Source organism: Tenacibaculum singaporense, assembly GCF_003867015.1.
In the GTDB taxonomy this organism is placed as follows: Bacteria; Bacteroidota; Bacteroidia; order Flavobacteriales; family Flavobacteriaceae; genus Polaribacter; species Polaribacter singaporensis.
The window spans coordinates 2,203,770-2,319,112 of record NZ_CP032548.1 but is presented as its reverse complement, the minus strand read 5'-3'; the positions used below and the strand labels follow the sequence as shown (position 1 = coordinate 2,319,112).

The 115,343-nt window shown below is 30.6% G+C and carries 103 protein-coding genes (1 of these 103 only partly in view); 63 read left to right on the top strand and 40 right to left on the bottom strand.

From position 1 onward, the window contains the following. Positions 1-236: 236 nt before the first annotated feature. Both pepT and D6T69_RS10315 read right to left on the bottom strand, forming a co-directional pair. Positions 237-1,475 (bottom strand): peptidase T, encoded by a 1,239-nt coding sequence (pepT, locus tag D6T69_RS10320; protein WP_125067659.1) that lies wholly within the window; start codon positions 1,473-1,475, stop codon positions 237-239. Between the two features lie 70 nt (positions 1,476-1,545). Further along, positions 1,546-2,619: a DUF3810 domain-containing protein gene (locus D6T69_RS10315; RefSeq protein WP_125067658.1), complete on the bottom strand. Its 1,074-nt coding sequence runs from the start codon at positions 2,617-2,619 to the stop codon at positions 1,546-1,548. 127 nt (positions 2,620-2,746) lie between these two features. Between D6T69_RS10315 and dnaB the strand changes: the two genes are divergently transcribed. Together dnaB and D6T69_RS10305 are read left to right on the top strand one after the other, a co-directional pair. Continuing rightward, positions 2,747-4,261, top strand: coding sequence for a replicative DNA helicase (gene dnaB / locus D6T69_RS10310; RefSeq protein ID WP_047788883.1), 1,515 nt, complete (start codon positions 2,747-2,749; stop codon positions 4,259-4,261). A gap of 147 nt (positions 4,262-4,408) precedes the next feature. Then, a complete protein-coding gene (locus D6T69_RS10305; protein ID WP_125067657.1) occupies positions 4,409-5,593 on the top strand; it encodes an asparagine synthetase B in 1,185 nt (394 codons plus the stop codon). Here the strand turns inward: D6T69_RS10305 and D6T69_RS10300 are convergent. Further along, positions 5,590-7,278: an AraC family transcriptional regulator gene (locus tag D6T69_RS10300; protein ID WP_125067656.1), complete on the bottom strand. Its 1,689-nt coding sequence runs from the start codon at positions 7,276-7,278 to the stop codon at positions 5,590-5,592. The genes D6T69_RS10305 and D6T69_RS10300 overlap by 4 nt on opposite strands. A gap of 312 nt (positions 7,279-7,590) precedes the next feature. Between D6T69_RS10300 and D6T69_RS10295 the strand changes: the two genes are divergently transcribed. The 3 genes from D6T69_RS10295 (at position 7,591) to D6T69_RS10285 (ending at position 10,574) form a co-directional block, all read left to right on the top strand. Beyond that, complete coding sequence (locus D6T69_RS10295; RefSeq protein ID WP_125067655.1) at positions 7,591-8,436, top strand: transketolase; 846 nt, start codon at positions 7,591-7,593, stop codon at positions 8,434-8,436. 143 nt (positions 8,437-8,579) lie between these two features. Then, positions 8,580-9,707, top strand: a complete 1,128-nt coding sequence (gene bshA, locus D6T69_RS10290) for an N-acetyl-alpha-D-glucosaminyl L-malate synthase BshA (RefSeq protein WP_125067654.1) — start codon at positions 8,580-8,582, stop codon at positions 9,705-9,707. Positions 9,708-9,779: 72 nt separating this feature from the next. Next, positions 9,780-10,574 carry a patatin-like phospholipase family protein gene (locus D6T69_RS10285; protein WP_125067653.1) on the top strand — a complete coding sequence of 265 codons (795 nt, stop codon included), beginning with the start codon at positions 9,780-9,782 and terminating at the stop codon, positions 10,572-10,574. A 16-nt stretch (positions 10,575-10,590) separates the two neighbouring features. On the opposite strand, the gene aroB is transcribed toward D6T69_RS10285, so the two are convergent. After that, positions 10,591-11,649, bottom strand: a complete 1,059-nt coding sequence (gene aroB, locus D6T69_RS10280) for a 3-dehydroquinate synthase (protein WP_125067652.1) — start codon at positions 11,647-11,649, stop codon at positions 10,591-10,593. Positions 11,650-11,751: 102 nt separating this feature from the next. Between aroB and D6T69_RS10275 the strand changes: the two genes are divergently transcribed. The 3 genes from D6T69_RS10275 (at position 11,752) to typA (ending at position 15,192) form a co-directional block, all read left to right on the top strand. Then, positions 11,752-12,918 carry a proline dehydrogenase family protein gene (locus D6T69_RS10275; protein ID WP_125067651.1) on the top strand — a complete coding sequence of 389 codons (1,167 nt, stop codon included), beginning with the start codon at positions 11,752-11,754 and terminating at the stop codon, positions 12,916-12,918. After that, complete coding sequence (locus D6T69_RS10270) at positions 12,918-13,226, top strand: LETM1 domain-containing protein (protein WP_125067650.1); 309 nt, start codon at positions 12,918-12,920, stop codon at positions 13,224-13,226. Before D6T69_RS10275 ends, D6T69_RS10270 begins: the two co-directional genes overlap by 1 nt. Positions 13,227-13,419: 193 nt before the next feature. Further along, positions 13,420-15,192, top strand: a complete 1,773-nt coding sequence (gene typA, locus D6T69_RS10265) for a translational GTPase TypA (RefSeq protein WP_047788868.1) — start codon at positions 13,420-13,422, stop codon at positions 15,190-15,192. Positions 15,193-15,249: 57 nt separating this feature from the next. Here the strand turns inward: typA and D6T69_RS10260 are convergent, their stop codons facing one another. The 3 genes from D6T69_RS10260 to D6T69_RS10250 all read right to left on the bottom strand — a co-directional run bounded on the left by D6T69_RS10260 (position 15,250) and on the right by D6T69_RS10250 (position 18,072). Beyond that, positions 15,250-15,948 (bottom strand): LytR/AlgR family response regulator transcription factor, encoded by a 699-nt coding sequence (locus D6T69_RS10260; protein WP_125067649.1) that lies wholly within the window; start codon positions 15,946-15,948, stop codon positions 15,250-15,252. A 4-nt stretch (positions 15,949-15,952) separates the two neighbouring features. Further along, positions 15,953-16,741 carry a formate dehydrogenase accessory sulfurtransferase FdhD gene (gene fdhD / locus D6T69_RS10255; protein WP_125067648.1) on the bottom strand — a complete coding sequence of 263 codons (789 nt, stop codon included), beginning with the start codon at positions 16,739-16,741 and terminating at the stop codon, positions 15,953-15,955. Between the two features lie 149 nt (positions 16,742-16,890). Continuing rightward, on the bottom strand, positions 16,891-18,072 hold the full coding sequence (locus D6T69_RS10250; RefSeq protein ID WP_125067647.1) for a class I SAM-dependent methyltransferase: 1,182 nt from the start codon (positions 18,070-18,072) through the stop codon (positions 16,891-16,893). 133 nt (positions 18,073-18,205) lie between these two features. Here D6T69_RS10250 and D6T69_RS10245 point away from each other — a divergent pair, with 133 nt between their 5' ends. Continuing rightward, entirely contained in the window at positions 18,206-19,054 is an 849-nt protein-coding gene (locus D6T69_RS10245; RefSeq protein WP_125067646.1) for an outer membrane beta-barrel protein, read from the top strand. 50 nt (positions 19,055-19,104) lie between these two features. Here D6T69_RS10245 and rmuC read toward each other — a convergent pair whose 3' ends face one another. Then, a complete protein-coding gene (gene rmuC / locus D6T69_RS10240) occupies positions 19,105-20,484 on the bottom strand; it encodes a DNA recombination protein RmuC (protein ID WP_125067645.1) in 1,380 nt (459 codons plus the stop codon). 105 nt (positions 20,485-20,589) lie between these two features. Here rmuC and D6T69_RS10235 point away from each other — a divergent pair, with 105 nt between their 5' ends. The 5 genes from D6T69_RS10235 (at position 20,590) to D6T69_RS10215 (ending at position 23,779) form a co-directional block, all read left to right on the top strand. After that, positions 20,590-21,141 (top strand): 1-acyl-sn-glycerol-3-phosphate acyltransferase, encoded by a 552-nt coding sequence (locus D6T69_RS10235; protein WP_125067644.1) that lies wholly within the window; start codon positions 20,590-20,592, stop codon positions 21,139-21,141. Positions 21,142-21,221: 80 nt separating this feature from the next. Beyond that, positions 21,222-21,776, top strand: a complete 555-nt coding sequence (locus D6T69_RS10230; RefSeq protein ID WP_125067643.1) for a DUF4251 domain-containing protein — start codon at positions 21,222-21,224, stop codon at positions 21,774-21,776. A 47-nt stretch (positions 21,777-21,823) separates the two neighbouring features. After that, complete coding sequence (locus D6T69_RS10225; RefSeq protein WP_125067642.1) at positions 21,824-22,423, top strand: Crp/Fnr family transcriptional regulator; 600 nt, start codon at positions 21,824-21,826, stop codon at positions 22,421-22,423. A 119-nt stretch (positions 22,424-22,542) separates the two neighbouring features. Then, entirely contained in the window at positions 22,543-22,887 is a 345-nt protein-coding gene (locus D6T69_RS10220) for a hypothetical protein (protein WP_125067641.1), read from the top strand. Positions 22,888-22,906: 19 nt separating this feature from the next. Continuing rightward, complete coding sequence (locus tag D6T69_RS10215) at positions 22,907-23,779, top strand: pirin family protein (protein WP_125067640.1); 873 nt, start codon at positions 22,907-22,909, stop codon at positions 23,777-23,779. 52 nt (positions 23,780-23,831) lie between these two features. On the opposite strand, the gene D6T69_RS10210 is transcribed toward D6T69_RS10215, so the two are convergent. Continuing rightward, complete coding sequence (locus tag D6T69_RS10210) at positions 23,832-24,218, bottom strand: hypothetical protein (protein WP_125067639.1); 387 nt, start codon at positions 24,216-24,218, stop codon at positions 23,832-23,834. A gap of 184 nt (positions 24,219-24,402) precedes the next feature. Between D6T69_RS10210 and D6T69_RS10205 the strand changes: the two genes are divergently transcribed. From D6T69_RS10205 to D6T69_RS10195, 3 genes are all read left to right on the top strand, one after another. Further along, a complete protein-coding gene (locus D6T69_RS10205; protein ID WP_125067638.1) occupies positions 24,403-25,290 on the top strand; it encodes a pirin family protein in 888 nt (295 codons plus the stop codon). A 26-nt stretch (positions 25,291-25,316) separates the two neighbouring features. Beyond that, entirely contained in the window at positions 25,317-25,907 is a 591-nt protein-coding gene (locus tag D6T69_RS10200) for a TMEM175 family protein (RefSeq protein ID WP_125067637.1), read from the top strand. Positions 25,908-26,019: 112 nt separating this feature from the next. After that, complete coding sequence (locus tag D6T69_RS10195; RefSeq protein WP_125067636.1) at positions 26,020-26,202, top strand: hypothetical protein; 183 nt, start codon at positions 26,020-26,022, stop codon at positions 26,200-26,202. 159 nt (positions 26,203-26,361) lie between these two features. Here the strand turns inward: D6T69_RS10195 and D6T69_RS10190 are convergent, their stop codons facing one another. From D6T69_RS10190 to D6T69_RS10175, 4 genes are all read right to left on the bottom strand, one after another. Next, positions 26,362-27,699: a peptidoglycan DD-metalloendopeptidase family protein gene (locus D6T69_RS10190; RefSeq protein WP_125067635.1), complete on the bottom strand. Its 1,338-nt coding sequence runs from the start codon at positions 27,697-27,699 to the stop codon at positions 26,362-26,364. After that, on the bottom strand, positions 27,692-28,075 hold the full coding sequence (locus tag D6T69_RS10185; RefSeq protein ID WP_125067634.1) for a BlaI/MecI/CopY family transcriptional regulator: 384 nt from the start codon (positions 28,073-28,075) through the stop codon (positions 27,692-27,694). The genes D6T69_RS10190 and D6T69_RS10185 overlap by 8 nt, the downstream gene beginning before the upstream one ends. 140 nt (positions 28,076-28,215) lie before the next feature. Next, positions 28,216-28,917, bottom strand: coding sequence for a LytR/AlgR family response regulator transcription factor (locus D6T69_RS10180; RefSeq protein WP_125067633.1), 702 nt, complete (start codon positions 28,915-28,917; stop codon positions 28,216-28,218). Further along, complete coding sequence (locus tag D6T69_RS10175; protein ID WP_125067632.1) at positions 28,914-29,708, bottom strand: sensor histidine kinase; 795 nt, start codon at positions 29,706-29,708, stop codon at positions 28,914-28,916. The genes D6T69_RS10180 and D6T69_RS10175 overlap by 4 nt, the downstream gene beginning before the upstream one ends. 209 nt (positions 29,709-29,917) lie before the next feature. Between D6T69_RS10175 and D6T69_RS10170 the strand changes: the two genes are divergently transcribed. Together D6T69_RS10170 and D6T69_RS10165 are read left to right on the top strand one after the other, a co-directional pair. Further along, entirely contained in the window at positions 29,918-30,790 is an 873-nt protein-coding gene (locus D6T69_RS10170) for an ABC transporter ATP-binding protein (RefSeq protein ID WP_125067631.1), read from the top strand. Between the two features lie 13 nt (positions 30,791-30,803). Further along, positions 30,804-34,109: a M1 family aminopeptidase gene (locus D6T69_RS10165; protein ID WP_125067630.1), complete on the top strand. Its 3,306-nt coding sequence runs from the start codon at positions 30,804-30,806 to the stop codon at positions 34,107-34,109. 85 nt (positions 34,110-34,194) lie between these two features. Here D6T69_RS10165 and D6T69_RS10160 read toward each other — a convergent pair whose 3' ends face one another. After that, complete coding sequence (locus D6T69_RS10160) at positions 34,195-34,902, bottom strand: LytR/AlgR family response regulator transcription factor (protein WP_125067629.1); 708 nt, start codon at positions 34,900-34,902, stop codon at positions 34,195-34,197. 2 nt (positions 34,903-34,904) lie between these two features. Continuing rightward, the gene (locus D6T69_RS10155; protein ID WP_125067628.1) at positions 34,905-35,933 is read right to left on the bottom strand and encodes a sensor histidine kinase; all 1,029 of its coding nucleotides are present in this window, start codon (positions 35,931-35,933) and stop codon (positions 34,905-34,907) included. Positions 35,934-36,143: 210 nt separating this feature from the next. Between D6T69_RS10155 and D6T69_RS10150 the strand changes: the two genes are divergently transcribed. Beyond that, a complete protein-coding gene (locus tag D6T69_RS10150) occupies positions 36,144-37,388 on the top strand; it encodes an alpha/beta hydrolase (protein ID WP_125067627.1) in 1,245 nt (414 codons plus the stop codon). 203 nt (positions 37,389-37,591) lie between these two features. Next, positions 37,592-38,839: an alpha/beta hydrolase-fold protein gene (locus D6T69_RS10145; protein ID WP_125067626.1), complete on the top strand. Its 1,248-nt coding sequence runs from the start codon at positions 37,592-37,594 to the stop codon at positions 38,837-38,839. Between the two features lie 9 nt (positions 38,840-38,848). Here the strand turns inward: D6T69_RS10145 and D6T69_RS10140 are convergent, their stop codons facing one another. Further along, positions 38,849-39,592 carry a slipin family protein gene (locus D6T69_RS10140; RefSeq protein WP_125067625.1) on the bottom strand — a complete coding sequence of 248 codons (744 nt, stop codon included), beginning with the start codon at positions 39,590-39,592 and terminating at the stop codon, positions 38,849-38,851. Between the two features lie 296 nt (positions 39,593-39,888). Between D6T69_RS10140 and D6T69_RS10135 the strand changes: the two genes are divergently transcribed. The 13 genes from D6T69_RS10135 to D6T69_RS10075 all read left to right on the top strand — a co-directional run bounded on the left by D6T69_RS10135 (position 39,889) and on the right by D6T69_RS10075 (position 53,465). Then, positions 39,889-40,716: a helix-turn-helix domain-containing protein gene (locus D6T69_RS10135; RefSeq protein ID WP_125067624.1), complete on the top strand. Its 828-nt coding sequence runs from the start codon at positions 39,889-39,891 to the stop codon at positions 40,714-40,716. Between the two features lie 40 nt (positions 40,717-40,756). Continuing rightward, positions 40,757-42,373: a serine hydrolase domain-containing protein gene (locus tag D6T69_RS10130; protein WP_125067623.1), complete on the top strand. Its 1,617-nt coding sequence runs from the start codon at positions 40,757-40,759 to the stop codon at positions 42,371-42,373. A gap of 20 nt (positions 42,374-42,393) precedes the next feature. After that, the gene (gene tnpA, locus D6T69_RS10125) at positions 42,394-42,735 is read left to right on the top strand and encodes an IS200/IS605 family transposase (protein ID WP_240628297.1); all 342 of its coding nucleotides are present in this window, start codon (positions 42,394-42,396) and stop codon (positions 42,733-42,735) included. 288 nt (positions 42,736-43,023) lie between these two features. After that, positions 43,024-43,881: an ATP phosphoribosyltransferase gene (gene hisG / locus D6T69_RS10120; protein ID WP_125067621.1), complete on the top strand. Its 858-nt coding sequence runs from the start codon at positions 43,024-43,026 to the stop codon at positions 43,879-43,881. Between the two features lie 88 nt (positions 43,882-43,969). After that, the gene (hisD, locus tag D6T69_RS10115; RefSeq protein WP_125067620.1) at positions 43,970-45,256 is read left to right on the top strand and encodes a histidinol dehydrogenase; all 1,287 of its coding nucleotides are present in this window, start codon (positions 43,970-43,972) and stop codon (positions 45,254-45,256) included. 47 nt (positions 45,257-45,303) lie between these two features. Then, positions 45,304-46,368: a histidinol-phosphate transaminase gene (hisC, locus tag D6T69_RS10110; RefSeq protein ID WP_125067619.1), complete on the top strand. Its 1,065-nt coding sequence runs from the start codon at positions 45,304-45,306 to the stop codon at positions 46,366-46,368. Between the two features lie 13 nt (positions 46,369-46,381). Next, entirely contained in the window at positions 46,382-47,515 is a 1,134-nt protein-coding gene (hisB, locus tag D6T69_RS10105; RefSeq protein ID WP_125067618.1) for a bifunctional histidinol-phosphatase/imidazoleglycerol-phosphate dehydratase HisB, read from the top strand. Between the two features lie 84 nt (positions 47,516-47,599). Next, positions 47,600-48,181: an imidazole glycerol phosphate synthase subunit HisH gene (gene hisH, locus D6T69_RS10100; protein ID WP_125067617.1), complete on the top strand. Its 582-nt coding sequence runs from the start codon at positions 47,600-47,602 to the stop codon at positions 48,179-48,181. A gap of 20 nt (positions 48,182-48,201) precedes the next feature. Then, positions 48,202-48,918: a 1-(5-phosphoribosyl)-5-[(5-phosphoribosylamino)methylideneamino]imidazole-4-carboxamide isomerase gene (gene hisA, locus D6T69_RS10095; protein WP_125067616.1), complete on the top strand. Its 717-nt coding sequence runs from the start codon at positions 48,202-48,204 to the stop codon at positions 48,916-48,918. Positions 48,919-48,921: 3 nt separating this feature from the next. Beyond that, positions 48,922-49,674 carry an imidazole glycerol phosphate synthase subunit HisF gene (gene hisF, locus D6T69_RS10090; protein WP_125067615.1) on the top strand — a complete coding sequence of 251 codons (753 nt, stop codon included), beginning with the start codon at positions 48,922-48,924 and terminating at the stop codon, positions 49,672-49,674. Next, positions 49,671-50,255 (top strand): bifunctional phosphoribosyl-AMP cyclohydrolase/phosphoribosyl-ATP diphosphatase HisIE, encoded by a 585-nt coding sequence (hisIE, locus tag D6T69_RS10085; protein WP_125067614.1) that lies wholly within the window; start codon positions 49,671-49,673, stop codon positions 50,253-50,255. Before hisF ends, hisIE begins: the two co-directional genes overlap by 4 nt. Positions 50,256-50,610: 355 nt before the next feature. Continuing rightward, complete coding sequence (locus tag D6T69_RS10080; RefSeq protein WP_125067613.1) at positions 50,611-51,738, top strand: FIST signal transduction protein; 1,128 nt, start codon at positions 50,611-50,613, stop codon at positions 51,736-51,738. Positions 51,739-51,785: 47 nt separating this feature from the next. Further along, a complete protein-coding gene (locus D6T69_RS10075) occupies positions 51,786-53,465 on the top strand; it encodes an ATP-binding protein (RefSeq protein WP_164506714.1) in 1,680 nt (559 codons plus the stop codon). Positions 53,466-53,563: 98 nt separating this feature from the next. On the opposite strand, the gene D6T69_RS10070 is transcribed toward D6T69_RS10075, so the two are convergent. After that, entirely contained in the window at positions 53,564-54,985 is a 1,422-nt protein-coding gene (locus D6T69_RS10070) for an amidohydrolase family protein (protein WP_125067611.1), read from the bottom strand. A gap of 96 nt (positions 54,986-55,081) precedes the next feature. On the opposite strand from D6T69_RS10070, the gene D6T69_RS10065 reads away from it, so the two are divergent. Together D6T69_RS10065 and D6T69_RS10060 are read left to right on the top strand one after the other, a co-directional pair. After that, positions 55,082-56,236, top strand: coding sequence for a class I SAM-dependent methyltransferase (locus tag D6T69_RS10065; protein ID WP_125067610.1), 1,155 nt, complete (start codon positions 55,082-55,084; stop codon positions 56,234-56,236). 8 nt (positions 56,237-56,244) lie between these two features. After that, positions 56,245-57,168 carry an EamA family transporter gene (locus tag D6T69_RS10060; RefSeq protein WP_125067609.1) on the top strand — a complete coding sequence of 308 codons (924 nt, stop codon included), beginning with the start codon at positions 56,245-56,247 and terminating at the stop codon, positions 57,166-57,168. Positions 57,169-57,215: 47 nt separating this feature from the next. Here D6T69_RS10060 and D6T69_RS10055 read toward each other — a convergent pair whose 3' ends face one another. The 11 genes from D6T69_RS10055 to D6T69_RS10005 are packed head-to-tail and all read right to left on the bottom strand — an operon-like array spanning position 57,216 to position 67,043. After that, positions 57,216-57,611, bottom strand: coding sequence for a hypothetical protein (locus tag D6T69_RS10055; RefSeq protein ID WP_125067608.1), 396 nt, complete (start codon positions 57,609-57,611; stop codon positions 57,216-57,218). Between the two features lie 42 nt (positions 57,612-57,653). Beyond that, entirely contained in the window at positions 57,654-58,475 is an 822-nt protein-coding gene (locus D6T69_RS10050) for a DUF1853 family protein (protein ID WP_125067607.1), read from the bottom strand. 7 nt (positions 58,476-58,482) lie between these two features. After that, positions 58,483-58,986 carry an OmpH family outer membrane protein gene (locus D6T69_RS10045; protein ID WP_125067606.1) on the bottom strand — a complete coding sequence of 168 codons (504 nt, stop codon included), beginning with the start codon at positions 58,984-58,986 and terminating at the stop codon, positions 58,483-58,485. 58 nt (positions 58,987-59,044) lie between these two features. Next, positions 59,045-59,953: a tRNA (adenosine(37)-N6)-dimethylallyltransferase MiaA gene (miaA, locus tag D6T69_RS10040; RefSeq protein ID WP_125067605.1), complete on the bottom strand. Its 909-nt coding sequence runs from the start codon at positions 59,951-59,953 to the stop codon at positions 59,045-59,047. Then, positions 59,954-60,769: an ion transporter gene (locus tag D6T69_RS10035; RefSeq protein WP_125345050.1), complete on the bottom strand. Its 816-nt coding sequence runs from the start codon at positions 60,767-60,769 to the stop codon at positions 59,954-59,956. Positions 60,770-60,801: 32 nt separating this feature from the next. After that, complete coding sequence (locus tag D6T69_RS10030) at positions 60,802-61,899, bottom strand: exonuclease domain-containing protein (RefSeq protein WP_125067603.1); 1,098 nt, start codon at positions 61,897-61,899, stop codon at positions 60,802-60,804. A 33-nt stretch (positions 61,900-61,932) separates the two neighbouring features. Further along, a complete protein-coding gene (locus tag D6T69_RS10025; RefSeq protein ID WP_125067602.1) occupies positions 61,933-62,601 on the bottom strand; it encodes a YggS family pyridoxal phosphate-dependent enzyme in 669 nt (222 codons plus the stop codon). A 24-nt stretch (positions 62,602-62,625) separates the two neighbouring features. Further along, positions 62,626-63,864, bottom strand: coding sequence for a DUF1015 domain-containing protein (locus D6T69_RS10020; RefSeq protein ID WP_125067601.1), 1,239 nt, complete (start codon positions 63,862-63,864; stop codon positions 62,626-62,628). A gap of 3 nt (positions 63,865-63,867) precedes the next feature. Further along, positions 63,868-64,821, bottom strand: a complete 954-nt coding sequence (locus D6T69_RS10015) for an NAD(P)-dependent oxidoreductase (protein WP_125067600.1) — start codon at positions 64,819-64,821, stop codon at positions 63,868-63,870. A gap of 43 nt (positions 64,822-64,864) precedes the next feature. After that, positions 64,865-65,929, bottom strand: a complete 1,065-nt coding sequence (gene serC, locus D6T69_RS10010) for a 3-phosphoserine/phosphohydroxythreonine transaminase (RefSeq protein ID WP_125067599.1) — start codon at positions 65,927-65,929, stop codon at positions 64,865-64,867. 52 nt (positions 65,930-65,981) lie between these two features. Next, positions 65,982-67,043, bottom strand: coding sequence for an acyl-CoA reductase (locus tag D6T69_RS10005; RefSeq protein WP_125067598.1), 1,062 nt, complete (start codon positions 67,041-67,043; stop codon positions 65,982-65,984). A 70-nt stretch (positions 67,044-67,113) separates the two neighbouring features. Here D6T69_RS10005 and D6T69_RS10000 point away from each other — a divergent pair, with 70 nt between their 5' ends. Further along, complete coding sequence (locus D6T69_RS10000; protein ID WP_047788857.1) at positions 67,114-67,464, top strand: 4Fe-4S dicluster domain-containing protein; 351 nt, start codon at positions 67,114-67,116, stop codon at positions 67,462-67,464. An 80-nt stretch (positions 67,465-67,544) separates the two neighbouring features. On the opposite strand, the gene D6T69_RS09995 is transcribed toward D6T69_RS10000, so the two are convergent. Next, on the bottom strand, positions 67,545-70,232 hold the full coding sequence (locus D6T69_RS09995; protein ID WP_125067597.1) for a TonB-dependent receptor: 2,688 nt from the start codon (positions 70,230-70,232) through the stop codon (positions 67,545-67,547). A 180-nt stretch (positions 70,233-70,412) separates the two neighbouring features. On the opposite strand from D6T69_RS09995, the gene ychF reads away from it, so the two are divergent. Next, on the top strand, positions 70,413-71,504 hold the full coding sequence (gene ychF, locus D6T69_RS09990) for a redox-regulated ATPase YchF (protein WP_125067596.1): 1,092 nt from the start codon (positions 70,413-70,415) through the stop codon (positions 71,502-71,504). An 83-nt stretch (positions 71,505-71,587) separates the two neighbouring features. After that, positions 71,588-72,262 (top strand): DUF2461 domain-containing protein, encoded by a 675-nt coding sequence (locus D6T69_RS09985; protein ID WP_125067595.1) that lies wholly within the window; start codon positions 71,588-71,590, stop codon positions 72,260-72,262. Here the strand turns inward: D6T69_RS09985 and D6T69_RS09980 are convergent. Beyond that, a complete protein-coding gene (locus D6T69_RS09980; protein ID WP_125067594.1) occupies positions 72,259-73,596 on the bottom strand; it encodes an MATE family efflux transporter in 1,338 nt (445 codons plus the stop codon). The genes D6T69_RS09985 and D6T69_RS09980 overlap by 4 nt on opposite strands. 89 nt (positions 73,597-73,685) lie before the next feature. On the opposite strand from D6T69_RS09980, the gene D6T69_RS09975 reads away from it, so the two are divergent. The 4 genes from D6T69_RS09975 to D6T69_RS09960 are packed head-to-tail and all read left to right on the top strand — an operon-like array spanning position 73,686 to position 76,314. Next, a complete protein-coding gene (locus D6T69_RS09975; protein WP_125067593.1) occupies positions 73,686-74,072 on the top strand; it encodes an acyl-CoA thioesterase in 387 nt (128 codons plus the stop codon). Between the two features lie 35 nt (positions 74,073-74,107). After that, complete coding sequence (locus D6T69_RS09970) at positions 74,108-75,226, top strand: DEAD/DEAH box helicase (protein ID WP_125067592.1); 1,119 nt, start codon at positions 74,108-74,110, stop codon at positions 75,224-75,226. Further along, complete coding sequence (locus tag D6T69_RS09965; RefSeq protein ID WP_125067591.1) at positions 75,227-75,847, top strand: trimeric intracellular cation channel family protein; 621 nt, start codon at positions 75,227-75,229, stop codon at positions 75,845-75,847. 5 nt (positions 75,848-75,852) lie between these two features. Then, entirely contained in the window at positions 75,853-76,314 is a 462-nt protein-coding gene (locus tag D6T69_RS09960) for a MaoC family dehydratase (RefSeq protein WP_125067590.1), read from the top strand. Positions 76,315-76,366: 52 nt separating this feature from the next. Here the strand turns inward: D6T69_RS09960 and D6T69_RS09955 are convergent, their stop codons facing one another. Both D6T69_RS09955 and D6T69_RS09950 read right to left on the bottom strand, forming a co-directional pair. After that, a complete protein-coding gene (locus tag D6T69_RS09955) occupies positions 76,367-76,798 on the bottom strand; it encodes a hypothetical protein (RefSeq protein WP_125067589.1) in 432 nt (143 codons plus the stop codon). A gap of 307 nt (positions 76,799-77,105) precedes the next feature. Continuing rightward, positions 77,106-78,317, bottom strand: coding sequence for an RsmB/NOP family class I SAM-dependent RNA methyltransferase (locus D6T69_RS09950; RefSeq protein WP_125067588.1), 1,212 nt, complete (start codon positions 78,315-78,317; stop codon positions 77,106-77,108). A 61-nt stretch (positions 78,318-78,378) separates the two neighbouring features. On the opposite strand from D6T69_RS09950, the gene recG reads away from it, so the two are divergent. Beyond that, a complete protein-coding gene (gene recG, locus D6T69_RS09945) occupies positions 78,379-80,490 on the top strand; it encodes an ATP-dependent DNA helicase RecG (RefSeq protein WP_125067587.1) in 2,112 nt (703 codons plus the stop codon). 12 nt (positions 80,491-80,502) lie between these two features. Here the strand turns inward: recG and nhaA are convergent, their stop codons facing one another. The 4 genes from nhaA to D6T69_RS09925 all read right to left on the bottom strand — a co-directional run bounded on the left by nhaA (position 80,503) and on the right by D6T69_RS09925 (position 85,908). After that, positions 80,503-81,864 (bottom strand): Na+/H+ antiporter NhaA, encoded by a 1,362-nt coding sequence (nhaA, locus tag D6T69_RS09940; RefSeq protein WP_240628296.1) that lies wholly within the window; start codon positions 81,862-81,864, stop codon positions 80,503-80,505. A 79-nt stretch (positions 81,865-81,943) separates the two neighbouring features. Continuing rightward, complete coding sequence (locus tag D6T69_RS09935; RefSeq protein WP_125067586.1) at positions 81,944-83,467, bottom strand: hypothetical protein; 1,524 nt, start codon at positions 83,465-83,467, stop codon at positions 81,944-81,946. Between the two features lie 11 nt (positions 83,468-83,478). After that, positions 83,479-84,114, bottom strand: coding sequence for an SPOR domain-containing protein (locus D6T69_RS09930; protein WP_125067585.1), 636 nt, complete (start codon positions 84,112-84,114; stop codon positions 83,479-83,481). A 108-nt stretch (positions 84,115-84,222) separates the two neighbouring features. Then, positions 84,223-85,908 (bottom strand): histidine kinase, encoded by a 1,686-nt coding sequence (locus D6T69_RS09925; RefSeq protein WP_125067584.1) that lies wholly within the window; start codon positions 85,906-85,908, stop codon positions 84,223-84,225. Between the two features lie 184 nt (positions 85,909-86,092). On the opposite strand from D6T69_RS09925, the gene D6T69_RS09920 reads away from it, so the two are divergent. The 3 genes from D6T69_RS09920 to D6T69_RS09910 are packed head-to-tail and all read left to right on the top strand — an operon-like array spanning position 86,093 to position 89,747. Then, positions 86,093-86,989, top strand: a complete 897-nt coding sequence (locus D6T69_RS09920; protein ID WP_125067583.1) for a TolB family protein — start codon at positions 86,093-86,095, stop codon at positions 86,987-86,989. Positions 86,990-87,004: 15 nt separating this feature from the next. Then, a complete protein-coding gene (locus tag D6T69_RS09915) occupies positions 87,005-87,997 on the top strand; it encodes a TolB family protein (RefSeq protein WP_125067582.1) in 993 nt (330 codons plus the stop codon). Between the two features lie 37 nt (positions 87,998-88,034). Continuing rightward, positions 88,035-89,747: a DUF5050 domain-containing protein gene (locus D6T69_RS09910; protein ID WP_125067581.1), complete on the top strand. Its 1,713-nt coding sequence runs from the start codon at positions 88,035-88,037 to the stop codon at positions 89,745-89,747. 68 nt (positions 89,748-89,815) lie between these two features. Here the strand turns inward: D6T69_RS09910 and D6T69_RS09905 are convergent, their stop codons facing one another. Genes D6T69_RS09905 through D6T69_RS09900 form a run of 3 tightly spaced genes read right to left on the bottom strand, consistent with a single transcriptional unit; the run spans position 89,816 to position 91,406 of the window. Beyond that, entirely contained in the window at positions 89,816-90,736 is a 921-nt protein-coding gene (locus D6T69_RS09905) for an NAD(P)/FAD-dependent oxidoreductase (protein WP_125067580.1), read from the bottom strand. Further along, the gene (locus D6T69_RS16185) at positions 90,718-90,852 is read right to left on the bottom strand and encodes a hypothetical protein (RefSeq protein ID WP_262706658.1); all 135 of its coding nucleotides are present in this window, start codon (positions 90,850-90,852) and stop codon (positions 90,718-90,720) included. The genes D6T69_RS09905 and D6T69_RS16185 overlap by 19 nt, the downstream gene beginning before the upstream one ends. Next, the gene (locus D6T69_RS09900) at positions 90,849-91,406 is read right to left on the bottom strand and encodes a TetR/AcrR family transcriptional regulator (RefSeq protein ID WP_125067579.1); all 558 of its coding nucleotides are present in this window, start codon (positions 91,404-91,406) and stop codon (positions 90,849-90,851) included. Before D6T69_RS09900 ends, D6T69_RS16185 begins: the two co-directional genes overlap by 4 nt. Before the next feature lie 264 nt (positions 91,407-91,670). Here D6T69_RS09900 and D6T69_RS09895 point away from each other — a divergent pair, with 264 nt between their 5' ends. The 13 genes from D6T69_RS09895 to D6T69_RS09835 all read left to right on the top strand — a co-directional run bounded on the left by D6T69_RS09895 (position 91,671) and on the right by D6T69_RS09835 (position 109,969). Beyond that, positions 91,671-91,835 carry an adenylosuccinate synthetase gene (locus D6T69_RS09895; protein WP_125067578.1) on the top strand — a complete coding sequence of 55 codons (165 nt, stop codon included), beginning with the start codon at positions 91,671-91,673 and terminating at the stop codon, positions 91,833-91,835. Between the two features lie 448 nt (positions 91,836-92,283). Further along, a complete protein-coding gene (locus D6T69_RS09890; protein WP_125067577.1) occupies positions 92,284-94,896 on the top strand; it encodes a KAP family P-loop NTPase fold protein in 2,613 nt (870 codons plus the stop codon). Between the two features lie 27 nt (positions 94,897-94,923). Further along, positions 94,924-95,127, top strand: coding sequence for a hypothetical protein (locus D6T69_RS09885; RefSeq protein ID WP_125067576.1), 204 nt, complete (start codon positions 94,924-94,926; stop codon positions 95,125-95,127). A gap of 910 nt (positions 95,128-96,037) precedes the next feature. After that, positions 96,038-97,141: a tyrosine-type recombinase/integrase gene (locus D6T69_RS09880; protein ID WP_125067575.1), complete on the top strand. Its 1,104-nt coding sequence runs from the start codon at positions 96,038-96,040 to the stop codon at positions 97,139-97,141. Continuing rightward, positions 97,128-98,576 (top strand): tyrosine-type recombinase/integrase, encoded by a 1,449-nt coding sequence (locus tag D6T69_RS09875; RefSeq protein ID WP_125067574.1) that lies wholly within the window; start codon positions 97,128-97,130, stop codon positions 98,574-98,576. The genes D6T69_RS09880 and D6T69_RS09875 overlap by 14 nt, the downstream gene beginning before the upstream one ends. Continuing rightward, a complete protein-coding gene (locus D6T69_RS09870; protein WP_125067573.1) occupies positions 98,560-100,659 on the top strand; it encodes a hypothetical protein in 2,100 nt (699 codons plus the stop codon). The genes D6T69_RS09875 and D6T69_RS09870 overlap by 17 nt, the downstream gene beginning before the upstream one ends. Further along, entirely contained in the window at positions 100,659-101,051 is a 393-nt protein-coding gene (locus D6T69_RS09865) for a hypothetical protein (protein WP_125067572.1), read from the top strand. The genes D6T69_RS09870 and D6T69_RS09865 overlap by 1 nt, the downstream gene beginning before the upstream one ends. Before the next feature lie 92 nt (positions 101,052-101,143). Then, positions 101,144-102,016, top strand: a complete 873-nt coding sequence (locus tag D6T69_RS09860) for a DUF4007 family protein (RefSeq protein WP_164506713.1) — start codon at positions 101,144-101,146, stop codon at positions 102,014-102,016. Then, positions 102,000-105,218, top strand: a complete 3,219-nt coding sequence (locus D6T69_RS09855) for a hypothetical protein (RefSeq protein ID WP_125067570.1) — start codon at positions 102,000-102,002, stop codon at positions 105,216-105,218. Before D6T69_RS09860 ends, D6T69_RS09855 begins: the two co-directional genes overlap by 17 nt. Beyond that, the gene (locus D6T69_RS09850) at positions 105,211-106,350 is read left to right on the top strand and encodes a phosphoadenosine phosphosulfate reductase domain-containing protein (RefSeq protein ID WP_125067569.1); all 1,140 of its coding nucleotides are present in this window, start codon (positions 105,211-105,213) and stop codon (positions 106,348-106,350) included. Before D6T69_RS09855 ends, D6T69_RS09850 begins: the two co-directional genes overlap by 8 nt. A 105-nt stretch (positions 106,351-106,455) precedes the next feature. After that, entirely contained in the window at positions 106,456-108,027 is a 1,572-nt protein-coding gene (locus D6T69_RS09845; RefSeq protein WP_125067568.1) for a hypothetical protein, read from the top strand. 47 nt (positions 108,028-108,074) lie between these two features. Continuing rightward, positions 108,075-109,127, top strand: a complete 1,053-nt coding sequence (locus D6T69_RS09840) for a hypothetical protein (RefSeq protein WP_125067567.1) — start codon at positions 108,075-108,077, stop codon at positions 109,125-109,127. Then, positions 109,115-109,969, top strand: a complete 855-nt coding sequence (locus D6T69_RS09835; protein WP_125067566.1) for a hypothetical protein — start codon at positions 109,115-109,117, stop codon at positions 109,967-109,969. Before D6T69_RS09840 ends, D6T69_RS09835 begins: the two co-directional genes overlap by 13 nt. Positions 109,970-109,973: 4 nt before the next feature. On the opposite strand, the gene D6T69_RS09830 is transcribed toward D6T69_RS09835, so the two are convergent. Beyond that, the gene (locus D6T69_RS09830) at positions 109,974-112,457 is read right to left on the bottom strand and encodes a hypothetical protein (protein WP_206197805.1); all 2,484 of its coding nucleotides are present in this window, start codon (positions 112,455-112,457) and stop codon (positions 109,974-109,976) included. A 458-nt stretch (positions 112,458-112,915) separates the two neighbouring features. Between D6T69_RS09830 and D6T69_RS09825 the strand changes: the two genes are divergently transcribed. The 3 genes from D6T69_RS09825 to D6T69_RS09815 all read left to right on the top strand — a co-directional run. Next, positions 112,916-113,908 carry a zinc-binding metallopeptidase gene (locus D6T69_RS09825; RefSeq protein ID WP_125067565.1) on the top strand — a complete coding sequence of 331 codons (993 nt, stop codon included), beginning with the start codon at positions 112,916-112,918 and terminating at the stop codon, positions 113,906-113,908. Positions 113,909-113,971: 63 nt separating this feature from the next. Continuing rightward, positions 113,972-114,364, top strand: coding sequence for a DUF6438 domain-containing protein (locus D6T69_RS09820; RefSeq protein WP_125067564.1), 393 nt, complete (start codon positions 113,972-113,974; stop codon positions 114,362-114,364). A 266-nt stretch (positions 114,365-114,630) separates the two neighbouring features. Beyond that, a protein-coding gene (locus D6T69_RS09815) for a multidrug effflux MFS transporter (protein WP_125067563.1) crosses the window boundary here: on the top strand, positions 114,631-115,343 show its 5' portion. Its footprint extends 490 nt past the window's final position; only the first 713 of its 1,203 coding nucleotides appear in the window; the start codon lies at positions 114,631-114,633; its stop codon lies beyond the right edge, outside the window.

The following is a 115,343-nucleotide window of genomic DNA, read 5'->3' as shown; positions in this document are numbered from 1 at the left end:
AAAAAATAAAATGAAAGAAATTCACAAATTTGTGTTTTTTTGTGAAATTAGGGGTTTTACGTCTTGGCAAAAGGGTATTTTCCTATAATATAATCTTTTAAAAAGAATCATATTTGCCATGAAATAAAATTAAGGGGATTTATTTCAAACAGAATGATATTTTTTAAGGGGTAAAAATATCATAAAAAACTCTAGCGAAAGCTAGAGTTTTTGATTTTATAAAAGGTAGTATAAGATTACTTAAATTTTACCGCAACTTTTTGTGCAATTCCAACAATTACTTCACTAGCTTTTACTATACTTTCAGCAGGAACATATTCATAACGTCCATGGAAGTTATGTCCGCCAGCAAAAATGTTAGGACATGGTAAACCTTTATATGATAATTGAGAACCATCAGTACCACCACGAATAGGCTTAATTAATGGAGTAATTCCCATATCTTTCATCACCTCTTCAGCAATATCAACAATGTGCATTACAGGAGTAACTTTTTCTTTCATGTTAAAATATTGATCTTTAATTTCAACAGAAACTAATTTTTGTCCACGCTTAGCGTTTAAAACTTCAGCTAAATCAAGCATTGCTTTTTTACGGTTGTTGAATTGATCCATATCATGATCTCTAATAATATAGCTCAATGTTGTTTGCTCAACTTTACCTTCCATATGGTGTAAGTGGAAGAATCCTTCATAACCAGTTGTTCTTTCAGGAACTTCATCTTCAGGTAATGCATTAATAAACTCACTAGCAATAAGCATTGAGTTAATCATTTTACCTTTTGCATACCCAGGGTGTACAATTTTACCATTAATAGTAACTGTAGCACCTGCAGCATTAAAGTTTTCGTATTCTAACTCACCAATTTGACTTCCATCCATGGTGTAAGCCCACTCAGCTCCAAATTTCTCAACATCAAACATATGAGCACCTTTACCAACCTCTTCATCAGGAGTAAAGCAAATACGGATTTTACCATGTTTAATTTCTGGGTGTTGAATTAAGTATTCCATTGCAGAAACAATTTCAGTAACCCCAGCTTTATCATCAGCACCTAATAATGTAGTACCGTCAGTAGTAATAATAGTTTGACCTTTATATTGTAATAAATCTTCAAAATAATCAGGAGATAAAACGATGTTCTCTTCTTTGTTTAATAAGATATCTTTTCCGTCGTAATTCTCATGAATTTGAGGTTTCACATTAGCTCCAGTAAAATCTGGACTTGTATCAATATGAGCAACAAAACCAATAGTTGGTACTTCATAATCTAAATTACTAGGTAAAGTTGCCATTAAATAACAATTCTCATCTAATTCAACATCTACCATTCCTATTTCCTTTAGTTCTTTTTCAAGAACTTTTGCTAAATTCCATTGTTTTTCAGTACTAGGAAATGCTGGATTATTAGGATCACTTTCAGTATCAATAGTTACATATTTTACAAATCGGTCGATTATATGTTGTTTGTTCATCGTAGTATTTTTAAAGCATCAAAAATAGCCATTTCAAATGTATTTTGTCAATTGAAATAGGATGAAATTTTTAAGAACTTTTCTTTTTAAAATAGGCAATCAATAAATCGACAACATAACTATATGATTGAATTCCTTTAGATTGATTATTAGCTTTGAGGTAAGAGTTGTACCCTTTCTTTAAATAAGGTTCAATAGGGTTTTTAAACTGTTTCCAATGTAAATAAGTAGCCTTATAATCTTTATAGATGCCTTTATTTACCGTTTTAGCTATTTCTTTACCTAGCTCTTTATCTCTTTTATAAACTTGACCTATGCAATAGTTATAAGCCATACGGTAACCAGAATACTTAAAATATAAGTCTTTATTAGCTATGGAGGCTAAAAAACTCACAAAATTGGCATCATTTTCAGCTGCCCAACCAATTTGATGCGCCATTTCATGACATGTAGTTGCTGGATAACCCGTTTTAGGAATCATATTATTTACTTGTGCTTCTCCTGTTATTGGATTTAAGTACCCTGATGTTCCATTGTATGATTGAAATAAACTAACTAATGAGCTTTTAATCGAGGAAGTTTGATAAGTAAGTTGGGGATATGTTTTCGAAAGTTCCTGAAACCCATTAGGAGCTAACTTATAAATTTCTCTTTGAGAATATGGAACTATTACAGGGACTGAATCATTTTTTGTTATTTGTAAATGGACTTTATTTAGTTCTGTTACAATCTGTTTAGTTGTTGAAATTAGTTCTTCAGTAGTGTAGGTGGATTGTTTTAGCTCAAGATTTTTAGCTAACGGCTCTCTAAAATAATTTAATCCCCAAAAAGCATAAAAACAAAAATAAATAATAGATAAAATTGCAATAAATTTTACTAACTTAGGAAGGAAGTTTTGAAACCTTTTTTTTATTAAAAAATAGATAGATTTTAATAAAAGATACAATAAAACAAAACCAATTATATCCCCAACAGAGAAAGGAATCCAACCTAGAATAGTTCGAAAGAATTGTGAAATATACGGGTAAATTCCATTACTATAATAAAATTCAATCCATTGTGGTTTTTGGCTTATAAAAAGCACAAAAATTACTTGAATAGGCAGAAATAAAGCAACAAAAAAATATTTTTTTAGGTTATGCATGCCACCAAAAATAAGAAAGTTGTAACGTTATCAACAAGTTAATAACAGTTTATTTACAAAAAATGTGCATAAAGAAAATTGAATAATGTCTCTACTAATATCATCTTAAAAATTTACTTTTGCTATTATGGAAAGAACCCAATCTCTCAAAGGAACAAAAATAGATAAAGCTAGAATTATAAGCTTAGAAAAAGGAAAGTTACCACCGCAGGCTTTAGAGTTAGAAGAGGCTGTTTTGGGGGCTATGATGATTGATAAAAAAGGGATTGATGAAGTAATTGATATTTTACATCCTGATGCTTTTTATGATAAAAGGCACCAAGAAATTTATGCCGCTATTTACGAGCTTTTCCAAAACTCAGAACCAATTGATTTACTTTCTGTATCAAATCAATTAAAGAAAAATGGAAAGTTAGATTTAGCAGGGGGAGATTTTTACTTAATTGGGTTAACTCAAAAAGTAGCCTCATCTGCACATATTGAATTTCACTCTAGAATTATCCTAGAAAAATTCATTCAACGTAAATTAATTACCATTTCTTCTGAAATTATTGAAAACGCATACGATGAAACTGTTGATGTTTTTGATTTGTTAGATGATGCCGAAGGAAAATTATTCGAAGTAACGCAAGGAAACCTTAAAAAGGGAGCGGAAAGAGCTGACTCTTTAGTTCAGCAATCGATTAATAAGATTCAAGAAATTTCAACCAAAGAAGGGATGAGTGGTTTGGCAACCGGATTTACCAAACTAGATGCATTAACCTCGGGTTGGCAACCTACCGATTTAATCATTATCGCTGCACGTCCTGGTATGGGTAAAACCGCTTTCGTAATATCGATGGCTAAAAATATGGCGATTGATTTCGGACATCCAGTAGCATTATTCTCACTGGAGATGTCATCGGTGCAGTTAATTACACGTATGATTTCTTCAGAAACAGGGTTGACTTCTGAAAAATTACGTAAAGGAAACTTAGAACCTCATGAATGGGAGCAATTGAATGTAAAAGTAAAAAAGCTTTCAGACGCGCCTATTTTTATTGATGATACACCTGCATTATCCATTTTTGATTTACGTGCAAAAGCACGTCGTTTAGTATCACAACACGGAGTTAAAATCTTAATTATTGATTACTTACAGTTAATGACAGCAGGAGGAGCAGGAGGTAACCGTGAACAAGAAATTTCGACGATTTCGCGTAACTTAAAAGCACTAGGTAAAGAATTGAATGTACCTGTAATTGCACTTTCTCAGTTATCGCGTGCGGTTGAAACCCGTGGAGGAAGTAAACGTCCGTTACTATCCGATCTTCGTGAATCTGGAGCAATTGAGCAGGATGCCGATATTGTATCATTTATTTATCGTCCTGAATATTATGGAATGACAGAATGGGATGACGATGATCATTCGCCATGTGAAGGACAAGGAGAGTTTATTGTAGCAAAACACCGTAATGGTGGATTGGATAATATTCGCTTGAAGTTTACAGGACACTTGGCAAAATTCTCGGATTTAGAAGAAGGCTTTAGTAGTGAATTCCAATCGAGTATGAATTCAGGATTTAACGATGAAGTAGCATCAAGTAATTTTGCTTCACCAGAAGATGCTTTTGGTCCAAGTGACGATGATGTTCCGTTTTAACCTTTAAATAAAACTTAAAATATTATAGAATACACAATTGCTTAAAAGTAATTGTGTATTTTAGTTTTTGATATGAAACAATTTCTTTACATACTAGCATTTTTTCTTTTTTCTAACTCACTATGTGCATCCTTTATTTATGTACCTATGAGTGACGAAAATCAGAAGAATCATTTAAAAGCATATGGTATTGTGTACTATGCTTTAGAAAGTGGGTTAAAGGCAAAATGGTTGTTAAATTATGATGGAGGTGCTTTTTTAATTGAAAATAATGAAGCTGTTGAAAAAGAATGCAAAATACGAGGTGTATCCTATCAAATCATTTCAGATGCTAAATCAGCATTAATCTTAGAAGAAATTTCTTCGCCTTCTAAAAATCAAGAAGCAGTTACGTTAGAAAAAGCACCTAAAATAGCAGTATATTCTCCAAAAGATAAAATGCCTTGGGATGATGCCGTAACTATGGTACTGACGTATGCTGAAATTCCTTTTGATGTAGTATACGATGAAGAAGTATTGAATGATAAATTGTTACTTTATGAGTGGTTACACTTACACCATGAAGATTTTACAGGGCAATATGGACGCTTTTATGGAGCTTTTAGAACAGCACCTTGGTACATTCAACAAAAAAAAGATGCAGAAGCCTTAGCTAAGAAGTTAGGATACAGTAAAGTATCAAAAGAAAAAGGGGCAGTAGCGAAAAAAATTCGTGATTATGTAGTTGGTGGTGGATTTATGTTTGCGATGTGTTCAGCAACCGATAGTTTTGATATTGCGCTGGCCGCTGATGGCGTAGATATTTGTGAAGGAATGTTTGATGGAGATGCCTCAGAACCTAATTATCAATCAAAAATAAACTTCAATAAAACTTTTGCCTTCAAAGATTTTGAATTGATTCGTAATCCTACTACATATGAGTTTTCTTCAATAGATATGACTCGTAAACGAAGAATAAGAAAAGAAGTAGATTACTTTGTGCTAAAAGAGTTTTCTGCAAAATGGGATCAGGTACCGACTATGTTAACCCAAAATCACACCATGTTAGTGAAAGGTTTTATGGGACAAACAACATCGTTTGATCCTAACACAATAAAATCTACCATCATTGTTTTAGGAGAAAACAAAACCAATAGAGAAGGACGCTATATTCATGGAACCAAAGGAAAAGGAATGTTTACTTTTTACGGAGGCCACGACCCTGAAGATTACCAACATAGAGTAGGAGATCCTAAAACAGAATTAGATTTGCATCCAACCTCACCAGGATATCGTTTAATATTAAACAATGTATTGTTCCCTGCCGCTAAAAAGAAAAAACAAAAGACTTAATCTTTTTCAGATTTTTCTAACTCCTTAATAAAATATGAGGGTTTTATACCTGTAAATTTATAGAACGCTTTAGAAAAAGATTCAGCGTTTTTAAAACCAACTTCTTGTGCGATAGCTTTAATAGTATACTTTCTCCACAAAACATCATTTTTAAGTTTTTCAACAGCATATTCAACTCTAAGTTGATTTATATAATTAGAAAAAGAATTCTTTTTGTGTTGATTGATTATTTTTGATAAATAGCTAGTATTAGTATCTAACCTATCAGCTAATAATTGTAAGTTTATCTTTGAGCTTAAAAAATCTGTGTTTTTTTCAAAAGCTTCAAGCCCTTTCATAATAATGTTAATGGTTTCACTAGAAATTTCATGTTTATTTGTTATTGGAGAAACAAGTGGTATTTCTTTTTTATTTATAGTTTCTTTTTGATTAATTAATGCTATAAAACGCTTTTTGAAAGTTCTTTTCCTTTTAATTTGATATCCTATTAATAATAATGAAAGGAACAATAAAGAAATATAAATTATTCTATTTTTTTTAGATTCCTTGATTTCTTTTTCTAGTTTTTCTATGATCTGTTTTTTTTCTGATAGTAGGTTTGGGATGTCGTATTCATCAATAAGTGTTTTATTCACTTTATTTTTTTCATTTAATTTAAATTCTTTTACTTCTAGTAGCTTATTTATATAAAGTAGTTGCTTTTTTAGATTTTTATTTTTGTATTGGTTAATTAAATACTTGTAGGAATCTTCCAAAAATCTACTTGGAATTTTTCTAACACTAAACAAAGAGTCAGCTTTCAAATGGTATTTTAGCGATTTGCTGTAAAGACCAATTGAATCATATAGTTTAGCTACTTTTGTGTATGTACTTGCCAGTATTCTATAATTTTCATCATTTTTTATGGCAGGTATAGATTTTAAATAAGATTTTAAAGCTTTTTCATGTTCTTTTTTCTTTTGATATATAAGACCTAGAGAGAAATAAGAATACCCCAAACTAACACTATCATTTATTTTTTTATATAGGCTAACAGCCCGGTTGTTATACAGTAAAGAAGAATCTATTTCATTAAGATTCCTGTATTCTATTGTCAAGTTTATAAGGAGGCTAGAAAAGAAGTCATCTTTTGCTAACAGGTTTTCTTTTAAAGCAAAATAATATACTTGTTTATATAAGTTTAAAGCCTTTTTCTTTTGACCTATGGAATTATAAATAGTCCCCATTAAATATAATGCCTTATTTTTTAGATATAAATTTTTATGTTTATCTATTATTTGATTCGCATTTATAAGCTCCTTCAAAGCTTTACTATTTTGTCTTTTATGGAATAAAAAAGTTGCTTTTTTAATATATATATTAGCAGGGAAATTTTTGTTTGGTATTTTCTTTGTTATGTCTATTAGAGAGTCACAAAAATTTAAATAAACTTTTTCATTATTTAGGATATCAGCCAAATAATACTTTCCTGACATCATTCGTATAGTATCTTTTTCTTTCAACGCTTTAGAGAAAAACTTTTTTGCATAAGTGGTTGCTTTTAATGTATCAGGCTTACTAGCATAAAAAAGCTCAGATAATTCTTCAAAACTTTTCTCTAGTAAAGTGTCTTTTTTTGTATGGTTTTGAGAATACACTTTTAAGCTTAGTACAATAACATGAAGTAAAACAAGTATCTTTTTCATAAAAATTAGCGAATTGGAAAGCAAAAATACCAAAAAAACATGTTTTTATTAAGTATCTGTAATTGAGTTTTTTATATGTTTTTAAAAGTCGTTTTTTATAAAATCCGTGTACCATTGTTTGTATATAAAACAAACAAATAAGTTATTTGGACCACGTAAATAAAGGGTTCAACAACGATTCATTAGAAAGGGAAAATTAAACGAAAAAGAAAACTTAATTTATATGAACCCTTTTTCTTTTTACTTAAATAAAAAAGTAATTGCTCATTTTTACATAATCAATTACATTTGTGGGCATAAAACAAAACAATAATGCCAACAACACAACAATTACAAGAGTTTACACAACAAGTTCGTAGAGACATTGTACGCATGGTACATGCTGTAAATTCAGGACATCCAGGAGGTTCTTTAGGGTGTGCAGAATTTTTTACGTGTTTATACCAAGAAATCATGGACTATTCTACTGATTTTTCTATGGATGGTAAAAACGAAGATTTATTCTTTTTATCAAACGGACACATTTCGCCAGTTTATTATAGTGTTTTAGCTCGTAGTGGGTTTTTCCCAGTAGCCGAATTAGAAACATTTAGAAAATTAGACTCTCGTTTACAAGGGCACCCAACTACACACGAACATTTACCAGGAGTGCGTATTGCTTCAGGATCGTTAGGCCAGGGTATGAGTGTTGCTATTGGTGCAGCCCAAGCAAAAAAGTTAGATGGTGATAACAAAACTGTATATTCTTTACACGGAGATGGTGAGTTACAAGAAGGACAAATTTGGGAAGCTGTAATGTATGCAGCAGCTAAAAAGGTTGATAACTTAATTTCTACCGTAGATGTAAATGAAAAGCAAATTGATGGATCTACTGATGAAGTTTTAGCTATGGGAAGCTTAAAAGCTAAATTTGAAGCTTTCGGTTGGGATGTTGTAGAAATTGCAGAAGGAAACAATGTAGAAGCTATTTTAGCAGGAATGGCAGAAGCAAAATCTAGAACAGGAAAAGGTAAGCCAGTTTGTGTATTATTACGCACAGAAATGGGGAATGGAGTTGATTTTATGATGCACACCCATGCATGGCATGGTAAAGCACCTAATGATGAGCAGTTAGAGGTTGCTTTAGCTCAAAATCCAGAAACTTTAGGAGATTACTAAATAAAGAACGTAGTTAAATATTTTAAACGCCATTACAAAGTTGTAATGGCGTTTTTATTTTATGAAAATCTTTACAAAAAAAAGTAAGTAATACCGTAAATTTACGTCAGTAATCATATTAAAAAAATAATCAACAGATACACATGAAAATAGGAATTGTATGTTATCCTACCTTTGGAGGAAGTGGAGTAGTAGCAACTGAATTAGGAATGGCATTAGCAGATAAAGGACACGAAGTACACTTTATAACGTACAATCAGCCAGTTCGATTAGATTTTTTTTCTCATCGGTTACATTTTCATGAAGTTGTTTTAGAAGAATACCCGTTATTTCAATACCAACCTTATGAATTAGCGTTGTCGAGTAAAATGGTAGAGGTAGTACAAAAGTACGATCTAGAAGTATTGCACGTTCACTATGCTATTCCGCATGCCTATGCTGCTTATATGGCAAAAAAAATGCTTCAAGATAAAGGAATTGACGTAAAAGTGGTAACAACATTGCACGGTACCGATATTACTTTGGTAGGAAGTCATCCAACCTACAAAACCGCAGTAGAATTTAGTATAAATAAATCAGATGAAGTTACAGCGGTATCTAACAGTTTAAAAGAAGATACACTTAGATTATTTAATATTGAAAAAGATATTAAAGTAGTATATAACTTTATTGATGGTGAAAAATATGATAAAGCACATGAAGGAGAATGTAAAAGAGTAGCCTTAGCGCAACCAGAAGAAAGAATTTTAACGCACATAAGTAATTTTAGACCAGTTAAACGTACCGACGATGTAATTCGAATTTTTAATAAGGTTCAAAAAGAAATTCCTTCAAAATTACTTATGGTTGGTGATGGTCCAGAACGTTTAAAAGCAGAAAACTTAGCTAAAGAACTAGAAATAGAAGACAAAGTATTGTTTATGGGAAATAGTACAGAGGTGGCAAAAATATTATGTTATACCGATGTGTTTTTATTACCGTCTGAAACAGAAAGCTTCGGATTAGCAGCTTTGGAAGCAATGGCAGCAAGTACACCTGTTATCTCTACAAATACAGGAGGGTTACCAGAAGTAAACATTGATGGTGTAACTGGTTTTTTAAGTGAACTAGGTGATATTGAGGGTATGGCTAACAATGCTATTAATATTTTAAAAGATGAAGAAGTTTTAAACGAATTTAAAGAGAACGCTAAAGAACATATCAAGTTATTTTCACTAGATAATATATTACCTGCTTATGAAAGACTTTATAAAAAGTGTTATGTAAGTTAAACTTACTATAATTCAATTAAGAATTATTATGCTATATTTAATAAAAAAATAAAAGCTAACAATTAGAGAAAGATGATTAAAGAAAAGTATCAATGCTCTCTTGAAAAAATAAAAACCTTAGATGCTAAAGTACCTATCAACTTGGTATTAAGTGGAGGAGCGGAAAAAGGAGTAGCCCATATTGCATTATTAGAAAAACTAGAAGAATTAAATATCAAAATTAATGCTATTTCAGCATGTAGTTCTGGTTCATTAGTTGGATCTATGTATGCTTCTGGTATGAGACCACAAGAAATTTTGAACTTCTTTAAAACCACTGAAATATTTCAGTTTTCTTGGATAACCATAGCAAAACCAGGAATTTTTAATTCTTCAAATTATGCAAGACTAATAGAAGATAAGATAAAACCGACATTTGAAGAGTTGAATATCCCTTTAACAGTTTCTACAACCAATTTGAATAAAGGAACTACCCAGTATTTTTATAAAGGCGACTTGTTAAAACCAGTTTTAGCTTCTTGTGCATTACCTGGTTTATTCAACCCTATAAAAATGAATGATATGCTATATTCTGATGGAGGAATTATAGACAACTTTCCAACTACACCATTCAAAGATTCTGAATATCCTATTGTAGGGAGTTATGTAGTATATCCTTCTGAAAAAACTAGCGAAGAATTAAATACAACTTTAAAAGTTTTAGCGCATACATCTAAACTTTTAATGCTTTCTTCTGAAGAGCATAAATTCTTTAAAACATACGCAACTATTTGTTTCCCTTTAGGCGAATTTAGCGGGTTTACTACTAAAGAAGTAGATGCTATTTATGAAACAGCCAAGAAATATATAGAAGAAAAATTAAAATAAAGAGGTATAAAAACTCTTATAAATTATAAAATTGTAAGCTTTCTTTAATTAAATCATCAGAAGCTTTGCTGTTTATTTTAAAATCTTCATAATCGTTAAGGAGCACAAAGTTAATTTCTCCTCCTATATTCTTTTTATCATGTTTCATCAATTCAAGAATAGGCTGAAAATCACCTTCAGATAAAACTACTTTACCATAAATTTTGATAATAGTATCTTTTACTTCAGAGACTTTATCTTCTGGAAATTCTAAAACTTTTGCTGACAAGTAAGCTTCGCAAACCATTCCAATGGCAATAGCTTCACCATGTGTTAAGGCTTCTTTTTTCGGGTTCTCTAAAAAATAAGACTCTACACCATGCCCAATAGTATGTCCCCAGTTTAAAACCTTACGAACACCTTGTTCTTTAGGGTCTTCTAAAACAACTTCATTCTTAATTTCTATCGAACGATGAATCAAATCAACAATATTAAGTTTATCGTTATCTTTAATTTCATTAAATAACTTGATGTCGTGGGTCATTCCATATTTAATAATTTCCGCAGTACCAGAACGAATTTCTCTAGGAGTTACGGTGTGTAAGTATTCAGAATCAATAATAATCAATTCAGGGTTGGCAAATACACCAATCTGGTTTTTTAAAACACCTAAATCAACTCCTGTTTTTCCACCTACAGAAGCATCTACCATGCTTAATAAGGTTGTAGGAATATTCACAAAATCAATTCCACGTTTAAATGTAGATGCAACAAAACCACCTAAATCAGTAATCACACCACCACCTAAGGTAATTAATAAACTTTTTCTATCAGCTCCTAATTCAGTCATTACATTCCAAACCTCCATACAAGTTTCTATGTTTTTATGAACTTCACCAGCATCAATTTGAATGACTTCAATAGGTTTATCGGTAGCAAATAACTGTATAAATCGAGGATAGCAACAGTCTAAAGTGTTGTCATCCACTAAAATAAAAACTGAAGAATAGTTTCTTTCAGAAACTAAAGAAGTTAATTCATTATAGCCTTTTTCTTCAAAATGAATAGGGTATGTTGCTGCGTTAATTGTGGTCATAATAACAAAAAAATATAAGGCGAAATTAAATAGAAAAAATTAAAATATATCAGTCTACTCAATTATATTTGTCTCTATAAATAAAGATATAATATTACCTCGATAATGAGACTTTTTGATAATACAGAAACTGCTTTTAAATTAAAATCTGACTCAGAGTTAGAACGTGCATATTTTTTGTTTAAAATGATTCAGAGCCAACCAATGGTTCGAATAGGTACAGCGGTAACAAACTTTGCTTTAAAAGCACACTTACCAGTTGAAGGATTAATCCGTTCAACAGTTTTTGATCATTTTTGTGGAGGAGTAAGTGAAGATGATTGTTTACCTAATATCGAAAAAATGTACGAACAAGGTAATGTACATAGTGTTTTAGATTATTCAGTAGAAGGAAAGGAAGATGAAGCCCAATTTGATGATGCTTTAAAAATGACGTTGAAAACGATCAATTTTGCTGAAGAAAAGCAATCTATACCTTATGCAGTTTTTAAGCCAACAGGTTTTGGACGTTTTGACTTGTATCAAAAATTAACTGAAGGAAAAGAGTTAACTTCAGAAGAAAAAGTAGAGTGGGATAGAGTTGTAGAACGTTTTCATACCGTATGTAAAGCTGCAAAAGAAAAAGATGTTCCATTACTAATTGACGCAGAGGAAAGCTGGATGCAAGATGCTGCAGATAATTTAATTGAAGAGTTAATGGAAATTTACAATAAAGAAAAAGCCATTGTTTTCAATACGCTACAAATGTATCGTCATGATCGTATGGAATATCTGCGAAACTTACACCAAAGAGCTCACCAAAAAGGATATCATATTGGAATGAAAGTTGTTCGTGGAGCTTATATGGAAAAAGAGCGTGAAAGGGCTAAAGAAAATGGTTACGAGTCTCCTATATGTGTGGATAAACAAGCAACGGATGACAATTATAATGAAGCAGTTCGTTATATGATGGATCATAAAAACATGGCAATTTTTGCAGGAACTCACAATGAAGAAAGCTCATATTTATTAATGGATTTAGCTAAAGAACATAATATTGCTAAAGACGATAAACGCATGTGGTTTGGACAACTTTATGGTATGAGTGATCATATTAGTTTCAATTTGGCCAAAGAAGGATATAATGTAGCGAAGTATGTTCCATTCGGACCCGTTCGTGATGTGATGCCATATTTAATTCGTAGAGCAGAAGAAAACACTTCAGTAGCTGGGCAAACTTCCAGAGAATTGAATTTACTTAAAACTGAAAAAGCACGTAGAAAGCTTTAATGAATACAGTTGATGAAATAAAAGAAGCTATCTATAAAAACAAAAAAAGATTAGCTAAGGAACTCCAAGAAAGCAGGGAGCTTATATTTCTTGTTAGAAAATCACTAACAACTTCATTAACTGACGAAGAAAAGGCAAAAGTAAAAGAGCAAACACTTGATATTTGTAAAGCAATTCCTGCTTTCACTGTGTTTATGCTTCCTGGTGGAGCTTTACTTTTGCCTTTACTTATAAAATTAATTCCAGACATTTTACCAAGTGCTTTTAAGGAAGATGATGAGGAGTTAGAAAACTCTAAACTAGAGTAACTTCACTATAAATTATGTTTTTTATCTGAATTAAGATGAAAAATAAAAATCTCAATACTCTTTAAAAATAAGAGAAAATCATATAAAATGACGTTTTCACAACGCATTAAATGAAACATTACGAATTCATAAATAAAATTTCGTAAATCGTAAACAATAAAACACTACTTTTGCAGCTTCAAAATAAGCACGAATGCAATCAATAAGAAATATTGCTATTATAGCACACGTTGACCACGGAAAGACAACCTTGGTAGACAAAATTATAGATCAAGCTAAAATTTTAGATGAACGTAAAGAGCGTACTGATTTATTATTAGATAATAACGACTTAGAGCGTGAACGTGGTATTACCATTTTATCTAAAAACGTATCAGTAAACTATAAAGGAGTTAAAATTAATGTAATTGATACTCCTGGTCACGCCGATTTTGGTGGAGAAGTAGAACGTGTACTAAAAATGGCAGATGGAGTTTTATTATTGGTTGATGCTTTTGAAGGACCAATGCCACAAACTCGTTTTGTATTAGGAAAAGCAATTGAGTTGGGGTTAACTCCTATCGTAGTAGTAAACAAGGTAGATAAAGAAAACTGTACGCCAGATTTAGTACACGAAAAAGTATTTGATTTAATGTTTGCTTTAGAAGCAAATGAAGATCAATTAGACTTTACAACTATTTATGGTTCAGCCAAAAATGGATGGATGAGTACAGATTGGCAAAAACCAACTGAAGATATTGTTCCTTTGTTAGATGCTGTTTTAGAAACAATTCCAGAAGCACCATATCGTGAAGGATCTCCACAAATGCAAATTACATCGTTAGATTATTCTTCATTTAAAGGAAGAATAGCTATTGGACGTGTATACCGAGGAGATTTAGAAAAAAACAAAGACTATATGCTTTGTAAAGCAGATGGAAGCACTAAAAAAGTCCGCATTAAAGAGCTACACGTTTTTGAAGGAATGGGTAAAGCTGAAGCAGACAAAGTTCGTAGTGGAGATATTTGTGCAGTAACAGGTTTAGATGACTTTGAAATTGGTGATACGATTGCCGATGTAGATAATCCAGAAGCTTTACCAAGAATTGAAGTAGATCAACCTACTATGAGTATGTTATTTACTATTAATAACTCTCCATTCTTTGGTAAAGAAGGTAAGTTTGTAACTTCTCGTCACTTACGTGATCGCTTATTTAAGGAGATGGAGAAAAACTTAGCTTTACGTGTTGATGAAACAGATACAGAGGATAAATTTAACGTTTTCGGACGTGGTGTATTACACTTATCTGTATTAATTGAAACGATGCGTCGTGAAGGATACGAATTACAAGTAGGTCGTCCTCAAGTAATTTTAAAAGAGATTGACGGAGTTAAGTGTGAACCATACGAAACATTATCAATTGATGTTCCTGAAGATGTAGCTTCTAAAGCAATTAACTTAGTTTCTTTACGTAAAGGAGACTTATTAGTAATGGAGCCAAAAGGAGATTTACAACATTTAGAGTTTACCATTCCATCAAGAGGGTTAATTGGTTTACGTAATAAAATATTAACAGCAACAGCTGGTCAAGCAATTATAAACCACCGATTCAGCGAATATGGACCTTATAAAGGAGAGTTTGCAGAAGAATTAAAAGGTGCTATTGTTTCTTCAGAAACAGGAAAAGCAACCGCTTATGCTATTGACCGTTTACAAGACAGAGGACGTTTCTTTATTGATCCTAACCAAGAGATTTACAAAGGTCAGGTTGTAGGTGAAAATGCCAAGGCAGATGATATGGCTGTAAACTTAATTAAAGGAAAAAAGTTAACAAACGTACGTGCTTCAGGTTCTGATGATGGTGTGAAAATTGCTCCAAAAATCGATTTCTCATTAGAAGAATGTATGGAGTATATTAGACCAGATGAGTACTTAGAAGTTACTCCAGAAAGTTTACGTATGCGTAAAATTAACTTTGTAAAATAATACAACCTACTTTAGGTAAAAACATAAAAACCACCTGTAATTCAGGTGGTTTTTTATTTAAAACCATTTTTCTTTTATGCTTTTATATTTAGTTCTCCCGATAGGAATACGAGTCCCGTTTTTCAACTCGGCTATATATTTGCTACCAGGTTCTACAATAATTTCTTTTATTTCAGTCATTTTGACTAAGTACGATTTATGGATACGTTCAAAAGAAGGAGATAACAGCTGTTCTAGTTTTTCGAGTGACTTGTCATGTAACTCTTTTTTTTCATCTTTTAAAAAGAGTTCTGTATAAACACCAGCTCCTTTGATGTAAAGTACATCTTCCATAGGAATTAACTGTACTTTTTGTCGTTTTTTTACAGCTAAGAATTTAACTGTATTTATAGTTACTTTTTCTTTTGTACTAATTCTATTTATAGCTTGTTCTAGTCGATCTCTATTAAAAGGTTTAGGAACAAAATCCAGGACTCCATATTCAAAAGCTGTAATTGCTTGATTTTTATAGGCAGAAATAACTATCGTATGAAACGATTTAGAAACTGCGGTTGTAAGTAGGTCAAAGCCATTGTCACCGTTAAGGTTTAAATCCAAAAGGATAAGATCCAATGTATTATTTTCAATAAACCGTAATGCTTCATGAAGTGTATTCGCGTATTTTAACGATTGTAAGGTATCGCCCAAAATATCACGAGTCATTCGTTCGATTCTTTTGGCAATTCTTGATTCATCTTCTACAATTAAAATGTTCATTTTCTTAAGAATAGATAGTCATTTTGTGATCTCTGCTAAAACCTATAAGAAAAATTCCAAATTCTTTTGCAAAATCTACAGCTAAAGAAGAGCATGCTGAAACTGCAATTATTATTGGTATTTTAGCTAAGAAAGCCTTAGAAACTATTTCGTAAGAAACCCTTCCACTAACTAACATGTAATTAGCTTCTTTTAATTTATTTTGAATGATTAAGTCACCAACACATTTATCTACAGCATTGTGACGACCGATATCTTCTTTAATAGTTAATAATTCTTCTTTTTTATTGAAAACTGCACAAGCGTGACTGCCTCCTGTAATTTTAAACAAACTTTGTTTGCAATTCATTTTCAAAGATATACGGCTTGTTACCTCTATTAATTCTTTAATATTAGTTTTAGTGCTGTTTTTTAGGGTGTTACCCTCTATACGTACGTCTTTTAATTCTTTTTTCCCACAAATTCCACATGAGGAAACCGATAAAAGAGTACGCTTATTTAAGTAACCTTTTCCTAATTTTTCCTTAGGGATTTCTACATTTAGTATTGTAGAAAAGTCCTTTTCATTTTTAATTATCTCTATTTTTACTTCACTTTGTTTTTTGTAAATATCTTCTGCATATAATAAACCTCTTACTAATTCTTCATCATTACCTGGGGTTCTCATAACGACAGTATATGGTTCTTCGTTGATGTTTATTTGTAAAGGAGCTTCTATAACAAGAGTGTCATCAAATTTTTCTATAGAATTAGTAGAAAGTTTAATGGATTGATAGCTTTGTGTCTGTTTCATGATAAAACAAATGTAGATAAAAAAGAAAAGCCCTGATGTTAATCAAGGCTTTTAGTATGTTTTATTACCCCTAAACAATAAAACATACTTTTCGATAGGGGCTTCTATCAATTAGGTAAACGATAAATTATAAGTAATAGTATAAAGGACTAATCAATTTTTGTGCAGTTAACAACTATTAATTCGTTGTTAAGGTTTGTGGTAAAAAAAAGGTAAGTACTTCCTCCATCTTTTAATTTTGTTTCTTTTCTAATTTGAGCTACTGTTTTTGGGAAATTACGTGTTGTAACGTTTGCTTTAGTTTCAGTTATTTGCTTTTTTATCTTTTTTTTATTGTAGGTAAATACATTGTTGATTTCAAAGATTCTTCCCGGAAAATCTTCAGCTAAATTTTCTGAAGTATAAAGGTGAGAATGTTGATGTAGTTTGTTTACTTTTTGTTGGTTTGCTACTTGGTTAAACCCTCCTGACTTTAAAATAGCAGCGTTAGGTTCGTAAAGATATTTAAGAGGTAAAGAATAATCAAAATTAAAACTGTCTTTCGTATTGAATGAAAAATGTTGAATACTGTTTTTCAAAATATTACATGTTTTTATCTCGACTGATTGTTTAATATTTTTCTTTAATAGAAAAAGTAACTCTTTTACCTCATTATTCACTGCTACAACATGAATCTCGTTTACACATTTTAGTTCGTTAATAGTTGAAGTAATGTCTAGGATAGGAGAATTTTTGATTAGAATCGTATTCGATTTTTCGAATAAAAAATCTAAGTTTTCAGGTACATTAGGTAAACAATCACTTAGTAAAAAAACTTTCCCTTTTGTGTCACTTCTCCGAGAAGGATCAATATAGATACAATCAAATTTTTCAGAAGTGGTTTTTAAATATTCTAATCCATCTGTAGCAACAGATTTAATATTTGAAATGTTTATTTGTTCGTAATTGTAAGAAACAGTCTCTGAAAGTTCTTTGTTTATTTCACAATGTACAACCTTTTTAAATCGTTTAGAAAAAGCATAACAATCAACACCAAAACCTCCTGTAATATCAATTATAGAACTTCCATTAACTAACTTTGATTTGTATTCAGCTGTTACTTCAGAAGAAGTTTGTTCGATACTTAGTTTGGGAGGATAATAAATGTTTTTTGTATGAAACCAAGTTGGTAATTTTTTTTCTGATTTTTGTTTTGCTATAATTTGATTGGCTAGTTCTTGAACAGAGACATCTTTAAAGGGACTTCCTTTAAAAATAAATTGTTCTATGTTTACTTTTAAGTTATCATTAATATAACTCTGAACCTCAGTGTGTAAAATATTTTTATTCAAAAAACAATTCGTTTTAATAAAGCTTTTAACCGCAATAATACTAATAATTTAACAGTAATAAAGTCTCGTTAATCCTAGATTTTTACTACGTTTGTTTACTTATTATCAATTTAAAGTTAACAAATAATTTATTATGAAAAAAAGTATTTTAATGTTTGCTATGATTTTAGCAACAGTAAGTGCAAGTGCTCAATTTTATGTTTCTGCTAGTGGAGGGTATTCTATATCTAGTGCAGGAGTAAGGTTTGGAACTGAAACAACAACTGCAGGAGTAGAGAACACTTACGGTAGTTATGGAGAAGGTATGCACACTCAATTAAGAGGTGGATATTTTTTTAATGACACTTTTGGTGTAGAAGTAGGTGTTGGGTATTTAAATGGGGCAGATCAAACTTCTCTTTTAGTTGATTTACCTGCTCAAGCTCAATATATAAATATTGAAGCTAGAGGTAAAGCTTATGGAGCATCTGCCTCGTTGGTTTATAAATTTACTAATAACATTTATGGACGTTTTGGAGCCTTAATTAAGGTAGGAGGAAAAACTGAATCTGATGGAAAAATAAAAATGGCACTATCTCAAACAGAAATGCTTAACGTTGATTACACCCAAGATTACGAAGGACGTTTACCTTTAGGATTTATTGGTGCTGTTGGATATAAGTATGACTTAAGTGATAAAGTGTCTCTTTTTGCAGAATTAGAATACATGGGAATTAGTGTTACTAGAGATACTTCAGAGATTACTGAATTTTCAGCAAATGTTAATGGAGAAGCAAGATCTATAGAGCAAGTAAAAGCTATTTTCGCTAATCACCCTAACGCTCAATATAATCCTTTAGCTGCTGTATTTAACAAAAATATAGAGTATGTTGATGAGTTGCCTTTTGGTGCAAATCCAGCTGGAGAAAAGCAATTATCTCAAAAAGTTCCTTATTCTTCTTTTGGAATTAATATTGGTGCTACTTTCTATTTCGGAAAATAATTTCTGTATTATATAAAATTTAAAAGCTGTCTTTTTTAAGGCAGCTTTTTTTATTCGTCATTATCTTGAGCTCGTTCGAGAATTTTTTCAGGTAGCGCTTTTTTAGCTTTGGCTCCCATTTTCTTGAGCTTTTCTACACTTGTAATTAAGTTTCCTCTACCTTCTACTAGTTTATTCATAGCTGCGGCATAATCGGCTTTAGTACCATCTATTTTCTTACCAATATTTACTAAGTCGGTTAGTAAGCCTTGAAATTTATCATATAAAGCACCTGCTTGTCGTGCAATTTCTAAAGCATTACGTTGCTGTTTTTCGTTATTCCACATGGTATCAATAGTACGTAAGGTAGCTAGTAAAGTAGTCGGAGTAACAATAACAATATTCCTTTCAAAAGCTTTATTATATAAAGTATTGTCTTCATTTAAAGCTACTGCAAAAGCTGGTTCAATAGGCACAAACAGTAATACAAAATCAGGAGACTCTATTTTATAAATATCCTCATACTTTTTTTCTGAAAGCTGCTCAACATGTCGCTTTAATGAGTTTACATGTTCTTTTACAAAACGTTCTTTTTCAATATCATCTTCACTATTTACATATTGTTCATAAGCAGTTAAAGATACTTTAGAGTCGACTACCATTTTTTTGTTGTCTGGCAGGTGAATCACTACATCCGGCATAATACGCTTACCTTCATCATTGGTAAAAGATTGTTGCACAAAGTATTCTCTGTCTTTTTCTAAACCAGATTTCTCTAAGACACGTTCTAAGACTAATTCTCCCCAATTTCCTTGAGTTTTACTATCACCTTTCAAAGCTTTGGTTAGGTTTAATGTTTCCTTACTCATTTGAGCGTTTAACTCTTTTAACCCTAACAATTGCTCTTTTAAAGCAGAATGCATTGAAATACTTTCTTTTTGAGTGTCTTCAACCTTCTTTTCAAAGGTTTGAATTTTTTCTTGAAGCGGATTTAAAATATCCTTTATGTTTTTCTTGTTCTGCTCAGTAAATTTATTCGATTTCTCGTCTAGAATTTTGTTCGCTAAATTTTCAAACTCTTTGGTAAACTTATCCTGTAGCTTTTCTACTTCTTCTTTATTTTCATTTAGCTTTAATTGTAAATTTTTCAATTCCTCATTTTTTCTAGCTAATTCAAGAGCAGTAAACTCTTTTTCACGACGTAATTCACTATTTTCTTTAGTTTTTTCGTCTAATCTATTTAAAAAGTCTTCCTTTTGCTGAGAAAATAACTCTTCCTTTTCTTTTTTCTGAATTTCAAAATTAGCTTGATGGTTTTGTAGGGTTACAATCTCTTTTTCTAAATCAGAAGTTTGTTGTTTAAACTTCAATTTAGAGAGTAAGTTTCCAATAACAAACCCAATTAGTAAGGTGCTAGCAGCAGTCAAAATAAGTAAGAGAGTGGTATTCATTAGAATAAATAAAAGGTTATTAAGTGAACAAATATAGGACAAGATAGGTTAAAATTATTTGATTTTTGTAGGGAAAATCGTATCATTGAACTTTATACCTAGTAAATGATATCTAAATTTATATTTCACAAAGTTTTAGGCTGGAAGGTAGTTGGAGATTTTCCAAGAAACTTAAAAAAATACGTTGTTATTGGAGCTCCACATACCAGTTGGAAAGACTTTCCAATTGCTATTTTGGCTAGAAATACTATTGGCGTAAAAATTAACTTTATAGGTAAGGCTTCGTTATTTAAACCTCCTTTTGGTTTTATTTTTAGAGCTTTAGGGGGAGCTCCTGTTGATAGAAGTAAAAGTACGAATAAGGTGGATGCAATAGTATCGGTTTTTAATCAGCATGATGAATTCCGGTTGGCGCTGTCTCCTGAGGGGACTCGTGCTAAAGTAGCTTCATGGAAAACCGGATTTTATTACATCGCAAAAGGAGCCAATGTACCTGTGGTAATGTTTGCTTTCGATTTTAAAAATAAACAAATTATAATAGCACCTCCTTATTACTTAACAGATGATATGAACGCTGATATGAATCATTTTTATGATTTTTATAGAGATATTAAAGGAGCAAAACCAGAGTTGTTCTCTGTACCCGATAAAGAGTAAAACAAACGTTAAATACTCTTATTTACTTGAAAATTTTACGATATTTAAGTATCTTGTAGAAGGTTTAAAAACAGTAAGATATGAAAAGGTTTGTTTTTTTAATTAGTATGATTTTTATACTGCTTAGTTGTGCCTCTTCCAAAAATGCAACTCAAGCAGAAATAGATAACTTAAACGCTCTTATAGAAAGTAAAACTTTTGAAATAGAAGCAGAGTGGGCTGAACCCATGGTTACAAATGCAATGGCACAAATAGCTAATGCAGGTTTGTTACCTATAGGAAGTAACGCTGGAAACATTAATTTAGTAGGAAATAGTAATTTTTTCAAAATGAAAAAAGATACTGTTGCGGCATATTTACCATATTTTGGTGAAAGACAAGCTGGCGGATCTTATGGAGGTACAGATATTGGAATTGAATTTGAAGGAACTCCTGAAGATTTAGTTGTATCTGAAGATAAAGAGAATAGTTACAAAATTAGTTTTAAAATAAAGGATAAAAATACATCAACTGAAAATTATAATGTTATAGTTAGAGTATATCCTAGCTTATCGAGTACTATCTATGTAAATAGTACGCAGAAAAACTCAATTAGATATAGAGGTAAAGTACTTAAAACTTCAAAAGAAAAGTAGAATATTGTATATAATACTGTATTTTTAGTAGCTTATTACAACAATGTATGGAGCTACCTAACTTTAAAAAGTATCTTATTGAAAAAGGAGGATTATCAGAAGATGATTACCTTCAAATACAATCGTTTATTTCTTTAAAAAACGTTTCTAAAAGTGATTTTTTATTAAAAGAAGGAGATGTGTGTTCACATTTCTTTTTTGTAGAAAAAGGTTTGTTACGTTTATATGCCCTAAATGAAGAGGGAAAAGAAAATATTTTACAGTTTGCTACTGAAAATTGGATTGTGAGCGATAGAGGTAGTGTATACTTTCAAGAACCGTCTACTTATTATATTGATGCTGTTGAAGATACACACGTTGTAATGTTAGATGAAGGCTTTATCAATAAAGTATCAGAAATAAATACTGATTTTAGAAGGAAAAATGAGCATTTATTACAAAAACATATTCGTCAATTATACAAACGTATTAGTCAACTACTAGGAGCATCAGCAAAAAGACGTTATCTAGATTTTGTAAGCATGTATCCAGATATTATGTTGCGAGTTCCTCAGTGGATGATTGCTTCTTACTTAGGAATTACCCCAGAAAGCTTGAGTCGTGTTCGTAAATCACTTGCTGAAGAAAACTTCAAACCAAATAATTAAGATACGAGTTGTGATTGTTGATTTACGGTTGTTAGATAATCGTAAATCGTTCTTACCATAGGTCAATGCATACCTTTTTTTATTGCTGTAATTTTACAGTAAATAAAAAAGGATTTATTATGAGACATTTAAAAACATTAGTTGTAACAAAAAATACAACAATGCCTAAAATTTTGAATTGGCAAGTTTCAACTGTTAGTGATGTCGAAACAGCCATTGAAAAATTACACCAACAAACATATAAGGTTTTAGCTATCTCTAAAGACACTAAAGAGGTAGAAAAAAACAAACTACAAAAGATTATTACAGTATTATTCCCTGAAGCAATCATTGTTGAATACAAAGATGAAGCAGCGCTTTCAGAAAGCGTTAAACAAGGGTATTGGTCTAAAAATAAACCAGAAATACAACGTAATTATTTGGATAATTCATTTGAAATGGAATTAGCCGCTAGTTTACATTAATTAAAGAAAGGAAGTTAAAATGAAAACAAGAAGTATAGAAAAGGTAGTAAAACCAGGAACTCCACATTTTGTTGGAGACGGATTTAGAGTGCATAATTTTATTCCAGGAAGCTCAACGATGCAGCGTATGGATCCATTTATTATGTTAGATTATAATTCAAAATATAATTTTCCTCCAACTGATAAACCAAAAGGAGTGGGAGTACATCCGCACAGAGGTTTTGAAACCGTGACGATTGCCTATAAAGGGCGTGTTGAGCATGGTGATAGTGCAGGCGGAGGCGGAATTATAGGTGAAGGAGACGTACAATGGATGACAGCGGCTTCAGGAGTTTTACACAAAGAGTTTCATGAAACTGAATGGAGCAAAACTGGAGGTGAGTTTCAAATGGTACAGTTGTGGGTAAACCTTCCTGCAAAAGACAAAATGAGTCCGCCAAAATATCAAGCAATAGCAAATGCTGAAATGGCTAGGATACCATTAGCTAATAATGGAGGAGAAGTAGAAGTAATTGCAGGAGAATATGAAGGCAATAAAGGTCCTGCGTCAACATTTTCGCCTGTAAATATGTTTAATGTGAAGTTGAAAAAAGGAGCGAAAACACAATTGACATTTCCGGCTCATTATACTACTTCAATTTTACCTGTAGAAGGAAGTGTAAAGATAAATGAGGAGACAGATGTTTTTCAAGATCACTTTGCATTGTTTGCAAATGATGGAGATACATTTACAATAGAAGCTTTAGAAGATACAGTTGTTCTAGTATTAAGCGGTGAACCATTAAATGAACCTATTGCTGCACATGGTCCGTTTGTAATGAATACTAAACAAGAGTTGATAGAAGCATTTCAAGACTTCAACACCGGGAAATTCGGATATCTAGAAGATTAGCAATAAAAAAACAGCTTTTACAAAAAGCTGTTTTTTTATTTTTAAATATTATTTAAGCACAAGATACTGTAACTGAATGTGTGTGACCATCATCATTTGTGGAAGAAACACTAATCGAATTATTACTTTGTAAGGAAGAAAAATTAGCAGCAGTTAAAGTCACTGTATGATTGTGAGGAGAACTTCCTTGTATTGAATATGATTTTTGTACTCCAGCTTGTACATCTTCTTTAGAAACAGATAAGCTATGTCCATGATTAGCACTAATAGCGCTATTGGTTCCATTATTTATACAGTTACCAGATGGGGTTGGATTAGGGTCAGGAGTAGGACTTGGATCGTTATCAGGATCAGAGGAACATCCTATAAGCATATATGCAGGTAACGCTAACAGCATCCCTGCTATTGATTTTTGAATAAAAGTTTTTCTGTCCATCATGGTTTAAGGTTTTAAGGTGTTGTTAGTCAATGTAATATAGTGAAAAAAGGAGTGATATCAAAGTGTTATTTCAAACAAAATTAACTTAACAGTTTATATTACAGTTGTTTGCGGTAATAATGGTATATTTAAAAAGTATATAAAATAGAGATTACAAAAACAATAAAAACAGATAGAATTATTTATGTCTAATACGAAACTAATAATTGAAGAACGAGCAGCAAATATTGGTAATTTCCTAGTAGGTCGTTTGTTACCATTTAGGCAAAAACGAATGGTAGGCCCTTTTATTTTTATTGATCATATGGGACCAGTAAAACTCAACGAAAAAGATAATTTAGATGTTAATATGCATCCTCATATAGGTATATCAACACTTACTTTTTTGTTTGAAGGAGCTATAGTACACCGTGATAGTATAGGAACTGAAATTGAAATAACTCCGGGAGCTGTAAATTGGATGACAGCAGGAAAAGGTGTAGTACATACTGAAAGAACTCCTGAACGATTAAGGAATTCAACTAAAAGGCTTCATGGTTTACAAATATGGGTAGCTTTACCTCTGAATGAAGAGCAATGCGAACCTTCTTTTGCACATGTTTCTTCAGAAAAGATTCCTAGTTGGGAGAACGATGGAGTACAGTTTAAGCTCATCGCAGGAAAAGCGTTTGGAAAGCAATCTCCTGTTCCAGTATATAGTTCACTATTTTTTATAGAAATTAAATCGAGTGAGAAGAAAACAATTACTATAGGAGAACATTTGTTTGGTGAAAGTGCCCTATATATTTTAGATGGAAGTATTACTAGTGATGGACATACTTATGAGTCCAAAAAATTATTAGTAGCAAAAGATAGTACGTTGTGTAGTTTTGAAATTGCAGCCAATTCAACTATATATATTTTTGGAGGAGAACCTTTTAAAGAGGAGCGTTTTATTGAGTGGAACTTTGTAGCTTCTAATAAAGAATTGATAGAACAAGCAAAAGAAGACTGGAAGAGTAATAAATTTCCTTCTGTACCAAAAGAGACAGATCGAATCCCCTTACCAGAACAGCGACGTTTTGGAGGATAATAAAATATTAACCAACAAATAGTTATATGAAAACAGGTAGATTAGAAGCATTTAGTGATGGTGTTTTAGCTATCGTAATTACCATAATGGTATTAGAAATGAAAGCACCGGAAGATACTACATTTAAAGGATTACTTTCTGTAGCCCCCGTATTTATAAGTTACTTACTAAGTTTTATTTATTTAGGAATATATTGGAATAATCATCACCATTTAATGCAGGTAACAAAAAAGGTCAATGGAGGTATATTATGGGCTAACTTACATTTACTGTTTTGGCTGTCTTTAATTCCATTTACAACAAGTTGGGTAGGAGAGCACGAAAATTATTACGAAGCCTTACCTGTAGCTACTTACGGTTTTGTTTTATTAATGAGTGCTGTAGCTTATTTTATCTTAGAAAGAGTATTGATTAAATACCATGATGATAATTATGCATTATCTAAACTATGCACTAATGGATTAAAAGAATATGCTTCTTTATTTCTATATATAGTGGCTATACCATTTGCTTATATGTACACATGGGGTGCCATACTGTGTTATATTGTGGTAGCCTTTATTTGGTTAGTTCCAGAAAGAAGATTAGAAGCTCTTATGGAGGAGGGCGAAGCGTAATTAAAAGTATGGTTTTTCCTTACCAAAAGTAAGGCTTTTTAGCTGTAAACCTTTTTTTTTAAGATTAATTTAGGGACGTGAAATAAATATTTTAACCCCAAAAAACTTTATAATGAAAAAAGTGATTTTAAACGTAGAAGGATCTCAAGAATTAACAAAAACAACATTAAAAAATATTAAAGGAGGAGGACCTTTTCCTTTCCCTAAAGAATGTGGAGGAGATGGTTCTTATATCTATCAAAATGGTGTAAAAGTATGTTGTTATCAGCCTGATACTATGAATTATATTTGTTAATCATTCTTCAATGAACGATTTATAATTTAAAACTGCTTAAGTGTTTTCTTAAGCAGTTTTTCGTTTAATTATAAGCCTATCACCTTTAAATATATTGTTAAACAAAATTCTCCCATTGATTTTATGGGAGAATTGCTTTAATAAGATGAGTTTGTAAAATTATTTTTTAATAAAGTTTATTGGGTTTACCTGCACTTCTTTATAATGCACTTCATAATGTAAGTGTGCGCCTAAAGATGCACCAGTGTTACCAACATACCCAATAACATCTCCTTTTTTAACAGATTGGTTTTTGGTAACGTTGAACTTTTGCAAGTGTGCATACCAAGTTTGGTACCCATCGCTATGTTCAATTACGATTAGGTTTCCCCATTTGTTTTGGTCAGCAGCTTTGGCAATAACACCATCGGCAGTAGCAATAACAGGCGTTCCTATTGGAGCCTTGATGTCAATACCGTTATGCATCATTTTTTTTCCATTTTTCAACGGGTTTCTTCTCTTTCCATAGGTACTACTAATGTCTTTTTTACTTTTCCCTTGCACAGGAAAAAGAGTAGGAGGATTAAGCACAAACCCCTTAGCTAATTGTGGAGTTGTACTAGGTAAGAGCTTTTCAGTTGTGTTTGGCTTTGTAAATGCCAAACAAAGACTTACAGCACCCATAATGAATACTGAGTAGGTGAGTTTGTACACCTTAGCCGTAGGCTTCTTTGTGATCATATCTATTCGCTTTTTGATTACTGATTGATTAAAATAGCTATACAAGCTATTTGAAGTTGCTGTTTCTTTTTCAATGTTTTGTAAAAGAACTGCTAAATAGTTAGATGTTTTGGTGGTTCCGTTTAACACCCAACTATCTGCTTGATATTCGTGTATAGACTTTAACGATTTTCGATACATGTACACTAACGGATTAAACCAAAAGAATACAATATAGGTTTCAGCAAGTAACACATCTATAGAGTGTTTTAATTTCACATGAGCTTTTTCGTGTTCAATTATTAATGTATTTTCTGTAGGATTTATATGTTTAGAAATGAATATCCAATTAAAGAATGAAAAAGTACTGGTATAATTGGTGTGTATTAGCTGAAAATTATTGCTAAATGTAACTTTTGATTGCTTTTTTAAAAGAAAGAGTAACCAAAGTGAATGTAAGGTGCGTAAAAGTACAAACGAACTACCTAGCAAATACAAACTGAAAAGGATGGTTTTGAAATTATAGGTTTGTGTACTTGTTTCTTCAATAGTATCTACCAAGACAGTTTCACTATTTTCTATAAATTCACTAAATTGTGGAATTTGTATTATGGTTGATGGTGCTTCAAATGTTAGCAAGTAAGATAGTGGAGCTAATAAAGAAACAATAGGTAGTATGAGTAATAAAAATCGATTGGTTTGATGAAAAGTTACTTTACTACTTACTGTGACATAGAGTATGTACAAGCAAGAAAATACAAGGCTACTTTGAGCTAAATAGATAAAAAAACTAGTCATTCTTTTCTTTTAAGGTTTCTATTTTATTCTCTATCAGGCTTTTGATTTCTTCTAACTCTGTAAGGTTAAAATCTTCATTTTCTGTAAAAAACATAGCAAACTTACTCTTAGAGCCACTGAAAAAACTACCAATTACATTTTTAAAATGCTTTTTAAAATACTGTTCTTTACTAATAGTAGGTGAGTATTGTCGTACTTTACCAAAGGTTTCGAAATTGAGAAACCCTTTTTTTACCAAAACACGTACTACTGTTGATATAGTAGTATAAGCAGGTTTGGGTTCAGGAAATTGCTCTACAATATCTTTTAAGAAAGCTTTGTCTAGCTTCCATACGTATTGCATTATTTGTTCTTCAGCTTTTGTAAGTTCATTCATGCAGCAAATATAGTATTATTTTATTACTATAACTATAGTTGTAGTAATAAAACTATTTTTATAGTCGTTAAAGTTTTGTTAAGCGACTATAAGATTGTTTTGTTTATTGAAAATGAGAAGATTAGAAGTAGGATAGGTAATTAGCTCAATAATTTATCGATATTCATTTTGTACATTTTTCCAATAGGAATAACATGATCTCCTATCAAAATTCTATTACCTTCAATACTGTGAATATATTTTTTAGTTACAGCAAACGATTTATGCACTTGTAAAAAATCATTTTCTGGTAGAGACTGTAATACATCGGATATCTTTTCTCTTATAGTAACCGTATTATTAGTGGTAACTATTTTTGTGTAGTTTCCGGCAGCTTCTATATATTGAATGGTATCAAGTGTAACTTGAATATACTTTTTATTACTGCGAAGAAATATACTATTGGTATTTTCAGTATTGTTTTTAGGGACGTTTTGTATTTGAGTATTTTGTGGAGTACCAATTACTTTATTAACCGCTTTTAAAAAACGTTCAAAACCAAAAGGTTTAAGCAGATAATCAACTATATTAAGCTCGTAACCTTCAAGGGCAAACTCCTTGTAGGCTGTAGTAACGATTACTTTAGGAGGAGAAGCCAATGTTTTTAAAAACTCAAATCCTTTTAGTTTAGGCATATTTAAATCCAAGAAGATTAAATCTACTTGATGTTTGTTTAAATACTCTAAAGCTTCAATAGCATCGTAACAATGCTTTTTGAGTTCCATAGTTGGTAATAAATCGCAATAGCCTTTAATAATATCGTGGGCAATATGTTCATCGTCTACAATAATGTACTTAATCATAGGTTTGTAATATTCAGTTTAGCGTAATAGATATCATCAGTCTTAGAAGTAGTCAATGTATGATTTTTTGGATACACCAATTCTAATCTTCGTTTTAAGTTTTGCAAACCAATGCCTTCTTCTTGACTTTCTTCTGTAGCATCAAAATTATTCTCAATTTCAAAATTTATAGCATTTTGATGAGCTGTCAAATTTAAATGCACATAAGCGTTCTTTCTCAAGTTTTCTACGCCATGTTTAAAGGCATTCTCTAAAAGGATAATAAAAAGTAAGGGCATTACTTTGTGATCGTTATCTGTTATATCAATGTTGAATTGTATATCAATAGTTTTATGATAACGCATTTTATGGAGTTCTATATAATTTTGTAGATAAGTTACTTCTTCAGAAAGTAAAACCGTGTCTTTTTCGCCATCATAAACACTGTAACGCATCATATCGGAAAGCTTTAAAATAAGCTCTTGCGCTTTTTCAGCATCTTTACCTACTAAACCATAAAGGTTGTTAAGTGTATTAAAAAAGAAATGAGGATTAACCTGACTTTTTAGATGCATCAACTCAGTTTTTGTTTTTTCATTTTTTAAACGAATAATCGATTTTATTTGTTTAAACAACCAATAAAAAAAAGTAAAGAATAACACTAAAAAATAGAGCGTTATAAATTCTACAAAGCCTTCTAGCTTACCAAAAGTGTCATTAAAAAGAACAATGACAACACCTATTAAGACAAGAGATATTTTATAAACACGCTTTATAATAGCCTTCTTTTTATCCGTAATTCTAAAATTCATAAGTCAATATTAGTCAAATAAAATACGCCTTACAAATTAGTTGACAAACATTGCATTTGTAGGGATAAGAATATGGTTAACTGTGATAAAATGCTTTTATAGCCTATAGTACTATTTGTATCACTTAGGACTGTAGATTCATCACATAACTTTTACTAGTAGAAAGGGTAAGGTTAGGTTTGTTCAATATCAATTAAACACTCAAAAAAATGAACAGTTTAACCATTAAAAATTTAAGTAAAACTTATGCAAATGGTGTAAAAGCACTGCAAAATGTATCGTTAGAAATTCCTAAAGGAATGTTTGGTTTATTAGGACCTAACGGAGCAGGAAAATCAACTTTAATGCGAACTATTGCCACTTTACAAGATGCTGATGAAGGATCTGTAGTACTTGATAATCTAAATGTTACAAACAATAAGAATGCGGTAAGAAGAGTACTCGGTTATTTACCACAACAGTTTGGTGTATACCCAAAAGTATCTGCTGAAGCGTTATTAAATCATTTGGCAGTATTAAAAGGAATTACCAATAAAAAAGAGCGAGATGAACTGGTAAAAGCATTATTGCACAAAACAAACTTGTATGAGGCAAAAAAACGAAACTTAGATGGTTATTCGGGAGGAATGAAGCAACGTTTTGGTATTGCACAAGCCTTACTTAACAGCCCTAAATTACTTATAGTTGATGAGCCTACTGCAGGATTAGACCCTGCAGAACGTAATAGGTTTTACAACTTGTTAAGTGAGGTTGGTGAAAATACGATTGTTATTTTATCAACACATATTGTAGAGGATGTTAAAGAATTGTGTACCAATATGGCTATCATCAATCAGGGACAAGTAGTATTAAAAGGAAGTCCTTTAAAACTAATAGAAAATCTAGAAGGAAAAGTATACCAAAAAACAATTAAGAAACAAGAGTTAGAGTGGTATAAACAAGAGTATACGGTTATTAATGAAAAGTTATTTCTAGGAAAACCAATCATAAATATTGTAAGTGAATCTGACCCCAAGAATGGGTTTATGCCCATACCTGCTGGATTAGAAGATGTGTATTTCTCACAAATTAATAACTATTAATACAGGTAACATTATGTGGTACGAAATATTCAAATTTGAACTAAAGTATAGAGCTAAACGTCCAGAAACGTATGTGTTTTTTGTATTTCTCTTTTTGTTTTCAATCGTTGGTGTTGACTTTGTTTTTCAAGGAGTAGAAATTGGATTGATGAAGAAAAATAGCCCATTAATCGTTGCTAAAACCATGGGAGCAATTACAGGCATTTTTATGATTATGGCATCTATGATTATGGGAGTTCCTGTACTTCGCGATTATCAGTATAATATAGAAGCATTATTATTTACAAATCCCATTAAAAAACGAGATTATTTATTAGGACGATTTTTAGGTTCTTTTACCGTGTTATTAATCATTTTTAGTGGGGTATTATTCGGTATGATGGTAGGTGAGCATATGCCTTGGCATAAAGATATGTTACCATTCAATACAGTTACCTATATACAATCGTTTGTAATTATAGTTTTTCCCATACTGTTTTTTGGAGCTAGCCTATTTTTTGTATCTGGAATGTTGAGTAGAAAATTGTTAGTTGTTTACACACAAGGAATCATCTTATTTGTTGTCTTCTTACTAACTAAAGCGGTAACAAATGAATTTTTACAAGCTATTTTAGATCCTTTTTCGTTAACTACCTTAACACAGGTAGCTAAAGATTTATCAGCTGTAGAACGGAATACATTTGAAATATCATTTAGTGGGGTGGTATTGTACAATAAATTGTTTTGGAGTTTGTTAGGTATAGTTATCTTATTTATTGGTTACCGTAAATTTTCGTTTAGCTTATTAACTAAAATACCAAAACAAAAAAAAGTAGAGTTAGAGAAAAAGTCAAAGAGTTCTACAAAAATGAACTATCCAATTCCTACCATAAACATTAATTATAATTTTAAAACTCAGTGTTTACAGTTGCTAAAGCTTTCTCAGTTTTATGTAAAATCATTGTTGAAAGAAACATCATTTTGGGCAATTGCTATTTGCGGAATCATCATTATTCTTATTAACTCTGTAAATTTAGGAACTGTTTATGATGTAGATAGTTACCCTGCAACCTATTTTATAGTTGAAGAATTACAAGAAATGTCGATGTATTTTTTTATCATCATTCTTATATTTTACTCAGGAGAACTTATCTGGAAAGAACGCACTGTTAAACTGAATCTGATATACGATGCTACCTCCATTTCAGATGTGACTGCTTTTACCAGTAAATTTATTGCTCTTATTGTTATTTATATGGTGTTGATGTTAAGTTTGATTGCTACAGGAATCCTGTTTCAGATGGCTAATGGATACTATCAATTTGAGTTAGCTATTTATTTTTACGGATTCTTTGTAGAAATTCTACCTTTCTTAATGCTATATACCTTTGTAGCCTTTTTCTTCCAAGCAATTAGTAATCATAAATTTGTGGGTATCTTTTTAGTCCTACTGTTTTTCATCGCGAATATTGCTTCAGAATATCTTGGGTTTCAACACAGTTTATACAAGTTTGGAGGTAAAACTTTAGGTACGTATTCAGCAATGAATGGTTATGGACATTTTTTACAACCTTATTTGTGGATTAAAGTCTATTGGTTCGTGTTTGGTATCATGTTATTAATCATTAGTGCGTTATTAATAACAAGAGGTACAGAAACGCATCTTATAAAACGTTTAAAAGCTATAAAATACCGTATGACAAAACCACTGATACAGTATTTAATCGTTGCAGGAATGCTTTTTTGGGGTATAGGAAGCTATATATTTTACAATACCAATATTCTTAACGATTATTGGACCAATACTGAAGAAATAGCCTTTAGAGTTAACTACGAAAAGACGTTAAAATCGTTTGAATACCTTCCGCAACCAAAGATTACAGCAGTAAATTTAAAAGTAGAACTGTACCCTAAAACAAGAGCTTATAGCGTTGAAGGTTATTATATGCTAAAAAATACGTTTGATGAACCTATCAATGAAATTCATATTCAAAAATTAATAGCATCACATGTACAATTAGACTCCGTAACCTTTGATGGTGCTACGGTAAAAAGTACTCCGTACAATCCATTTGAATATACCGTTTATACTTTATCAGAAGGATTACAACCTAACGACTCTATAAAGATGAGTTTTAAGCAAAGCTATACACCAAAAGGGTTTAGTGATGAAAGCCCAAAAACGCATATAGTACACAACGGAACGTTTTTTAACAATGAGGAATTTCCTACAATAGGCTACAATAGAAAATACGAACTTAGAGATGCCGACGAGCGAGCGAAATTTCAGCTAGCACCAAGATTGAATAAGGTTAGGAGAGAAGATGCCAATGAACTTGTAAACGCGCGTTCAGGAAGTGATTCTGACGGAATACACTTCGAAATGGTTATCGGGACAGCTTCAGATCAAACAGCGGTGGTTCCTGGAAATTTAATCAAGCAGTGGAAAGAGGGAGAACGCAACTATTTCCACTATAAAATGAACCAGCCGATGATTAATTTTTATAGCGTTGTTTCTGCTAAATATACTACTGTAAAAGATAAATGGCTATATAAAGACAAGGTGGTAGATTTAGAAATTTACTACCATAAAAAGCACAATTACAATCTAGATAGAATGATGCTTTCTATGAAAAAATCGCTCGAGTATTTTAGCACTCATTTCAGTCCGTATCAGTATAAACAACTACGCATTATGGAATTTCCTAGATATGCAGAGTTTGCGCAGTCTTTTCCGGGGACGATTCCGTTTTCTGAAGCGATTGGTTTTGTGTTGGATATTGATGATGAGAAAGATGTAGATATGGCATTTTATGTAACGGCACATGAAGTGGCGCATCAATGGTGGGGAATGCAGATAGAAGCAGCTAATGTGCAAGGAAAACACATGATTTTAGAAACCTTAGCACAATACGGCGCCTTAATGGTGTTAAAAAACAATTACCCGAAAGAAAAAGTAACACAGTTTTTAGCATATCAAGAAGAAACCTATAATAGAGAACGAAAGAAAACGAAAACTCCAGAACCTTCATTAGCATTGGTAGGAAATCAAGACTATGTATATTACAACAAAGGTGCTTTGGCAATGTATATCTTACAAGATAAGATTGGAGAGGATAAGGTGAATTTGGCGTTACAACGATTTATTGAAGATTGGAATACCTACAACGGAAAAATAAAAGCAACTACGAATAGATATGCTACAACGAAGGATTTATTACACTATTTAAAAGAAGTAATTCCTAGTTCGTCGCAATACCTTCTTCATGATTTATTTGAAACCGTAGATAGCAAAGAAATTCTTTTAAAGAAAAAAGAATTGATAGCGGAAGAACAATAGTATTAGCTGACTATTTTTTTAATGTGTTCCATTAAAGTTTTCCAATTTTAGTGGAACATTTTTTGTGATTACATTATTAGAAAAGTTAAGGTATATTATACAACATCTTCACTTTCTCCTTATAGGTTTGCCCAATAGGAATTTCAATAGCGCCAATTTCAATATCAAGGTTGGTATAGGCGGTTATTTTATCAATTGCTACAATATATGATCTGTGTACCCTAACAAATTGTGAGGTTGGAAGTTGCTGTTCAATACTCCCAATATTTGATTTTACAATCAGTGTTTTTTCCTTGGTATGAATTTTAACATAGTCTTTTAAGCTTTCAATATAAAGAATGTTAGCTAACAACACTTTGTGTATTTTTTTATTAATGTTTACATGTATATACGCTGTGTTGTTGTGCTCAATAGAGAGAGGCGTATGAGCTATACTATCTGATTTTTGATAATACTTTTCTATTGCTTTAAAAAAGCGAGTAAAGGATATAGGCTTTAAGAGATAATCAATCACATCGTACTCATAACTCTCTACCGCATATTCTCTATATGCCGTGGTAAGGATAACTTTAGGAAGATCCTTTTTAGTTTTTAAAAACTCTAAACCTGTAAGAACTGGCATTTGAATGTCTAAAAAGATCAAATCAACTTTTTGATTTGCTAGTATGCTAGAGGCTTCTATAGTACTATAACAAGTCCCTACAATTTCAACGTCAGGTAGCGTACTAATGTGCTTTTTTAATAACTCAATTGCTGGTGGTTCGTCATCTATTAATAAACATCTTATAGCCATAGTTATATTGTTTTTAGTTGAAGTTTTAGGTTGAAATCGTTAGTGGTATCTTCAATTGTTAATACGTGCTTATCTGGGTATAACAAATTGAGTTGGCGCTTAATATTACTCAATCCAATTCCTTCTTTATAAGAATCATTTATCGCTCCTTGTAAATCGTTGTTTTTAGTGTTCCAAACATCAAAATAAATAGTTTCTTGATCGGTATGTATTACAATTTTAATTGTTGGATTGGCTAAATTACCACTAGCTCCGTGTTTAAAAGCGTTTTCAACAATAGAAAGTAATAACAAAGGAGCTATTTGCTTATTTACGATTGTTGTGGGTTTGTGTAACTCAACATGTAGGCGCTCCCCATAACGTATTTTTTCAAGGCTGATATAGTTTTCAATACATTTTATTTCTTCATTGATATTAATAAAACTTGTCTGACTTTTATAGAGTACATAATCTAAAATTTCAGAAAGTTGTAAAATCATATCACCAGCTTTGGGTGAATTAGTAATAACAAAAGAGTAAAGATTATTAAGCGTATTAAACAAGAAATGTGGATTCAATTGAGCCTTTAAATATTTTAGCTCAGTGTCTAATTTCTCCTGTCGTAATAACAACAAGCGATCTTTTTCTTGCTGTTGTTTTTGATGTGTTTGATACCCGTAAATTAATAGAGCAGGAGTATAAAACATTAAGGTTTTAGAGAGGTAGCTTAATAAGTTGAAAACATGCATTTCATATCCGGATTGGATATTCAAAACTAATTTGAATGAAAATACAAGTGTAAAGGAAGTAAGGACAAACGTTAAGATAAACAAAGTATATTTTTTCTTACTTAAAAACTTAGGAACCTGCCAATAGTTAAGGGTATAGGCAGCAACTATATAAAAAGGAAACTTGAGTCCATTATTCTTAGCATAATATATAAAATACTCGCTGTTACCGCTATAAGAAAGAATATAAATAGCAAATAATACTATCCAGAAGGTAATATGTTGCAGTATTCTACTTTGGGTATAGATTTTATATAGTTTCATAGGTTTTAAAAATAGGAAATTAAAATTTACAAGTAGTAGTTAATCTCTAAACAAGCAATACCAGTATATAAATAGTTGTAAACGGTATATAAATAAATACACTGATGAATTAAGACTATATAGCGACTAATAGCTCTAGTTCTTCTATTTCTTTAAAAACAAGCTGTTTTAAGGTTTAATTCGTGGTGTAATTCAAAAGAAAAAAATAGTATGAACTTTATTAAATCGCTAGTATTAGTAGCTGTGTTGTGCTGCTTTTCTTGTAGCAACGCACAGCAAAAAGAACAGGTAATATCTCAAAAATCACAAGTTGAAAATAACAAGTCTATTACTATTGGTAGCAAGGTGAAATTGTATAGCAAACTGCTAGGGGAGGAGAGAGAACTTTTTATTTCTCTGCCTCCGAAATACAATGAGCACGTGCAAGACTACCCTGTAGTTTTTGTGCTTGAGGCAGAATACTTATTTGAAGCCACCCAGACCATTACCAAGTATATGGCATCAAGAAGTAAAATGCCTGAATCAATTGTAATTGGTTTGACCAACGGTGAATATGATAAACGTCACGAGTTCAATTATGAAAGGTGGAAAGGTACACCTGATAAAACCTTGGAGTTTTTCAAAAAAGAGCTTATCCCTTACATCCAAAGTAACTACCGAGTTAATTCTCATAGGACAATCATAGGATTATCACCCACAACAGGCTTTTTATATCAAGCATTTTTAAGACAACCAGATATGTTCAATGGTTATATTGCGTTGTCTGCACATTTAGAGTGGGATAGAGAGATGGGAACGAAAATAATAGATGAAATCATGGCAAAGAATGATAACTCTGACTATCAGCGATCAACATTTTATTTTGGAAGGGCAGAAAGTGATTTTCCTGATTACCCTGGATCAAAGGAAGCTTTTGAAGAAGCTATTCAGAAATTAAAAAACTATACGGTTAATAATGTTAAAATTAAGGTAGATATTATTAAGGATGAAGAGCATTACTTAATGGCGTTGGCTGGAATTAGATCTGGTTTAGAAGCGATTTATCCCAATAGCTTGTGGCGAAACTCTGGATTAGCTGGCTGGCAAAAAAATGAAAATTTTGCACACAGCTATTACAAAGCATATTATGATAAATTGTCTTCAATATATGGGTTTACTATTTACCCTATAGAAAATGCACATGGTTACGGTTTTAGTATTTCAGGGCATATTCAATTGGCACAAAAATGGGGTAAATACCAACAGTTAAAGAATTTGGCCCTGCTAGGTATACAATATTTCCCCAACTCTGCTTTTATGCATATGGCTTTAGCAGAAGCCTATAAAAAAGAAGGACAGCAACAATTAGCACTTAAAGAAGGGAAGAAAGCCATTGAATTAGTTAGTATTTACAACAATAATGATGAGTTTGAAAGTTATAACGAACGTTTTAAGGTGTTGAAGGATCGTGATTAGAGAGGATAAAATGAATAATAAGATTACTTAATCTTTTCTCTAAACTAGCAACACCTGTATATAAATAGTTGTAAACGGTATATAAACTAAAATACTGATGAATTAAGGCTATATAACGACTGATAGTTTTGATTCTTCTATTTTCTTAAAAAACAAGCTGTTTTGAGGTTTAATTCGTGTCATAATTCAAAATAAAAAATAGTATGAACTTTATTAAATCGTTAGTGTTAGTAGCTGTATTATGTTGTTTTTCTTGTAGTAATGCACAACAAAAAGATGGATTAACAACCCCAAAACCACATGTTGAGAATAACAATTCAATAACACTTGCTAGCAAGGTAAAATTGTATAGTAAAAAGCTAGGAGAGGAGAGAGAACTTTTGATTTCTCTGCCTGAAAATTACAGTCAAGAAATACAGAACTACCCAGTAATATTTGTGATGGATGCAGATCACATGGCAATGTTTGAATTAACCCGTTCAATTAATAACCTGTTGGCTGAAACAGATTTTATGCCTAAAAGTATTATTGTGGGACTTACCAATAATGGGAATTTAAACAATCGCTTCCAAATGACTTCTGGAGCGAATAGAGGTAGCGGGTTTTATGAAAACAAAGCTCCCGATTATCTTCACTTCTTGCAACATGTTGTGATACCTTATGTAAAAAAAAATTACCGAGTAGCAAATCACAAAACTATTATAGGCTTATCACCTTCAAATGGTCCTTTACATGAAGCCTTTTATAATCAACCCAATATTTTTGATTCGTATATATTTTTAGCAGCTGATTTATATTTTAATTATAGCAAAAGTCAATCGAAAGGAGAAAAGCTGATGGAGGCGATGAAAGATAAATCGCACTCTAAAGCTACAGTTTATTTAGGAATGGGAAGTAAAGATGTTGATTTCAATCAGAAATGGGGAACACAATTTTCGGAGTATGAGGCACAACTAATAGCTGCGAAAAATGAAAATATTCGCTTTAAATTTGAAATTATAGAAGGTGACGGACACTATGAAATGGCAGCGAAAGGAATAAAAAATGCTTTTAAGCACATATATTCAGAGGATATATGGAACAGACAGAATATTTACCATCTCAATAGAGGTACCACTCCTGTTGATATCAAAAAGCACTTCGATCGTCTTTCAGTGCATTATGGTTTTGACATATTTCCTCCAGAATCTAAAATAGAAAGTCAAACACGTGCATTGTTACGTTGGGGAAGTCCTGAAAATCTTACTACAGCAATTAGTTTATTAACACAAGCAATTGAGTATTACCCCAATTCTGCAAGTTTACACTTAATTTTAGCTGAAGGGTATCAAAAGAGTAATGATACCAATATGGCAAAACGATATTTGAATAAAGCTAAAGAGTTAGCAAATAAGTTTACAATAAAAAACCATATTTGGTTTTCAAAAAAGCTCACAGAATTAAGCCAATAGCTAACAAACCTATTCAGATTTCTTTTCTTGATTTGGTAACATCTCTTCGGGAAAAGGAAATAGTATTGTTGAGTTTTTCTCCGCTGCAATATTTGATAGTGTTTGGTATAAACGCAGTTTAATGGCAGAAGGAGATTGATCTATAAGTTTACCTGCCTCTAAAAGTTTAGAAGCAGCTTGTTCTTCTGCCAAGGCAAGAATAATACGCGCTCTTCTAGAACGTTCTGCTTCAGCTTGATTCGCCATCATACGACGCATATTTTCAGGTAATTGTATGTCTTTTATTTTAACATCAATTATTTCAATACCCCATTCTTTAGTTTCCAACTCTACTATTTCTTTGATGTTTTTTCCCATCTCTTCTCGTTTAGAGAGTATGGTATCTAACTCAACTTTACCACAAACATCTCTTAGTGCGGCTTGTGCTAATTGCGTAATGGCGAACTTATATTCTTCAACCTCTAAAACGGCCCGTTCAGGATCGTTAATCTTAAAGAAAACAACTCCATCTATACTACAAGGCACATTATCTTCGGTCATTACTTCTTGAGAATCTATATTGAAAGTAATCACTCGAATGTCAACAATTTGTATAGTTTCAATAAATGGAATAATCCATCTAAATCCAGGGTTTAAGGTTTTAATATATTTCCCAAACCTAAATTTAATGGCTCTTTTATATTCAAAAATTATACGGATTCCAGCAAGTAAGAATATGGCTAAAATACCGAAAAGGATTGTAAATCTATTCATGACTTTTGAGTATTATGAATGCTACAGTATACTTAAAGAAAAAGTTTATAAAACCAAGAGGGAAGGTTGCTACTTTCGTTACCTTGAATTGTGTTTATTCAATAAATACAATAACATGCTTCCTATAAATTTACGAATTTTTAAGGAAACATATGAGTGTTTTTTAATAGTATTGGGATTCATGTTATTGATAAACAATTAATTAAATATCGAGAACACTGTTTTAATGATTATTATTAATCATTTTTATGTTGATCTATAAAGTAACACTATACCCTCTTACTCGTCTACTTAGTATGCAACAACTTAGTAAAGGAAAATATTACGGGGCTCATACACAAAAACTTAATTTTGATCAATTTTTAGTAACAGATACAATTTATACTCACGATAAAGTAGATTGGCATTATCATGAAAATCCATATTTCACATTCTTGTTAGAGGGTAAATTATATGAAGCGAATAAAAAAGAATCGTATTATTTAGAATCAGGAAGCTTAGTGTTTCATAATTGGCAAGATGCACATTATAATATTAAACCACCAGAGCATACAAGAGGCTTTCATATAGAACTTACCAAAGATTGGTTTACTAATTTTGATATCTCTTTATCAAATGCAGAAGGAAGTATTCAGGTTGAAAATCCATATATAAAACAGCACATTTATAAAATATTCTTAGAGACTAAGAAAAGGGATGAGTTTTCAAAAATTAGTATAGAAATGTTACTCCTAAATACGTTTGGTGCTATTGAAAAAGAATCAGAAGATCAAAAAGAAAAGCGACCAAGATGGGTTGCTAAAATTTTAGAAATTATACATGAACAACCAGAACTTTGTACCTCACTTTCTGATTTAGCTATAGAGTTAAACATTCATCCTGTTCATTTATCCCGACAATTCCCCAAATATTTTTACACTTCATTGGGCAATTATATAAAAACAGTAAAATTGAATAAAGCATTAATTCAAATAATAAAAAAAGAAAGCTCGATAACTCAAATAGCAATTGATTCAGGGTTTTATGATCAGAGTCATTTTATAGCTTCATTCAAAAAAAGCTTTAACCTTACTCCTTTAGCATATCGCAAAATAACTACAGATGTTAATTTTATACAATTTTAAGTAGTAAAGTATTTATTCTTTTGCTTCAAACTTTTTAATTATGAAATTTATCAAACTCTTAATGATCCCTATTTTAGGGTTTTCAATTTTTTCGTTCAGTAATTATAACAAAGAATCGAATACTCCAATTTTATTTTTTAAAAATGATTTTAAAAATAAATCGGAAAAACAAGTGTATATAGAAGACTTTACACTTAATAAAGATGAATATTTATCTCTACAATTCGAATTAGAAAAACCATTAATTCAATATTTAAAGGAACTAGCTCCTGATTTAACGGATAAACAGTTATTAAATAAAGGGAATTTTCAATTTTCTTTTTTAGTAGATAATAAGCTTATTTATACAGAAAACTTAAATAAAGGAGCAGGAACTCCAAGTTCAAAAACTACTCAATTAAAACATACAATTCCTCTAATTTATCCTGAAAAACTAGATTACTGGGGTTGGTTTATGTGGTTGAAATTTATGAAAATGAATGGAGGTAGAGATGCTTTGTATAAAGGAAATCATCTGTTAACTATTGAAGTTAAACCTTATGTAAATAGTTCTTCTTTAAAAGTAGGAAAGATTATAGCTAAAGGAGATTTAAATATGAAGGTTAAAGAATTACCTTATGATAAAAATTTAGTTCCTATCCAAAAAATATCTCCTGCAAATGGATGGGAAATTTCTAAAGAGGTATATAAAAAAGAAAAAATAGAAGCTTTAAATAAAAAAATTGCTCAAGGTAGGTTTGAACACATTAACGGAATTGTTGTTGTAAAAGATAACAAGTTGTTAATTGAAGAGTATTTTAATGGATCTAGTAGAGAAAGTTTACATGATCCAAGATCTGTTGGAAAAACGATTGCTTCAACCATTACAGGAATAGCAATAGAAGAGGGGTATATAAAGGATGAAAATGCAAAACTCAAGGAGTTTTATGATTTAAAAACGTATAAGAATTACTCGCTTAAAAAAGATAGTGTAACCTTGAAGTCTTTATTAACAATGAGTTCTGGTTTTGTTGGAGATGATGATTATAGTAATCCAGGAAATGAAGAGTTTATGTATCCAACAACTAATTGGGTGAAATTTGCCTTAGACCTTCCTATGAGTACAGCTAAAGAAATAGGAGAGAAGTACAGTTATTTTACAGCAGGAGTAGTGGTTTTAGGAGATGTTTTGAATAAAACAGTTCCAAATGGTTTAGTTAAATATGCTGATGATAAATTATTTAGTCCTTTAGGTATTACAAACTATAAATGGGAGTACACCCCTCAAAATGTTGGTAACACGGCAGGAGGTATTCGATTACGAGCGATAGATTTTGCTAAATACGGACAGTTATATAAAAATGAAGGTTACTGGAATAATCAACAAATTATATCTAAAAAATGGGTAGAAAAAAGTTTGTCAAAACAGATTAAACAACCTTATACTAATGATAGTTTTTATGGATATTTATTTTGGAACAAAACATACAGAGTAAACAACAAAAACTATGAAGTATCTTTTTGTTCAGGTAATGGAGGGAACAAAATTTTTATTTTCAAAGACATTCCATTTGTAGTTGTAATTACTGCTTCTGGTTATGGTTTGCCGTATATGCATTCAGATGTTGATAAAATAATTACCGATTATATTTTACCAGCTATCGGAGATTTGTTTTGAGTCCAAAAGTAGATAGGATATTGAAGCAGAGTTGTTTGTCAATAGAAGATAGATATGAGATTCAGTTTATAGAAATAGAGTCTGATAAGAATCATGTTCATTTTTTACTTCAAAGTGTACCAACATATAGTCCTAGTAAAATAGCCCGAACAATTAAAAGTATTACAGATCGAGAAATATTTTCCCAAGCTCCAGGAGTAAAGCGAGCATTATGGGGAGGTTGCTTTTGGGGTAGTGGGTTTTACATCAATACAGTAGGGCAGTACGCTAATGAAGAAATAATAGCTAATTATGTCAAGAATCAAGGGAAAGAAGAAGAATATAAATCCTTGTATAAAACTAAACAGTTAAGGTTTTTCTAAATGTAATACCTCGGGGCTTGCCCGAGGATTATTTACTTTTTTTAAAAAAAAGCTTGCATAATTCAATTTTTATTTCAAATCTTTGTAACAACAAAACACAAGACATGAGTTTTATTCAATTACATCATCATCATTTTCATACTTGCACTCAGGCGAGCTGAAAATGTATTGAATAAAATCAAGATATATTTTAAACCCGTTTGAGTAAATCAAACGGGTTTTTATTTTCAACAAGGCGCCACGAAAATACTTCTCAAAAGATTTACTCAAACCCATTCAAAACTAAAAATGAGTAAATTAAAAATAGCCATACAAAAATCAGGAAGACTTAATCAAGACTCCTTACAAATACTAAAAGATTGTGGTATTTCTATTGATAACGGTAAAGATCAATTAAAAGCTTCAGCAAGTAACTTCTCGTTAGAGATATTTTATTTAAGAAATGGAGATATTCCACAGTATTTAAAAGATGGAGTAGTTGACATAGCTATTATCGGAGAAAACTTGTTAATAGAAAAAGGAGAAGGAATTCAATTTATAGAAAAACTAGGTTTTTCAAAATGTAAAGTGTCCTTAGCAATTCCTAAAAATGAGGAGTATACAGGAATAAACTACTTTCAGAATAAAAGAATAGCTACTTCATATCCAAATACCGTTTTAAAATACTTACAAGAAAGTAACATTCAGGTACAACTACACATTATCAATGGCTCAGTTGAAATAGCTCCTAATATTGGGCTTGCCGATGGTATATGTGATATTGTTTCAAGCGGTTCAACTTTATTCAAAAATAATTTAAAGGAAGTAGAAACCTTATTAAAGTCGGAAGCTGTTCTAGCTGTTTCTCCCCAAATCAAAGAGGAACAACAAGATATACTAAACAAATTACAATTTAGAATTCAATCTGTTTTAAAAGGAAGACAATCAAGGTATGTCTTATTAAATGCCCCGAATGAAAAACTAGACAAAATCATTGATATTTTACCAGGAATGCGTAGTCCAACTGTATTACCGTTAGCTGAAAAAGGTTGGAGTTCAGTACATTCTGTATTAAATAAAAATGAGTTTTGGGAAATTATAGATGAACTAAAAGCCAATGGAGCAGAAGGTATTTTGGTCTGTCCTATAGAAAAAATGGTTGTTTAATCGCAGGGTGATAGCCAAGGATTTAATTCTCCATACTTGTGTTGAGTAGAGTTGAGGAATTATAGTTTGAAACAATAAAGATAAACAGATGAAAATCATAAAAAATCCAGCAAAACAAACTTGGGAGTCATTGTGTAAAAGAACAACAATCAATGAAAAAAGTTTGCAAGAAACAGTACAAACCATCTTAAATGATGTAAAAAATAACAAAGACAAGGCATTAACAAAATACGCTCAGTTATTGGACAATGTTTCTTTAAGCTCTTTTAAAGTTACTCAAGAAGAAATAAAGAGTGCTAAAAATGTGGTTTCAGAGGAATTACAACAAGCAATTCAATTAGCTAAAAGTAATATTGAAACATTTCATAATTCACAAAAAGAATTACCTAAAAAAGTAATTACAACAAATGGTGTTACATGTTGGAGAAAAAATGTAGCCATCGAAAAGGTGGGATTGTATATTCCAGGAGGTTCAGCTCCTTTGTTTTCAACTATTTTAATGCTGGGTGTTCCTGCTAAAATTGCAGGATGTAAAGAAATTATTTTATGCACACCTCCTAACAAGAAAGGAGCTATCAATCCTGCAATTTTATATACAGCTTCTTTAGTAGGTATCACACAGATTTTTAAAGTAGGAGGGGCTCAGGCTATAGGTGCCATGGCATATGGAACAGAGTCTATTCCGAACGTGTATAAAATTTTAGGTCCAGGAAATCAATTCGTAACCAAGGCAAAAGAATTAGTGCAACAACAAGGAGTAGCTATCGATATGCCTGCAGGTCCGAGTGAAGTACTGGTTATAGCTGATGAAACAAGTAATCCAGTTTTTGTAGCTGCCGATTTATTATCGCAAGCAGAACACGGAGCAGACAGTCAATCAGTATTGGTAACTACTAACGAAGAAGTTGCTAAAAATGTGGAAGTAGAGTTAAAGAGACAGTTAGAAGATTTACCTAGGAAAGAACTTGCAAAAAAAGCAATAGAAAATAGTTTTACAGTGGTTTTTAACTCTAAAGAAGAATGTATAGACTTTAGTAACGAGTATGCGCCAGAACACTTAATTATAGCATCAGAAAAAGCTTTTGAATATATTGATGGAATTGTAAATGCAGGTTCGGTATTCTTAGGAAACTACAGTTGTGAAAGTGCTGGTGATTATGCTAGTGGTACCAATCACACCTTACCAACAAATGGTTATGCAAAAAACTATAGCGGAGTTTCGTTAGACAGTTTTGTTAAAAAAATCACTTTTCAAAAAGTTACTAAAGAAGGAATTAGCACTATAGGAAAGTCCATAGAAATAATGGCAGCAGCTGAAGGTTTACAAGCGCACAAAAATGCCATTACAGTTAGATTAAAAGAGTTAAATAGCTAAGAGTCATTTCGAATGAATATGAGAAATCTTAACAAAAAGAATTAACAATGAAAGAGTTCAATTTGAATAACATCATACGTCCTAATATTCAGAAGCTAAAGGGGTATTCTTCTGCAAGGGATGAATTTAAAGGAGAAGCAGAAGTGTATTTAGACGCTAATGAAAATCCGTTTGGAACTTTAAATCGTTATCCAGACCCACAACAAATAGCAATTAAAAAACGATTGTCTGAAATTAAAGGTGTAAATGAGAATCAAATCTTTATAGGGAATGGAAGCGATGAAGTTATCGATTTAGCATTTCGTATTTTTTGTGAGCCTGGTAAAGATAAAGCATTGACTTTTTCCCCTTCATATGGAATGTACAGTGTGTCTGCTGCTATTAATGATGTTAAATTAGTAGAATTACCTTTAACATCTGATTTTCAAATAAACGTAGAAGAACTGAATCCATACTTGAAAGATGAAGCTCTTAAACTCATTTTTATCTGTTCACCTAACAATCCAACAGGTAATTGTTTTGAAGGTGAAGCTATACAGTACATTCTTAAGGAGTTTAAAGGAATTGTAATTATTGATGAAGCCTATATTGATTTTAGCACTAAAGAATCTTTTATAAATCAATTAAAAAATTATCAAAATCTAATTATTAGCCAAACCTTTAGTAAAGCTTGGGGATTAGCAGGTGTTAGAGTAGGAGTAGCGTATACAAATTCTGATATTATAGACCTCTATAATAAGGTAAAACCTCCTTATAACATTAGTACTTTAAATCAAGAAGCTGTGCTTAATAAGCTAGATAATTTAGCACAGTTTGAAATTGAGAAAAATATCATTCTCAATGAAAAGGAAAAACTAGAAAAACAGCTGCAAGAAATTGAATTAGTAAAAAAGATATATCCTTCTGAAGCTAATTTTATACTAATTGAAGTTACAAACGCTAATAAATTGTATAACTCGTTAGTAGCTCAAAAAATTATAATTAGAAACAGGAATAGTTTGGTAAATAATTGCATACGAATTACGGTAGGAAGTGAGAAAGAAAACAAAAAATTAATGACAGCATTAAAGGAATTGAGTGTTACACCTGATGAAGTTGAAAATTCATTTTAAATTTTAAAAAACGATGAAAAAAATATTATTTATAGATAGAGATGGTACCTTAATTAAAGAACCAGCAGATGAACAAACAGATTCGTTTGAGAAATTACAATTCTACCCAAAGGTTTTTCAAGGATTGAGTAAAATAGCCAAAGAACTTGATTTTGAATTAGTGTTAGTTACTAATCAAGACGGATTAGGAACAGATGCATATCCAGAAAACACGTTTTGGCCAGTACACAATTTTGTGATGAATACTTTAAAAGAAGAAGGTATCAAGTTCATAGAGGAAATAATTGACAGAACATTTGCTAAAGACAAACAACCTACAAGAAAACCAAACACAGGTTTATTAACAAAATACTTCTCTAAAGAGTACGATTTGAAAAACTCTTTTGTGATAGGTGATCGATTGACCGATGTTGAATTGGCAAAAAATCTAGGAAGTAAAGCTATTTATATCAATGATGAAATCTATTTAGGCTCTGATGAAATCACCATAAAAAGAACAGAATTAGATCAATATATTGCTTTAGAAAGCAATGATTGGAATGCCATTTATGAGTTTTTAAAATTAGAAGAACGTTCAGCAACTATTGAACGTAACACGAATGAAACTCAAATTAAAATCGATTTAAATTTAGATGGAACTGGGAAAAGTACGATAGATACTGGTATTGCTTTTTTCGATCATATGTTAGATCAAATAGCGCGTCACGGTCAAATGGACCTTAATATACAAGTAAAAGGTGATTTAGAAGTAGATGAACACCACACTATTGAAGATACAGCGATTGCTTTGGGAGAGGTGTTTAACAAAGTTCTTGGTAACAAATTAGGTATTGAACGTTACGGATTTTGTTTACCTATGGATGATTGTTTAGCCCAAGTAGCTATTGATTTTGGAGGAAGAAACTGGTTAGTTTGGGATGCAGAATTTAAAAGAGAAATGATAGGAAAAATGCCAACAGAAATGTTTTTTCACTTTTTTAAATCGTTTACCGATGGAGCTAAGTGTAATTTGAATATCAAAGCAGAAGGAACAAACGAACATCACAAAATAGAAGCCATTTTTAAAGCTTTTGCTAAAGCCATAAAAGTAGCGGTAAAAAGAGATGTAGACAAGATGATTTTACCATCAACAAAAGGAGTTCTGTAAATAATTACGAATTTAAAATTATGAATTATTCAATGAGTATAAAAAGTAATTCGTAATTAAAAATTCATCATTCATAATTAAAATATGATAGCCATTATAAAATACAATGCAGGAAATATACGCTCGGTACAAAATGCGCTAACTCGCTTGGGGTATAAAAGTATTATCACAGATAATCCAACAGAAATAAAATCAGCAGATAAAGTAATATTTCCAGGAGTTGGAGAAGCAAGTTCTGCTATGGTATATTTAAAAGAACGAAAATTAGATGAACTAATTGTTTCTTTAAAACAGCCTGTTCTAGGAATTTGTTTGGGCTTACAGTTAATGTGTCAATCTTCTGAAGAAGGAAATACTAAATGTTTGGGAGTTTTTGATGCAGAAATAAAGCAATTTCCACCGAAAGAAAAAGTACCGCACATGGGATGGAATAATTTTTCAGATCTAAAATCTTCGGAAATACTGAAAGACATAAAACTAGAAGATGATGTGTATTACGTTCACGGATATTATGCAGAACCTTGTGAACATACGTTGGCTATTTGTAACTATATTGTTCCTTTTAGTTCAATTATACAGAAAGATAATTTTTATGCCATGCAATTTCATCCAGAGAAATCAGCTGATGTAGGAGAACAATTGTTAAAAAACTTCTTGGAGTTATAAGTAAATTTAAAATTGAAAAAATGAGAATTATACCAGCAATAGATATAATAGAAGGTAAATGTGTTCGGTTGACTAAAGGAGACTATGCAACACAAAAAATATACAATGAAAATCCGTTAGAAGTAGCAAAAGAGTTTGAAGCTAACGGAATACAGTACTTGCATTTAGTTGATTTAGACGGTGCAAAGTCGAATCGTATTATAAATAACAAAGTATTAGAGCAAATAGCAACTAAAACCAACTTAAAAATCGATTTTGGAGGTGGTTTAAAATCAAAAGACGATGCACGTATTGCTTTTGAAAGTGGAGCTAACCAAATAACAGGAGGAAGTATCGCTGTCAAGAATCCTGAGATTTTTATGGAGTGGGTTACTCAATATGGACGTAATAAAATAATCCTTGGAGCCGATTGTAAAGATAGGAAGATAGCTACTCACGGTTGGTTAGAGACTACAGAACTCAACGTTGTAGATTTCATCAAGCAATATGAGCTAAAATCGGTAACAAACTGTATATGCACTGACGTAGCCAAAGATGGAATGTTGCAAGGAGCTTCTGTAGATTTATACTTAGATATTTTAAGTAAAACCTCGGTGAATTTAATAGCAAGTGGAGGAGTAGCAGATATTAATGATTTGCACAGGTTAAAAGAAATAGCCTGTGAAGGTACTATTGTAGGAAAAGCTATCTATGAAGGAAACATCAGTTTAAAAGAGTTACAAGAATTTATAAGCTAAAACATGTTAAAGAAAAGAATTATCCCATGTTTGGATATTAAAAATGGAAGAACGGTAAAAGGGGTCAACTTTGTAGATATAAAAGATGCAGGAGACCCTGTTGAGCTAGCCAAGCAATATGTAAAAGAAGGAGCAGACGAATTGGTGTTTTTAGACATTACTGCTACGTTAGAAAACAGAAAAACATTTGTAAAGCTGGTAGAAAAAATAGCTAAAGAAATCAACATTCCATTTACAGTTGGAGGAGGCATTAGTACTGTTGAAGATGCTGTGGCTTTAATTCAAGCTGGAGCCGATAAAGTAAGTATTAATTCTTCCGCAGTAAAAAATCCACAATTGATAACTGATTTAAAAAATCGATTTGGAAGTCAATTTGTTGTCGTTGCTATTGATACTAAAAATGTAAACGGAGATTGGAAAGTGTTTACAAAAGGGGGAACTTTTGAAACTGAACTCGAAACGGTAAGTTGGGCTATAGAAATTGAAAAATTAGGTGCTGGCGAAATTCTATTAACCTCTATGAATAGTGATGGAACAAAAAACGGATTTGATATTGAAGTAACCGACGCAGTAAGCAAAGCTGTAAATATTCCTGTGATTGCTTCTGGTGGTGCTGGAAAAGTAAAGCACTTTACTGAAGTATTTACCAAAACCCAAGCTAGTGCAGGTTTAGCAGCTAGTATTTTTCACTTTGGTGAAATCCCTATACCTGTATTAAAAAGCGAATTAAAAAAACAAAAGATAGCCATACGATGAATGTAGATTTTACAAAAGGAAACGGACTGGTTCCAGTCGTAATTCAAAATAATATTACTTTACAAGTGTTAATGCTAGGTTATATGAATGAAGAAGCTTTGGCTAAAACACAAAAAGAAGGGAAAGTTACTTTTTATAGCCGAAGTAAAAATAGACTTTGGACTAAAGGTGAAGAATCTGGAAATTTTTTATGGGTAAAAGATATTCAGGTAGATTGTGATAATGACACTTTGTTGATTAAAGCTACTCCTGAAGGACCAACTTGTCATAAAGGAACAACTTCTTGTTTTGCAGAAGAGACTTCTAAAGGTTTTTTATATTCATTAGAAAGCATTATTGCTGATAGAATAGATAATGATGTTGAAACTTCTTACACTAATAAACTTTTTAAAAGAGGTATTAATAAAGTAGCTCAAAAAGTAGGAGAGGAAGCTGTGGAAGTCGTTATTGAAGCAAAAGACAATAATGACGAGTTATTTAAAAACGAAGCTGCCGATTTACTATATCATTATTTAATTTTACTAAAAGCCAAAGGTTTTACGTTAACAGATATAGAAAGTGTGTTGAAAGAGCGTAATTAAAAATAAGTGATCTTATTATAGCATAGATATGACTGTATCAACAAATAAGATACTCTATTTCCTACAGTAGCATAGTAGTTATTTTTATTGGCACCGCCAAAGGGTTTAATATCCCGAGGCTTGCCTCGAAAACCAATAGCTTTTTACCTATAAATACCTCGTGAGCTTGCTCCGAGGTATTTTACTTTGTTCGTTTTCTGAAGAGTTAAATATATCTTTATTCTTTCTTTCGGCAAACCAAGCATTTCGATATACTTTATGATGCTTTTGGTGTTGAATTTTTAAAATAATTTGGTAAAATATGTTAAAAATACATTTATATTGTTATTTTTAAGTTGTTAAAAATTAATAAGTTATGAAAATTCAGCAAATTTCCTTAGCAGAGAATAACTGGAAAGAAATACTTTCTATAATAAATATAGATGTAGATATTTTCCTTCTTTTTGTTTCTCCTCAATACCATAACAAAAAGGAAGTAGTAGACTTTCTATGTGAAAACTATCCTAATGCAGGTATAATGGGGTGCTCTACTGCTGGAGAAATATCAGATATCACAGTAAAAGATAACACTATATCAATTACAGCAATTCAATTAGAAAAAACAACTTACAAAAAGGAGTCTGTCAAAATTAAAGCTATGGAAGACAGTTATAAAGCAGGGCAAAAACTGGCTGATAAGCTTTATAATAAGGATTTAAAGCATGTTTTTATTTTAAGCGATGGTTTAAATGTCAATGGAGCAGATCTGGTTTCGGGATTAAAATTGAAATTACCAAATGTAAGCATTACTGGAGGCTTGGCTGCAGATGGTGCAGAATTTACAAAAACGTTTGTGATTAATGATGATAAGATTGTAGACAAGATTATTGTAGCCATAGGGTTCTATGGAGAAGATTTAAAAATAGGTTTCAGTTCTAAAGGTGGTTGGGATAGTTTTGGTTTAGAAAGACAAGTCACAAAATCTTTTAAAAATCAACTTTTTGAATTAGATGGCTTACCAGCTCTGAAGCTATATAAATCCTTTTTGGGAGAACAGGCAGAAAGCTTACCAAGCTCGGGGTTATTGTTTCCTTTGAGTATGAGAATAAATGAGAATTCAGATCCTATAGTAAGAACAATTTTGGCTGTAGATGAAGAAACGCAAAGTTTAACCTTTGCAGGTAATATTCCTGAAGGGGCTTATGTTCGTTTGATGAAAGCCAATGTAGACCGATTAATTAATGGAGCTGGAGATTCAGCAAAATTAGCCAATAAAGAGTTTAAAAATAGTTCAGAATTAGCAATACTAATAAGTTGTGTTGGCAGAAGATTAGTATTAAAGCAATTGGTTGAAGAGGAAGTAGAAGCAGTACGTGACGTTTTAGGAGAAAAACCTTGTGTAACAGGTTTTTATTCATATGGCGAAATAGCTCCATTTGGAGAGTTTTCTCCTTGCGAGCTTCATAATCAAACCATGACAATAACAACGCTATCAGAATGGTAAAAAATGAGTATCATAGGTTATTAAATAGGCAGCTTAAAAAAGCTGGGTTGGATTTTTTAGAAAACCCAAGGTATTTTGAGTTTATAAACATGGTTAATGATGCTTATAAAAGCTTTGATAAAGATATAAAGCATATTGAGAACATTCTTGAACAAAACTCAAAAGAACTGTTTGCTGCAAATAAGAAATTAACCCTTGAAAGAGACCACACCAAAACACAATTAGAAAATATAGTAGATAATGTTTCAGGTGTTATTTTTGAAACTGACCTGAAAGGAAATTTCACATTCTTAAATAGTGCTTGGGTAGAGTATTCAGGAATACCAATAGAAGAATCTATTGGAAAAAATTTTAAAGATTTTTTTAAAAGGGATAGTATTGAGGTAAAGAGAATAATTAACAACATGTTCTCTTTAAAGAAAAAACATATAAAATTAATTTTTAAGCATGAAAAAGATGGCGGATTGATGTGGTTTGAATTGAAATCCAAACTAACAGTAAACAAAGAAGGAGAACCATCAGGTTTTATAGGAAGTATAACCGATATAACTAATTTAAAAGTAACCGAAATTGAACTACAAAAAGCTAGTAAGTCTAAAGACGAATTTCTATCAACAATGTCCCATGAAATAAGAACACCTTTAAATGCGGTTACTGGTTTAACAAATATCTTATTGATGGAAGATCATTTGCCGGAGCAGATAGAAAACCTCAAAGCATTAAAGTATTCAGGAGAACATTTGTTAGGGTTGATTAATGATTTATTGGATTTTAATAAAATCAAATCCGGAAAAGTAAAAATTATAGAGGACGATTTTAGTTTAAATTATTTTTTAGAAAACATTAAAACTCATTTTACACTAAGATCTAAAGAGAAGGGATTGGAGTTTAAATTAATTCAAAAAAACGATATCCCAAATAATATTATTGGAGACAAACTAAAGTTGACACAAATAATAAAGAATTTATTAAGCAACTCGTTGAAGTTTACTGAAGCAGGAAGTATAATTTTAAGTGTTAAAAATTTAGGGATAAAGGAAAATAAAGTTAAACTTAAATTTAAAGTAATAGATACAGGTATTGGTATATCTAAAAAAGAGCAAGAATCTATTTTTGAAAGTTTTATGCAAGCCAATTCTAAAGTATCTGTAGAATATGGTGGTACTGGTCTTGGATTATCTATAAGCAAAAAATTACTGAATTTACAGGGGAGCGATTTAAAAGTTAAAAGTCAATTAAAAAAAGGATCTACTTTTTCATTTGTTATAGAATATAAAATTAGTAATAGTTTTAACGCTTTTGAACCAGAAATGATTAAACAGCAGCCAGACTATGAGCCTATAACTGTAAATGTGTTAGTTGCAGAAGATAGTAAATTAAATACGTTTATTTTAAAGCGATTCTTTTTAAAATGGAATGTGAAATATAAAGTAGCAGAAAATGGAAAAGAAGTATTGGCTATTTATAAAGATTTTGATTTTGACTTGATTTTAATGGATTTACATATGCCACAACTTAATGGGTATGAAACAACTAAGATTATAAGAGCTTTACCAGATAAGCAGAAAGCGAATATTCCAATTATAGCACTTACTGCATCTGCACAAACCGAAATAAAAAAGAAAACAGAACTCTATAAAATGAATGGTTTTATGAGTAAACCATTCAACCCTGAAAAACTATACATTTTATTGAAATCTTATAGCAGAGAATATTGTAAAAAATAAAAAAGGATAAGAATAATTTCCAATAAATTTTTCTTGTTTTGGTTTTTTATTTCATTTCGATTTTTTGATTAATTATTCTAGTCAGTTAGTAAATCAATTTATAAATTCTTTCTATTTTTCCATTGAAACTTCTCTTTATTGGCATTGTTCCATTGTTCTACTTTCTGAAGCATAGAGTTAATCTTATTTTTATTTAGCCATTTTCCGTTGACAAAAACTCCTGAAATAGAACGCGTGTTTTCAATTTTTTCTAAAGGATTTTTATCAAGTAAAATCAAGTCAGCAAACTTTCCAGCTTCTATCGTTCCTATTTTATCGCCGATTTCTAACCATTTAGCAGGTAACCTAGTTGCGTAAGTTAAAGCTTCTTCAGGTGTTAAGCCTGTTTCTACTAATAGTTCTAATTCATCATGAAGAGAAAAACCCCAAACAATTCCAGAAATACCAGCATCTGTTCCTGCAAGCATAGGTACATTAGCTTCTTTAAAAGCTTTTACAATCTGAATATGAAAATCTTTTTGTTTATTATAGAATTCTATTAATTCGGGAGAAGCTCCATGATAACGATTCGAGTTTAACCATTTACTCTGCATTAGCGGATGTACATACTTTAAACTTGGTAATTTTTGAATATTTTCTAATGATTTAGCCTGTTTTGAAATCCAGACCATATTAGATAAATTCGGAATTAGCCAAGTATTATTTTCTTTAGCCAAACGAGCAAATTCTTGCGCTTTTTCATAACTATAATCATTCGTCTGTTTCGATAATTCTTCAGCATGTGCTATGAGTCCGAAATGTGGTACAAATAAATCTTCAGCTGGTTTTCCTTCAAAAGTAGCAGGAATGTGTCCTACAACTTTCATATTTTGTTTCTCAGCTTCATCAATAACAGCTTTAAAAGTTTCTTCGTTTAACCAAGTATAAACCTTTATAAATCTATATCCTAAACCTTTTGCATTTCTAACAGATTGTCTTCCTTCTAAAGGAGTTGTAGCTTTTATTTCATTGCCTTTACCATCAATTACAGCAGCTATTGCTATACGTGGACCAATAACACTTTTATCCATTATTTTATCTCTTTGTGAAAAGTGCCCAAGTCTTCCACTTAACTCAAATACTGTAGTAACTCCATTGGCAATATATGGAGTCATTAAGTTTTGAGTGTTAAAATTTACTGTAGAGCCTCTAGTTGCATATCCTCGAGAGAAACTACCATTACTTAGTGTATGTACATGCATGTCAATAAGCCCAGGAATAAGCCATTTACCTTTACCATCGATGATTGTTGCTTCAGAAGGAATAGAATCATTTATGGATTTTATCTTGTTATTATGAATTACTACAGTAGCATTTTCAATGACATTGTTATTCTTTGTCATTGGTATTACATTGACGTTTTTTATAACGTAGGTATTACTTTCTTTTTCAATTTCAGCTTTATTACTTTTTGTACAATTAATTAGGAAAAAAGACACTGTTAGGAGTAATAATAAATTGCTGACTTTTAGATGTTTCATGCAGTTTAATTTTCTTAAAGACGTTTTAGAATAGAAAATGTTACAAATGATAAAAAATGAGATAAATATTAATGTTCGATTGGCTATTTTTGCAATATGAAAGAAGCCTTGCATCAACTGTTTATTGAATTTCAAAACAGCATTCAAAAAAATGATTTTGTAAAATTAACTTTAAGTAAACCAATTCGTAAAAGTGATGACTTGTCGAATGTATACGTTCGTCAAATAACGTTAAAAGGAGACGTGTGTTTTCAGTTTTTATATCGATATAAAACAAATGACCAAACAAAAAACTATTCTTTTGAAGAAAGTGTAGAGGAATTAACCAACTTACTTTCAGAAAATTTTAGAGCTGCAACCTTATTTACGCTGACTAATGATTTATTGGTATTCATTTCAAAAAAGAAAAAGGTAAGCTATAAAACTACGCAGCCTAGTTTTAAAAACAAATTACCAGAAACTCACGATAAACCAAAAGAGAAAAGAGCTGAAAACAGCGAATATTTATATCATTTAGGAGTAACGGATAAAGGAGGGAAAGTAATTCCTAAAATGGCGGATAAATACCGTCAGATAAATAAGTATTTAGAGATTATTGAAGCCCAAATACAATCAGTTAAATTACCTAATCATATCAATATTGTTGACATGGGGTCAGGAAAGGGGTATTTAACCTTTGCTTTATATGATTATTTGGTCAATCAAAAAGGGTATACAGCTAGTGTTACAGGTATTGAATTACGTGAAAGTTTGGTAAATTATTGTAATGATATTGCTAAAAAATGTGGGTTCAAAGGTTTATTGTTTGTAGCGCAACCTATTCAGGAGTATGACAATGATAAAATAGATATTTTAATTGCTTTACATGCTTGTGATACAGCTACAGATGATGCTATATACAAAGGGTTAGTTTCTAAAGCAGAATTAATTATTTGTGCACCGTGCTGTCATAAACAAATCCGTCAACAAGTAAAAGGAAAAGAGCAGGAGAGCCCTTTATTAAAATATGGTATTTTTAAAGAACGTCAGTTTGAAATGGTTACTGATACTATTAGAGCGTTGATTTTAGAAAAACACCAATACAATACTAAAGTTTTTGAATTCATAAGTAATGAGCACACACGCAAGAATGTAATGTTGATTGGTGCTAAATCTTCAAAAAAAGTAGATTCAGAACGTATTGGTGCAAAAATATCAGAATTAAAAAGTGCTTATCAAATAGACCAACATTATTTAGAAACCTTGTTGTAATTCGGCTTATGAAAGAATCTAAACCACTAATTATAGCCGCTTTTATTGCTATTTATGTAATTTGGGGCTCTACCTATTTACTAAATAAAATTGTTGTTACTGAAGTTTCACCATTGTTGTTGGCAGCTATTCGTTTTTCTATATCGGGAGCGCTAATCATGTTAATAGCTAAACTTTTAAAAAGAGAAATAAAAGTGACTAAAAAACAATTTTTAAATTCTGCGATAGCTGGTTTCCTTTTTTTAGTATATGGAAATGGAATGTTTGTTTGGGCATTAAAATTTGTTGATAGTGGTTTTGGTGCTTTATTAGCGGCAACACAACCATTATTTGTATTGTTGTTATTACGTTTGATTGATGGAAAGAAAATGCAAAGACAATCGATTATTGGAGTGGTTTTAGGAATTATAGGAATGTATTTGTTAGTAAGTCAAAATGAAATTACGACTTCAAAAGATATGCTAATAGGAATCTTTATGATTTTTTCATGCGTATTAAGTTGGAGTTACGGTAGTGTTTTTGTGGCCAAAGCTACGCTTCCTAAAAACTTTTTTGTAAGTACAGGATATCAAATGCTTTTTGCAGGAGGCTTACTTTTTACTGCATCTCTATTATTAGATGAAAACTGGTCTTCTCCCTTAGATTGGTCTTTTAAAGCGCAAGGAGCTATGTTTTTATTAATTGTTTTTGGAAGTATTGTTGCATTTACATCTTTTAATTATTTATTAAAAATTGTTCCAACAGAAAAGGTATCGACATCAGCATATGTTAATCCTGTTGTAGCCTTGTTTTTAGGGTGGTATTTTTTAGATGAAACCTTGACAACACAATCAGTAATAGCGTCTATTATATTATTATCAGGAGTTTATTTTATTACATCAAGAAAGCGAATTTCAAAGTTAAAGGTTACCAGTAAACCACAAAAAGTTTAGAGATCTATTAACAAGAAGTATTTTTAGTAGTATTTAAAACAGAAAAATTATATTCCTTTACCCGATAAATACATAGCTAACTCTCCTGTATCATGTCTTATTATTATGATAGTTTTTCTTATGCCAACTTTAGTTGGTGTAAATACTAGATTGAAATAAGTACCTTTCCTGCTGATACTTGTTCCTATCGACAATCCTTCAACACTAAAATCTTTAGGATTATCTCCTTTAAGAAGTATTTCAGTTATCCTTGTGTCTACATCACATACATTTGAAAGTTTAAATTCTGACTTTTTACTTGTATGTATTTTAGACTCTAGTTGAAAATAGCCAAGAGAAATTTCATCAGCTTCAACACAAGTGGTAGGTTCGTCATCTTTAAAGCAAGAAGAGAAAATAAGTAAAGTGAAGAGTAGTAAGAGAAATATATTTGAATTTTTCATGAACTTTTTTGCGAGCAAATTTAATAAGTAATTTGAAATACACTAATCTTTCCACCAAACCACAAAAAATTTAAGTAATTCTCCATTTGGTTTCTTTAGCCAACAAAGTGGTGCGTTTTCTTCATTTAAAAACTGTTGAAGTTTATTTTGAAAGGCTTCAAAAGTTAACCAGTTAATATTTGAATGCGGATTCACCAACCAATCATGTTTATTAGGAATATAGAACTTACAACCTGAGAATTTTGCTAATTCCTTTGGGTAGACATAAAAACCATAAATGCAATCATTGTTAACATGTTTAAAACTACTTCTAAAGTCTTTTAATGGAACAAATAACTGTGTTTTAAAATACACTTGTTGCTTTATTTCATTAATTTTTAGTTTTAATTTGTCTAGATAGGCTTTTGTATGGTTAGAGTAGAGAAGAGGTAATTGTTTTTCTTGAAGCTTTGTTAGTTTTTGAATAAGAGAATCACGTCGATTTGGACCAATCCAATGTTCAATTTCAGAGTTGCCAACAGTAGCATCGTACAAATAGAATTTATATATAACTTCTAAATGAATTGTTTTTTTATTTTTTAATAGCAAACAATCCAATTCACCTACGGTAATTTTTTCTTTTTGAATTTGAATATTTTCAGCAAGGATTGATACAGAACTATCTTGATTTAATTCAAATGAAACAAAACGTTCAACTAACTTTCCTAAACGTAATTTTTGTGTGATTTCTTGGTTAAACGAAGTTGTTCGAGTTTTTGAAGTAGTAAATTGTTCTAAGTTAAAAACACCTTTTCCATGCCATAGAAAAGGTGTTTTTAAAAATCCTTCATATTGTAATTGTAAGTCTTTTTTTTGGGGGTACATAAAAGATTTACTCTTTAATTCCTAATTTATCTAATACCAATTGAGTGATATCAAAACGCTCATCAATATACCCAAATTGATTTCCATTAGTAGTTAAAATTTGCGTATATCCATTTGCTTTAGCAACTTCGGCTATTACCTCACTTAACTTTTTATATAAGGGACGTAAGCTTTGATCTCTTTGCACTTGCATCATAGTGGCTCCATTCTGACGAAATTTACCCATTTCTTGCTCAAGAGTTCTTAATTCTTGAAATCTAGCTTTCTTGTCATCTTCAGTCATTAGCTTTTCTTCTGCTTTAAAAGAATCTACTTTAGCTTTATATTCTGTAGCTTTTATTTGAAAACTAGAGTCTAGTTTTTTACCATAATTTTCTACTCGTTGTAAAACGCCTTTCATTTGTGGCATTTTACTAATGATTAATTCGCTGTCTACTGTTCCTACTTTAGTTTGAGCATTAGAAAATCCGATAAAAAATAAAGCTAGTATAAAAGTGATTTTTAGTTTCATGTATTTCTGTTTTTTGACAAATATAAAAAAGTGATTTTTTTAGTGTTCTTAAAAAGCGTTAAAGTTTATTTTCAATGGCTTTTATAATATTTTGAACATCTTCTTGAAAATCAAACCATATGGTATTTGCATCTTTACGAAACCATGTTCCTTGTCGTTTGGCAAATCTTCTAGAGTTTTTCTTAATTTCCTCAATAGCAAACTCTTTAGTAAAATTACCTTCAAAATATTCAAATAACTCTCTGTATCCTACTGTTTGTAGTGCGTTTAGGTTTTTATGAGGATGTAGTTTTTTAGCTTCTTCTATCAAACCGTTTTCAATCATAATATCTACTCGACGGTTGATGCGATCGTACATAATTTCTCTATCTGCTTTTAAACCTATTTTTATACTTTGAAAATTACGAGGTGTTTTAGGTTTATTTTTAAAAGAACTATATGTTTTTCCAGTGCCTATACAAATTTCTAATGCACGGATTAATCGATGTGGATTATCTATAGCAATTGTGTTGTAAGCTTCTAAATCAAGGCTTTTTAATTGATTTTGAAGATGTTCTATACCTTTGTTTTCTAACTCAGTAGTTAAATCTATTCTTATTTGTGAGTCTACATTAGGAAAATAGTCTAATCCTTTTAAAACAGCATCTACATATAAACCACTTCCACCTACCATTATTTGAACTGGATTTTTGATAAACAGTATGTCTAGAGTTTTTAATGCATCTTTTTCAAACTGTCCTACTGAATAATCCTCAAAAATACTTCTGTTTTGAATAAAATGATGTGGAGCAGCATCCAGTTCTTCGGGGACAGGAACAGCTGTTCCTATAGTCATTTCTTTATAAAACTGACGAGAGTCACACGAAATAATATCACAATTAAAATGCTGAGCTAGTTTAATGCTTAGTGCTGTTTTACCAATAGCAGTTGCACCAACAATTGTAATTAACGTATTCTTTTGAGACATTTAGTTCAGTTTTGTTCCGCAATGATAACAAAATTCTGCATCATCTTTATGCCCTTCATAGGAGCAATTTGGGCAAGATTGGGTGTTTAGATGTACCTTTTTTTTGGTCATTTCTGAACTTACTATTCCTGTAGGAATAGCGATAATAGCATAACCAATAATTACAGTAATACTTGCAATAAATTGTCCTAAAGCGGTTTGCGGAGCAATATCTCCATAACCAACGGTTGTAAGTGTTACTATTGACCAATAAATGCTTCTAGGAATACTTGTAAAGCCGTTTTCAGCCCCTTCAATAAAATACATTACGGAACCTAAAATGATACAGATAATCAACACAAAATAAAGAAAGACTCCAATTTTAGCTTTACTAGCATTTAAAGCTTTTATTAATTGATTTGACTCTCCAATATATCTAGAGACTTTTAAAATCCTAAAAACTCTTAATAAACGTAATGCTCTTAATGCTATTAAACTACTATGGGTACCTACAAAAAAGAACGTTAGGTACATAGGAATAGTAGAAAGTAAATCTATAATACCATAAAAGCTAAAAATATATTTTGTTGGTTTTTTTATTGAAATTATTCGAAGGATGTATTCAATTGAAAAAAAGATGGTAATAACCCACTCAGATACGTATAAGAAATTATGATGCTTATTGTCAAAGCTTTCAACACTTTCAAGCATTACTAATATAATACTTGCTAAAATTGCAAATAATAAAGCAATATCAAATAGCCTACCAGCAGATGTATCTGCTTCATAGATTACTTCGTGTAATTTTTCTCTCCAATTAAGTGTTTTATTATCCAAAAGGTCAGATTTTTGAATGCTCTATAGCAATATTACAAATTATTTTCAACTTGTAATCGTACTATTTTAGACACTTTATTTTTTAGTAAATAGTTTTTAATGATGGTTTTTGCTAGCTCTTTGTGTTCAATAGGAGTGAGCATTGATTTTAGAATAGACAATTGGTTTTCTTGAAATGCAAGATTGGTATATGTATATCCTACAACTTCGTTTTTTTCAATTAAAATTACAGCGTGTTCTTCTGGAACTCTACCTTTATCAACGATAAGCATGTTATCATGATTAAAGTTTCTATCTGTAATTTTTCTTTTTCTAATGATATTGTACTTAGGTTTTAGCTTTTCAAGCTCTAAATGGTATTTTAAGCGTGTAAAAAGTATATTTCCCGTTTCTTCATAAGAAACCCTAGCAACTCTTTTTATTACTTTTAAAGCTTTTCTGGTTTCTTTTAAAAAGAGTTTGTTAGTTTCTTGTTTTATATTTTTACCTCTACCTACAAAAATGATAGTTCCCTCATGATTATGGACGTAAAAAAGACCTTCTTTTTCAGGTAAACTATCTAATATTCTTTGAATACGAAACTTTTCATGTCTGTTATCAAAATACTTTATAGATTGTTGAATGATATTTTTCTCAACATCTTTATCTATCAATAATTTAAATAATTGTACAGTGGCTAATGCATCACCTGTAGCTCTATGACGATCAGACATAGGAATTCCCAAAAATTTACATAGTTTCCCCAGACTATGAGATGGAGATTCAGGGATAAGTTTTTTACTTAAAGTTACTGTACAAAGCGTATTACGTTTATATTTATAGCCTAATCGGTCAAATTCGGTACGAAGAATACGATAATCAAAATTAGCATTGTGAGCTACAATAAAGCAATCTTGAGTTATTTCAACAATTCTTTTCGCTACTTCATAAAACTTGGGTGCATTTCGCAGCATTTTGTTATTAATACCAGTAAGTTTTACAACAAACTCCTGAATTTCTCTTTCTGGATTTACTAAGCTAATGAATTGATCTATAATTTGATGTCCGTCATATTTATAGATGGCAATTTCTGTAATTCCTTCTTCGTTATATTTTCCTCCAGTAGTTTCAATGTCTAAAATAGCGTACAAATCTCTCCCTTTTTTAAGCTGGTCTATGTAAATCTAAGCAATATAATTTCTAACTCCAAAAATAGAGCTTCCTATTCGTACCATTGTACTGCCATTTTTTATGGCTAATTCATAATCACCACTCATTCCCATAGATAATATTTGTAAATTAGGATAGTTTTCTTGATTTTTATTAAAGAAATTAGCTAATGAAGAAAACTCTTCTTGTAATTGTTCTTGGTTATCTGTAAACGTAGCCATTCCCATTAAACCAACAATTTTTATATTTTCAAGTTCTTTTAATTCTTCCGAAGCTAAAATAGCTTCAATATCTTCAAAAGGTAACCCAAATTTGGTATCTTCTTTAGCAATTCGTGCTTGTAACAAACAATTAATAACTCTATTATGTTTTTTAGCCTGTTTGTTTATTTCTTTCAGTGTTTTAAAACTATCTACACCATGAATTAAATCAACAAAATGAGCCATGTACTTTACCTTATTACGTTGTAGGTGACCAATCATATGCCATTTTATGTCTTTAGGCAATTCATCATACTTAGCTACCATTTCCTGTATTTTATTCTCACCAAATACTCGTTGCCCAGCATCGTAAGCTTCTTGTATATCGGCAATAGGTTTGGTTTTAGAAACAGCAACTAACGTTACATTTTCTGGTAGTGTTGATTTTATTTTTTGAAGATTTTCTTTAATTCCTGTAATCATAATAATTTTTTATCAGACTTTACACTAAAACTCATAAATAGTTAAAGCACTTCTTAACTTAGGTTCTATGTAGGTTGTTTTCGGTGGCATCATTAAGCCAGCATCAACAATAGTTTTTAGTTCTTGAATATTAGTAGGTAACATTCCAAAAGAAACTTTAAATTCACCACTGTCAACCTTTGTTTTTAATTCTAACCCGTCAGATTTGTCTTGAGAATATACAATTTTAGAGGCGTTTCTAATATCCTCAATTCCTAAAATAGGCTCTAAAACGGTTGTATATAAAATATAAGCATCTAATTCACTTAAACAGTCAGTAAATTCATAAGCTGATTTACGTAAATACAAAGCATAAAATTCACCATTTAAATACATGCTAAAATGGTGTTTTTCTTTAGGTCTATATAATTCCTGTCCACGATTTTCAATTCTAAAGTGCGTGTCAAGTTCGATTAAGAGTTCTTCAGGAGTTAACCCGTTTAAATCTCTTATAAATCTATTGAATTCGTAAATTTTTACCTGACTTTCAGGTAATAGGTAACTCATGAAAAAGTTATAGTCTTCTTTTCCTGTATGTTTTGGATTATTCTCTGCTAAATTTTGTGCCAATAAACATGAAGATGTTGAACGATGATGTCCATCAGCAATATATAGGGTGTTAACTCCTTTGAAAGCTTTTGCTATTTGCTCTACATCTTTCTCTTCGTTTATAACCCATAAAAAATGTAAATCCCTATCAGATGTAGAAAACTCGTATTCGGCTCTTTCTTCCTGATATTTTTTTATAATAGCATTAATTACATCATTGTCAGGGTAGGTGAGTAGCACTGGTTCTGCATTAAAACCTGTATTTTTTAAGTAGTTTTCAAACAATAATTCACGCTCTTTTAACGTGTCTTCGTGCTTTTTTATTACTTCATTATGATAATCTTCTACAGAAGTGGCAGCAATGATTCCACAGAAATTATCATTTGGAGTTATTTTTTGATATACGTAATAAGCAGGAGTTTCATCTTGCTTAAAGACTTCATTTTCTTTGAATTCTAAGTAACGATTGTGTACCAATTTAAAGCGTTGTTCTCCTGTTACATCTTGTTTATGATATTTATAACCTGGGTTAATTACATGTAAAAAAGTGTATGGATTAAAATCGAGTTTTGCTCCAATTTCCGCAGGCGTATAAATCTCATAAGATTTAGAAGATACTAAAGCAACTTTATCTCTGGTGGCTCTAACAGCTTTAAATGGTTTTACAATTGCCATAGATTATTCGCTTAGTAATTCGATGATTTTGTTAGCAACTTCAATTCCAGCTCTATCTTGTGCTTCAACAGTTGAAGCTCCAATATGAGGAGTCATCGATATTTCAGGGTTCATTAATAGTTGAATTTCAGGTCTTGGTTGGCTTTCAAAAACGTCCAATCCTGCATATTTAACCTTACCACTATCAATAGCATTAACTAAATCAACTTCATTTAGAATACCTCCATGAGAAGTGTTTATAATTCCTACACCATTTTTCATTTTGTCAAACAAAGATGTTTCTATAACATATCCTTCTTGAGCAGGAAGGTGTAGCGTAATAAAGTCTGATTTAGATAATAAATTATCTATAGTTTCTGTTTCAATAAAGAAATCTACTGATTGACCATCGAAAAAAGGAATTGTGATAGTTGCATTGTCTATTTCTACATCAGTAGCTATCACTTCCATACCTAGAGCTATCGCAGTTTTAGCTACTTCTTGTCCTACAGTATCAAATCCAATAATTCCTAATGTTTTACCTCTTAGCTCAGTTCCCTGCGAGTATTGCTTTTTTAAGGCGTTAAAGCGCATGTCTCCTTCTAAAGGCATTTCACGGTTCGATTGATGTAAAAAACGAACCATTCCAAATAAATGAGCAAATACTAGTTCTGCAATTGAAGTGGCAGAAGCATCTTCGCTATTCACAACATGAACTCCATTATCAATAGCATAATCAACATCAATGTTGTCCATTTCGGTTCCTAAACATGCAATAAGTTTAATACTTGGACAAGCATCAATTAACTCTTGTCGTACTTGTGTAGTATTACCTGCTGTAATAGCATCAATAGCATGATCGTTTATATAATTTTCTAGCTGCTCTTGTGCAACTTTTGTATTTATAACTTCAAAACCTTTGTTTTCTAAAGCTTGTATTCCGCTAGCGGAAATTCCATCATTCACTAATATCTTCATCGATCTTTATATTAAAATGTCATTGTAAAAAATGACGTTGTATCTAACTTATTCTTTCTAATTCTTGCATTACATCTACTAAAGCTTGTACACTGTATAAAGGTAAAGCGTTGTACATACTTGCACGATAACCACCAACACTTCTATGGCCGCTTAATCCATTAATATTGGCTTCTTGCCACATTTTATCAAACTTAGTTTGTAAATTTTTATCAGCTAAGGTAAAAGTAGCATTCATATTACTTCGGTCTTCTATAGCAGCAACTCCTTTAAATAAAGGGTTTCTATCTATTTCACTGTATAAAAGTGCTGATTTTTTCTCATTCACTTTTTCAATGAATTCGATACCTCCTAAATCTTTTAACCATTCCAAAGTTAACATAGAAGTATATACTGCAAATACCGGTGGTGTATTAAACATACTTTCTTTGTCAAGAAATACTTGGTAATTTAACATTGAAGGAATTTGACGTTCTACTTTTCCTAAAATGTCTTCTTTTATTACAACAAGGGTAGTACCAGCTGGTCCCATATTTTTTTGAGCTCCTGCATAAATTAAATCAAACTTTGAAAAATCCATTTGACGAGAAAAAATATCAGAACTCATATCACATATCATTGGAACAGAAGTCTCAGGAAAACTTTTCATTTGTGTTCCATAAATAGTGTTATTACTAGTACAATGGAAATAATCTACATCTGTAGGAATTTCATATGTTTTGGGAATGTAACTGAAGTTCTTATCTTTTGAGGAAGCTACTTCTACTAATTCGCCAAATAATTTAGCTTCTTTTATAGCTTTGTCACTCCAAGTCCCTGTATTTAGGTAAGCTGCTTTTTTATTTAGTAAGTTATAAGCAACCATTAAAAACTGCATACTGGCTCCACCTTGTAAAAACAATGCTTTGTAGCCTTTATTTTCAAGACCTAATAATTCTAGTGCTAAGCTTCTTGCTTTTTCAATTACATCTACAAAAGGTTGACTTCTGTGTGATATTTCTATTAAAGATAAGTTGTCGTTATTAAAGTCAATGACTGCTTCTGATGCTTTTTTTAGCACTTCTTCAGGTAAAATACAAGGCCCTGCACTAAAGTTATGTTTTTTCATTTGTGTTGTTGTGTTTTGCTACACAAAGGTGCAAATTTATAAAGAGACTCTTTTAAATTTTAGATAAAAATTCTAGTGTGTTTACACCGTCAGCATAGTCCCATAACTTTGGGTGCTGTGTTTGTCCGAATTCAATTTCATTTTCAATAAAATTATTAGCTACGACACATTGAATTTGCTCTCTATCTTCCCACAATTTAATTTTTAAATCATCCGCATTATCATAGTACTCATAAAAAACAGAAGCGATAGGAGAGGCGTAGCTTTCATCTTCTTTAATCATTAAAAAGCCATTTTCTAAAATATCAAACTCACTCATTAAATACACTGCTTTGTTGTAATCGTAATTATTAGCATATTTAACATTGTTAATGATTTCATGTTGTTGATACATTCCATTGAAAAAAGCGTCGAAATTATAATCTTTTGGGATAAAAATTTTAGAAACTGAGCGGCAGCCTAATCCAAAATAACGAAAAACATCTTCACTTAAGTTTTGTAATTGTTCTTCAGATTCATTTCCTGTTAAAACAGCAACAGAATTTCTGTTTTTTCTTATAATGCTAGGTTTATCTTTAAAGTAGTATTCAAAATAACGTGCTGTATTATTACTACCAGTAGCTATTACCGCATCAAACCCTGTTAGTTTTTCTTCAGTAAACGTGATTTTTCCTTTTAATCCAGGTTCAACATATTCTAAATATTTTGCTAAAAAAGGCAATAAATGTTTATCGTTAGACGATTGTTTAACTAATACCGAGTGCCTAGAAATTAGAACTGATAAAAAGTCATGAAAACCTACTAAAGGAATGTTTCCTGCCATGATAACAGCGACTAATTTGGGTTTGTTGTCACCTAAGTTTTCGTTAGCAATCCATTGAGTTAAGTTTTCTGAAGTAAGTGCTTTTGCCCAATTTTCTATAGAGAATAATATATTTTCTCTGGTAAACCAAGTGTTGTTTTCTCCTGCTATTTTTAATTGATGTTTAAATCCATCAAAAAACAATTCGTTATGTTCTATACCTTCTTTTTTCTCTATTTTTTCTTGAGAAAACTGGCTTAAAAATTCTCCTAGTTTATGAAAAGCGTTAATTCTACTTTTTATACTATCCATTTATTTGGTTCTAAATTAAATTGGAACTATTTTTGCGAATGCAAAGTTACAAAACTGAAAGAGATTAATTATGGCAATTATAATAACAGATGAATGTATAAACTGCGGGGCTTGCGAACCTGAATGTCCTAATACAGCAATTTATGAAGGTGCAGATGACTGGAAGTATGCTGATGGAACTGATTTAACAGGAAATATTGTTTTACCAAACGGTAAATCAGCTAATGCAGATGAAGATCAAGAGCCAATTTCGGATGAAATTTATTACATTGTTGTAGACAAGTGTACAGAATGTAAAGGTTTTCATGAAGAGCCACAATGTGCTGCTGTTTGCCCTGTTGATTGTTGTGTTCCTGATGAAGATAATGTAGAAACAGAAGAAGAGTTATTAGCTAAACAACGTTTTATGCATAACGATTAATAAGTTCCAAATTTTTGGAGATATGAAATAACAAAAATCCTGAGAATACTCTCAGGATTTTTGTTTTTATAAAAAGTGTATTAAAGTTTAAACCCTAATCGAGTAAAGAAATAAGCACCGTCTGATCCCATTTGAACAGAATCAGCTAATCCTCCTTGATCAGTCCATCCATCAAATTGTGGAGTAGGATACACATTAAAAATATTATTACCTCCAAGTGTAAAAGTAATTTTATCTGTAAAAGCATAGCTTAGACTTAAATCGGTAGTAATTTTACTTTTATAAACATCAGTAGCCACAGGATATAAGGCATCAGCTTCTGCTTGAGTAGTAGCTGGTGAGTCTACCCATTGAAAATCTTGTAATTGCACTTCGCTAAATTTTGTAAGGTTTAAAGAAACATCAAACTTCTTGTAACCATATCCTAAGTTTAAACCAAATTTATAATCTGGAGCTGCCGCTTTTAAGTAAGCTTCAGAAAAAGGACTAAAGAAAGTAAATCTGTTTAAGTTTCCGTTCTTTATCTTTTCAATTTTAGTATCGTTAAAGTTTCCTACCAATCCTACATCTATTCTATGATCTTCAAAAGATTTTTTGTAGTTTAAAACAATATCTAATCCTTGAGTTTTTGTATCAACACCATTTGCAAAGAATTGTGCTGCATCAACGCCTAAATTCAATCCAGAAGCATCAAAGTTATCTGTTAAAATAATGCGGTCATCAACAGTAATAGAATATGCATCAATGGTAGCTGTAAATCCACCAATTTTATAAGTAAACCCTAAACTAGCATTGAATGCTGTTTCTTCTTTTAATTGTTCTATTCCGAAAGCTCTAGTTACAGTACTGTTATTTGCAGACAATAATGATGGTAAAGATTCCCCATTAACAATGTTTGTAAACTTTAGATTATAATATAATTGAGCTAAAGATGGTGCTCTGAAACCTGAGGAAATAGAACCTCGTAGGGTTAAATTATCACTTGCTTTAAATCTTGAAGCTAACTTAAAGTTAAATGTACTACCAAAATCACTGTAATCTTCATAACGAACAGCCGCACCTACTAAGAATTTTTCTGTAAAGTTAAATTCAGAATCAAAATAGATACCTACATTACTTCTTGAACGGTCAACTTCATTGTCAGGTCCATATCCAGGGAACCCTTGAGAACCTCCAGGTAACTCATCTCCATTACTATCAACAGCTACTGGTTGAACAGCAGGATTTTCCATTAATACTCCGTTATCATCATATAATCCATAAGAAGCTTCTTCACCAGCAAAAATGATAAAGTTTTCTGTTCTATACTCTAAACCGAAAGCAAGGTTGACTCCACTCATTAAATCTTCTAAGTACTTACTAAAATCTAATCCTGTAGTATTTTGTGATAAACTATGACCTCCTGCATTAAAATCGGTAGGTGAAGCATCTTTTAAAGAAGCGTTGTTTGAGTCTTTGATGAAATAATGGAATTTATTTTCTCCGTAAGTATTATTAAAATCAATTTCCCAACCATTTTCTAATTTATGTTTAATTCCTGCCGATACAGATATATCAGTGATATTTGAAGTAATTCTAGGGGTAAATCCATTAGGGTGTATGCTAGGAACACTTCTATTATCGCCTTCATCAAAACTATCTCTTGAAAAAGCATACGCATCAGTATCTCTATAATTTCTACCTCCAAAAGCATATACTTCGGTATTGTCATTTATAGGTAAACTAGCATTTACCATAAAATTGAATCCATCTATAGCAGCGCTACCATATCCTTTTCGCCAAGAAAAACCAGGTCTCAACGTTCTTTCTTTTGACAACAATTCGGTAGTAAAGTTTACAAAACCTCCTTTATCATTCAATTTAGCTCCGTAGTTTAAATCTAGTTTAAAAGTTCCACCATCAAAACTTTTGTCTTTTCCATCTAATCTGTTTTTTCCTTCAACATTGTATAAAGTTTCTCCTGTAGCTTCAGCCCATCCACTTCCTATGGCTGTGCTATAAACTCCATAACCAATACTTCCTGAAGCGCCGTCGGTATTATCTTTTAAAACAATATTAATAACTCCTGCAATAGCGTCAGAACCATACTGAGCAGATGCTCCATCTCTTAGAACTTCAATTCTTTTAATAGCAGCAGCAGGAATTGCATTTAAATCAGTTCCTGAATTTCCACGTCCGCGTGTTCCAAAAATATTAACCAATGATGATTGATGACGTCTTTTACCGTTGATAAGTACCAAAGTTTGGTCTGGACCTAAACCTCGTAAGGAAGCGGGTACTATATGGTCGGCACCATCTGATCCTGATTGCTTAGTAGCATTAAATGACGGAGCTGCATATTGTAATATATCATTTACTTCTACTTTACCATTTTTAGTTGCTAAATCTCCTACATCAATTATATCAACAGGTACTGGTGTGTCAATAGCAGTTCTTTTAGGATTTCTAGACCCTACGATAACAACTTCATCTAATTCTAAACCTTCTTTTAAAACAATATTAAAATTAGTTTTTCCATTAATAGGAACTTCTTGTGTTTCAAAACCTGAAAAACTAATTATTAAGGTTCCATTAGCATTAGCGTTAAGGGAAAATTCACCATTAAAATCTGTAGATGTACCATTAGAGGTTCCTTTTTCTAAAACGTTAGCTCCAGGTAAAGGCTCATTGTTTGTATCTTTTACTGTACCTTTAATTAATGTTTGAGCACTCAACATATGAAGTCCCAAAAAAAACAGGTAAGTAATAAGAAGGGTCTGTTTTTTCATTTAAATATATTTTTTAGTTAATTTCTTAAAAGTAGTAAAAAATCAATCTAAATCTTAAAAAAATGTTAAAAACATAAAATTACAAACTAAAAACAAATTTAAACGAATCAATAAATAAATAGAAAATTTAGAAAGCAAAGCACTATATTTGCACTCGCAAAATTTCAATAAAACAATAGAATGAAAGCTGGAATTGTAGGATTACCAAACGTAGGGAAATCAACCTTATTTAACTGTTTATCTAACGCAAAAGCGCAGAGTGCAAACTTTCCGTTTTGTACCATTGAACCTAATTTAGGAGTAGTAAACGTACCTGATACTCGTTTAGAAAAGCTAGAAGAACTAGTAAATCCTGAAAGAGTTTTACCTGCAACTGTAGAGATTGTAGATATTGCAGGTTTAGTAAAAGGAGCTAGTAAAGGAGAAGGTTTAGGTAACCAGTTCTTAGCAAACATTCGTGAAACAGATGCTATTTTACATGTATTGCGTTGTTTTGATAATGATAATATAGTGCACGTAGATGGTTCTGTTGATCCTATAAGAGATAAGGAAACTATTGATATTGAACTTCAATTAAAAGATTTAGAAACTGTTCAAAAACGTTTGGAGCGTGTAAAAAGAACAGCTAAAACAGGTAATAAGGAGGCGCAAGTAGAATTAGAAATTCTATTAAAGGTTGAAGAAACATTATTAGAAGGAAAATCTGTTCGCTCTATTGAATTTACAGAAAAAGAAGAGGAATTTGTAAAACCATTACAGTTCATTACTGCAAAACCAGTTTTATATGTGTGTAATGTTGATGAAGGTTCTGCTGTTTCAGGAAATGCTTATGTTGATAAGGTAAAAGAAGCGGTAGCACACGAAAATGCTGAAGTTATTGTGTTAGCAGTAGGTACAGAAGCAGATATTACAGAGTTAGATGATTACAAAGAACGTCAAATGTTCTTAGCTGATATAGGATTAGAAGAAGCAGGAGTTTCTCGCTTAGTTCGTTCGGCTTATAAGTTATTAAACTTACAAACTTATTTCACTGCAGGTGTAAAAGAGGTGAGAGCTTGGACTATACCGGTAGGCGCTACTGCACCTCAAGCAGCAGGTGTTATTCACACTGATTTTGAAAAGGGGTTTATCCGCGCGGAGACTATTAGTTATGATGATTATGTATCATTTGGTAGTGAAGCTAAAGTAAAAGAAGCAGGTAAAATGAGAGTAGAAGGAAAGGAGTATATCGTTAAAGATGGTGATATTATGCACTTTAGATTTAATGTATAATTTTTTACTTAATAAAGTCTAAACTCCACTAAAATCTAGTGGAGTTTTTTTGTACCTTAGAAATTCTAAATCGCTTACTTACTATGCAAATAGAAAAACAAACATTTCAGTTTTTAAAAGACTTAAAAGAAAACAACAATCGTGAATGGTTTACAGAACACAAACTTCGATTCACAGAAGCTCAAAATAACGCAAAAGCTGTATACAAAACCATTCAAGATAATTTAAACAAGCATGATGAGATAGATAAGTTTAAGTTATTTAGAATTTACAGAGATGTACGTTTTTCAAAAGATAAAACACCGTATAAAACACATTTTGGAGGTTCTTTTCATAGAAAAAAACCAGCATTAAGGGGAGGGTATTATTTACATATTTCTCCTGGCGATAGTTTTGTTGCTGGCGGATTCTGGGAGCCTAATAAAGAAGATCTTTTACGTATTCGAAAGGAATTTGAAGTAGACGCTTCTGAAATTAGAGAGATTTTAAAAGAAAAGAACTACGTACAACATTTTGGAGGTAAACTAGAAGGAGATGAGCTTAAAACAGCTCCTAAAGGATTTGATAAGCAACATCCAGATATCGACTTGATTCGCAAAAAAGGATATATAGCTATTCAACGTTTTACAGACAAAGAAGTATTAGCTCCCGATTTTTTAACAAAAGTAGATGACTCTTTTAAAGCACTTCGTCCTTTTTTTAATTATATGAGTGATGTGCTAACTACAAATTTAAACGGAGAGAGTATTTTAGATTAATTTAGGTGTAATTTCACTTCTCTTTTCAAATAAGCATAGGTAAGCGCAGTAGATAAAACATCTGCTATAGGGAAAGACATCCAAACACCATTTACACCATAAAACTTAGGAAGTATATACACTAAAGGAATTAAAAAGAATCCTTGTTTTAAGAGGGTTAATAATAGTGCAGGTAATGCTTTGCCTGCAGCTTGAAAATAAGCAGATCCGATTAATTGAGTAGTTATTACAGGAGTTGCTAAAAAAGCTACAATTAATGCATCAGGAGTGAGTTTTAATAACTTTTCATCTTCTGTAAAAACCCCCACTAATTCAATTGGAAATAACATGATCATTATAAAAATTAAAACAGCAATACCGGTGCCAAAAAGGATGGATGTTTTTATAGTTTCTTTTACTCTTTCAGTATTGTTAGCTCCATAATTGTATCCTGCAATAGGTAAAAAACCTTGGGTAACTCCTAAAACAGGAAATAAGGCAAATAACATAACCCTATTGATAATACCATAAATTGCAATTGAAATCTCACCACCATATTTAAAAAGAGAGTAGTTTAAAACAATAGTTAAAATACTTATGGTTCCTTGTCTTACTACTGTTACACCGCCTAAAGAAACAATCTCTTTTACAATAGAAAAATTCAATTTAAAATATTTGGGAATTATTTTTAATTCAGTCTTTTTTGAAATAAAAAACCAAAGAATAAATATTCCACTAACTGCATACGAAATAGAGGTAGCCAAACCTGCACCGTACATTCCTAAATTCATGAATTTAATAAAAACCACATCTAAAAAAATATTAGCTATGGCAGGGAAGAGCATGGTAAGCATCGCATAATTAGGTTTGCCAACTGCTCTAACAACAGGATTACCCATCATAGCAAAAGCCAAAAACGGGACACCCCAAACAATTACATCGAAATACTCAGTAGCAGGTACTATAATGTTTCCATTGGCTCCAAAAAGCCTTAAAATAGGTGTGCTGAAAAATGTTCCTACAAGCACAAATAAAACAGATAACGCGATGGTTAATGAAATTTGATTCCCAAAAACTTCAAAGGCTTTATTTTCTTTATTAGCTCCTAAGGCTCTAGAAATTATAGAACTTCCTCCAATTCCAACTCCCATACCAATAGAAGAAATTAAAAAAGCAATAGGTAATACCACAGTAATTGCAGCAATAGCGAGTACGCCAATCCATCTTCCCACAAAAATGGTATCAACAATCATATTAATCGACATTACTAAAATTCCAATAGAAGCAGGGATAGCTTGTTTTAAAATAAGTTGACTAATACTTTTTGTACCTAGGTCGTTGGCGATTGTATTCATGCTGACTAAATTAACACGAATTATCCATCAAAAATAAAAACAAGGTTAGATTTAAGTAATAATTAACATCAATCCTGTAAGTTTGTCTTATGAATTTATTTGAACAAAAACATATTGTAACTTCAGAAGAAATAGATGAATACAACCATGTAAACAATGTGGTGTATGTACAATGGATGCAAAACATTTCAGATGCTCATTGGAAAGAACTTTCTAAAAATGTAAAGAACATCGATTATGTGTGGTTTGTTATTAGACATGAAGTTGATTATAAAAATCAAGCCGTATTAGGAGATGAAGTAACACTTAGGACTTGGGTTGGAAAAACAGAAGGGATAAGATCCATACGTCATTTTGAAATGTATAGAGGAGAAACTTTATTAGTAAAATCTCAAACTACATTTTGTTTGTTAGATGCTAACACAAAAAAACCTAAAAGAATTACGAAAGAGGTAACAAACTTATTGTTACCGTAAAAGAAACAATATCTTTGCACTTATAAATTTATAGAATGACAACATTTACCGCATTAGGAGTACGAAAAGAATATGTTAAGGGATTGAAAGAGTTAGGAATAACAACTCCTACTGAAGTACAACAAGAAACTATACCTTATTTACTTGAAAATAATTCAGATTTTATAGGATTAGCACAAACAGGTACAGGGAAAACTGCTGCTTATGGCTTGCCTATTTTACATAAAATAGATGCTTCAAAAGACAATGTACAAGCGTTAATTTTATCACCTACAAGAGAATTGGTACAACAGATAAAGAAACAACTATTTAAGTTTACAAAATATGTTAATGATAAAATTTTTGTAGAAGCTGTTTACGGTGGTGAAAAGATTGAACGTCAAATCAACAATTTAAAAAGAACCACGCATATTATTGTAGCAACTCCAGGACGTTTGATTGATTTAATAGAAAGGGGCGATGTAGATTTAAAAAATATCAAAACCTTAGTACTTGATGAAGCAGATGAAATGCTTAGTATGGGGTTTAAATTAGAATTAAATCGTATTTTAAAATATACTTCTGGTACTCGTAAAACATGGTTGTTTTCGGCAACAATGCCAGATGAAATTAGAAGTATTATAAAAAAATACATGAATGCTTCAGCAAAACAAGTTGAAGTAAACAAAAATGTATTGGTGAATGCCAACATTACGCATCAGTTTGTAACAACTACGATTCCTGAAAAAACCGATGTTATTATTAAGTTTTTGGAAAAAAGACATGCTGAAAGAGGAATCATTTTCTCAAGAACCAAAGCAGGAGCTCAAAAACTAACAAAAGAATTACAACAAGATGGGTTTTCAGTAGAAGCTTTAGAAGGAGATATGCAACAAAAAGAGCGTGATAAAGTAATGCGTGCTTTTAAAAACGGTAATCTTCAAGTATTAGTGTCAACAGATGTTTCAGCTAGGGGAATTGATGTTCAAAACTTAGCTTTTGTTATTCATCACCAATTACCAGAACAACTAGAGTACTATACACACCGAAGTGGTAGAACTGCTAGAGCAGGGAAAAGAGGAATTTCTTTAGCATTGATTCTTCAAAATGAAAGAAGTCGTTTAGCTGAAATAGAAAGAACATTACAAATACAATTTTCTGAAATATCAATATAAATGGATGTAATTTACGCCATAGACATTGCTGGAACTTTTGCCTTTGCTATTAGTGGAGCATTGGTTGCTATTAGAAAAAAGTTTGATGTTTTTGGAGTCATTATCATAGCTTTTGTTACTGCCGTAGGAGGCGGAATGACAAGAGATGTACTTATTAACGCACACCCTATAAATTGGATTGGGGATATTAACTATATCTGGACAATATTAATAGCTGTTGCAGCAACCTTTTTATTTCGAAGTAAAATAGCACCGTTAAGAAGAACCATGTTTTTGTTTGATACTATTGGTATAAGTGTGTTTACGTTATTAGGTGTTCAAAAAGGAATAAACTTTAATTTACATCCGTTTGTAGCCTTGGTAATGGGAATGTCTTCCGCAGTAATGGGAGGTGTAATTAGGGATGTGCTAACAAATGAAATTCCGTTAATTTTTCATAGAGAAATATATGCGTCAGCCTGTTTAGCAGGAGGAATTGTTTATCTACTTTTATATCCTTTAAATATCAATGAAGATATACTCTTTGTTATTTCTGCAGGAATAATTATTCTTGTAAGAACAATTGCTGTACAATATAAATTGGAGCTTCCTCGAATAAAAAAAGATGTATTTGGTAAATAAAGGATATGAAAAAATTAGTTTTTGAAAATTTAAATGAACTTTCTAATATAGAAGGAAAACAGTTACCGGTAGGAGAGTGGTATACTGTAACTCAACAAATGATTAATGATTTTGCCAATGCTACATTAGATAAACAGTGGATTCATATTGACACAGCAAAAGCGGCTAAATATTCTCCAACAAAAACAACAATTGCACACGGATTCATGTCTGTTTCTATGCTGTCAGAACTAATATCTAAACAATTTGAAGTAAAAAGTGTAACTATGGGGTTAAATTACGGATTGAATAAAGTTCGTTTTCCTAATCCTGTGCCTGTAAATAGTGAATTACGTTTAATTAGTTCTGTTAAGCTAATAGAAGACTTTCAAAACGGTAAAAAGTTAACTTTTGATTGTACGATAGAAATAAAGGGACAAGAAAAACCAGCCTGTGTTGCCGAATTTATTTTTGTTCTATTTGAATAAAATAAAGCTGCCTTTTTCAAGACAGCTTTTAAATTGTTGTATTATCTTAGTACTATGATAACCAGCCTTTCGCTATTGTCTTTTTAGTATACATCAACAAAAACACACCTATAACAATTACCATTATAGGCATTATAATGCTTCCAGGTCCGTATACTTCAGCTGCTCTACTCATAAACAAGTTATATGACATTTGAACTACGATAGCAATTAGCGAAAGTAAAAACATTGGTCTTGCTAACTTTTTTCTCATTAATAAAAAAGCACTACCAAGTAATCCTCCAAAAACGGCTATAGCAAAAGCAGCGGTAACCCAAGTAGGAACATTTTCATATAAAGCTCTTTCTGCTTCAGGTAAAGCAGCTCTGACTTCATCTGTCATGTAAGCTTGACCAATATAAGACATAACACCTAGTCCATTCCAAACTAAGGCTGCAATACCAATAATCCAAAAAAGTGTGGTGGGTTTGTTTGAATCTGTCATAAAATATAGTTTTTTAGTTAGTTACTGTTAAATGTAGTTATAAATAACTCAAAATCCAAAACAGACTGTAAATCAAAGGGTAGTGTACAAGTAAAAAAGAAAGTGATTAGCTTGTAAATAGTAGGCTTTCATAAAATAATGTTAAAGACTAGTAATTAGTGTAACGACACAAGAAAATAGTCGTCATATAAACATATAATTACTTAACAAGTAATGTTTAGTGATTAGTTAGTTTTTAATAGTTGATTGAAAGGAAAGGCTCGAGATATTATCCCGAGCCTTTTTTAATATATTTTATTTTTACAGCTTACTTTCTTTCTAGTAAGGCCATATAAAATCCGTCGTAACCAGATTTATGCGATAGTACTTTTTCGTCTTTTACAAATTTAAAATCTTTTCCTGCATCAGAAGCTAAAAAGAACTCAACTTGTTGTTGATTTTCTGAAGGTAATACTGAGCAAGTGGCATATACCATTTTCCCACCTGGCTTTACCATTTTAGAGTATTGTTGTAATACTTCTTGTTGTGTACCACGAATTTTATCTAAAAACTCAGGTTGTAATTTCCACTTACTATCAGGGTTTCTTCTAATTACTCCCAAACCAGAACATGGAGCATCAATCAATACCCTATCAGCTTTTCCTTGTAATTTTTTAATTACTTTGGTTGAATCAATTACACGAGTATCAATATTGTGAACCCCGTTTCTTCTAGCACGTACTTTTAGCTTTTTCAATTTACTCTCGTAAATATCCATTGCTATAACTTGTCCTTTATTTTTCATTAAAGAAGCCAAGTGTAATGTCTTTCCACCAGCACCAGCACAAGTGTCTACTACCTTCATGCCTGGTTCTACATCTAAATAAGCAGCTACTAATTGTGACGAAGCATCTTGAACTTCAAAAAAACCTTTTTTAAAGGCTTCTGTTTTAAAAACATTCGCCCTTTCTACTAATTTTAAAGCATCATCATATCCTTTGATAAATTCAGTGTCAATTCCTTCAGAAGCTAACTGTTTTTGTAAATGAGCTTTGGTTGTATTTAAAGTATTTGTACGTAAGATAACTTCTGCTTGTTTGTTTAAAGCAGCTATTTCTTTGGTCCAAACCTCTTCACCTAATTCTTGTACACCTACTTCATCAATCCAGTCAGGAATAGACTCTCTAAATTTTCTTGTTTTTAATAGCTCATCAAACTTACCTTTAATTCTTCTAGTAGGGGTAGGTTCAATTTGATTCCAATCAGGTAACTGAATTCCTTTTAGTACACACCAAACAGCAAATAATCGCCATAAATCAGGACGAGAATACGGTGCTTTTACATTTGCTATTTCTGCATATAATCGTTTCCAACGAACCACATCATAAATAGTTTCAGCAACAAACTTTCTATCACGTGCTCCCCAGCGTTTATCTCTCTTTAAAGCTTTTTCAACAGCTTTGTCTGCATACACATCTTCATTAAAAATATCGCGTAAGCTATCAATAACCGCGAAAACTAAATTTCTATGTAATCTCATTTGATGAATTTAAGAGTGCAAAGATAGTTGATTTTAATGGCTTTTTGTATTTTCGTTCTTAATGAATTTAAACCACCCCGTAACATATATAAAAGGAATTAGTGTTGCCAGAGCAGAGTTACTATTTACCGAGTTAGGTATTAAGACTTGTAATGACCTGTTGCATCTTTTTCCGTTTAGGTATATTGATAAAACACAGTTTTATACGATTAATCAGTTGCAACAAAACTCTGCTGAAGTACAAATAGTAGGTAAGATTACGGGCGTAAAAACCGTAAAGCAAAAAAGAGGAAGTAGGTTAGTGGCTACTTTTTCAGATGCTACAGGTACTATGGAGTTAGTTTGGTTTAAAGGTGTAAAATGGATTAAAGATAGTTTAAAAGTAAACGTTCCGTACGTTATTTATGGGAAGTTAAATTGGTATAATGGTATTCCTAATATGCCACACCCAGAAATGGAGACAGTAAAAGAATACAAAAGTAAGCTACAAATGGCTATGCAACCGGTATATCCTTCTACTGAAAAATTAAGTACGAAAGGAATAAGTAACAAGGTTATGCGTACGATGATTCAAAACTTGTTTCAACAAGCGTATAATGAAATAGAAGAAACTTTTCCGGCTTATTTTATTGAAGAACATCAATTCTTAGGTAAAAAAGAATCGTTATTAAATATTCACTTTCCTAAGAATCAAGAATTATTAGCCAAAGCGCAATATCGATTGAAGTTTGAAGAATTATTCTTTATTCAGTTACAATTACTACAGAAAAAACTCATACGAAAATCAAAACTAAAAGGATTTGTTTTTGAACAGGTAGGAGAGGAGTTTACCGATTTTTACAACAATCATTTACCTTTTGACTTAACGGGAGCTCAAAAACGAGTATTGAAAGAAATTCGTAAAGATGTAGGCTCTGGAGCACATATGAATCGATTATTACAAGGTGATGTAGGTTCTGGGAAAACGATTGTAGCATTATTAACTATGTTGTTAGCCATTGATAATGGCTACCAAGCCACAATAATGGCACCGACAGAGATACTTGCAACACAGCACTATAATGGGATAATAGAATTATTAGAGAAAACCGATATTAAAGTTGAATTATTAACAGGATCTACCAAAACAAAAAAACGTAGAGAAATTCATGAAAGCTTACTAGATGGTTCTTTGCATATTTTGATTGGCACTCACGCTATTTTAGAAGAAAAAGTACAGTTTGAAAATCTAGGGATTGCTATTATTGATGAGCAACATCGTTTTGGAGTAGCACAGAGAAGAAAGTTGTGGGAAAAAAGTTCATCTGATGGAAGAGCTATTCCTCCTCATATTTTGGTGATGACTGCGACACCTATACCAAGAACATTGGCTATGTCTGTGTATGGTGATTTAGATATTTCCGTAATTGATGAATTGCCTCCTGGACGTAAAGAAATTAAAACTGTACACCGTTATGATAGTAATCGTTTGGGTGTTTTTAAGTTCTTGAAAGATGAAATTGCTAAAGGGAGACAAGCTTATGTGGTATATCCTTTAATCCAAGAATCTGAAGCGATGGATTACAAAGACTTAATGGATGGATATGAAAGTATTTCTAGAGAATTTCCTTCTCCTAAATATCAAATTAGTATTGTTCATGGTCAAATGAAACCTGCTGATAAAGACTATGAAATGGAACGTTTTGCCAAAGGAGATACTCAAATTATGGTAGCTACTACGGTTATTGAGGTAGGAGTAAATGTACCAAATGCCTCTGTAATGGTTATAGAAAGTGCTGAACGTTTTGGATTAAGTCAGTTGCATCAATTGCGAGGTAGAGTAGGACGTGGAGCTGAACAAAGTTACTGTATTTTATTATCGAGCTATAAATTGTCTTCTGATGGGAAAACTCGATTACAAACGATGGTAGAAACTACAGATGGATTTAAAATTGCTGAAGTGGATTTAAAACTTCGTGGCCCTGGAAATATTATGGGAACACAACAAAGTGGAGTATTAAATCTTAAAATAGCAGATGTTGTTAAAGATAGTCCAATATTACATGTAGCGCGTAAAGCTGCTATAAACATACTTCAAGAAGATCCTAATTTGTCAGAAATAAAAAATTCCAGCTTGCTGAAAGCTTATGAAAAGCTTAGAAAAACAAGTGGAATTTGGAGTAATATAAGTTAGAATTAAGCGCTATTAACTAGCACTTAATTCTTCTTCGTTGTCAATTTCATCAGTTTTATTATACCTCAATATTAGGTATCCAATTATTGCTGAAACAAGAGAGCCTAATAAAACACCTATTTTGGCTGATCCAAGGAACTCAGGACTTTTAGCAAATGCTAAACTAGCAATAAATATAGCCATAGTAAATCCAATTCCTGCTAAAAATGATACGCCTACAATGTGTTGAGCATTTATGTCTTTAGGAACCTCTATTATTTTAAGCTTTTTAACTGTGGTAATAATTGTAGTAATTCCAATACTGTTTCCTAAAATTAAACATAAAGCGATATTAATTATTAAGGATGTGTCTAAGTTAGCATCACCATCTATTAAAACTCCTGCATTAGCTAAAGCAAAAATTGGGATAATTGCATACGCAACTAAATCATGTAGTTTGTGTTCTAAAAGTTGAAGAGGAGATTGGTAATCTTCAATCCAATGATCTAAGTTATCTATTTCAGCCACTTGCTCTTTTGATAATATTGGCTTAGGTGCAACCTTCGCTTTTTTGATATTATCCATTATTTGTGACAAATTAGCTATAAATTCAGGGGTGTGCACTTTTTGTCTGATAGGTACAGCAAAAGCCATTAAGATTCCTGCTACAGTTGGGTGAATTCCTGCTTTTAAGAATAAAACCCAAATTACAGCTCCAAACATAAAAGTTACGTAGTGAGAATAAAAACCTTTATGAGCAATAAAATAAAGAAAAGCTAATAAACCTATAGCGATAGATATCAATGTAATATCAATACTAGTACTATAAAACAATGCAATTACTAGAACAGCTCCTATATCATCAACAATAGCAAAAGCAGTTAAAAATACTTTTAAACTCAGCGGTATTCTTTTGCCTAAAGTGTTTAAAACAGCTAAAGAAAAGGCTATATCTGTAGCCATAGGAACTCCCCATCCATGACTTGTTTCAGGGTTCTTGTTTAAAAGGTAGAAGAATAAAATAGGAAATAACATACCACCAAGCGCTCCAAAAAGAGGGAATGCTAGTTTTTTAGTAGAGTTTAATTCACCTATTAAGAACTCTCTTTTAATCTCTAAACCAATTAAAAAGAAGAACACTGCCATTAACCCATCATTAATCCAAAGTATTAATGGTTTGTATAACTCAAAGTGTTCAGACTTAAAACCTATCTTATACTCCCATAAATGATTATAACTATCTCTAAAAGGAGAGTTAGCCCAAATGAGGGCTAATAAAGTAGCTGCCAACAATAAAATACCACTAGCACTTTCGGTTTTTATAAAGTTTTGAAGTGGAGATATAATTCTCTTTTTTATCATGTTTGTATATAGATTGTAACTTACTTTTTTCATTTAAAAAAAGTAAGGGTATTAATTTTTTTGTTTCAGAAAGCGAAGATAATTCATCAAACTTTAACGAAAAGTTAAATTTTTAAAACTTTTTAACACTTAAGAAGGAAAAACGATACGAAATACCCAAATTTATTTGAGCACTACTTAAATTTCCTCCTCTAGCTTTTACATAACCCGCTCCTAATCTTAAATTTAAGTTATTAGTAAGTTTTTGATTAACTCCAATACTAGGTTTAACAATTAATCCTTGTCCTGTACTAATACCTCCTCCACCAGCTGCACCACCTAAAACTTGTGCAAAAAGAGAGGTTTTCCCGTTAAAGAAGTCGTTTGTTTGAACTCCTAAACCTACAATTCCTTCTGCATATGCCCCTGCATTACCAAAGTTAGCAAAAGAAGTTTGACCTGCCGCATATAAATACTTATTTAAGAAAAAATTTAATTGCAATGATATTTGATGCATATCTTGATCAAAACCACCATCTCTTGCTGCATTTAAATACAAGTCTTGTTTAATAATTGCGTCAAACCCTTTGAACTTTCCTTCAGAAAATTCTCTTTCATCTGATAAAATTCCATCCCTATCTACATAATATTTCAACCCAAAACCAAAAGTAGAAGAAACAAAATGAGAATCAGGGCTCATCAAGTATCCTTTATTGATTGATGCATACACATTATCAAATAATTTTTGTTCTAAGGATATATCAGGATAGATTAAAAAACCTCCTTTAGTATCAACTCCGCCACCGCCTCCAGCACCTACTCCAAATTTAGCTAAAATATTTGTACGATTCTTATTCATCGACAAATGATAACCTCCACCAAGGAAAACATCCATATAACCTGCCTTAATTCCATGATAAGCACCATCTGCTTTAACGAAAAAGAAGAAATTATCTGTAAGGTAAGAATTTAATTCAAAACCTGCTAGACGTATTGTGTTTCCTTTATAGGAACCTTTGGTTACTTTAGCATTATTTAAATGAACAAATAATGATATTCTGTTGCTTAAAGCGTTCCAAGAGGTGTTTTTTAGTTTTTCTGTCGAGAAACTACTTTCTCTATCTTCAAATCCTGCTGTCTTAAAAGATAAAGGGATTTGTACTGCTACGTTAAATTGGCTACTGTTAATAGTACCTCCATCAAAAAAATCAACATAACTATATCCTGCAGTTGCAGAAAAATGTTTGAAATCATACCCCAAATTAAGGTGGGGAAGTATAAAAGCACCACCACCGTCAGGAGCTGAAGCACCACCACCTCCTCCAAAGTGAATTCCAGCATCTACAAAAAGCTTATTGGTTATTTTTTGTTGAATTCCTGCGTTAACCCCCAATGTAAAAAAACCTCCTCTAATACCTCCAACAGCTCCATACAAACCAACGCCTGCATAACTCCAATCATTTAGTTTTAGATTATAGTGGAGACCCGTATAATCCATATTCTGTTCTCCTTCAGGCATTTTAATTGATAAGAAATCAATTTGACCAAACCCTAGTTGTGTTTTTTGTTCAGGAACCGTACTTGTTTGTGCGTAAAAAAAATGAACACTCATTAGTAAACTTACTATGAGTGCTCTTTTAAAAATAATGTTAAGCATTAAATTGTTATTTAATTATGTATTTTTTGGCGTTTTCCATTTATGTATGAAGCTACGAAAGCATCACTAAATCCAATTTTTATTAATTCTTTTTGTAAATCTTTAGCTTCATCTAAAGTAGTATACAAACCTAAAGAGTATTTAAAGTAACCATCATCAGTAGTGACTGTAGAAGGAATAACTTCTGAAGATAATAATGGATATTTGTTTTCTGAAAGTACTCCGATTTGTACAGAATAAATTGTTTGTCCACTTGTGTTTTCTGCTATTTCATCAGCTACTGCTTCAGTATTTATGTTAGAATTGGATGAAACATTATTTTCAGACTCATCAGCATTTCTAGCAGCTCTTGCTTGAGCTCTACTTATACTATCTAACACTCTGTAAGCCTCTTTCTTTTTTACAGCTTCTATATCTATATTATTAATAGCACTACTACCTCCATTTGCATAAAAATAATAGGCAGCTCCTAAAGCAAGGCCTAATAGAAGCCCTAAAAAAATAGGCAGGGTTTTTGAGCTCTTTTTTAGTGCAACTAATTCTTCTTGTGTGCTACTTAATTCGCTTTCTGCTTCTTCTCTTTTTAATTTAGCATTGTCTAAGTCTTCTTGCATTAACTTAAACTTCTCTTCTTCTATAAAAGGCATAAGTATGTGGATTGATTAATAGTTATTAAAAGCACTAAAATACAAATCTTTTTTTATACATGAGTTTTTAAGAAAGTAATAGAGCTTTTAGTTGTTTATTTCTATAAGTTATGTGGAGTATATTTTTATAGTACTTTTCCAACCATGTTTTACGGGTTCTGAAGTAAATTCCCATTGCTCTTGATAGCTCTCTGTAAGTCGAGCTTTTACATATTTTATCCCAGTACCTTCTTTTTTAGTATTCGCTTTTTGTCTCACTGGAGCAGCAAAGGTTAAAAATCTATAGCATTTATAATCATTGTTCAATTCAAAAATGAGTTTAAACTGAATACTGTTATCTTCTAGAGGCAAACTGTGTGTAATTCCGTTCTCCAATAGCGTATGAAGAATCCCAGGCGGTATTTTTTGCTCAACATCGATGCCTTCTTCTTCCCAAGAATAGTTAATCTCTTTTCGGTATTCCATAATTTCAAGAAGTGAACGACAAAGTGCAATCTCTTGATTAATAGGTATTAGTGTTTTATTTTCTATCTGATTAAAAAGATCAAATTCTTTAGCCAATGCTTCTATAAATAAAACACCTTTATCAGGAGCTTCTTCCACCCAATCTATCAATGAGGTTAGCGTATTCATAAGAAAATGAGGTTGAATGTTCCTTTTGAGCAATTCCAAGCGTAAACGAGTAGATTGCACCAGAGAATTTTCATAAGCTAATCGTTGTTCTTTGATTCTGAGAGAAAGTAAATAAAACATTCCAAGAAGGATAAGACTGAAACCTGCAAAAAGACTTTTGTTAAAAGGAGCGATAAAGGCTATGGGCAATGATAAAAGAAAGGTTAACATTACCAGGCGCGCACCCTTCATCTTTTTATAAACCCCAAACGTCACTATCCCTAACGAAAACAGCCACATACTAAAAATCATATTATTAGCCGTTAATTCATAGACATATCTGGATAGGAAAAAAGATAATAGAATAACACTATAAATAATCAGTAGTAGTTTTCGTTTTGGGAATGGAAACTGCATAGAAAAATAGAACGGAATTAAAAAAGAAATACTAAGCATAAGAATACTTATAACCCGTAATCTCGTAACATGCATACTGTAATGGATAGGTACATAGGTTTTCATAAATTCTGCTAGTATTAAAGCAAAAAAAAGAAAACAACTAATACTGAATATTAGTGTTGTATATTCCTTTTTATCACCTAAAAAGAGAAATAAAAAATATATCGATGCTATAAGAAATGCTCCTGCAAAAATGTGCATATAAGAAGTTTCTACGAGTCGGTCAGTTAAAATATTATCATAATAATCAATATTCATTTCCCATATACCTGCATGATCTCTAAAATAATGAAGGCTTGCACGAATAGCTAACAAGTGCTCTCCTTGTTGTGTCAGATACGTCGGTATGCTATGAGTAGTCCACAGATTTCCTTCGGGGCCAAAAACAACTTCTTGTCCTGGATTCCCATTTTTTCCAATCAAAACTCCATCCCAAAAAACTTCGTATTCTCCATAAACATGCAACTGAATACCATAAGGATGTAATGATTCTGGAGTTTTTAAAATATCAATAGGGGTTCTAAACCAGAAAACCCGATCATCTTCCATCAAAGGTTTTTGTGTCTTCCAATCCTGATCATTCCAATTTTTTGTAGCCCATTCTTGTTGATCTCCTACTTTAAATACTGTTTTATGTTTTTTGAAAACAGGCTTTTGAGCGCAAGAGTTCGCTAAAAACAACAAGCATATTAAAAGTAAACTATACCAAGGTCTTAAGTTCATTTATATTGAATTATTGATGCAAGATAATCATTATAAGATGTCTTCTTAGAGCTGTTCATTAAACTATAGAGCAGTTCATATAATTTAGATACCATAAGTGAGATAAAAAAGCATTCTTTGTAAGAAACAAAGCCATATTGATGGTTCCAAAAACCTCTAACTAAATATACTTAACGAACAATACATGAAAATTCAAAATTTTAAATTAGTAAAGACTGTAACTTTTTTGGTTTTAATATTAGGTAGTATTGTTTACTGTCAAGAAAACAAATCATCATCATATACAATTGCTTATGGGTCAAAAGAGTCAGGTGATATGGAAATATATTTAACTGACTCTGAAGGAAAAGAAAAGTTTAAACTTACAAATCGTAAAGGTAGAGATGGTTATGTAGCGTGGTCTCCAGATGGGAAAAAAGTAGCGATGTATGCTTATCATGATGACGGAAATACATGGTCTATCCATACCATAAATATTGATGGTACAAATAGGCAGCGGTTAACACGCGTAAAAGACAAATGGGATAGTTCACCTGCATGGTCTTCTAATGGCAAAAAAATTGCCTTTGCAAGAGAATATGCTAATGAAAAAGGTGCTTGGCAAGAAGAAATTTGGTTAATGAATTCTGATGGAAGCAAACAAACTCAAATAAAGTATTTAGAAGGTGGAGGAGCTGTTTTTACTCAAGATGGTAAACTGCTCTATCACTCAAAAAAGAAATCGTATGAAATATGTATAGCAGATCTTGATGGTAGCAATATAGTTTGGTTAACCAACAATGATGCAAAGGAATTGCATCCTGATATTTCACCTAATGGCAAACAAGTAGCTTTTATGTCAGATAGAGATGGAAATTTTGAAATTTATGTGATGAATATTGATGGTTCAAATCAGAAACGATTAACAAATAATAACCACGAAGATTGGAATCCTTCTTGGTCCTCAGATGGAAGTAAAATAATTTTTCAATCAAGCGAAGCTGATGGAAAGCATGTCAATATTATGAATAATGATGGCTCTTCAGTAAGAAGATTTATACCCAATGCCACAGGTGCTACATGGTTAAAAAAATACAAATAACTCTATTTATAGAATATGAATAAAACGAAACTCTCAGTACTGGCAATTATTATGTCGCTAAATACGGTCTTTGCTAAAGAAAAACTTGAAATTACTTCAAGCCATCAAACCATTGAGGGATTATATTTTGGTCAAAAGCCACCAGGCTCAGTTCCAGAAATTTTTGCTCCAGGAATTATTTCAATAGATAGCCTTATAGAAGGTTCAATTACTTTTAATAAGGAAATGAACGAATTATTCTTCCAACGTAGAAAACGGGAGGGAAGTCACAATATTTATACAATGAAATTAATCAAAGGTAAATGGTCTAGACCTCAATTAGCATTTTTCTCTACTAATAAGAAATATTTAGACCTGCACCCTCGATTTAGCCCGAATGGAGATCGACTTTATTTTGGAAGTACAAGACCGCTTAATGATTCAGTAAAATCATCAGGACTACATCAATGGTATATTGAAAAAAATGAAAATGGATGGGGAAGTCCAATTCTTTTATTAGAAAAACTCTTTGATAACGAATGGATTATGTGTGTGAATTCCACAGAACAAGGTAATTTATATTTTAATTCTAAGGAGAAAGAAGAAAAACTAGAGGATGAGGGAATTTATTATTCAGTCAATCAAGGAGGTGAGTATTCTAAATTAAAAAAAATGAGTAATAATATAAATACTCCAGGTAAATGGATAGCCCACCCTTACATAGCTCCAGACGAAAGTTATATTATTTATGATGCTGAAAGAACATCTAAATATGAAAATGGTGATTTATACATTAGTTTCAATCACAATGGTATTTGGACAAAGTCTTATAGTTTAGGTTCAAAAATAAATACGGAAAAGAGTGAAACAGGAGCAACTGTTTCTCCTGATGGAAAATATTTGTTTTTTTCTAGAGGAGAAATAAAAACGAGGGAAGATGGAAGTACTTATTGGTTAACAGATACTTATTGGGTAGATTTTATTCAACTAAAAAAAGAAATTATGGAAGAAAGTTTAGTTAATAACTAAGCATAAGTCTAATTAATAACCATCAAAAAAATACATAATGAATAAATTATATTTTATTAAGATATTAGTATTTATACTATTTTTTAATGCTTGTAATATTAAAAATAAAACTTCAAAAGATACTAACTTACAAACGATAGAAAGTCCTTATCTAGGCCAAAAACCACCTGGTTTAATACCTAAACCTTTTGCTCCTGGTATTGTCACTACAGACGGATGGGAAGTTAGCGGTGTTTTTACACCAGACTTAAAAGAATTCTATTTTATTAGAGAAGGAGAGAAGGAGGGGCAGCAAGAAATTGTTGTGATTCAATATGAAAATAACCAATGGAAAGATTCAGTTATATCGTCTAGGGTTGGTACACCTTTTATTTCTCCCGATGGTAAAACGATGCATTTAAGCAAACGTTATAAAGAACGCACTAAAGATGGCAAATGGTCAGAAATAAAAAAGCTCGATTATCCTTTTAAAGACTTACCAATTATGCGTCTTACTGCCTCAGCTAAAGGTACTTATTTTTTTGATGAGTTCAAATCAGACTTTACAGGTGATATTCGATATTCACGGTTCGTGAATGGAAAGTATGAAGAACCAAAATTACTTAACAGCAAAATCAATAGTGGGAAAAGTTTTCATCCCTTTATCGCACCAGACGAATCGTATCTTATTTTTGATGGTAAAAGAGATGGAGGTTATGGCAATTCTGATATTTATATATGCTTTAAACAACAAGACGGTTCATGGGGTGAACCTATTAATATGGGGGATAAGATTAATACAGATGCTTGGGAAGCCCTTGCTTGTGTAACACCGGATGGTAAATATTTTTTTTTTAATAGAAGTATGGGATCAAAAGACAAAGACTATGAAAATGTAGATATATTTTGGGTTAGTACAAAAGTTATTGAGAATCTTAAACCGAAAATTGACTTAACTTCATATGAGATAGCTTATTCATCAAAAGATTTAGATAACAGAGACATTTTTTTAACTAATATTGAAAGTAAATCAAAAATCAAAATAATAAATCATGTTGGAGCAGATGGATACCCAGCCTGGTCACCTGATGGGAAACGCATTGCTTTTTATGCTAAATATGACGGGAATAAAACATGGTCTATTCATACAATGAATAGTGATGGTTCGAATAGACAGCGATTAACTCATGCAGAAAATAAATGGGACAGTTCACCTACTTGGTCACCTGATGGAAGTAAGATAGTATTTTCAAGAGAATATAAAGAAAAGGAAGGTAATTGGCAAACAGAAATTTGGATTATGAATTCAGACGGTAGCCAATTAAATCAAATAGAATCATTAAGAGGGGGAGGTCCTCATTTTACATCAGATGGTAGACTCCTTTTTCATTCAGAATTTGAGAATAAAAAAAGTGAGATAAGTATAGTAGATATCGATGGAGGGAATATTACACAGTTGACATCAAATGAAACTGAAGACTGGCATCCAGAGATCTCACCAGATGGAAGTAAAATTGTTTTTATGTCTAATAGAGATGGAAATTATGAAATCTATGTGATGAACATAGATGGTTCCAATCAAAAACGATTGACATTTAATAACGTAGATGATTGGAACCCATCTTGGTCACCTGATGGCTCAAAAATAATTTTTTCATCAAGCAACAAGGATAACTTTTTTGATATTTATATGATGAATAAAGACAGTTCTTCAGTAAGGAAAATTATAGACAATGGGTCACAAGCTTCATGGGCGAAAGTTCATCATTAAAACAACTGCAAATTTCACCCCTTAAAAATATAACATACTCACTCTGATAACCTTGACAAATGAGTTAATTATAATTTCCAGTTTTCTTCTATTATTTGATGTGTGATAGCAGCTGCTACTTCGCTACCTTCAGCAACCGAAGAAGCAACACCGCTCCAACCTGTTCTGGCATCACCAATAATATAAAATCCTTTAATTTCTGTTTCTTTATTCTCATCAACTTTATAAAACTCCATTCCAAAATGTCCGGTTTCAGTTAAAATATTCATTTTTTTAGCGAAGTCAGTATTCTCTGTAGATTTGGTATCAGGTAAAAAACCACCTTCTCTTTCAATTATAGTATCATCAATAAGTTCTACACCTGTAAGCTGTCCTTTAATTGATATCAATTTTTTTATTTTTTTATCAACTATTTGTATCCCTTTTTTAGTAAGGTTAGATAACAACTCTTTGTCTTCGACTTTTTCACCATTTGTAAAAACAATAACATCATTAGACCAATGAGAAATTGTTTTAGAAAACATAGGAGCCATAACAGCATCTCCAAATACAGCTAATTTTTTATCTGCCATTTCAAAGCCATCACAAAATGGACAAGGGTAAACGGATTTTCCGTAAACTTCTATTAACCCTTCAATTCCAATGGAACCTATATTATCCTTATGTCCTGTTGCAATTACAACTCGTTTTGCTTTAAAAGTATTGTTTTCGGTCTTGACTGTAAAACCATTGTTATCACGTTTTACATCAATTGCTTTTTCCTTTTGATAGGTTACACTTGGGTATTTGTTTAGTTGTTCTTTAGCTACTTTAAATATTTCGCTAGGATGTTTTCCATCTTGGGTTAAAAATCCATGTGAATGTATTGTTACCAAATTTCTTGGGTTTTCGGTGTTCAAAAGCAGTGTTTTTATTCTGCTACGGCCTAGAACTAAAGCAGCACTCATACCTGCTGGACCTCCGCCAATTATTATAATTTCATATACCATATAGTTGTTTTTTTAGATGTAATTCTTTGTGGTGTGTTTGCAACTATTAAACTTGGAGTTACTAATAATCCAGTTGTTGTTACCACTCCTTGTTTTATAAATTTTCTACGTTTCATCCTAGTTTAGATTGTCTTATAACAGCATTCAAATAAGATGTTAATGCCATTTCAGATACCAATTCTTTTTTTGAGTAATCCGCTACAATGAGGTTTATTGCAGCATCTATGGTTGAAAAGTAAAGGCTTTCTATCCAGTCCATTGTAAGCCGAGAATAAAAAAAATGATTGCTTTGAATCGCTTCTAATAAATCTCTAAATAAGAGCATCATCTCCGCAAAATCTTTAGATTCTTTTTCCATTCCTTGAAAACCGTTTCTATAGTTATACAAGAAACGGAATTGATGTCCGCTTTCAATATCGCTCAAAAACATTGATTTGAGTTGATGGATAGGGTCGTTAGAAGATTGAATTGATTCTTTAGTTTTCTGTAAACAGAGACTACTTGCATAGTCAATTATTTCTTCAATAAGTTCTGATTTCCCGTTAAAATATCTATGAAGCGTTCTTCTACTTAAATTAATTGATTCAGCAATTTCTTCCATTGAAGCGTTTGGGTCTTTACTAAACGCCTTAATTGCTGCATCTATAATTTTAGTCTTAGTATTATTCATATTGTCTCAATTATGTGATAAATATACATATGTCTCAGTTTTGTGACAAATTTATTTTTAAATAACTTAATAAGTTTGTTGACATAACATGCATTTGGGTAAAATGATGATTTTATTTAATGGGTGCATTCAGACCAGATAGTTTGACTAACGGAAGTAGTATATATAGTTATATAATAGCAGGAGAAGCTAAAGGATCGGAAAATTGTATGAGCAAATTTAATTCATTAACTTTAAGTAGTTTAATCTGTTAAAAGAAAAAGAATGCTTACTATTTATAAATTATTTATGCAATTGCCTATAGGGACACAAAACCCTGATGACAATAAACCTATGGATTTTTCAGACCCCATTGAAGTAATTGTATTTATTGTTTTACCAGTTTTCATTATTATAATGTACATTTTGTGGAAAAAGAAAAAAAATTAAAAGCGTAAATAATTTTTAATGTGATATTTGTATAGTTCTTGATACAACGATTCTATTTAATATTTTAGAGCTCGAATGCTTCGCAATAAATCTAATCTACAACTAAATGTTGTTTTAATATTGAATCATCCACTGGATAATCCAATATTAAAAGTGTATTATAATGGTCAGCATTATGTTACTTTGCTTTGGTAAAAGCAATAGTTTCATTTGCTGATTTGTCTTTTAAAAGTTTTCTCTTCTAAAGCTTCTTTTACAAAGTTAATGGAACACTTTTTATGCGTCGACGTAGGAGGGAAGCATAATATGTGTGAAATGAATATATATACCTATTTGTCAGAAGTTTACTGTTTTTTAGTTTTATTCTGTCAGATTATTATATGCATATCAAAAAAATACAATTGGTATAAATATTGTCATAACGTAAATAACATAAATATAAAAGCTTATGAGCAAGTATTACAAAATCACTTTTCTTTTTACTGGACTATTAATACTGTTTTATAAGCCTATAAAGAAGCTATATGATGATACAATAATTAATCCTGTCTTAAGTAAGATAGAACCTAATTTAGTTATAGATTTAATCTTTGCAATTGCTTTATTATTTATTGTTAGAAAAGTATACCTAAACTTTGTAAATAGAAGCTATGTTTCTGGACACCAATGGCTATTTAGTTCAATAGCTATTAGCTTTTATGTTTTCATAAGATTTTATCAGAATTATAATTTTTTCGGATTTACTTTTTTTGACTCTTTAAAATACCTCGATATTTTATCATTCTATTTTTTGATTTCCCCATTAAGTTCAATTTTATCTGTTTTTTATAAAAAGAAAAAAACAACAGAAAACAATGACCATCTTTTTGATGATTCTCCAATAGATTCAGAAAATGAAGATGCACTTGATAGAAATTATAAAGCTAAACGTATAGCAGATGAAATTTTTCAATCAAAAACAAACGAAGCTATTGGATTTGGGATAACAGGCGAATGGGGAAGTGGAAAAACCTCTTTTCTAAATTTACTAAAAAAGGAAATCGAAACTAAAAATTCGGAAAACGATTTTATTGTTATTGATTTTAATCCATGGCGTAATTTAGGTGTTGAACCAATTATCCAAGATTTTTTTGATACTATCCAACAATCTTTGAGACCGTATAGTGAAGATGTATATCGTGAAATTAAAGAATATTCAAATTCATTATTGAATATTAGTAAATCAAATATTGCTGATAGCTTAAAAGAGATTTTAGGGTTAGGGTTTGCTTTTAAAAAAAACATCTCTTCCGACTTTAATTCTTTAAACTCTCTTTTAAAAAGTATTGATAAGAGAGTAATAATTTTCATAGATGATTTTGATAGACTACAGGCTAATGAAATTTTTGAAATTTTGAAACTTATTAGAAATACTGCTGGCTTTGACAATTTTGTTTATGTTGTTGCCTTTGACAAAGTATATCTTAATGAGTCTTTAGAACATTTAAATATCCCAAACCCTCAAAGTTTTTCAGAGAAAATATTCTTAAAAGAAGAACATTTAATACCTGTTACTCAATCTCAAATTAAAGAGTTTATTAAGTCAACATTAATTTCAAAAGTAGAAGACAAAAAAGAAGAAATTGAGTCTTATTTTGGTGATAATTCTTTGATTTTTAGAACAGAACATAATGATATCCCTCTGAATCATTTGCGAGATGCTAAAAGGTTTTTGAATTCTTTTGTTAATGATTATTTACAAATAAAGGATGAAGTTATATTCGAAGATTTCTTTTTGCTTAAGTTATTAAAATTTAAGTTCTATGATATTTATATCTTATTGTTTTTGCATAAAGACAAATTTTTAAATAATAGAGGACAATATTATGGCAATGGTGGCTCTCGATATCATTTAAAAAATAGATATGAAAACGATAATAATTCAAATTTTGGAATAAGATTCAAAGAATATAAGAATTCCATACTTGGTAAATTTATGCTTGACCAGCTAAACTATAATGAGGAAGATGTTTTAAAGGTCGGAAAAATAATGAATAAATTGTTTGAAATAAATGATTATCAAAGGAGAAGCCATCTATCAATAGTTTTCGAAAAAAATTATCATAAATATTTTAAAGATAATTTGAAAACGGAAGATTTATCAGAAGTTGAATTTAATAATGCTTTAAGTTCTGATTTTGAAACTATAAAAAGCAAATTGGACGAATGGAAAAAGAAGAAAGTCCTTGATTTAGTAAAGTATCGTTTTTATGAATTAAATATTGATGAGATAAACTCAAAAGACGATTATGAGAAAATTGTAAAAGCCATATTTTATTTTGCTAACATAGAAGTTAACAGCTCTTACTATGGATTTCATTTTTTAGGTTATGATAAGACTACTTTACAAAATTTTATTTCTAACAGAGATAATAAAATAACCGACAAATTTTATGATGGTAATATCCAAGAGTTTAAAGATTTCATTTTATCCATTTTAAATAATTCTTCGTCTCCATATTTGTTTGAATCAGATTTTCTAAATCATGTTATTGATGACAACTTTAATGAAGAACATTTTATTCTATCAGAAAACGAAATAAAAGATGTTCTAACCAAATATTTAAGAGATTATTTAAACACCTCAAATGAGTTGTCGAATAAAGTTTGGGCTCTATTTCACAATTGTAAAACAATTAAAACAGAATTAAATGAGCAACATCAAAGAGTAAGAACTTTTAATTATTTTGATGATGTACAAGAATTGCTAATTGAATTCATGAAAAAAGATTTAGATAATTTCTTGTTGAATTTTATTGAAGCTATGCCATTTAGAGGAAGTAGTCAAGGAGATAATTTAGTTGGTGTTTCTCATGGAATTAAAAACAATATTTTCGGAAGTTTTGAAGTCTTTGAGAATTGGTTAAATGATTTAAATGAAGATGATTTAGCTAAACCAACTTTATTTAAGGAGGAGTTTTTAGAATTTTTCACAAAGTGTAAGGAAGCAGAATTCAATAAGGTTGATTTTGATTTCAAATTTCAACCTGCAATCGATAAGTTAAAGTCACTTGAACATTAGTTGATAATCACGAAAACACGTCACATTATGAATACAGAAATAGAAACATATTTGAGCATTATAAAGGCTGAAATGTTAGCAGAATATATTGATACTATTGATAGAAATTTTATTAAAGAAGTAGTCTTAAGAGCTGGTGGAAAGGATTTTGAAATTGATGAAGTGCTTAAACATCCATCTGTAAAAGAAATAGATGAAGATTTGTTCTACATCAAAACTTCGACCTCATAAAACTTTGGTTAAAACAATAGGAGAGTGGAGCGACCATATTTTAAGGGTTTAGTTACTAATATTCTTGGCGTTTCTGCATTTTAAGGCATTTTATTTAGTAATCTTGGTTAGTTACAATGTTTCCTAAAATATAGCGTAACGAACCGTTAATTGTTTCCAAAGTTTTATGCAGTCTTGATTTTTTGTTTCTTTTTTTATCAAGAAAAAAAGATAAGAGAAACCTTTAGAAGTTCTACAGTATCAATTTCTATTTTACATAACATTAGAAGTTGCAATTAAAAGAATATTCATATAGAAGACAGAATAAAGCAAGTGTACAGAAATTTTTAAGCAAGGAATTGAGCTAGGGAAAATTTTGTACTGTTGCGAAATATTAAACGAAAAGCTTCTGAAAACTTTTTACAACGAGAATTTCAATTACAGACGAATTATAAATACGAAGCTAAAAGTATTTGCTTTTTTTGGCGTTGGCAAGCGATGGATAATTGTGTGTAAAATAAATTGTGATAACAATTTGATTTTATAAAAGCAATCGAGCGTTTGGTAGCGGCAATTTTACATAATGGCAAATTATAGCTACAAATGTTTTCCTTATAAATATAAAATCTTAATGCGTGAGAATCGTGTATTTTAAATTTTAATGACCCGAGTACGGAATATTATAAAGTATTACAGCAGTTTCTGGGTTATTTTACATAGTATAGAATTATAGCTACATAGTAAAACATCAAATTTATAGTTAAATGTTGTTTTAATATTGAATCATCCACTGGATAATCCAACATTAAAATTGTACTATAATTAATATTATGTTAAATGGGATTGAATGTAATTTATGTTCATATCTCTCCTTCTTAAAACCTATTTATAAAATTATTAGTATTTTCCTAAAAGAAAATGCTAATAATAAATGTTTAAAATTAAAAGAATTACATATTCAAATAACCAGCAAGAGCCGATCTTATTTTACAATAATTCTCTAGTATATATAGCACTTAAATATTTAACAATAAGTCTAAAAAGTAAATCATATAAGACAAAATACAACTATATATATGAATTAAAAAAAGTCTTAGAATACAGTAAAAAATATTATGATGATATATTTGAAAAAATACTAATTATCAATCCAACGGATATAAATGAGTTAAGCGGTTTAATTGATAGTTATTGTATTTACTCTTATTCTTATTTATTAAATAATCAATATTCATTATCTGAGTATAATATGAATTTACACAGATTAGAGTATTTTATGATTTGGTTTATAGAAAACACTAAACAAAATAGTATCTCTGAAATTAATTTTATTAAAAGAATTTTTATAAAAAATAAAATTAAAGTAAAAAGTAACAGAACTTATAAAAGTATTACTAAGGATACATACTCAAAACTCACAATATTATTAGAAAAATGGTATGGTGGTAAGAATAACGATATTAGAAATTATATAATAGTATGTGTTTTTTTAGAAACAGGTATAAGACTTAGTGAATTATTGAAGATTAAAACAACAGATTTTATCAGAGAAGAAAATATAGTTTATTTATCAATAAATAATAATACTAATTTTTTGGACAACAGGGTTAATCGTCCAAACCTGAAGAACCATAATAGTACAAGAACAATAGGAATTAGTCTAAACCTATATAAAACAATAGACGACTACATACAATATTATAGAGAAAAAACTAAATCACACAATTATCTTTTTGTGAATAGTTTTAATGGAAATCCTTTGTCTAAATCTTCTGTTAATCAGTTATTTGTAAATATTAGTAAACAGTTGAATGATAAGATAACTCCTCACCTTCTCAGACATTATTTTTCTGAACAATTATTAAAATTTTTGATAGAAATTAAAGGAATTGAAATGGATAGAGCAAAGGATGAACTCAGAGTCATTGGAGGCTGGACTACAAATTCATTAATGCCCAACCTCTATGCAAGAAATTACCTAAATAAATTAGCTAATGATAACAATATAAGGAGAATATATCATGAACTACCTTAAAATAACTTTACCAAGTAAGATATTATTATATTCTGAAATTGAGAATGATAACATTTTTCAAATCATAGAATTTGATAGTAGCCATTGGAAAGTAAAATGTAAGGGTTCATCATATTCTATTAACTGGAATAAACTTTCATGTAGTCATGATCTTAAAATAATTTTGAAATTATTTATTGATTTCAGGTTTAAAAACAACTCTATTTCTACAGTAGTTGGAAATGATTTTAGATTTTTAAAAAAAATAAAATTAAAAGATGCTAAAGAGTTAAAAAATGAAGAAATTATTTTGAGTTCTTATATATCAATTAAAGATTATGCTATTCAATTAACATTCAAAAAATTTTATGAATGGGGTTTCAAAATGGGAATTTCTTTTTTTAAACTTAGTATAATTAAATCTCTAAGAGAAATAAAGCTTGATCACAAGACCCCATATGAAAAAATATTTCTTCAACAAGATTTTATATCTGAGATAGAGATTGATAAAATAAGGTCTTTTATAAAATTAATTCCCCATGATAATTTAAGCTTTACTGAATTGAGAAATAATATTATTTTACAATTGTCTTATGAATTGGCTCCACGTCCTTCTCAATTTTGGTTGTTGAACCAAACTGATTTTAATTTTACAGAAGGAAAAAACACTAGATATTATTCACTGAATTTACCAATGAGTAAAAAAATTAAGTCATATGATGTTGAAAAAAGAAAAAGAAGTATCAGTAAAGAACTAGGTGAAAAATTTTTGAAATATATTAAAATTTGTAAATCAAAAAAAAAGCCTATGCCTATGTTTATCAATAAAGATGGGGATAGACTTTCATCAAAAGACTTTACTAAAATAGTCAAACTAGAGTTAGAAAAAATAGGCGTTTATAGAACCCCAACAGACTTAAGACACAATTTAGCTCAATCCTTGGCTGATCAAGGAGCTTCAGCAGAAATTATTGCAGAAATATTGGGGCATAACTCTACAGTTCCAGCCAGAGCCTATATTGCTTCTACCCCTAAAATAGCAGATATTAAAGCTAATGCACTAGGTAAAAACAATAAATACAAAAAGATTATGAAAATGCTTACAGGTGACTTTAAAGATGAAAATGAAGTTACAAATAAGCAAAAGATAAAAGGCATGGTGGGAAGTCAATATATTGGAGGCATAGGTAAATGTGGTTTACCTGAAGATACTACATGTCCTAAAAACCCTATTTATTCGTGTTATTCTTGTATTAAGTTTCATCCATTTAAAAACAAAAGTCAACATATAAATGTTAAAGAAGAGCTTCAAAAGCAAGCTCAGTATTTTCTTGATATTACCGAGAAAGGAAATGATATAGAATATAATAGATCTGTCACACAATTAGAAAAGACAATAACAGCAGTTCAAAGAGTTATAGACTTAATAGACTTAAAGAATGAGAGGACTAGATAATTTTATTGAAGAAGAAAGAAAACTTTTCAAAATCCAAGTAGAAAATATTGTTTGGGATGATATAACTTGGAATATTGAAAATTGGTTATTTCATAGAGGAACTAATAAACTCTTTAGTTTTAAATCCCAAAAAAGATTCAGTAAAGAACTACCAAATTATTACCTAAAAACAGATGGTTCTCCTCTTCCCTATCCATACATAGATTTCGTAAAATCATGCATATCTTATTTAAAAAGAACCAAAAACCAAAAATATGCTTCTCTAAATGCTTATTTAAATGAGTTTAAAAGATTATATGTAATAATGCATATGAGAGGAGAAAAATCTCCAGAAAAGTTAACCAGATGGCATTTTGAGGAAGTTATAAACTATTTAAAAACTATAAAATACAAAAACTTATATGATTCAGCTACTAATTTAAAAGTAATTTCAAACATACTTGATAGTAGGAGAATAACTGACCATCCTATAAATTTTATTCATAATATAATACCAGTAAATAATTACTATTCAAAGAAAGAAATAACAAGGACTGACGTTGATTATAGAAATGAAGATAAACTTCCTAGTTATGAGGCCTTAAAAGCTTATGCAGAATGTACTAATGTTCCTATTAATCCAAATGAAGAGATTTTACTGAGAGCAATTGATTTGTTAATAGCAACAGGTATGCGTGTAAATGAGGTAGCTTTTATTCCCTATGATTGTTGGGTTGAAAAGAAAAAGCTTGATGAGAATGGAAAACCAATTAAAGATGCTAATGGTAGAATAATTAAGTATTATGGGTTAAGGTACTACGCTGAGAAAAAATTTCAAGATAGAATACATTGGTTAGCCAGTCAAGATGTTGATTTTACTAGAAGAGCTGTTTTTAGATTAAAAGATTTAACATATGAAGTAAGAAAAATTGCTAGATTTCAAGAAAAAACAGGACGTATTTGGAGTTTTGAAAAAGAAAAGAAAATATCATCTCATGATTTTATTAACTTTTTGGGGTTTAAAAAGATTAATTACTTACATGGGTATCTAAAACGAAATGGAATAAATTATTTGAAAACTGATAAATCATATTTTGAATATAGAACTGAAAAGAAAAATGAAAAACTGGTTCATTATTCAAGAATATATAGAGCTGGTGATATAGAAGAAATGTTACTTAAAAAAAAGATAAATCATAATCAATTAGTTCAAAGAAGAGGAAATACAAATAAAACAATATTGAAAACTTCTGATTTGCTAATTATTAAATTTGAAGGAGCATTTAGGTTTAAAAGGACCAATAATATATTTAAGGTTTTTCCTAATAGAATCTTGACAAAGGAAATTAATAATGCATTAGGGGTTAAGGATGACTATGAATCAATATTTGAAAGAAGAAACCTAACAGAGTCTGACGGAAGTAAAATACGATTAACTAGTCATCAACCTAGACATTGGAGAAATACTTTGTATGAGTTAGCCGGTTTAAGTAATGTTCAACAAGCTTTAGCTATGGGAAGACAGAATTTATCTCAAAACAAAGCTTATCAACATACAACTATAAGAGAAAAAACAAGATTGCATCAAGAGTATTTAAGTTTTAATTCGGTTACAGACAAGATTAATTTTTTGCATCAAGGTATAAGGAATAAAACTATTTTAGGGGAAATGACAGATACTTATCATTTTTTAAAATCTAAAGAAGGTATAAATAATGCTGAATCGTTTTTAAAAACTCATGGGTTGGCTATTCACTTGACACCTTTTGGTGGATGTACCCATGATTTTAGTCAGTCTCCTTGCCAAAAATATTTACAGTGTTGGAATGGTTGTTCTCATTTACATAGAACAAATACACCTGGAGAAACGGAAAGGTTAAAAGAGCAGCTAGAAATATCTATAAGGATCTTAAAAAAGATGAAAGAGGAAAAGAGTGATGAGATAAATAAGAAATGGATTGATGATATACAAAATAAAATAATAAATATTAAAAAAGCCATAGCAATACCCCTTACTAGTAACGATAATAATATTGTGAAAATTTTTCCTGAAGGTATAGAAATAACAAAACCAAATTATAAAAAGAAAAACAGCTCAGTGTAATGAAAAAATTAAGAGGCAAAGAACTTGATAAAAGATTAGAGTTAGAACTTCAAAAAATGATAGAATTGGGGCACAAGCTCTCCCCTATTTCTAGATCAACATTACAAAGAAGACTAAATTTATCTAGTAGAGGAACTTTAGCTTTAAAGCATAGGGCAAAAATGATTGAAAATGCGAAACAAATACAATTAGAAAAGGCAGGAATTACTAAAAAAGGTGAGAAACGAAAAACTTTAAAGGAACAAAATGAAATTTTAAAACAGGAAATTATTGAACTTAAAAAGGAGAGAGATTTATTAATTGAAAAAATAGCTATGATTATTAACGGAGCACAAGCTAGAGGTTATGATATTGAAGAAATTATGTTACCTATTATTAACTTTCCAGAATAATGTAGATTAATATAACAAAGGATAATATAAATACTATAGTATTTATATGTAATTTTGAAAAAAAAATAGAAAACTCATTTAACTATCAAATTTTGGGAGTAGATATATTAGAAGAAAAAAAGTACATATTTTCTGGTCACGAAACTTTTCATTGTAAAGGTTTTTGGTTAAAGAAAGGCTATGATTATGTAAAACAAGGAAGAAAGTTCATAGATGAATCATGTATTAGCTTAGGTGTTGGTAGAAATATGGTTTCTTCAATTAGGTTTTGGTTAAAAGCTTTTAATATTATAGATCAACAAAACGAAGAGATTACACCATTAGGGAACTTTATTTTTAATGAAAATAATGGAGTTGATAAATACTTAGAAAATGAAACTACCTTATGGTTATTACATTTTTCACTAATCCAAACTAACTTCTCTTCTATTTATTCAATAATCTTCAATGAAATAAGAAAAACTAAACCTGAATTTAATAAATCAAATTTGATAGCTTTTTTAAACGAACATAACGTGTCGTTTAATGAAAATACTGTTAATAAGGATTTTTCCGTCTTGACGAGAACATATTTCTCTAAAAGTAATGATAAAGAAGATAGTTTTTCTGGTATTCTTTCAAGTTTAGAACTCTTAGAAGAAATAAAACATAAAGATTCTAATAAATACATTATACATAATAAAAAAACGAATAGTATCCCTGTTGAACTATTACTATTTTGTATTTTAGAAAACGATAAATATGGTCTATCCATTAGTCATAAATCACTATCAGGTGACGCTAATAGCATTGGAAACATTTTTGCTATGAATAATGACCAACTAGACGAAAAGCTAACAGAGCTTTCTAGTTTATACAAAGAAATTAATTATACCAGTAATTCTGGTGTGAAAGAATTACAGTTTAAAAATAAAAACTTAAACTCATATTCTATTTTAAGAGATTATTATGAAAATCAAGCATAGCCCATCTATTAATATACTTAGAGATGAAAACAATAAAATAAATTATATTTCATCAAATAATACCAAAAGGTTAGCAAGGCAAATTTTAAACGAGTTTAATTCTGGTATTCATAGCTTTAATATCATTGGATCATATGGTACAGGAAAATCATCTTTTTTATGGGCTCTTAATCAAAGTTTATCAATAGATAGTAAACATGATTTTTTTGATTTAAATAAAAAAAGACATGTTAAAACTTTAAATATAGTTGGAGAGTATTCTTCTCTATATAAGTATTTTATCAATTATTTCTCTATCAAAGAAAATGGTAATGGTTATAAACAAATTTTTGATTTTATATATCAAGAATATGAATCAATAAAAGATGATAAAGGTTTATTAATTATTTGTATAGATGAGTTTGGTAAGTTTTTAGAATATGCTGCTAAAAACAATCCAGAGAAGGAAATGTACTTTATTCAGCAATTAGCTGAATTTGTTAATGATCCCAAAAGAAATATATTATTGATTACATCTGTACATCAAGCAATTGATTCCTATGCATTTTCTTTAAACGATACTCAAAAAAGTGAGTGGAAAAAAGTAAAAGGAAGATTAAAAGAGATCCCTTTTAATGAACCTGTTGAACACTTATTATTTTTAGCTTCTCAGTTTTTTAAATCTAATTACAATGAAGAAAACAAAGATTTAAACTATATAGAAGGCTTAGTAGGTTTAAATTATGAAAATTATTGTTTTAATATTTCAGAAGATAATCTTGAAAAACTAAGTATTGATCTATACCCTTTAGATTTATTTGCGGGAATAACTTTAACTAAAGCTCTTCAGAGATATGGGCAAAATGAGAGATCGCTTTTCACCTTTTTAACTTCCTCAGATAACTTAGGTATAGATAGCTTAAGAGAAAACGATTTATTCACAATAGCTAAAGTTTACGATTATTTATTTGTTAATCTTTATGCTGTAATTAAGGATAAATATAATCCTGATTATTCTAGTTGGAGTTTAATTTCAGATAAATTAAATGAAATCGAAAGCAAATTTGAAGAAAATATAAATACTGCAAGTGATATTGTTAAGACTATTGGTTTATTAAACATTTTTTCTAATAAAGGAGCTTCAATTAATGAACAATTATTAATACAATATTTAAGTTTTAAATACAGTTCCATCCAGATAGAGAAAATAGTAAATCAATTAGTTGGTTTCAAAATGATTCGCTTTAGCTCCTACTATAATTCCTTTAAGTTAACAGGGGGAATGGATATGGACATCGAGCAAGAAATAATCAGAGTTAGTAACCATATCGATATCTCTTTTGATATTGTACCTAAGCTTAAAAAATATTTTTCTTTCCCTATTTTAACTGCAAACGAATTTTCTTTTAAAACAGGAACTCCTCGATTATTCGAATTTAAAATAAGTGAAAATTTACTATTTGAAACACCTAAAGATGAAATCGATGGCTTTATCAATCTTGTTTTTAATGAAACTTATGACAATTCTTTTTTTATAGAAAAAACGAAGCAAAAAGAATTACCTACATTATATGCTCATTATACAAACACAGATAAAATAAGGGAGACACTTATTGAAATAACTAAAACAGAAAAAGTTTTAAAAGAAGCAGACACTGAAGATAAAATAGCCCGTAAAGAGCTTAAATCAATTATAAAAAGTCAAGAAAAGCTCTTAAATCATTATGTTTTAGACAATCTTTTTGGAAAATATACTAAATGGTACTTTAATGGTAAAAAAATTACTATTAGTAATAGAAATACATTAAACAAGTTCCTTTCGCAAATTTGTTATACTATTTATCCTTTAACTCCCACAATAAATATGGAGTTAATAAATAAACATAAAGTATCAGGAGCTATTAACTCAGCAAGGAAACAATATTTTAAAAGATTAGTTAATCAATGGCATGAAAAAGATTTAGGGTATCCCAAAGATAAATTTCCTGCTGATAAGACTATTTATTCTTGTTTAGTCAAAAATACAGGAATACACCAACAAAGTGGAGACACCTATATATTAAGTCAACCTGAATCAAGAAATGATAATTTTATTGAGGTTTGGAATGCCTGTGAAGATTTTTTAAAAGAGGCTAGAAAAGAAGAAAAAAATATAGTTGAGCTTATAAATAGGTTAAAACAAAAACCTTATAAATTAAAACAGGGAGTCATAGATTTTTTAATACCAACTTTCTTATTTACAAAAAGAGGAGATTTTGCATTATACAATGGAAAATCTGGTTATGTTCCATTTATAGATGAATCCATACTTTATTTATTTACAAGACAACCTAAAGATTACTCTATTAAAACTTTTGAGCTTTCTAATTTACATATAGATTTATTCAATAAATATCGAGAGTATCTGAATCAAAGTCCTAAAGACTCTTTATCTAATGAATCTTTTATAGAAAGCATTAGACCTTTTTTAATTTTATACAAAAACTTAGAGCCCTACTCTCAAAAAACCAAACGCTTAACAAAAGAGTCCATTCAATTACGTCAAGCAATTGCCAACGCAGAAGATCCTGAAAAAGTATTTTTCGAAAACTTCCCCAGAGCATTAAATTATGATTTAAAATCTTTAGTAGAATCTGAAAAATTATTCGATACTTATATTCATGATTTACAAAAGCATATATCCGAAATTAAAAATTCATTTGAAGAGTTAATAAATCGTTTCGAAACATATTTAGTAAAAAATATTTTAGGGGTTAATTCAAAATTCCCTAACTACAAGAATATTATTCAAGAACGCTTTTCTTCTTTAGAAGAGCATCAGCTATTACCAAATCAAAAAAAGTTCTTAATTAGAGTTAATTCTAATTTAGATGACAGAAATAGCTGGTTAAATTCTATTGCTTTTGCTTTATTAACAAAACCTTTGAAGGATATTGATGATAAAGATGAAGATATTTTGAAAGATCGTTTAAACTCTACTATAAAAGAATTAGATAACTTATGTGATATCTATAAGTTGAAAGCTAAAAGCAATGAAGAGGTATATAAAATTGATATTACTTCTAAACAAAAAGGTTTACAACAACAACTAATACGCATATCAAAGGATAAGAAAAAAGAAGTAGAAAAAAACATATCTTTGGTTAGGGAGAATTTAGGTAACGATAAACAAGTTCGTTTAGCTATCTTAACTGAACTTTTAAAAAGAGAATTAAATGAGTAAGATACAACATGTTTTAGGCATTTCTGGAGGAAAAGACAGTGCTGCTCTTGCAATATATTTAAAAGACAAATATCCTCAATTTAATTTCACTTATTACTTTACTGACACCGGTAAAGAGTTAGATGAAACATATACTCTTATTGAAAATTTAGAAGGATATTTAGGAGCTAAAATCAATAAACTTGAAGATGAAGGTATAAAAAATTCCGGAGAAGATCCTTTCGATTTTTTCTTTAAATCTTATAGAGGTTATTTACCCTCTCCTCAAGCTAGGTGGTGTACAGCGATGATGAAACTGAAACCCTTCGAAAAATTTGTAGGAGACAAACCAACAATGTCATACGTAGGAATTCGTGGAGATGAACAAAGAGAAGGATATATTTCAAGACAGGATAATATACAATCTATTTTTCCTTTCAGAAAGAACATTTGGAGTCAAGATGTATTAAGAAAAATATTCGATCCAAAAAATCAAGAACAATTATTAGGTTATTATAGTGATTTTTATTCTGGTAATAAATTGGACAAAATTGTTAATGAGTTTAGCAAACCGATTTCATTCAATTTAAACTATAAATTACAAACCGAAAGAATTATTAATGAGAAATTAGACGGTTTATTAAATGTTGGTATTATTGAATTTAATAAATCTGTTTTCAAATTCCTTAAAACTACAAACTACCCTATATCATTCGAGGAAGACTATCCATTACTAGAAAATGAAGATAACTTAGTTAGAGCAGATATTTTTAGACTTTTGGAAGAAAGCGGAGTTGGTATACCTGCCTACTACAATAAAGTAGCATATGAAGTGGATGGACAAAAAGGAGAATATGCTCGAAGCAGGTCTGGTTGCTATTTTTGTTTCTTTCAACAAAAAATTGAATGGATTTGGTTATATGAGCAACATCCTGAATTATTTAAAAAAGCAATGACTTATGAAAATGAAGATGAGTTATTTACTTGGATTCAAAATGAATCATTAAAAGAATTAATAAACCCCGAAAGAATTAAACAAATAAAGTTAGATCACATAAAGCGTACAGGTAAAGAAAAGTCACAAGGCTCAAAGTTATTAATGGATAAACTAATTGATGCTGAAGATGGTGCTTGTACCGCTTGTTTTATATAGAAGAATTGAATTTTGCAGAAATTAGAGTACATACAAAACCTTTCGAACAGGTATTATTTTGTGTCCTATGACAGGATTATTTTTGAGTTCAGTGAGTTCTATCTTGTGGTTAGTTTAGGGTTCAAACTATATGATAAAGATACTATAGAAAGTTACCAATATGAGTATGACTCAGGAACTACGATTGAAGAGCTTTCTGAATCTTTTTCTAAAGTTGAAATCACCGACCTATACCTATCTGATTATGAATACTTAGACGACAGAAAACATATAGTTTATGAAGATTTTTTTCAAAACTCATTAGTAATAAATCTTTACTCTTTATTAACCTCAATTATTTGTTTAAATAACGTTCAATTATCTGAGTTGAAATATGAACTGAATGAAAATTATGGATATGATAATGATAGTAATTATGGTTTTTGTGAAGGGGGTCCAAATTTTATCTACAAAATACACCTGTCTATTGAACATATAGGGGTGTTTGACGAGTTGGTTAAAACCTACGTTAAACCAAAAATAAATATCCCAAAATTTTATTGGAAATTTTATCAAGAAAATAAACCTTTAGATGATCAATCAAGCATTAAGATTCTAACAACAAGTACTAAGGCAAGAAGGTTAGGTTATCTGGTATTATTGACTGATTTTTTTCACTTGTACAATAAAGTTTCCGCTTCCACAATTAATAAGAAGTTTGAAGAGTTTGCTTCCCAATCTTATATAGTTGAAGAATTAAAATCTTATAAAAACGACAAGGGAGATGTTAAAATAACTAAAACAGGTATTTCTGCTAAACCCTACATTACTTTGGCAGAGCAAATAGGACTCATAAAAAAGATAAACAATGTTTACTCTATAGGTAAGAAGCTAAAAGTATATGATCTTATTAGAAATTCAGGTATCGACAAAAAAGAAAAACATTTTTTTGAGTTAGACAAATTTAGCAAATTGTTTTTCTTCGAAGAGTTATTAAAATCTGATTTTCTTTACTTAAGTATATTATTAGAGCTAATATACATAAAAAAATATGTGTCATTTTTATATCTAAGAGACGTATTTCAGCAAGCAGTTTTAAACAGGTTAGAGTCATTCATTGGGAAGTATAATCTGCCTGCTTCAACAAAAAGAGAAATATTTAGAATACGGAAACGAATTGAAAATTGGGATAAGCCTAAAATTTATTTAGAACATGTATTAATGCCACGTATTAATTGGTTATTTGATTTAGGTTTAATTGATTTTAAAGACGATAAACTCTTTTTTTTAAATGAAAGTGGTAAAGTTTTATTTAATAATTTATGTTATTGGTACGATATTGAAGGATGGTATATTGTAAATCCCGAACAATATATAAGTAGATTTTATCAACATATTTTTACTTTGATATATGCCCCAAATAGCAAAGTAGACGAAAAAGAAAACTTTGATTTAAAAGAGCTAAGAAAAAAAATAAATTCATATATAGAAGACAGCTTCACAAGATTTAAAACATTAGCTCCTAACAGAGTAACTTTATCTCAGGCTATTCAATATACTAAGTATAATTTATTTTTAAAAGACGAAATACCTGTAGAGTATAAGTTTATTGAGAATCATATAAAAGAACATTCAAAAGGTAAATATATTTACAAATACCAATCTCAGTATGGAGATGGTTATGTACAAAAAAGATAAAAATGAGTTTTGAGAATAAATTTAATTTAAAAACGAATCCATTCAGGATGACCCCAGCCACAAAATCAGAAGAGATTATATGGGCTGGATTTGAAAAAATCAAAGAAAGAATTAGTAATAGAATAAAAAGAAGTATTCGACTTCCAAACTCAAGCTTAGTACTGAATTGGGGAGAATATGGAAGTGGAAAAACCCATTCAGCTCGATATTTTAGTAAGGAATCTATTTTAAATGAATTAAAAGGAGTAAATACTAGACCTTATCCAATAGTAATTTCCTTACCCAAAGGTAAAGAACCTGTAAAAAGTTTATTTATATCAATAATAGATAAATTAAATATTGAAGAGTTAAGAGATAAAATTAACCTTGAAGACATTACTTTGTTTATAGATAATTATGGAGATAACATTCATATTCAATCTGTTTTAAAAGCTATTTTTAATAAGGATGTTGATATTCCTCTTTTAAAAATGTATTTGTATGGAAACATTAGCAACCCTGATCTTAAGCAATTAAATCAATATAATATTTTAAGAAAATTTAATTCAGATAATGACTACACATTATTCCTTTCAGGTTTATTTAGTTCCATTACTAATGAAAAAACTTTCTATTCTTTAGTTACTCTATGGATAGATGAATTTGAGGATATAGCAGTATTGAACAGCTCTAACATCGACAAAACAAATAATTTTTTAAGAGAATTATTAGATAATACACCTAACAACTTATTATTATTTATAAATTTAACACAGTCAGCTTTAATTGGAGCAGAAGATTTAGGAGAATTTTTATATGAATCTGTTAAATCACGTATAAAAGAAAGAAATAATTTTGAGCTTCCTGATGAAACTGACTTTAGAACCTATCTCAAAGAAATAATCAATTACTATAAGATAAGTAGTAATGAAAATGAATACCATCCATTTTCTAAAGAAGTTGTTGATGAATTAATTTCTCTAACTCAAGGTTTTACATTAAGAAGATTCAATGAAGCTTTTTCCATTCTCTTAGAATTGGCTGACATAGAAGACGCTTCAACACCTATTACTCATGACTTTTTAATGCAAAACTTAGGCGATATTATATGGGAAGTGTAGCAACTGCTGTTTTAGATGCCTGTACAGTTATTAACCTTATACATATTGATAATTCAGAAGAGTTTTTAATAAAAAAACTAAACAAATATCTTAAGATATTCATTTCTGATAAAGTTTTTACTGAAATTAAAACTAATATTTTTAAAAACGATATTGAAAGGGATAGAATTGAAAATGCAGTTTCATGTTTTATAAACTATAAGGTTTCTGATAGTCTTTTCGAAGAGTTTGGGAAAGATTTTTTAAAAAAAGTTAGAAGTATTTCTAATTACAAAAAAGATAACGGAGAATTTTTCTCAACAGCTCTATCTTTATACTACTCACAAGTAATGCCAAGCAAATTGTTTTTTTATACAGACGATTTTACTGCAAAAGAAGATTTTTCTTCGTTTTTTGATTTACATCAAATAGGAGGTATTAAAGACACGGCAGACTTGTTATTGTTGTTATACAGATTAGATGAGCAATTTTCAAAAAGAGAATTAATTAGACTGCTTAGCTCATTACATTCAGAATATGCAGTAGGGCTAAGCAACCTTATTTCCAAACTTAGAGATTATATCAATACATTATCTCCAAAACTGAGAAAGGACAAAGAATTTAATGAAAAGTTAAGAAAGTTGATTGATAAACTTCACAAACATTCTTTAGAAGATTTAGGTGATTTTAAGAGTTTTTTTGAAAGAAAAAGAGGAAATCATCACAAACAAATTAGTTGTATTTTAAATGAATACAGAATAGTTTTTGATTTACAAACAAGAAATAATAATTATTTAGATAAAATACAGAATTTGATTAAATATCTAGAGGAAAAGGAACTTTATAAGTTTATAGGTGAATAACATATTAATCCCCTAGTCCATCCATCATTTCTTCCATTCCCCCAAAATTCAAAATAAATGTAGAGTAGTAATTATCAAATAAATCTTTTAAATACTGTCCCACATCTACATCCTCTAAATTTTCATTTCCTTCTACTTTTTGTTTAATCTCATAACCTTTATTTTTTGTTATGGTATATAAAAAAAGTGTATGAAAATATACAGATGTGTAATATTTTCTATTAGCCAATTCTATTTGTTCCTCGTTTGGGTTTCTATATTTTGATTTAAAATTCATTAAAACTGAACTATCCATATTGATAAAAATACGCTTTAAAGTACTTCCTTCAGCTTCTGGAATCATAACCGTCTTAATATCAACATCTAGCCCTGTTGCTTCTTCTACTCCCTCCCATGAAACAGCATTTGGAACATCTTCATTTGGTTTTTCATATGCAAAAATCATTTGAGGTAAACCTAACGGTTCTTCATCTCCATCTTTTTTAGGAATTTTTTCTTTAGGTTTTTCTGGTTCAGAAACTTTTACCCAAAATAATTCTTCAAAATCTCCTCCAGGTGCTGTAAGTGAAACTTTCATTTGTACTGAATCACCTATATTAATTTTATCCTTCTTAGGGTTTAAGTTAATTTTAATAGTCCCTTTATTTGGACTACTAGTATTTACATTAAATACCTCCTCAATATCTTTGGGTTCTCCTTTTTGATCCCCTCCTTCGGAAACATCAGATTTTACTGTTAAAATTGCAATTTTTAATTCTCCAGGCTCTTCGACTCTATCAAAATAAGAATCTTCACAATCCGAACTAAAGCGAATTACCTTTTCTCCATTTAAAGGTATTTTTGCTACTTCAGTATCTCCTTTAACTTTTGAATTTATTTTGAAAAAAGAAGGAAATCTCTTTGGACTAAATGGTAATGATTCTTCTTTTAACTTGTTCTTTTTTTTATCCTTATTATCTTTTTTATTCTCTTTCTTTAAATCTAACTTAAAGGTATCTCCTAATAACTTCATTAAATCAGAGTTTAAAGGTAGGGACTTAGTAAAGTTTTTAATTAATTGATTTGTATTTGTTGAAGTATCAATATTTACAGCTTGTTTTCTTAATTTTTGAATTTCAGATAATCTTGCATCTTTATCACTAAGCTTGCTAGCTAAATAATGTCTTAAATCACGCGTTTCATCCCCCTCTTTAAGTCTATCTCTTGAAGCCATAAAAAGCTCTTTCCTAAACTCATATTTCATATTAGTACAATCTACATGAATCAAAAGATGATTTTTAAGTAAATTTAGCTTTAATGATCTTGTAATAAACTCAGATGTATATGATCCATGCACCTGACCGTTCATTGAAAACATTACACTCATATTATTTTTAAAATACCTTCTTTGTATTTCTGCTTTTGATTTTTTTAAATCAAAACTCCCTACTTTTAAGTTAAATACAAAACAAGACACCTTCATTTCTCCAAACAAATCGTCTTTAAATACCTCAGAAAAAGAATCAGAAATATATTTATCCTTTTCTTTTTCCAAACGCCTTTTTAATCCAAATAAATCATTAACTAAGACTTTATCATTTGGATATCTTTTTTCAGAATCTACTGTTAAAACAGGCAAAGCAGGCTTAAACAAAAACTCATTTATACTTTGGTTTAAATCGTGACTGATTGCTGAGGAATAACCTCTCCCTAATTGATAGGAATACAATTTTATAACTGAACCAGTTTTAAACTTTCTATTTTTAAGTCCTAAATCAAGTGTATCAATTTTGAATGAAGGAATTTTATCATCTAACACCAAGTATTCGTACCAAGTCTCTTTAGCTTGATCAGATTCTCGTTTAGGATGCTCTCTTATCAACGTAAATCCAAAGTCTCCTGTATTATCAAATCTTTTAGAAGCAATAAGTTGATAACGCTTTTTACCACAAAAAACTATTGCTCCACTTCCTCCCATATTATATTTTCCTTGAACGAAATGAACTTTATTCTTATTGCCCCTAACTAATGAGAGAAATGTACCTTCAAAATCTTTCGGGTGTTGTCCTTCTCCATTATCATAAATTAATAGAGATGTTTTATAGCCATTTCGATTAGGATATGGCCCTTTACTATCTGCTATTATCTGAATCTCTTCAGCTTGTTTCTTAGCGAAAGACTGAACATCCCAATTATTTTTAGGATAAAAGCGTTCGATAGCTTCTCCCATTGACTTAGGAGCTTCTTCCGAATCAGGACTTACCCCACTTTCTATACACTTCTTTGTCAATAGTGCATCCACAGAATTTGTTACTTTTTCTATAAGAGCAGCGATAGGGTTAGATTGCTGATTTTTTACAATTCCATAATTACTTTTATTTCCTCCTAAAGGTTTCCAATTGGAATCTTTAAAAAAAACTATATACTCATTTATTACTTCTTCTAACTCTATTTCATCTTTAGCTTTAAAAAGAGTTAGAAATAACTTTCTGTAATTATTCTCTTCCAAAAATTTATCTTTTTTCTAATTAAAAATTAATAGCATATTTCTCTAATCATAGCTAATTTTGAGAAATAAATTTAGGAAAGATACAATAATAATATTTATGGGTTCCCTTATTTTTTATCTTTCTATTAGGATTATTTTTAAAAAGTTATATCTAATCTATGAACATGAAATATGAACACTTTTTTTATAATTTTTCTGTAGTAGATAATTTTATTGATATTTTTAATATTTATGAACAAATTACATTGTGTACTTGTAAAATACAATGTTTTCCTTCTCAAAAAACAAAATAAAATTCACTTACCTCTAATCCCTTACTACTTCTACGTTTTAATACTTTGAAATGATAAATTTATACTTGCTCAAGAAATTATTTTGGTAGGGTAATTTTTAATATTTCTGTTTAATAAATATATCCGCGGAAAAGAGATTAAACAATTATTAAAAAATTTAACAGTATGAGAAATATCAAAAGAATAATTATCCCTGTTTTGATAGTTTTATCAATTTTTGCGGTAAATGTATCGTGTAGTAACGATGAAGAAATAGTATTAAACCCTACAGAAGCTTCTGGCGAAACTCCTGATTCAGATGGGGATTCAGGTACAACTGCTGAAGGTAGCGAAGGTGAAATTACTTTATATAAAGTAACTGGAAATGAGATTAGTAAAATTCAGGATTATAAAGTAACAGGTAAAGATTTAGAGTATCAAAAAGATGTAGCTAAGCACAAAGAGATTTGGAGCTTGGTAAAGAAAATTGTTCCTGTTGAGCAACTTAAAAAAATGAGCGAGTTTTTAATTTACAATGGTGAAGTTACAGGAAGTGCTGGCTTTGTTATTGAGATTAAAAGAGATTTATCTGATTGGAGAATGGGAATTGCAATTAACTATGCTTACGAAGGAGGTTTTAATGCTAGAGGTGAATTGGCCTATACTATCATTCACGAATTTGGACATGTATTAACCTTAAATGACACTCAATTAGATGCAGCTGTAACTCAAGAAAGTTGTAAAAATTACTTCCCTGGTGAAGGATGTGCATTTGAAAAATCTTATATCAATGAGTTACACTCTAAGTTTTGGAATGACATTTGGAGTGAATATCAAGATGCTAAAAAAGACGAATCTGCTCAACAAAAGTTTTATGAAAAGTACAAAGAAAGGTATGTAACTCAATATGCTTCAACAAACCCCGGTGAAGATATTGCTGAAGTTTTTGCCACATTTACTACACTAAAAGAAAAACCAGAAGGTAAAACTATAGCAGAGAAAAAAATACTGTTAATGTACAATAGAGAAGAATTAGTAAACTTTAGAGATCATATAAGAAAAAACTTAGCTCTTAGAAAGAAAGGAGATGCTGTAACGTTTGAGTTACCAAAACCTGGAACATGGAAACAAGCCAACTCTTTTGGGAATCCACATAAAACAAAATGTAGAAGGCATTAAGTTTAACTACTCAGTACTCTTAAAGACTCTTTATTTTAAGAGTACTGATTTTTAAAAGAAATTATGAGATATATTTTTTTAATGCTAATGGCTATAACATTAGTAAAATGTTCAAGTTCAAAGAATATAAAAAAAGAAGAAGCTTTTTTATATTATGGAAAAACTCAATGCCTAGGAAAATGTCCTGTTTTTGATATGTACCTATTTAAAGATGGAAAAGTTTTTTATGAAGGATTTAAAAATGTTTCTAAATTAGGTGTGTATGAATTTTCTATTAAGACTGAAGATGTAGAAAAAATAAAAAAAGAATTAGAGGAAATTGATTTTACAACAAAAGAAAAGTTGACAAGAGACTTTCCTAATACAGTCCTTAAGTTTAAAGGGAAAAGACTGGCAATTCAAAAAAATGACAAAGTGAAAAGATTAATATTTTTACTAGAAAAAATTAAAATTTAAAAATTTTTAACAAAAAAAGTAGGGTTATTTTAAATATAACTGTTTTATAGACTGTAAGATGTATATAGTATACGACGCTGTTTATAGAATAAAAGGCCCCTTCACTTTTTACATTTTTTTGTTTCACTACATTTTATTCTTGGCAGCGTCTTTTTTATTAGACTTATATAGTTATGATATTGTTTGTTTAAGGCTGTTAAAAAAGCAGCCTTTTTTTTAACTTTTCTCCATACTTCTAACTAAAATAAAGGCAGTATTTTTGCCTAATGCAAAAAAATAATCAATCGAAATTAGAATTCATTGCTTTAATGGCTTCTCTAATGTCATTAGTAGCTTTATCAATAGATGCATTACTCCCAGCTTTAGAACAAATAGGTATTAGTATTCGAGTTCAACAAGGATCACACGATAGCCAATTATTAGTAACAATGATTTTTTTAGGACTAGGCTTTGGGCAGTTAATTTCTGGCCCAATTTCTGATAGTTTGGGAAGAAAACCTGTTATTTATGGAGGTTTTATACTTTTTGTTATTGCAAGCTTTATTTGTGTTAGTGCTACTAACATAGAAATGATGGTTTTAGGAAGAGTCTTACAAGGAATAGGACTCTCTGCTCCTAGAACAATAAGTATTGCTATGGTTCGAGATAGCTTTAGTGGGAACTATATGGCTAAAATTATGTCGTTTATTGTGGTAATTTTTATTTTAGTTCCTGTTGTAGCACCTGCTATTGGTAAGTTAATGTTGGATGCTTACGGGTGGAAATCTATATTTTATAGTCAATTAATATTTGGTGTTGTAGTTATGTTTTGGCTATGGAAGCGTCAACCAGAAACTCTTCAAGAAGAAAACAGAATCAAGTTTGCATTTCGTTTATTTTTAGATGGTTCTAAAGAATTTATAAAATATAAACAAGCTGTTATTTTCACACTTATATCTGGTTTTATCACTGGGTCGTTTATGGTATATTTAAGTGCTTC

What these genes read in the sequence shown, in the direction of transcription:
- miaA (WP_125067605.1), bottom strand. Translation starts at nt 59,953, where the DNA reads ATGTCTCAAAAGAATACGTTAATTACAATTGTTGGTGCAACTGCTATT.
- D6T69_RS09820 (WP_125067564.1), top strand. Translation starts at nt 113,972, where the DNA reads ATGAGATATATTTTTTTAATGCTAATGGCTATAACATTAGTAAAATGT.
- hisC (WP_125067619.1), top strand. Translation starts at nt 45,304, where the DNA reads ATGAAAGAGTTCAATTTGAATAACATCATACGTCCTAATATTCAGAAG.
- D6T69_RS10165 (WP_125067630.1), top strand. Translation starts at nt 30,804, where the DNA reads ATGTGGTACGAAATATTCAAATTTGAACTAAAGTATAGAGCTAAACGT.
- dnaB (WP_047788883.1), top strand. Translation starts at nt 2,747, where the DNA reads ATGGAAAGAACCCAATCTCTCAAAGGAACAAAAATAGATAAAGCTAGA.
- D6T69_RS09875 (WP_125067574.1), top strand. Translation starts at nt 97,128, where the DNA reads ATGAACTACCTTAAAATAACTTTACCAAGTAAGATATTATTATATTCT.
- D6T69_RS10210 (WP_125067639.1), bottom strand. Translation starts at nt 24,218, where the DNA reads ATGATGGACAGAAAAACTTTTATTCAAAAATCAATAGCAGGGATGCTG.
- D6T69_RS10140 (WP_125067625.1), bottom strand. Translation starts at nt 39,592, where the DNA reads ATGAATAGATTTACAATCCTTTTCGGTATTTTAGCCATATTCTTACTT.
- D6T69_RS10315 (WP_125067658.1), bottom strand. Translation starts at nt 2,619, where the DNA reads ATGCATAACCTAAAAAAATATTTTTTTGTTGCTTTATTTCTGCCTATT.
- D6T69_RS10230 (WP_125067643.1), top strand. Translation starts at nt 21,222, where the DNA reads ATGAAAAGGTTTGTTTTTTTAATTAGTATGATTTTTATACTGCTTAGT.
- bshA (WP_125067654.1), top strand. Translation starts at nt 8,580, where the DNA reads ATGAAAATAGGAATTGTATGTTATCCTACCTTTGGAGGAAGTGGAGTA.
- D6T69_RS10055 (WP_125067608.1), bottom strand. Translation starts at nt 57,611, where the DNA reads ATGAAAAATTCAAATATATTTCTCTTACTACTCTTCACTTTACTTATT.
- D6T69_RS10150 (WP_125067627.1), top strand. Translation starts at nt 36,144, where the DNA reads ATGAACTTTATTAAATCGCTAGTATTAGTAGCTGTGTTGTGCTGCTTT.
- hisH (WP_125067617.1), top strand. Translation starts at nt 47,600, where the DNA reads ATGATAGCCATTATAAAATACAATGCAGGAAATATACGCTCGGTACAA.
- rmuC (WP_125067645.1), bottom strand. Translation starts at nt 20,484, where the DNA reads ATGAATACCACTCTCTTACTTATTTTGACTGCTGCTAGCACCTTACTA.
- D6T69_RS09825 (WP_125067565.1), top strand. Translation starts at nt 112,916, where the DNA reads ATGAGAAATATCAAAAGAATAATTATCCCTGTTTTGATAGTTTTATCA.
- D6T69_RS09980 (WP_125067594.1), bottom strand. Translation starts at nt 73,596, where the DNA reads ATGAATACAATCGCCAACGACCTAGGTACAAAAAGTATTAGTCAACTT.
- D6T69_RS09920 (WP_125067583.1), top strand. Translation starts at nt 86,093, where the DNA reads ATGAAAATTCAAAATTTTAAATTAGTAAAGACTGTAACTTTTTTGGTT.
- D6T69_RS09850 (WP_125067569.1), top strand. Translation starts at nt 105,211, where the DNA reads ATGAGTAAGATACAACATGTTTTAGGCATTTCTGGAGGAAAAGACAGT.
- D6T69_RS10080 (WP_125067613.1), top strand. Translation starts at nt 50,611, where the DNA reads ATGAAAATTCAGCAAATTTCCTTAGCAGAGAATAACTGGAAAGAAATA.
- D6T69_RS16185 (WP_262706658.1), bottom strand. Translation starts at nt 90,852, where the DNA reads ATGAAACGTAGAAAATTTATAAAACAAGGAGTGGTAACAACAACTGGA.
- D6T69_RS10190 (WP_125067635.1), bottom strand. Translation starts at nt 27,699, where the DNA reads ATGACTAGTTTTTTTATCTATTTAGCTCAAAGTAGCCTTGTATTTTCT.
- D6T69_RS10285 (WP_125067653.1), top strand. Translation starts at nt 9,780, where the DNA reads ATGATTAAAGAAAAGTATCAATGCTCTCTTGAAAAAATAAAAACCTTA.
- D6T69_RS10295 (WP_125067655.1), top strand. Translation starts at nt 7,591, where the DNA reads ATGCCAACAACACAACAATTACAAGAGTTTACACAACAAGTTCGTAGA.
- D6T69_RS10300 (WP_125067656.1), bottom strand. Translation starts at nt 7,278, where the DNA reads ATGAAAAAGATACTTGTTTTACTTCATGTTATTGTACTAAGCTTAAAA.
- D6T69_RS10270 (WP_125067650.1), top strand. Translation starts at nt 12,918, where the DNA reads ATGAATACAGTTGATGAAATAAAAGAAGCTATCTATAAAAACAAAAAA.
- D6T69_RS09910 (WP_125067581.1), top strand. Translation starts at nt 88,035, where the DNA reads ATGAATAAATTATATTTTATTAAGATATTAGTATTTATACTATTTTTT.
- recG (WP_125067587.1), top strand. Translation starts at nt 78,379, where the DNA reads ATGAATTTAAACCACCCCGTAACATATATAAAAGGAATTAGTGTTGCC.
- D6T69_RS10170 (WP_125067631.1), top strand. Translation starts at nt 29,918, where the DNA reads ATGAACAGTTTAACCATTAAAAATTTAAGTAAAACTTATGCAAATGGT.
- nhaA (WP_240628296.1), bottom strand. Translation starts at nt 81,864, where the DNA reads ATGAAAAAAGTAAGTTACAATCTATATACAAACATGATAAAAAAGAGA.
- D6T69_RS10000 (WP_047788857.1), top strand. Translation starts at nt 67,114, where the DNA reads ATGGCAATTATAATAACAGATGAATGTATAAACTGCGGGGCTTGCGAA.
- hisF (WP_125067615.1), top strand. Translation starts at nt 48,922, where the DNA reads ATGTTAAAGAAAAGAATTATCCCATGTTTGGATATTAAAAATGGAAGA.
- D6T69_RS10130 (WP_125067623.1), top strand. Translation starts at nt 40,757, where the DNA reads ATGAAATTTATCAAACTCTTAATGATCCCTATTTTAGGGTTTTCAATT.
- D6T69_RS09840 (WP_125067567.1), top strand. Translation starts at nt 108,075, where the DNA reads ATGACCCCAGCCACAAAATCAGAAGAGATTATATGGGCTGGATTTGAA.
- pepT (WP_125067659.1), bottom strand. Translation starts at nt 1,475, where the DNA reads ATGAACAAACAACATATAATCGACCGATTTGTAAAATATGTAACTATT.
- typA (WP_047788868.1), top strand. Translation starts at nt 13,420, where the DNA reads ATGCAATCAATAAGAAATATTGCTATTATAGCACACGTTGACCACGGA.
- D6T69_RS09905 (WP_125067580.1), bottom strand. Translation starts at nt 90,736, where the DNA reads ATGGTATATGAAATTATAATAATTGGCGGAGGTCCAGCAGGTATGAGT.
- hisD (WP_125067620.1), top strand. Translation starts at nt 43,970, where the DNA reads ATGAAAATCATAAAAAATCCAGCAAAACAAACTTGGGAGTCATTGTGT.
- D6T69_RS09870 (WP_125067573.1), top strand. Translation starts at nt 98,560, where the DNA reads ATGAGAGGACTAGATAATTTTATTGAAGAAGAAAGAAAACTTTTCAAA.
- D6T69_RS10215 (WP_125067640.1), top strand. Translation starts at nt 22,907, where the DNA reads ATGAAAACAAGAAGTATAGAAAAGGTAGTAAAACCAGGAACTCCACAT.
- D6T69_RS10065 (WP_125067610.1), top strand. Translation starts at nt 55,082, where the DNA reads ATGAAAGAAGCCTTGCATCAACTGTTTATTGAATTTCAAAACAGCATT.
- hisIE (WP_125067614.1), top strand. Translation starts at nt 49,671, where the DNA reads ATGAATGTAGATTTTACAAAAGGAAACGGACTGGTTCCAGTCGTAATT.
- D6T69_RS09975 (WP_125067593.1), top strand. Translation starts at nt 73,686, where the DNA reads ATGAATTTATTTGAACAAAAACATATTGTAACTTCAGAAGAAATAGAT.
- D6T69_RS10160 (WP_125067629.1), bottom strand. Translation starts at nt 34,902, where the DNA reads ATGGCTATAAGATGTTTATTAATAGATGACGAACCACCAGCAATTGAG.
- D6T69_RS10220 (WP_125067641.1), top strand. Translation starts at nt 22,543, where the DNA reads ATGAGACATTTAAAAACATTAGTTGTAACAAAAAATACAACAATGCCT.
- D6T69_RS09985 (WP_125067595.1), top strand. Translation starts at nt 71,588, where the DNA reads ATGCAAATAGAAAAACAAACATTTCAGTTTTTAAAAGACTTAAAAGAA.
- hisB (WP_125067618.1), top strand. Translation starts at nt 46,382, where the DNA reads ATGAAAAAAATATTATTTATAGATAGAGATGGTACCTTAATTAAAGAA.
- D6T69_RS09970 (WP_125067592.1), top strand. Translation starts at nt 74,108, where the DNA reads ATGACAACATTTACCGCATTAGGAGTACGAAAAGAATATGTTAAGGGA.
- D6T69_RS09835 (WP_125067566.1), top strand. Translation starts at nt 109,115, where the DNA reads ATGGGAAGTGTAGCAACTGCTGTTTTAGATGCCTGTACAGTTATTAAC.
- D6T69_RS09995 (WP_125067597.1), bottom strand. Translation starts at nt 70,232, where the DNA reads ATGAAAAAACAGACCCTTCTTATTACTTACCTGTTTTTTTTGGGACTT.
- D6T69_RS09955 (WP_125067589.1), bottom strand. Translation starts at nt 76,798, where the DNA reads ATGACAGATTCAAACAAACCCACCACACTTTTTTGGATTATTGGTATT.
- D6T69_RS10225 (WP_125067642.1), top strand. Translation starts at nt 21,824, where the DNA reads ATGGAGCTACCTAACTTTAAAAAGTATCTTATTGAAAAAGGAGGATTA.
- hisA (WP_125067616.1), top strand. Translation starts at nt 48,202, where the DNA reads ATGAGAATTATACCAGCAATAGATATAATAGAAGGTAAATGTGTTCGG.
- D6T69_RS09895 (WP_125067578.1), top strand. Translation starts at nt 91,671, where the DNA reads ATGCTTACTATTTATAAATTATTTATGCAATTGCCTATAGGGACACAA.
- D6T69_RS09950 (WP_125067588.1), bottom strand. Translation starts at nt 78,317, where the DNA reads ATGAGATTACATAGAAATTTAGTTTTCGCGGTTATTGATAGCTTACGC.
- D6T69_RS10305 (WP_125067657.1), top strand. Translation starts at nt 4,409, where the DNA reads ATGAGTGACGAAAATCAGAAGAATCATTTAAAAGCATATGGTATTGTG.
- D6T69_RS09925 (WP_125067584.1), bottom strand. Translation starts at nt 85,908, where the DNA reads ATGAACTTAAGACCTTGGTATAGTTTACTTTTAATATGCTTGTTGTTT.
- D6T69_RS10205 (WP_125067638.1), top strand. Translation starts at nt 24,403, where the DNA reads ATGTCTAATACGAAACTAATAATTGAAGAACGAGCAGCAAATATTGGT.
- D6T69_RS10185 (WP_125067634.1), bottom strand. Translation starts at nt 28,075, where the DNA reads ATGAATGAACTTACAAAAGCTGAAGAACAAATAATGCAATACGTATGG.
- D6T69_RS10070 (WP_125067611.1), bottom strand. Translation starts at nt 54,985, where the DNA reads ATGAAACATCTAAAAGTCAGCAATTTATTATTACTCCTAACAGTGTCT.
- D6T69_RS10195 (WP_125067636.1), top strand. Translation starts at nt 26,020, where the DNA reads ATGAAAAAAGTGATTTTAAACGTAGAAGGATCTCAAGAATTAACAAAA.
- D6T69_RS10200 (WP_125067637.1), top strand. Translation starts at nt 25,317, where the DNA reads ATGAAAACAGGTAGATTAGAAGCATTTAGTGATGGTGTTTTAGCTATC.
- D6T69_RS10005 (WP_125067598.1), bottom strand. Translation starts at nt 67,043, where the DNA reads ATGGATAGTATAAAAAGTAGAATTAACGCTTTTCATAAACTAGGAGAA.
- D6T69_RS09965 (WP_125067591.1), top strand. Translation starts at nt 75,227, where the DNA reads ATGGATGTAATTTACGCCATAGACATTGCTGGAACTTTTGCCTTTGCT.
- hisG (WP_125067621.1), top strand. Translation starts at nt 43,024, where the DNA reads ATGAGTAAATTAAAAATAGCCATACAAAAATCAGGAAGACTTAATCAA.
- D6T69_RS10050 (WP_125067607.1), bottom strand. Translation starts at nt 58,475, where the DNA reads ATGTACCCCCAAAAAAAAGACTTACAATTACAATATGAAGGATTTTTA.
- D6T69_RS09880 (WP_125067575.1), top strand. Translation starts at nt 96,038, where the DNA reads ATGTTTAAAATTAAAAGAATTACATATTCAAATAACCAGCAAGAGCCG.
- D6T69_RS10155 (WP_125067628.1), bottom strand. Translation starts at nt 35,933, where the DNA reads ATGAAACTATATAAAATCTATACCCAAAGTAGAATACTGCAACATATT.
- D6T69_RS10015 (WP_125067600.1), bottom strand. Translation starts at nt 64,821, where the DNA reads ATGAAGATATTAGTGAATGATGGAATTTCCGCTAGCGGAATACAAGCT.
- D6T69_RS09930 (WP_125067585.1), bottom strand. Translation starts at nt 84,114, where the DNA reads ATGCCTTTTATAGAAGAAGAGAAGTTTAAGTTAATGCAAGAAGACTTA.
- D6T69_RS10245 (WP_125067646.1), top strand. Translation starts at nt 18,206, where the DNA reads ATGAAAAAAAGTATTTTAATGTTTGCTATGATTTTAGCAACAGTAAGT.
- serC (WP_125067599.1), bottom strand. Translation starts at nt 65,929, where the DNA reads ATGAAAAAACATAACTTTAGTGCAGGGCCTTGTATTTTACCTGAAGAA.
- D6T69_RS09890 (WP_125067577.1), top strand. Translation starts at nt 92,284, where the DNA reads ATGAGCAAGTATTACAAAATCACTTTTCTTTTTACTGGACTATTAATA.
- ychF (WP_125067596.1), top strand. Translation starts at nt 70,413, where the DNA reads ATGAAAGCTGGAATTGTAGGATTACCAAACGTAGGGAAATCAACCTTA.
- fdhD (WP_125067648.1), bottom strand. Translation starts at nt 16,741, where the DNA reads ATGAAACAGACACAAAGCTATCAATCCATTAAACTTTCTACTAATTCT.
- D6T69_RS10235 (WP_125067644.1), top strand. Translation starts at nt 20,590, where the DNA reads ATGATATCTAAATTTATATTTCACAAAGTTTTAGGCTGGAAGGTAGTT.
- aroB (WP_125067652.1), bottom strand. Translation starts at nt 11,649, where the DNA reads ATGACCACAATTAACGCAGCAACATACCCTATTCATTTTGAAGAAAAA.
- D6T69_RS10020 (WP_125067601.1), bottom strand. Translation starts at nt 63,864, where the DNA reads ATGGCAATTGTAAAACCATTTAAAGCTGTTAGAGCCACCAGAGATAAA.
- D6T69_RS09855 (WP_125067570.1), top strand. Translation starts at nt 102,000, where the DNA reads ATGAAAATCAAGCATAGCCCATCTATTAATATACTTAGAGATGAAAAC.
- D6T69_RS09915 (WP_125067582.1), top strand. Translation starts at nt 87,005, where the DNA reads ATGAATAAAACGAAACTCTCAGTACTGGCAATTATTATGTCGCTAAAT.
- D6T69_RS10060 (WP_125067609.1), top strand. Translation starts at nt 56,245, where the DNA reads ATGAAAGAATCTAAACCACTAATTATAGCCGCTTTTATTGCTATTTAT.
- D6T69_RS10025 (WP_125067602.1), bottom strand. Translation starts at nt 62,601, where the DNA reads ATGATTACAGGAATTAAAGAAAATCTTCAAAAAATAAAATCAACACTA.
- D6T69_RS09960 (WP_125067590.1), top strand. Translation starts at nt 75,853, where the DNA reads ATGAAAAAATTAGTTTTTGAAAATTTAAATGAACTTTCTAATATAGAA.
- D6T69_RS10260 (WP_125067649.1), bottom strand. Translation starts at nt 15,948, where the DNA reads ATGAACATTTTAATTGTAGAAGATGAATCAAGAATTGCCAAAAGAATC.
- D6T69_RS10180 (WP_125067633.1), bottom strand. Translation starts at nt 28,917, where the DNA reads ATGATTAAGTACATTATTGTAGACGATGAACATATTGCCCACGATATT.
- D6T69_RS10145 (WP_125067626.1), top strand. Translation starts at nt 37,592, where the DNA reads ATGAACTTTATTAAATCGTTAGTGTTAGTAGCTGTATTATGTTGTTTT.
- D6T69_RS09935 (WP_125067586.1), bottom strand. Translation starts at nt 83,467, where the DNA reads ATGCTTAACATTATTTTTAAAAGAGCACTCATAGTAAGTTTACTAATG.
- D6T69_RS10135 (WP_125067624.1), top strand. Translation starts at nt 39,889, where the DNA reads ATGCAACAACTTAGTAAAGGAAAATATTACGGGGCTCATACACAAAAA.
- D6T69_RS09900 (WP_125067579.1), bottom strand. Translation starts at nt 91,406, where the DNA reads ATGAATAATACTAAGACTAAAATTATAGATGCAGCAATTAAGGCGTTT.
- D6T69_RS10045 (WP_125067606.1), bottom strand. Translation starts at nt 58,986, where the DNA reads ATGAAACTAAAAATCACTTTTATACTAGCTTTATTTTTTATCGGATTT.
- D6T69_RS09865 (WP_125067572.1), top strand. Translation starts at nt 100,659, where the DNA reads ATGAAAAAATTAAGAGGCAAAGAACTTGATAAAAGATTAGAGTTAGAA.
- D6T69_RS09885 (WP_125067576.1), top strand. Translation starts at nt 94,924, where the DNA reads ATGAATACAGAAATAGAAACATATTTGAGCATTATAAAGGCTGAAATG.
- D6T69_RS10175 (WP_125067632.1), bottom strand. Translation starts at nt 29,708, where the DNA reads ATGAATTTTAGAATTACGGATAAAAAGAAGGCTATTATAAAGCGTGTT.